Source organism: Jilunia laotingensis (assembly GCF_014385165.1).
GTDB classification, from domain to species: Bacteria; Bacteroidota; Bacteroidia; order Bacteroidales; family Bacteroidaceae; genus Bacteroides; species Bacteroides laotingensis.
This window is the reverse complement of sequence record NZ_JACRTF010000001.1, coordinates 2,941,243-3,056,585: the sequence shown is the minus strand read 5'-3', so window position 1 is coordinate 3,056,585 and position 115,343 is coordinate 2,941,243. Positions and strand designations below refer to the sequence as shown.

At 39.2% G+C, this 115,343-nt stretch carries 89 protein-coding genes, 2 tRNA genes and 4 pseudogenes (2 of these 95 only partly in view); 58 read left to right on the top strand and 37 right to left on the bottom strand.

Annotated features, from left to right (window positions below):
- From H8744_RS11555 to H8744_RS11520, 8 genes are all read left to right on the top strand, one after another.
- Positions 1 to 416, top strand: the end of a protein-coding gene (locus H8744_RS11555; RefSeq protein WP_305067489.1) for a tetratricopeptide repeat-containing sensor histidine kinase. It extends 1,375 nt beyond the left edge of the window; only the last 416 of its 1,791 coding nucleotides appear in the window; its start codon lies beyond the left edge, outside the window; the stop codon is at positions 414 to 416.
- The gene (locus tag H8744_RS11550) at positions 413 to 2,371 is read left to right on the top strand and encodes a histidine kinase dimerization/phospho-acceptor domain-containing protein (protein WP_262434971.1); all 1,959 of its coding nucleotides are present in this window, start codon (positions 413 to 415) and stop codon (positions 2,369 to 2,371) included. The genes H8744_RS11555 and H8744_RS11550 overlap by 4 nt, the downstream gene beginning before the upstream one ends.
- A 40-nt stretch (positions 2,372 to 2,411) precedes the next feature.
- Entirely contained in the window at positions 2,412 to 3,734 is a 1,323-nt protein-coding gene (locus tag H8744_RS11545) for an MATE family efflux transporter (RefSeq protein WP_262434970.1), read from the top strand.
- 70 nt (positions 3,735 to 3,804) lie between these two features.
- Positions 3,805 to 5,127, top strand: a complete 1,323-nt coding sequence (gene ffh / locus H8744_RS11540) for a signal recognition particle protein (protein ID WP_262434969.1) — start codon at positions 3,805 to 3,807, stop codon at positions 5,125 to 5,127.
- 436 nt (positions 5,128 to 5,563) lie between these two features.
- Complete coding sequence (folD, locus tag H8744_RS11535; protein WP_262434968.1) at positions 5,564 to 6,445, top strand: bifunctional methylenetetrahydrofolate dehydrogenase/methenyltetrahydrofolate cyclohydrolase FolD; 882 nt, start codon at positions 5,564 to 5,566, stop codon at positions 6,443 to 6,445.
- A 208-nt stretch (positions 6,446 to 6,653) separates the two neighbouring features.
- Positions 6,654 to 7,775, top strand: coding sequence for a CapA family protein (locus H8744_RS11530; RefSeq protein ID WP_305067367.1), 1,122 nt, complete (start codon positions 6,654 to 6,656; stop codon positions 7,773 to 7,775).
- A gap of 74 nt (positions 7,776 to 7,849) precedes the next feature.
- Positions 7,850 to 7,923: transfer RNA gene (locus H8744_RS11525), tRNA-His, on the top strand.
- A 238-nt stretch (positions 7,924 to 8,161) separates the two neighbouring features.
- A complete protein-coding gene (locus H8744_RS11520; protein WP_262434966.1) occupies positions 8,162 to 8,554 on the top strand; it encodes an A1S_2505 family phage non-structural protein in 393 nt (130 codons plus the stop codon).
- A 118-nt stretch (positions 8,555 to 8,672) separates the two neighbouring features.
- Here H8744_RS11520 and H8744_RS11515 read toward each other — a convergent pair whose 3' ends face one another.
- The gene (locus tag H8744_RS11515) at positions 8,673 to 10,490 is read right to left on the bottom strand and encodes a DNA polymerase III subunit gamma/tau (RefSeq protein ID WP_262434965.1); all 1,818 of its coding nucleotides are present in this window, start codon (positions 10,488 to 10,490) and stop codon (positions 8,673 to 8,675) included.
- Between the two features lie 145 nt (positions 10,491 to 10,635).
- Here H8744_RS11515 and H8744_RS11510 point away from each other — a divergent pair, with 145 nt between their 5' ends.
- On the top strand, positions 10,636 to 10,935 hold the full coding sequence (locus H8744_RS11510; protein WP_262434964.1) for an FtsB family cell division protein: 300 nt from the start codon (positions 10,636 to 10,638) through the stop codon (positions 10,933 to 10,935).
- Complete coding sequence (locus tag H8744_RS11505; protein WP_262434963.1) at positions 10,935 to 11,273, top strand: hypothetical protein; 339 nt, start codon at positions 10,935 to 10,937, stop codon at positions 11,271 to 11,273. The genes H8744_RS11510 and H8744_RS11505 overlap by 1 nt, the downstream gene beginning before the upstream one ends.
- A gap of 290 nt (positions 11,274 to 11,563) precedes the next feature.
- Here H8744_RS11505 and H8744_RS11500 read toward each other — a convergent pair whose 3' ends face one another.
- Entirely contained in the window at positions 11,564 to 12,175 is a 612-nt protein-coding gene (locus tag H8744_RS11500) for an OmpH/Skp family outer membrane protein (protein ID WP_262434962.1), read from the bottom strand.
- A gap of 27 nt (positions 12,176 to 12,202) precedes the next feature.
- Positions 12,203 to 12,436, bottom strand: a complete 234-nt coding sequence (locus H8744_RS11495) for a hypothetical protein (protein WP_262434961.1) — start codon at positions 12,434 to 12,436, stop codon at positions 12,203 to 12,205.
- A 162-nt stretch (positions 12,437 to 12,598) separates the two neighbouring features.
- On the opposite strand from H8744_RS11495, the gene H8744_RS11490 reads away from it, so the two are divergent.
- The 4 genes from H8744_RS11490 to H8744_RS11475 all read left to right on the top strand — a co-directional run bounded on the left by H8744_RS11490 (position 12,599) and on the right by H8744_RS11475 (position 19,297).
- Positions 12,599 to 14,059 carry an aminoacyl-histidine dipeptidase gene (locus tag H8744_RS11490; RefSeq protein ID WP_262434960.1) on the top strand — a complete coding sequence of 487 codons (1,461 nt, stop codon included), beginning with the start codon at positions 12,599 to 12,601 and terminating at the stop codon, positions 14,057 to 14,059.
- Between the two features lie 126 nt (positions 14,060 to 14,185).
- Complete coding sequence (locus H8744_RS11485; RefSeq protein ID WP_262434959.1) at positions 14,186 to 15,610, top strand: hypothetical protein; 1,425 nt, start codon at positions 14,186 to 14,188, stop codon at positions 15,608 to 15,610.
- Positions 15,603 to 16,643 carry an endonuclease/exonuclease/phosphatase family protein gene (locus H8744_RS11480; protein ID WP_262434958.1) on the top strand — a complete coding sequence of 347 codons (1,041 nt, stop codon included), beginning with the start codon at positions 15,603 to 15,605 and terminating at the stop codon, positions 16,641 to 16,643. Before H8744_RS11485 ends, H8744_RS11480 begins: the two co-directional genes overlap by 8 nt.
- A gap of 185 nt (positions 16,644 to 16,828) precedes the next feature.
- Positions 16,829 to 19,297, top strand: a complete 2,469-nt coding sequence (locus H8744_RS11475; protein WP_262434957.1) for a glycoside hydrolase family 95 protein — start codon at positions 16,829 to 16,831, stop codon at positions 19,295 to 19,297.
- A gap of 42 nt (positions 19,298 to 19,339) precedes the next feature.
- On the opposite strand, the gene H8744_RS11470 is transcribed toward H8744_RS11475, so the two are convergent.
- Positions 19,340 to 19,636: a DUF202 domain-containing protein gene (locus tag H8744_RS11470; protein WP_262434956.1), complete on the bottom strand. Its 297-nt coding sequence runs from the start codon at positions 19,634 to 19,636 to the stop codon at positions 19,340 to 19,342.
- 504 nt (positions 19,637 to 20,140) lie between these two features.
- Here H8744_RS11470 and H8744_RS11465 point away from each other — a divergent pair.
- The 3 genes from H8744_RS11465 to H8744_RS11455 all read left to right on the top strand — a co-directional run bounded on the left by H8744_RS11465 (position 20,141) and on the right by H8744_RS11455 (position 26,787).
- Complete coding sequence (locus H8744_RS11465) at positions 20,141 to 22,345, top strand: T9SS-dependent choice-of-anchor J family protein (protein WP_262434955.1); 2,205 nt, start codon at positions 20,141 to 20,143, stop codon at positions 22,343 to 22,345.
- 20 nt (positions 22,346 to 22,365) lie between these two features.
- Positions 22,366 to 24,744 (top strand): T9SS type A sorting domain-containing protein, encoded by a 2,379-nt coding sequence (locus H8744_RS11460; RefSeq protein WP_262434954.1) that lies wholly within the window; start codon positions 22,366 to 22,368, stop codon positions 24,742 to 24,744.
- 96 nt (positions 24,745 to 24,840) lie between these two features.
- Positions 24,841 to 26,787, top strand: a complete 1,947-nt coding sequence (locus H8744_RS11455; protein ID WP_262433538.1) for an Omp28-related outer membrane protein — start codon at positions 24,841 to 24,843, stop codon at positions 26,785 to 26,787.
- A gap of 123 nt (positions 26,788 to 26,910) precedes the next feature.
- Here H8744_RS11455 and H8744_RS11450 read toward each other — a convergent pair whose 3' ends face one another.
- From H8744_RS11450 to H8744_RS11405, 10 genes are all read right to left on the bottom strand, one after another.
- Complete coding sequence (locus tag H8744_RS11450) at positions 26,911 to 29,640, bottom strand: alpha-L-fucosidase (protein WP_262434953.1); 2,730 nt, start codon at positions 29,638 to 29,640, stop codon at positions 26,911 to 26,913.
- A 16-nt stretch (positions 29,641 to 29,656) separates the two neighbouring features.
- Complete coding sequence (locus tag H8744_RS11445; RefSeq protein ID WP_262434952.1) at positions 29,657 to 31,291, bottom strand: sialidase family protein; 1,635 nt, start codon at positions 31,289 to 31,291, stop codon at positions 29,657 to 29,659.
- Positions 31,292 to 31,302: 11 nt separating this feature from the next.
- Positions 31,303 to 34,362: a glycoside hydrolase family 2 TIM barrel-domain containing protein gene (locus H8744_RS11440; protein WP_262434951.1), complete on the bottom strand. Its 3,060-nt coding sequence runs from the start codon at positions 34,360 to 34,362 to the stop codon at positions 31,303 to 31,305.
- Positions 34,363 to 34,380: 18 nt separating this feature from the next.
- A complete protein-coding gene (locus tag H8744_RS11435) occupies positions 34,381 to 36,696 on the bottom strand; it encodes a glycoside hydrolase family 20 protein (protein WP_262434950.1) in 2,316 nt (771 codons plus the stop codon).
- A 32-nt stretch (positions 36,697 to 36,728) separates the two neighbouring features.
- Entirely contained in the window at positions 36,729 to 38,282 is a 1,554-nt protein-coding gene (locus H8744_RS11430) for a sulfatase family protein (RefSeq protein ID WP_439649381.1), read from the bottom strand.
- 163 nt (positions 38,283 to 38,445) lie between these two features.
- Positions 38,446 to 40,767 (bottom strand): beta-N-acetylhexosaminidase, encoded by a 2,322-nt coding sequence (locus H8744_RS11425; protein WP_262434948.1) that lies wholly within the window; start codon positions 40,765 to 40,767, stop codon positions 38,446 to 38,448.
- A 116-nt stretch (positions 40,768 to 40,883) separates the two neighbouring features.
- Positions 40,884 to 42,800 carry a RagB/SusD family nutrient uptake outer membrane protein gene (locus H8744_RS11420; RefSeq protein ID WP_262434947.1) on the bottom strand — a complete coding sequence of 639 codons (1,917 nt, stop codon included), beginning with the start codon at positions 42,798 to 42,800 and terminating at the stop codon, positions 40,884 to 40,886.
- 15 nt (positions 42,801 to 42,815) lie between these two features.
- Complete coding sequence (locus H8744_RS11415) at positions 42,816 to 46,103, bottom strand: SusC/RagA family TonB-linked outer membrane protein (RefSeq protein ID WP_262434946.1); 3,288 nt, start codon at positions 46,101 to 46,103, stop codon at positions 42,816 to 42,818.
- Between the two features lie 12 nt (positions 46,104 to 46,115).
- Positions 46,116 to 48,680, bottom strand: coding sequence for a LamG-like jellyroll fold domain-containing protein (locus H8744_RS11410; RefSeq protein ID WP_262434945.1), 2,565 nt, complete (start codon positions 48,678 to 48,680; stop codon positions 46,116 to 46,118).
- Positions 48,681 to 48,773: 93 nt separating this feature from the next.
- Positions 48,774 to 49,772 carry a T9SS type A sorting domain-containing protein gene (locus tag H8744_RS11405; RefSeq protein ID WP_262434944.1) on the bottom strand — a complete coding sequence of 333 codons (999 nt, stop codon included), beginning with the start codon at positions 49,770 to 49,772 and terminating at the stop codon, positions 48,774 to 48,776.
- Between the two features lie 947 nt (positions 49,773 to 50,719).
- Between H8744_RS11405 and H8744_RS11400 the strand changes: the two genes are divergently transcribed.
- The 5 genes from H8744_RS11400 to H8744_RS11380 all read left to right on the top strand — a co-directional run bounded on the left by H8744_RS11400 (position 50,720) and on the right by H8744_RS11380 (position 60,569).
- Positions 50,720 to 52,171, top strand: coding sequence for an arylsulfatase (locus tag H8744_RS11400; RefSeq protein ID WP_262434943.1), 1,452 nt, complete (start codon positions 50,720 to 50,722; stop codon positions 52,169 to 52,171).
- 65 nt (positions 52,172 to 52,236) lie between these two features.
- Complete coding sequence (locus H8744_RS11395; protein WP_262434942.1) at positions 52,237 to 56,187, top strand: response regulator; 3,951 nt, start codon at positions 52,237 to 52,239, stop codon at positions 56,185 to 56,187.
- A 236-nt stretch (positions 56,188 to 56,423) separates the two neighbouring features.
- Entirely contained in the window at positions 56,424 to 58,472 is a 2,049-nt protein-coding gene (locus H8744_RS11390; protein WP_262434941.1) for an Omp28-related outer membrane protein, read from the top strand.
- A gap of 205 nt (positions 58,473 to 58,677) precedes the next feature.
- On the top strand, positions 58,678 to 59,334 hold the full coding sequence (gene fsa / locus H8744_RS11385; protein ID WP_262434940.1) for a fructose-6-phosphate aldolase: 657 nt from the start codon (positions 58,678 to 58,680) through the stop codon (positions 59,332 to 59,334).
- 68 nt (positions 59,335 to 59,402) lie between these two features.
- Positions 59,403 to 60,569 (top strand): mechanosensitive ion channel family protein, encoded by a 1,167-nt coding sequence (locus tag H8744_RS11380; RefSeq protein ID WP_262434939.1) that lies wholly within the window; start codon positions 59,403 to 59,405, stop codon positions 60,567 to 60,569.
- A gap of 102 nt (positions 60,570 to 60,671) precedes the next feature.
- Here the strand turns inward: H8744_RS11380 and H8744_RS11375 are convergent, their stop codons facing one another.
- Both H8744_RS11375 and gpmA read right to left on the bottom strand, forming a co-directional pair.
- On the bottom strand, positions 60,672 to 61,724 hold the full coding sequence (locus H8744_RS11375; protein ID WP_262434938.1) for a class I fructose-bisphosphate aldolase: 1,053 nt from the start codon (positions 61,722 to 61,724) through the stop codon (positions 60,672 to 60,674).
- 25 nt (positions 61,725 to 61,749) lie between these two features.
- On the bottom strand, positions 61,750 to 62,496 hold the full coding sequence (gene gpmA, locus H8744_RS11370) for a 2,3-diphosphoglycerate-dependent phosphoglycerate mutase (protein ID WP_262434937.1): 747 nt from the start codon (positions 62,494 to 62,496) through the stop codon (positions 61,750 to 61,752).
- A gap of 215 nt (positions 62,497 to 62,711) precedes the next feature.
- Between gpmA and H8744_RS11365 the strand changes: the two genes are divergently transcribed.
- Positions 62,712 to 64,532 (top strand): PAS domain-containing sensor histidine kinase, encoded by a 1,821-nt coding sequence (locus tag H8744_RS11365; RefSeq protein ID WP_262434936.1) that lies wholly within the window; start codon positions 62,712 to 62,714, stop codon positions 64,530 to 64,532.
- An 11-nt stretch (positions 64,533 to 64,543) separates the two neighbouring features.
- Positions 64,544 to 65,326 carry an alpha/beta hydrolase gene (locus tag H8744_RS11360; protein ID WP_262434935.1) on the top strand — a complete coding sequence of 261 codons (783 nt, stop codon included), beginning with the start codon at positions 64,544 to 64,546 and terminating at the stop codon, positions 65,324 to 65,326.
- A 133-nt stretch (positions 65,327 to 65,459) separates the two neighbouring features.
- Here H8744_RS11360 and pulA read toward each other — a convergent pair whose 3' ends face one another.
- Genes pulA through H8744_RS11345 form a run of 3 tightly spaced genes read right to left on the bottom strand, consistent with a single transcriptional unit; the run spans position 65,460 to position 68,366 of the window.
- A complete protein-coding gene (gene pulA, locus H8744_RS11355; protein ID WP_262434934.1) occupies positions 65,460 to 67,457 on the bottom strand; it encodes a type I pullulanase in 1,998 nt (665 codons plus the stop codon).
- Between the two features lie 43 nt (positions 67,458 to 67,500).
- Entirely contained in the window at positions 67,501 to 68,067 is a 567-nt protein-coding gene (ruvC, locus tag H8744_RS11350; RefSeq protein ID WP_262434933.1) for a crossover junction endodeoxyribonuclease RuvC, read from the bottom strand.
- Positions 68,064 to 68,366, bottom strand: coding sequence for a DUF4286 family protein (locus H8744_RS11345; protein ID WP_262434932.1), 303 nt, complete (start codon positions 68,364 to 68,366; stop codon positions 68,064 to 68,066). The genes ruvC and H8744_RS11345 overlap by 4 nt, the downstream gene beginning before the upstream one ends.
- Before the next feature lie 114 nt (positions 68,367 to 68,480).
- Here H8744_RS11345 and H8744_RS11340 point away from each other — a divergent pair.
- The 3 genes and pseudogenes from H8744_RS11340 to H8744_RS11330 all read left to right on the top strand — a co-directional run bounded on the left by H8744_RS11340 (position 68,481) and on the right by H8744_RS11330 (position 71,328).
- A tRNA-Ala gene (locus tag H8744_RS11340) sits at positions 68,481 to 68,554 on the top strand.
- Positions 68,555 to 68,698: 144 nt separating this feature from the next.
- Positions 68,699 to 69,874 (top strand): tyrosine-type recombinase/integrase, encoded by a 1,176-nt coding sequence (locus H8744_RS11335; RefSeq protein WP_262434931.1) that lies wholly within the window; start codon positions 68,699 to 68,701, stop codon positions 69,872 to 69,874.
- Between the two features lie 244 nt (positions 69,875 to 70,118).
- Positions 70,119 to 71,328 (top strand): annotated as a pseudogene (locus tag H8744_RS11330) (IS256 family transposase).
- Between the two features lie 61 nt (positions 71,329 to 71,389).
- Here the strand turns inward: H8744_RS11330 and H8744_RS11320 are convergent.
- Together H8744_RS11320 and H8744_RS11315 are read right to left on the bottom strand one after the other, a co-directional pair.
- On the bottom strand, positions 71,390 to 71,731 hold the full coding sequence (locus H8744_RS11320; protein ID WP_262434928.1) for a hypothetical protein: 342 nt from the start codon (positions 71,729 to 71,731) through the stop codon (positions 71,390 to 71,392).
- 18 nt (positions 71,732 to 71,749) lie between these two features.
- Positions 71,750 to 72,388 carry a hypothetical protein gene (locus tag H8744_RS11315; protein ID WP_262434927.1) on the bottom strand — a complete coding sequence of 213 codons (639 nt, stop codon included), beginning with the start codon at positions 72,386 to 72,388 and terminating at the stop codon, positions 71,750 to 71,752.
- A 33-nt stretch (positions 72,389 to 72,421) separates the two neighbouring features.
- On the opposite strand from H8744_RS11315, the gene mobV reads away from it, so the two are divergent.
- The 22 genes and pseudogenes from mobV (at position 72,422) to H8744_RS11215 (ending at position 90,294) form a co-directional block, all read left to right on the top strand.
- Entirely contained in the window at positions 72,422 to 73,747 is a 1,326-nt protein-coding gene (gene mobV, locus H8744_RS11310; protein ID WP_305067366.1) for a MobV family relaxase, read from the top strand.
- A 300-nt stretch (positions 73,748 to 74,047) separates the two neighbouring features.
- The gene (gene bfi2, locus H8744_RS11305; protein ID WP_262434926.1) at positions 74,048 to 74,968 is read left to right on the top strand and encodes a Bf21 family immunity protein; all 921 of its coding nucleotides are present in this window, start codon (positions 74,048 to 74,050) and stop codon (positions 74,966 to 74,968) included.
- 19 nt (positions 74,969 to 74,987) lie between these two features.
- Positions 74,988 to 75,392: a Bfi1 family immunity protein gene (bfi1, locus tag H8744_RS19150; RefSeq protein WP_500793323.1), complete on the top strand. Its 405-nt coding sequence runs from the start codon at positions 74,988 to 74,990 to the stop codon at positions 75,390 to 75,392.
- Positions 75,377 to 75,511: pseudogene (locus H8744_RS19145) on the top strand (DUF7738 domain-containing protein); the annotation flags it as partial. The gene bfi1 and the pseudogene H8744_RS19145, both read left to right, overlap by 16 nt.
- A 150-nt stretch (positions 75,512 to 75,661) precedes the next feature.
- Positions 75,662 to 75,748, top strand: a pseudogene (locus tag H8744_RS19120) (transposase); the annotation flags it as partial.
- A gap of 183 nt (positions 75,749 to 75,931) precedes the next feature.
- Entirely contained in the window at positions 75,932 to 76,672 is a 741-nt protein-coding gene (locus H8744_RS11295; protein WP_262434924.1) for a TetR/AcrR family transcriptional regulator, read from the top strand.
- 289 nt (positions 76,673 to 76,961) lie between these two features.
- Entirely contained in the window at positions 76,962 to 78,026 is a 1,065-nt protein-coding gene (locus tag H8744_RS11290) for a toxin-antitoxin system YwqK family antitoxin (protein WP_262434923.1), read from the top strand.
- A 134-nt stretch (positions 78,027 to 78,160) separates the two neighbouring features.
- Positions 78,161 to 79,747 (top strand): hypothetical protein, encoded by a 1,587-nt coding sequence (locus tag H8744_RS11285; protein ID WP_262434922.1) that lies wholly within the window; start codon positions 78,161 to 78,163, stop codon positions 79,745 to 79,747.
- 211 nt (positions 79,748 to 79,958) lie between these two features.
- Positions 79,959 to 80,522 (top strand): hypothetical protein, encoded by a 564-nt coding sequence (locus tag H8744_RS11280; RefSeq protein WP_262434921.1) that lies wholly within the window; start codon positions 79,959 to 79,961, stop codon positions 80,520 to 80,522.
- A gap of 203 nt (positions 80,523 to 80,725) precedes the next feature.
- Entirely contained in the window at positions 80,726 to 81,880 is a 1,155-nt protein-coding gene (locus H8744_RS11275; RefSeq protein WP_262434920.1) for a hypothetical protein, read from the top strand.
- A gap of 25 nt (positions 81,881 to 81,905) precedes the next feature.
- Positions 81,906 to 82,817, top strand: a complete 912-nt coding sequence (locus H8744_RS11270) for a hypothetical protein (RefSeq protein WP_262434919.1) — start codon at positions 81,906 to 81,908, stop codon at positions 82,815 to 82,817.
- 41 nt (positions 82,818 to 82,858) lie between these two features.
- A complete protein-coding gene (locus tag H8744_RS11265) occupies positions 82,859 to 83,440 on the top strand; it encodes a hypothetical protein (RefSeq protein WP_262434918.1) in 582 nt (193 codons plus the stop codon).
- A 52-nt stretch (positions 83,441 to 83,492) separates the two neighbouring features.
- Positions 83,493 to 83,990: a hypothetical protein gene (locus H8744_RS11260; RefSeq protein WP_262434917.1), complete on the top strand. Its 498-nt coding sequence runs from the start codon at positions 83,493 to 83,495 to the stop codon at positions 83,988 to 83,990.
- 62 nt (positions 83,991 to 84,052) lie between these two features.
- The gene (locus tag H8744_RS11255) at positions 84,053 to 84,241 is read left to right on the top strand and encodes a hypothetical protein (protein WP_262434916.1); all 189 of its coding nucleotides are present in this window, start codon (positions 84,053 to 84,055) and stop codon (positions 84,239 to 84,241) included.
- Positions 84,238 to 85,140 (top strand): Bf21 family immunity protein, encoded by a 903-nt coding sequence (gene bfi2, locus H8744_RS11250; protein WP_262434915.1) that lies wholly within the window; start codon positions 84,238 to 84,240, stop codon positions 85,138 to 85,140. The genes H8744_RS11255 and bfi2 (H8744_RS11250) overlap by 4 nt, the downstream gene beginning before the upstream one ends.
- Positions 85,137 to 86,066, top strand: coding sequence for a Bf21 family immunity protein (gene bfi2 / locus H8744_RS11245; protein WP_262434914.1), 930 nt, complete (start codon positions 85,137 to 85,139; stop codon positions 86,064 to 86,066). Before bfi2 (H8744_RS11250) ends, bfi2 (H8744_RS11245) begins: the two co-directional genes overlap by 4 nt.
- Before the next feature lie 11 nt (positions 86,067 to 86,077).
- Positions 86,078 to 87,061 (top strand): hypothetical protein, encoded by a 984-nt coding sequence (locus tag H8744_RS11240; protein ID WP_262434913.1) that lies wholly within the window; start codon positions 86,078 to 86,080, stop codon positions 87,059 to 87,061.
- Positions 87,062 to 87,149: 88 nt separating this feature from the next.
- Positions 87,150 to 87,464 (top strand): hypothetical protein, encoded by a 315-nt coding sequence (locus tag H8744_RS11235; protein ID WP_262434912.1) that lies wholly within the window; start codon positions 87,150 to 87,152, stop codon positions 87,462 to 87,464.
- A complete protein-coding gene (locus H8744_RS11230) occupies positions 87,445 to 87,765 on the top strand; it encodes a DUF1493 family protein (RefSeq protein WP_262434911.1) in 321 nt (106 codons plus the stop codon). Before H8744_RS11235 ends, H8744_RS11230 begins: the two co-directional genes overlap by 20 nt.
- A gap of 135 nt (positions 87,766 to 87,900) precedes the next feature.
- Positions 87,901 to 88,851: a hypothetical protein gene (locus H8744_RS11225; protein ID WP_262434910.1), complete on the top strand. Its 951-nt coding sequence runs from the start codon at positions 87,901 to 87,903 to the stop codon at positions 88,849 to 88,851.
- Positions 88,848 to 89,228 carry a hypothetical protein gene (locus H8744_RS11220; protein WP_262434909.1) on the top strand — a complete coding sequence of 127 codons (381 nt, stop codon included), beginning with the start codon at positions 88,848 to 88,850 and terminating at the stop codon, positions 89,226 to 89,228. The genes H8744_RS11225 and H8744_RS11220 overlap by 4 nt, the downstream gene beginning before the upstream one ends.
- A gap of 487 nt (positions 89,229 to 89,715) precedes the next feature.
- A complete protein-coding gene (locus tag H8744_RS11215) occupies positions 89,716 to 90,294 on the top strand; it encodes a site-specific integrase (RefSeq protein ID WP_262434908.1) in 579 nt (192 codons plus the stop codon).
- Positions 90,295 to 90,413: 119 nt separating this feature from the next.
- Here H8744_RS11215 and H8744_RS11210 read toward each other — a convergent pair whose 3' ends face one another.
- The 3 genes and pseudogenes from H8744_RS11210 to H8744_RS11200 form a co-directional block, all read right to left on the bottom strand.
- A complete protein-coding gene (locus tag H8744_RS11210; RefSeq protein WP_262434907.1) occupies positions 90,414 to 90,704 on the bottom strand; it encodes an STAS-like domain-containing protein in 291 nt (96 codons plus the stop codon).
- A 10-nt stretch (positions 90,705 to 90,714) separates the two neighbouring features.
- Positions 90,715 to 91,527 carry a hypothetical protein gene (locus H8744_RS11205; RefSeq protein ID WP_262434906.1) on the bottom strand — a complete coding sequence of 271 codons (813 nt, stop codon included), beginning with the start codon at positions 91,525 to 91,527 and terminating at the stop codon, positions 90,715 to 90,717.
- Between the two features lie 195 nt (positions 91,528 to 91,722).
- Positions 91,723 to 92,168 (bottom strand): annotated as a pseudogene (locus tag H8744_RS11200) (DUF6808 domain-containing protein).
- Positions 92,169 to 92,258: 90 nt separating this feature from the next.
- Here H8744_RS11200 and H8744_RS19045 point away from each other — a divergent pair.
- The 8 genes from H8744_RS19045 to H8744_RS11165 all read left to right on the top strand — a co-directional run bounded on the left by H8744_RS19045 (position 92,259) and on the right by H8744_RS11165 (position 101,257).
- A complete protein-coding gene (locus tag H8744_RS19045; protein ID WP_369411016.1) occupies positions 92,259 to 92,525 on the top strand; it encodes a putative peptidoglycan-binding domain-containing protein in 267 nt (88 codons plus the stop codon).
- Positions 92,526 to 92,894: 369 nt separating this feature from the next.
- Positions 92,895 to 93,044 (top strand): hypothetical protein, encoded by a 150-nt coding sequence (locus H8744_RS11195; protein WP_262434904.1) that lies wholly within the window; start codon positions 92,895 to 92,897, stop codon positions 93,042 to 93,044.
- A gap of 405 nt (positions 93,045 to 93,449) precedes the next feature.
- Entirely contained in the window at positions 93,450 to 94,469 is a 1,020-nt protein-coding gene (gene pheS / locus H8744_RS11190; protein ID WP_262434903.1) for a phenylalanine--tRNA ligase subunit alpha, read from the top strand.
- Between the two features lie 98 nt (positions 94,470 to 94,567).
- Entirely contained in the window at positions 94,568 to 95,764 is a 1,197-nt protein-coding gene (locus H8744_RS11185) for an MFS transporter (protein WP_262434902.1), read from the top strand.
- The gene (nth, locus tag H8744_RS11180; protein WP_262434901.1) at positions 95,761 to 96,438 is read left to right on the top strand and encodes an endonuclease III; all 678 of its coding nucleotides are present in this window, start codon (positions 95,761 to 95,763) and stop codon (positions 96,436 to 96,438) included. Before H8744_RS11185 ends, nth begins: the two co-directional genes overlap by 4 nt.
- A gap of 191 nt (positions 96,439 to 96,629) precedes the next feature.
- Complete coding sequence (locus tag H8744_RS11175) at positions 96,630 to 97,889, top strand: phosphoglycerate kinase (RefSeq protein ID WP_369411070.1); 1,260 nt, start codon at positions 96,630 to 96,632, stop codon at positions 97,887 to 97,889.
- A gap of 131 nt (positions 97,890 to 98,020) precedes the next feature.
- Complete coding sequence (locus H8744_RS11170) at positions 98,021 to 98,986, top strand: ABC transporter substrate-binding protein (protein WP_262434899.1); 966 nt, start codon at positions 98,021 to 98,023, stop codon at positions 98,984 to 98,986.
- Positions 98,987 to 99,052: 66 nt separating this feature from the next.
- Entirely contained in the window at positions 99,053 to 101,257 is a 2,205-nt protein-coding gene (locus H8744_RS11165) for a tetratricopeptide repeat protein (RefSeq protein WP_262434898.1), read from the top strand.
- 388 nt (positions 101,258 to 101,645) lie between these two features.
- On the opposite strand, the gene H8744_RS11160 is transcribed toward H8744_RS11165, so the two are convergent.
- The 5 genes from H8744_RS11160 to H8744_RS11140 form a co-directional block, all read right to left on the bottom strand.
- A complete protein-coding gene (locus H8744_RS11160; protein WP_305067365.1) occupies positions 101,646 to 102,227 on the bottom strand; it encodes a Maf-like protein in 582 nt (193 codons plus the stop codon).
- A 53-nt stretch (positions 102,228 to 102,280) separates the two neighbouring features.
- Positions 102,281 to 102,802 (bottom strand): KdsC family phosphatase, encoded by a 522-nt coding sequence (locus tag H8744_RS11155; RefSeq protein WP_262434896.1) that lies wholly within the window; start codon positions 102,800 to 102,802, stop codon positions 102,281 to 102,283.
- Positions 102,803 to 102,887: 85 nt separating this feature from the next.
- The gene (locus tag H8744_RS11150; RefSeq protein WP_262434895.1) at positions 102,888 to 103,682 is read right to left on the bottom strand and encodes a Rossmann-like and DUF2520 domain-containing protein; all 795 of its coding nucleotides are present in this window, start codon (positions 103,680 to 103,682) and stop codon (positions 102,888 to 102,890) included.
- Positions 103,679 to 104,014, bottom strand: coding sequence for a hypothetical protein (locus tag H8744_RS11145; RefSeq protein ID WP_262434894.1), 336 nt, complete (start codon positions 104,012 to 104,014; stop codon positions 103,679 to 103,681). Before H8744_RS11145 ends, H8744_RS11150 begins: the two co-directional genes overlap by 4 nt.
- 2 nt (positions 104,015 to 104,016) lie before the next feature.
- On the bottom strand, positions 104,017 to 104,553 hold the full coding sequence (locus H8744_RS11140; protein ID WP_262434893.1) for a nitroreductase family protein: 537 nt from the start codon (positions 104,551 to 104,553) through the stop codon (positions 104,017 to 104,019).
- A gap of 103 nt (positions 104,554 to 104,656) precedes the next feature.
- On the opposite strand from H8744_RS11140, the gene H8744_RS11135 reads away from it, so the two are divergent.
- Complete coding sequence (locus H8744_RS11135; protein ID WP_262434892.1) at positions 104,657 to 104,875, top strand: hypothetical protein; 219 nt, start codon at positions 104,657 to 104,659, stop codon at positions 104,873 to 104,875.
- A gap of 188 nt (positions 104,876 to 105,063) precedes the next feature.
- Here the strand turns inward: H8744_RS11135 and H8744_RS11130 are convergent, their stop codons facing one another.
- The 8 genes from H8744_RS11130 to H8744_RS11095 all read right to left on the bottom strand — a co-directional run.
- Positions 105,064 to 106,542: a hypothetical protein gene (locus tag H8744_RS11130; RefSeq protein WP_262434891.1), complete on the bottom strand. Its 1,479-nt coding sequence runs from the start codon at positions 106,540 to 106,542 to the stop codon at positions 105,064 to 105,066.
- A 270-nt stretch (positions 106,543 to 106,812) separates the two neighbouring features.
- Positions 106,813 to 107,166 carry an ADP-ribosylglycohydrolase family protein gene (locus H8744_RS11125; protein ID WP_262434890.1) on the bottom strand — a complete coding sequence of 118 codons (354 nt, stop codon included), beginning with the start codon at positions 107,164 to 107,166 and terminating at the stop codon, positions 106,813 to 106,815.
- A complete protein-coding gene (locus tag H8744_RS11120) occupies positions 107,139 to 109,034 on the bottom strand; it encodes a hypothetical protein (RefSeq protein WP_262434889.1) in 1,896 nt (631 codons plus the stop codon). Before H8744_RS11120 ends, H8744_RS11125 begins: the two co-directional genes overlap by 28 nt.
- A complete protein-coding gene (locus H8744_RS11115; protein ID WP_262434888.1) occupies positions 109,024 to 110,235 on the bottom strand; it encodes a hypothetical protein in 1,212 nt (403 codons plus the stop codon). The genes H8744_RS11120 and H8744_RS11115 overlap by 11 nt, the downstream gene beginning before the upstream one ends.
- A gap of 58 nt (positions 110,236 to 110,293) precedes the next feature.
- On the bottom strand, positions 110,294 to 111,196 hold the full coding sequence (locus H8744_RS11110; protein WP_262434887.1) for a hypothetical protein: 903 nt from the start codon (positions 111,194 to 111,196) through the stop codon (positions 110,294 to 110,296).
- Between the two features lie 267 nt (positions 111,197 to 111,463).
- The gene (locus tag H8744_RS11105; protein WP_262434886.1) at positions 111,464 to 112,666 is read right to left on the bottom strand and encodes a hypothetical protein; all 1,203 of its coding nucleotides are present in this window, start codon (positions 112,664 to 112,666) and stop codon (positions 111,464 to 111,466) included.
- Complete coding sequence (locus H8744_RS11100; protein WP_262434885.1) at positions 112,656 to 113,438, bottom strand: hypothetical protein; 783 nt, start codon at positions 113,436 to 113,438, stop codon at positions 112,656 to 112,658. Before H8744_RS11100 ends, H8744_RS11105 begins: the two co-directional genes overlap by 11 nt.
- A 4-nt stretch (positions 113,439 to 113,442) precedes the next feature.
- On the bottom strand, positions 113,443 to 115,343 hold the 3' portion of the coding sequence (locus tag H8744_RS11095; protein ID WP_262434884.1) for a hypothetical protein. Its footprint extends 1,267 nt past the window's final position; 1,901 of the gene's 3,168 nt are visible here — the last part of the coding sequence; its start codon lies off the right edge, out of view — the gene reads right to left on this strand; its stop codon occupies positions 113,443 to 113,445.

The window sequence follows — 115,343 nt, the reverse complement described above, 5'->3', positions numbered from 1 at the left end:
AACAGACACAAGCCGGAGTACGTTTCCTAACCACATTAGAAACCTTACCTCTATTGACAGACGATTCACGTTTGCAACAAGTTCTGATCAACCTTCTCATCAATGCTACAAAATTCACTACAGAAGGGATGATTACTCTTGAAATAAAGAAAACATCCGAGGATATGGTTCTATTCTCGGTCACCGATACCGGCTGCGGCATTCCTTTAGAAAAACAGGGACAGATATTCAACCGGTTCGAAAAGCTGAATGAAGGCGCCCAAGGCACGGGATTAGGCCTATCCATTTGCCAACTAATCATAGAACAAATAGGCGGAACTATATGGATTGACCCGGAATATACAGATGGCGCACGTTTCATATTTACACATCCTGTTAATCCATCAGTGATTGACTCAAAGAAAAAAGCACTATGAAACGGTTGATACTCATACTCATTCAGTGTTGCTACATATTATCATGTGCTGCTGCACCGTCACAAACAGAAACAGATAGCTTGGAAAATCTATTGCCTATTCTTCCACACGATTCCACCAGACTTGACTTAATACAAAATCTGACACGAATGCAGCAATCGACTCCGGAATGCATAAGGTACTCAAATATGCTTCTAAAGGAAGCCGTTATTCAAAATAAACCCCGATATGCAGGTACGGCCATCTACTTCCAGGTAATCTACTATTATAATCAGAACCAACCGGATAGTGTCGATCTGAAACTTAGAGAGATGGAGCCATTCGTTGCCAAAGGTAATTTATGGGATTACTATTTCGATGCGCAACGGTGCCAAATAGATCTCTTATCTTACGGAGAGCAATTTGAACTGGCCATAAACAAAGCACTTGAAATGTACAAAAAAGCAGAGAAAGCCCGTAACATACGTGGTTTGATCGGTGCTAATCAATGCTTGGCCAATGCATATATGGGTACAGGACGCTTGGAAGAGGGAAAGAATGCGTTGAAAGAAGCTCATAAATTACTCTCTAGATCAGATAATACTGTAGTAAGCAATTCCGTCCTATGCCAGCTTATTTCATTGAGTAAAGCCAACGAAGATTTTCAGAATATGAAAATATATCTCGATGAGCAACAAAAACTCCTTCAGGATTATGTAAATTCAAACCCCAATATGATAGATGCGTTCAGTGACCCGTTGATCTTCAATGAAATCTACTACGCATATTATTATGTACACATTAATCAAGCACAGAAAGTACTGGAACACTTACAAGAAGGAGCCAAATACCTCAATCCGCACACTTATTTCATGTATCAGGTACTCTACCACGATGCTTATGCATACTATTACCGAATATGCAAAGAATATGATCAGGCCATCAGCCGATTGGATACCACCATTGTCATCTTGAAAGAGACTGCCAATTCCGATTATATTTCTCAATTATCCGTAAAAGCCGACATACTAGTAGAAGCCGGACGAAGCCAAGAAGCGCTCCCCATCTATCAAAATGTTTTTCAGTTGAAAGATTCTGTTGTCAACGAAGTATCGAACAAACAGCTGCAATTAATCCAGAAAAGCTACCATATGGATAAAATGATACTGGAAGAGCAAATCTCACGGAACCAAATCCAAATAGTGATTCTAGGAGTCATTGCCGTTGCTTTAATTTTTCTCACTTTCGTTATGATCCGCGTGTATCGTATCCGCAGGGCGTTAAAGAAAGCGGAAAGTGAAACACGGACAGCAACCCGAACGACTGAAGAGGCTAACGAAAGCAAAAACCGGTTCCTTTCCAATATGAGTTACAACATCCGGATCCCGCTCAATGGCGTTGTCGGGTTCTCTCAACTCATAGCTTCTGAGCCCGACATGATTGAAAGCACCCGGAAAGAGTTCGCAACCATCATCCAAAAGAATACTGAAGAGTTAATGCAATTGGTCAATGACGTACTCGACCTATCACGTCTGGAAGCTAATATGATGAAATTTCAGATACATGAATATGATGTTGTTTCGCTTTGTAACGATGCCATTTACATGGCACGGATGAAGGGTGAAGGATATATCGATATTCTGTTCAAGACAGATATCCCCATGCAGAATATTATAACCGACACGGCAAGACTGACCCAAACCTTGCTGGATTTACTAACTTATCCCGACAGATGCAACAAACAAAGAGAAATCACTTTCACCCTGTCAAGGGATGTGGAAGCCGGGCTGATACGTTTCCATATTGTCAATTCCCCGTTGGCAGATCCGGAATTCATATCTCAAAAAGTCAGTATCCGACACGACATCAATCGTTTACTTTTGGAACATTTCGGAGGAAGTTATATTGTCAGCACCGATGAACAGGGACGCACAGTTATCGATTTAACATATCCATTCGATTACAGATCCGAATAAAAGCGCTATCTTTGCAAATTCCAAAACTAAACGCTTATTTATGTACACCAACAAACAGATTTGGAGTGTCAGTTATCCGATACTCTTAAGCTTGCTTGCACAAAATGTCATCAACGTTACCGACACTGCTTTCCTCGGACATGTCGGAGAAGTTGCTCTCGGAGGTTCGGCCATGGGCGGACTTTTCTATATTTGCGTATTTACCATTGCTTTCGGTTTTAGCACCGGTTCGCAAATAGTTATTGCACGCCGTAATGGCGAAGGCCGTTATTCAGACGTAGGGCCGGTAATGATGCAAGGAGTCATGTTTCTTCTAGTCATGGCATTACTGCTTTTCGGCTTTACAAAGGCTTTTGGAGGAAATATCATGCGTATGCTCGTGTCTTCAGAGTCCATATTCGATGCCACAATGGAATTTCTCGACTGGCGTATATACGGTTTCTTCTTCTCATTCGTCAACGTCATGTTCCGTGCATTATATATCGGAATCACCCGCACAAAGGTACTTACTATCAATGCAGTAGTCATGGCAATAACGAATGTCATACTGGACTATGCACTAATCTTCGGACATTTCGGCTTGCCCGAAATGGGCATTAAAGGTGCTGCCATCGCTTCGGTGATTGCAGAAGGCAGTTCCATTCTTTTCTTCCTTATATATACATATATCACGGTAGATTTGAAAAAATACGGGTTGAATCGTTTACGTTCCTTCGACCCTCAATTATTGATGCGTATTCTGAGCATATCCTGCTTCACCATGATGCAGTATTTCCTGTCGATGGCTACCTGGTTTATATTTTTTGTTGCCGTCGAAAGATTGGGACAGCGCGAACTTGCTATTGCAAACATTGTACGAAGCATCTATATCGTCATGTTGATACCAGTAAACTCACTGGCAACCACCACTAACAGCCTGGTAAGTAATGCCATCGGTGCCGGAGGCATCCAACATGTAATGGCGCTTATCAATAAAATAGCCCGTTTCTCCTTTTTCATCATGTTAGGACTGGTCATCATTACAGCACTCTTCCCACAGGGTATGCTTTCCATATATACAAGTGACCCGACATTGATTGCCGAATCCGTACCATCGGTATACGTCATCTGTTGTGCCATGCTGATTGCTTCAGTTGCCAACGTCGTATTCAACGGAATATCCGGTACCGGTAATACCCAAGCAGCCTTATTACTCGAAACGATTACCATTGTCATCTACGGTTCGTATATCATTTTCATCGGAATGTGGTTGAAAGCTCCCATTGAATGGTGCTTTACCATTGAGATCGTGTACTATACGTTGCTGCTCACCACAAGCTATATTTACTTCAAAAAAGCAAAATGGCAGAATAAAAAGATATAAATACGAGAGATTTTCGTACATTTGCAACCCGATTTGTAATTCGTAATTAGTAATTTGTAATTAATATACCATGTTCGATAATTTAAGCGAGAGACTAGAGAGGTCGTTTAAGATTCTGAAAGGTGAAGGTAAAATCACCGAAATCAACGTAGCAGAGACACTGAAGGACGTACGTAAAGCCCTGTTGGATGCCGACGTTAACTACAAAGTTGCGAAAAACTTTACTGACACAGTAAAGGAAAAAGCATTGGGACAAAACGTACTTACAGCCGTGAAGCCAAGCCAACTGATGGTGAAGATCGTTCACGATGAACTAACCCATTTGATGGGAGGTGAAACGGTGGAGATCGATATCGATTCACGTCCAGCAGTAATCCTGATGTCCGGTCTGCAAGGTTCGGGTAAGACAACATTCTCGGGCAAATTGGCACGTATGCTGAAAACCAAGAAGAATCGCAAACCGCTGCTTGTTGCCTGTGACGTTTACCGTCCGGCCGCCATCGAACAGTTGCGTGTATTGGCAGAACAGATCAATGTCCCTATGTATTCCGAACCGGATAGCAAGAATCCGGTGGAGATTGCCCAAAACGCCATCAAGGAAGCTAAAGCTAAAGGATATGACCTTGTCATCGTCGATACAGCCGGACGTTTGGCCGTAGACGAGGAGATGATGAATGAGATTGCAGCTATCAAGACAGCCATAGAGCCGAACGAGATCCTTTTTGTTGTCGACTCCATGACCGGACAGGATGCTGTAAACACTGCCAAAGAATTCAACGAACGCCTTGATTTCAACGGTGTGGTACTTACCAAACTCGATGGTGACACTCGTGGTGGTGCCGCTCTTTCCATCCGTTCGGTAGTCAACAAACCTATCAAATTTGTAGGTACGGGTGAAAAGTTAGATGCTATCGACCAATTCCACCCTGCACGTATGGCCGACCGTATCTTGGGAATGGGTGATATCGTTTCGTTGGTAGAGCGTGCGCAAGAGCAGTATGATGAAGAAGAAGCGAAGCGTCTTCAGAAAAAGATTGCCAAGAATCAGTTCGACTTTAACGACTTCCTCAGTCAAATTGCTCAAATCAAGAAAATGGGTAACCTCAAGGAACTTGCTTCCATGATCCCGGGTGTAGGAAAGGCCATCAAAGATATCGATATCGATGATAATGCTTTCAAAAGCATCGAAGCTATCATCTACTCAATGACACCCGCAGAACGTTCTAATCCCGAATTGCTGAACGGTTCACGCCGTACGCGCATTGCTAAAGGCAGCGGCACCACTATACAGGAAGTAAACCGCCTGCTCAAACAGTTCGACCAGACTCGCAAAATGATGAAGATGGTAACCGGCAGCAAGATGGGCAAAATGATGCCGAAAGTTAAACGCTAAATTTTCGCACAAAAGCTTGACTTTCGCTTTTCTATTTTGTATCTTTGTGAACGTTAATAATAAGATAGATTGAAATTAAACTACGATAAAAGGAGATAGCCACCCGCTACCTCCTTTTTTAGTATCCTACAGCAAGAGGAGCAATTCCCCGGTGAGAAAGAGAGCATTCCCCGGTGGCCAAGATGCTGTTCCTCGGTGATCAAGAGCTTCTTCCTCGGTGCCGAACCTCTTCCTCATCGGTGAGGAAGAGATTGTTTATCGGTGACCAAGAATATATTGTTCCGATAACAGAGAATCGAAACCCGCCATAGCCTTCTACAGTTAATAATACGTAAATCTGCTCTTGACAAAAACGAGCCTCTTTCTTTCACCCCCATCAGTTTGGAGAGTTCGGTAAATTATCCTACTTTTGCCAATCACCAAAATACTATCGAACATGAACCTTATAGATGGAAAAGCCATTTCCGAACAAGTAAAACAAGAGATTGCGGCAGAAGTGGCAGAAATCGTTACCAACGGAGGCAAACGTCCTCATCTGGCTGCTATACTTGTAGGGCACGATGGAGGTAGCGAAACATATGTAGCCGCTAAAGTAAAAGCCTGCGAAGCCTGTGGCTTCAAATCGTCACTCATCCGCTACGAAAGCGATGTAACAGAAGAGGAACTGCTTGCTAAAGTACGCGAACTCAATGAAGATGCCGATGTAGACGGTTTTATCGTACAGCTTCCCCTCCCCAAACACATATCCGAACAGAAAGTGATCGAAACAATTGACTACCGCAAGGATGTGGATGGTTTCCATCCGATCAATGTAGGACGCATGTCTATCGGATTGCCCTGTTATGTGTCCGCCACTCCCAACGGAATCCTCGAACTGCTGAAACGCTATAAGATAGAAACTTCGGGCAAGAAGTGCGTAGTGCTGGGACGCAGCAACATCGTTGGTAAACCCATGGCTGCACTAATGATGCAAAAGGCCTATCCGGGCGATGCAACGGTAACTGTCTGCCATAGCCGTTCACGTGACCTGATAAAGGAATGCCAGGAAGCAGATATCATTATTGCCGCACTCGGTCAACCCAATTTCGTGAAAGCGGAAATGGTAAAAGAAGGAGCCGTGATCATTGATGTCGGAACAACCCGCGTACCTGATTCAAGCAAGAAATCCGGTTTCAAACTGACCGGTGATGTGAAATTCGATGAAGTAGCACCGAAATGCTCGTACATCACCCCTGTACCCGGGGGAGTTGGTCCAATGACTATCGTTTCCCTGATGAAGAATACATTGCTTGCAGGTAAGAAAGCCATTTACAAATAAAAGCCAGAAAAGGCATGCTAGGGTAAAAGCCATTACCGGAATTTAAATTTTAGACACGGATTACACGGTAGAATATGTGGAAAAAGCATATAATCAAAAACTGTAGATCTTATTCATTAAGAACCGTGTAATCCGTGAAATACGTGTCTAAAAAAGCAGATGATGACTTTTGACATCTCCAAATAAATCTATTTCCCTCTCTACGATTATGAAGACGTTTCTCCTTACTTTACTTTTTTTCACTCAATTATCCTGTATGAGTAAAGCACAGGAGCAGACTAACGTGCAATTACCGGTAGACAGTCTCCCCTCTCCTGCCCATATCACCTTGCTATTTGCCGGAGATCTGATGCAACATCAAGCACAAATCAATGCAGCCTATACCCCCTCCGGATATGACTATTCCGATTACTTCAAATCAATTAAAGATGAAATAAGCCGAGCCGATATAGCCATAGGCAATCTTGAAGTCACCTTGGGAGGAAAACCGTACAAAGGTTATCCGACTTTCAGCGCACCGGACGAATATCTTTACGCAATTCGTGACGCAGGATTCAACGTATTGGTAACAGCCAACAATCATTGCCTTGATAAAGGTAAAAACGGTTTGGAAAGAACCATACAGATGCTAGATTCTTTACACATCCCTCATGCAGGAACGTATATCAATGCCGACACCCGCAAGCAACAATATCCCTTACTATTAGAACAGAACGGTTTTCGCATCGCCTTGTTAAATTATACTTATGGAACCAACGGCATTAAAGTCACCTATCCAAACATTGTAAACTATATAGACAAAGCCATCATAATGCAAGATATCAAAGATGCAAAAACTCTTCACCCGGACGCGATCATAGCTTGCATGCATTGGGGAGATGAATACCACTCCCTGCCTAATAAAGAACAAACAACATTGGCTGATTGGCTTCTCGAACAAGGAGTCACTCATATCATTGGCTCGCATCCACATGTCGTACAACCCATGGAGCTTCGCACCGACAGCATTACAGGAGAGCGACACGCAGTTGTATACTCTTTGGGAAATTTCATTTCCAACATGTCCGCCCGCCATACAGATGGTGGAATACTTTTTAGGCTAGATCTTGAAAAAGACAGTATCACTCGTGTCACTAACTGTGGTTATAGCTTGGTATGGACATCCCGCCCTCTCCTCTCCCGAAAAAAAAATCATAGATTGCTCCCTGCCAACTACCCATCGGACTCTCTCAGTATCGCTGAACGTAATCATCTGAAAATCTTCATAAATGATACTCGATCCCTCTTTAGCAAGTACAATAAAGGAATAAAAGAGTACACTTTTTATTGAAATTTTCTCGTAGAATATTTGCAGATTCAAAGTTTATATCTATCTTTGCACCGCGTTAGAGAAACGCAAACATGGTGGCTGTAGTTCAGTTGGTTAGAGCGTCAGATTGTGGTTCTGAATGTCGTGGGTTCGAGTCCCATCTGCCACCCAAAAGAAAAGGGGAAATTCGATGAGAATATTCCTCTTTTTTGTTGTATATAAGGCATTTGCGGGGAATATTTGGAGAATATGTCACTAAGACCCACTTTACAAGTAGACTTTAGAACTTACAAGTAACACTAATTTGTTCTAGAAATGTTTTAGCAGAAGAATATGGCAACATGGTACTAAAACTTTAAGCAAGCCTTCAAAATAATATCATTTTTCACCTAACCCCCTGTTAAATTATGAATATTCGAATTACCCCCGATCATATCACCGAACTGCAACCAAACGAGATATTTGTCTTCGGTAGCAACCTTCAAGGATACCATGGTGGTGGAGCCGCCCGTTTGGCAATGAACAAATGGGGAGCAATTTGGGGACAAGGCATAGGATTGCAAGGCCAAACATATGCCATTCCAACCATGCAAGGTGGAGTGGAAACGATTCGTCCTCATGTGGACCAATTTATTAAAGTTGCGCAAAACGATCCGGAACACATATATCTTGTCACAGAGATAGGTTGTGGAATAGCAGGATTCCAACCCGAAGAAATCGCCCCTCTATTTGCAACAGCTGTGAATGTTACCAACATATGGTTGCCACGCAATTTTTGGAAAATTATTCAAGCCAAATAGTCTTTTTATGATATAAATTTCAATATACCTGATGCCCCGTTACATATATTGTTAACCATGCTAACATATATTATAACGGGGCATCAGGTATATTGGCATTATCCTTACAAAGCTCTAATCAATACAATTCCAATCCGAATTCTTCTTTTAGTTGCATTAAAGCATCATTCTTTTTTGCCATCATTTGAAACTTCTCTACCCTGCTGTAAGCACGGACATTCTCAGCAGGTGCGCTTACACGAACAGTCATTCTAACTTTACGGTTTTTCAGCCGCGTACGAAGGTAATCCTGCACTTCGGGAATCATAGCCGTAAATTCTTTGGCAATGATTTCATTATCAACCAGTATTTCAAATGTGACATCGTCCTTCTGAAGAGCCGGACGAATATTTTGCATACGCATGGCAATCGCCTTATGTTCTATAGGAAGCTGCCCTGCATATTCCTGCCAATAGTAATTCAGATCTTTTTCATTGAAAATGTAATCTTCTTCCGGTTGCACTTGTGTATGTACCGTAGTCTGAACAGCAGCATTTTGCGCCCCAGTCTCTTTCTGCGGATGCTTGATGGAAAGCCCCAGACTGGAACGGTTCATCACCGGTATTTTCTTTTCTTCCTTCAACTGCACTTTTAATACCGCCTCAGGAGTGGATGTCTGGTTAGATGCTCCAACTGCGGGAACCGGAGAAGCAGGCGCAGTAGGCGATTGAGCCACCGGTTTAACCGCTGGTTGCGATTGTGTTCCAACAGGAGCAGCCTGTGGTTGCTGAGCAACGGCAGGTTGTGTAAATATGGGTTTTATAGCTTGTTTAGGGCTACGCCCACCACTCACATCATCCCCCCCGGTGGTAAGTTGCGCAACTTGTATCAAGGTCAGCTCCACCAACAAACGTTTGTTTTTGCTGGTACGATAATTCATATCACAATCGTTGCAAAGCTTCATAGCTTTATATAAAAAAGGCAACGGACATTTTTGCGCCTGTTCCTGATAACGTTGGCGTATGCTCGCACCTACTTCAAGCAGTGACAACGTAGCAACGTCTTTACTTACCAACAGGTCGCGGAAATGAGAAGAAAGTCCTGTAATAAAATGATTTCCATCAAAGCCTTTATTCAGCACATCATTAAATAGCAATAAGGCATCACTCACTTTATTTTCAAGAAAACAGTCAGTCAGACGGAAATAATATTCATAATCAAGCACGTTCAGATTTTCAATAACGCTTTGATAGGTTATGTTCCCCCCCGTGAAACTCACCACCTGATCGAAAATGGAAAGCGCATCTCTCATCCCCCCGTCCGCCTTCAACGCGATCACATTAAGAGCATCCGGTTCGGCAGAAATGCTCTCTTTGGAAGCCACATAAGCCAAATGTTGCACGGTATCTTCTACACTGATACGGTTAAAATCATAAATCTGGCAACGTGACAGAATGGTAGGAAGTATCTTATGCTTTTCAGTCGTAGCCAGAATAAAGATGGCATGACGTGGCGGTTCTTCCAGTGTTTTCAGGAAAGCATTAAAAGCCGAAGCTGACAACATATGTACCTCATCAATAATATACACTTTGTATTTACCTATCTGAGGCGGGATGCGTACCTGTTCCACCAGTTGTCGAATATCATCTACCGAATTATTCGAAGCCGCATCCAGTTCATGAATATTGTACGAGCGCTGTTCATTGAAAGCCACGCAAGACTCACAAGAATTGCAAGCTTCTCCATCCGCTGTGGGTGTCATACAGTTGATTGTCTTGGCAAAGATACGTGCGCAAGTCGTCTTTCCCACCCCCCGAGGTCCGCAAAACAGATAGGCGTGAGCCAGTTTCTGTGTGGCAATGGCATTCTTCAGCGTAGTGGTCAGTGCCCGTTGTCCCACCACCGATTCAAAAGTGGATGGACGATATTTACGGGCAGATACAATATAATTTTCCATACTTCAGACTTTCTCTTTTTTGCTTTTACGGCAAAGGTACGTAAAAAAGCGTAAGTAACTGATGATACTCTATAAGTTTTGGAACAGAAATAGCAAGTTTTAAGTTATAAGTTTTATCTTTGCACACGGAAAAAGAAGAGAAATCATGAGCAAATTATTAACAATCTGGTTGTTCATAGCAAAGCATAAATATCTGATTACTATTTTGCTTTTTGCAGCTATCATCGGTTTTCTGGATGAGAACAGTGCGATTCGCCGTCTTGGCTATGCCCGTGAAATCAGCCGCCTGCAAAGTGAAATAGAGAAATACCGTGCCGAATATGAGGAGAACACCAAAAAACTCAATGAGTTGAGTACCAATCCGGATGCCATAGAGCAGATTGCCCGTGAAAAGTACCTAATGAAAAAGCCAAACGAAGATATTTACGTATTCAAAGATAAATAATGAAGCAACTTATACCTGCACTTTTCACCGTAGGTGCCCTGATGGTTCTTGTCGGGGCAGCGGTATATATTACCAAATGGGAATATGCACCTTATATATATACCATAGGTGCCGGTTTCGTAGCTCTTGCCCAAATAAACACTCCCGTAAAAGGGAAAAGCAAGATATTAAAACGTTTGCGTATCCAGCAAATCTTCGGAGCCTTGGCACTGGTACTCACCGGTGCTTTCATGTTCTTCACCCATGGTAACGATTGGATTGCCTGTCTGACAATTGCCGCTATCCTAGAACTATACACAGCCTTTCGTATTCAACAGGAAGAAGCAAAAGAGAAATAAATCACACAAATTATCCGCAAACATTGTGAGTAATTAATAAAAAGAGGAAAATTTGACATCTTCTTTCTCTTCCTTTGTTTTCAAGTAGGAGATTCTACATTTCCACTGCAAAGTGTTTTTAATATTGCTATCATTTAGAATCGGAGCCTTTTCATTGGTCAACCAATGTTAGCAGTATTCAAAGTAATATTGTTATCCCTATATAAGCTAAAATACAAATTCCCCATAAACAATAATGGCAACTCCGTGGTGGAGTTGCCATTATTGTTTATGCTAAAGGTTAAATAGTATTATTTCTTAGCTGCAGAAGTATATCTTGCATTCAAACCATCGATAATCTCCTGAGTGATATTGAAAGTGCTGTCAGCATAAAGCAGATTGTCAAAACCAGTATTACTGAGTATCAGGCTATAGCCTCTTGTCTTATTGTATTCTTTTAAGAAAACATTGATAGAGTCGCGCAATTGCAGACTGTTCTTTGCATTTTCGGCTGCCAGTTCATTGGACAGTTTATTCTGCAATGCCTGAAGATCTTGTTGCATCTTCATCAAGCGATTGTATTCCTGTTGGGCTCTTTCGGGAGAGATGAAAGCATTATTCTCATATTTCTTCTGAAATTCTTTCTGGTCTTTATCAAGAGCAGCAGCTTTCTGGTTTAATGTCAAACGGATATTTTCCTCCTTTTTCAGCATGGCCTCATTCAAATCTACACAGAAATTGTATTTTGAAAGCAAAGTGTCTACTTCAACATATGCAATTTTCAGTTCACCGGAAGGAGTTGCGGCTGTAACTTCTCCGGAAGCCGTTGTAGTTCTCGTGTCAGCTTTACCGGCGCATTGTGAAAATAAAACGATAAGCGCGAGTGCAGCAAAACCGTTAACGAGGCAATTTATTCTCTTCATAACTTGTAAAATATAGTTTTTAATTAATTAGTTCATATTATCGTCTAAGGTCTTATCGACTTTACCAATGGAAGAAGGTGATTTTTTCTGTGCTTCCCGATCCTGGGACTGGACACAATTAATGCCTTTATCTCTCAATGCCTTATTACCACTTACATGTCCGTTCGGAAATTTTCCTCCCTTCACGAAGAACACTTTAAGCCCCAATAATACGAGACAAATAGCAACTATTAACAAAGTAAAGAGTAATGTATAAAGCATTTCTATTAATTTTGTGGGTGCAAATATAGACTTTTGTATGGACTCAGCCACTCTTTTTCATTTAAAAAAAGAGAAACAAGTTTAGAATCCTCAATCGTTTTAACCATATTTAGCAATGAGAGGTTAATTTTGAATCATTCACTCAAATAAAAAGAAAAAAGAATGGAAAAACAAGAACTAAAACCGGCTGGTGTTTTCAAGTATTTCGCTGAAATATGCCAGGTACCGCGTCCTTCAAAGAAGGAAGAAAAAATTATCGCTTACCTTAAAGCGTTCGGTGAAAAACATAACCTAGAAACAAAAGTAGACGAAGCCGGAAACGTGCTGATCAAGAAACCCGCTACTCCCGGAAAAGAAAATCTGCAAACCGTAGTACTGCAATCGCACGTCGACATGGTATGCGAAAAGAATAACGATGTTGAACATGATTTCCTCAAAGATCCCATAGAAACAGAAATAGAAGGCGAATGGATGAAAGCCAAAGGAACCACTCTGGGTGCCGACAACGGCATCGGTGTTGCTACCGAGCTTGCCATCCTTGCCGATGATACCATCGAACACGGCCCGCTGGAATGCCTTTTCACCGTTGATGAAGAGACCGGGTTGACTGGTGCTTTCGCCCTGAAAGAAGGCTTCATGACTGGAGACATCTTGCTCAACCTCGATTCGGAAGACGAAGGGGAGCTTTTCATCGGTTGTGCCGGTGGCATCGACTCCGTGGCCGAATTCACCTATAAAGAAGTAGACGTACCGGCAGGTTATTTCTTCTTTAAAGTGGAAGTAAAAGGTCTTAAAGGTGGACACTCCGGTGGTGATATCCATTTAGGACGTGGCAACGCCAACAAAATACTAAATCGCTTCCTCAGCAAGATGGTAGCAAAATACGACCTGTATTTATGCGAAATCAATGGCGGTAATCTTCGGAATGCCATTCCTCGTGAAGCGTATGCTATCTGTGCTGTTCCCGAAAATGCCAAACACGATGTACGCACCGACCTGAACGTATTCACTGCTGAAATAGAGAACGAACTTGCCGTTACCGAACCTGACCTGAAACTTATACTTGAATCGGAAGCTCCACGCGCCAAAGCCATCGATCAGGAAACTACAGCACGATTACTGAAAGCACTCTATGCGGTTCCACACGGAATATACGCCATGAGCCAAGACATTCCGGGATTGGTAGAAACATCCACCAACCTGGCTTCCATCAAAATGAAACCCGGCAACGTGATCCGCATCGAGACAAGCCAGCGCAGCTCTATCCTTTCCGCCCGTGACGACATGGCTAACACGGTACGATCTGCATTCCTATTGGCAGGTGCAAAGGTCACTTCCGGTGATGGTTACCCGGGATGGAAACCTAACCCTCATTCTGCCATCCTAGAAGTAGCAGCCGCTTCCTACAAACGCTTATTTGGTGTCGATGCCAAAGTAAAAGCTATTCATGCCGGATTGGAATGTGGATTATTCCTCGATAAATATCCTACACTGGATATGATCTCCTTCGGACCTACACTGATCGGTGTACACTCTCCGGACGAAAGGATGCTGATTCCCACCGTTGATAAATTCTGGCGACACTTGCTTGACGTACTGGCAAATATCCCGGAAAAGAAATAATAAACCAAAAGGTTTGTCGTTAATAAACAGAAGGCTGTGCCAAAAATAAATTCCGTATCTAATAATAGAAAATAAGCGGTGACTTTTGACATAACCTCCTGTTTTTTTTAATCACTATATTAAGGTATGAAAAGAAATCCATTATACATCCTTCTTTGTTTATTTGTAAGTTTAACGTTCATTGTAGCCTGCAATAATGATGACTTTTCAACCAATTCTTCACTCAAACTGGCCTTCTCAAACGACACTTTACGATTGGACACGATACTGACAGGTATCGGTACATCAACTCGACAGTTAAAAGTATACAACCGTAATAAAGAATCACTCGTCATCTCATCTATCACACTCGCCGACGGCTCCAATTCCGGTTTTCGCATCAATGTGGACGGAATGAAAGGCAGTAATTTCTCCAATATCGAAATACGAGGTAAGGACAGCTTATTCATTTTTATAGAAGCAACCATACGTCCGGCAAACAGCGATATTCCTTTTTTCAAAAAAGACTCCATCGTTTTTTTAACGAACGGCAACCGGCAAGATGTCAAGCTATATGCCTACGGGCAGGATTTTCTATCCCTGCAAAACAAAGAAATCACACAAGACACCTTGATCAGTGCCCAACGGCCTATCGTCATTTATGATAGTCTGACTGTAAAAGAGGGGGCACGCCTAACCATTGCAGCAGGTACACGTCTGTATTTCCATGGAAGTTCCAGCCTACAGGTTCACGGACAGCTCACAGTCGAAGGCACTCTCGATGCTCCTGTAGCATTCCGTGGTGACCGTACCGACAATATGTTTTCATACCTGCCTTACGACCGCTTGCCCGGACAATGGGGCGGAATCCGCTTTCATACTACCAGTTATGACAATACGATAAACTTTGCAGATATTCATGGAGGAATTTACGGTATTCGCTGTGACTCTGCAGCCATCGACCGGAAAAAGCTGACACTGAACAATACCATCATTCACCAAGTATCCGGCAACGGACTGGAAATGACCAATTGCCAAGCCACTGCCGGGAATTGTCAAATCAGCAATGCAGGCAATAATTGTATCAAATTATTAGGTGGCGATTATGAATTCGTGCATTGCACGGTTGCCAATTATTATAGTTGGAACATAAAAAACGGAGTAGCCCTTGCCATTCAGAACGAAAAGGGAGAAACTCCCTACCCACTTACTATGGCTGCCTTCCGTAACTGCATTATAGCCGGTTCATCCGGAGATGAAATCAGCGGAAGTCGTTCGAAAGACTCCAGCATACCTTTCAACTATTATTTTTCTTATTGCCTCATCAATTCCGTTGAGGAAAAGAATGACAAAATAATGAATGTCATATGGGAAAAGGATGATCATTTCGAAAAGATGGATAGTGAGATGCAAAAGTATGATTTTCAATTAGACTCACTCTCAAAAGCCATCAATTTAGGTAACAATGAAGATTCCCGCAACTATCCTTTTGATTTGAAAGGCCGATCACGTCTCAATGACGAAGCACCCGATGCAGGATGCTATGAGTGGATAAAAAAAGAGGATGAATAGAATTATCACGATATTTCTATTATTATCTCTATTCTTTCCCGGACTAAAAGCACAGGAAGAGATTCCCTTCCGTGTCATGAGTTGGAATGTGGAAAATCTGTTCGACACTCACCATGATTCTCTCAAAAACGATTACGAGTTCCTCCCTCAGTCACACCGACACTGGACATATCTCCGGTACAAAAAGAAGCTGGAAAACATAGCCCGTGTCATTACTGCCGTAGGAGAATGGACACCTCCCGCTTTAGTTGGACTCTGTGAAGTTGAAAATGACAGTGTCATGCGCGATCTTGTTCATTATTCTCCTTTGAAAGAACACGGTTACCGCTATGTAATGACTGATTCTCCCGATGAACGAGGGATCGACGTGGCGTTACTCTATCAGCGGAACCAATTCAAACTACTGTCCTACCGTTCCATCCCTGTAGGCATTTTCACTACGGAAAGTAGACCGACCAGAGATATTCTCCATACCAGCGGACTCATTGTCACAGGTGACACCCTCGACATCTTTGTAGTCCACCTCCCCTCCCGGTCAGGAGGAGCGAAAGAATCCGAACCTTACCGTTTGTTCGTGGCCAAGAAGATCAAAGCAGAAGCCGATAGCATCCTGACCTCCCGCCAACATCCCCTACTTATCATCATGGGCGATTTCAACGATTATCCCACTAATAAATCCATCACCCAAATACTTGAAGCAACGGCCCCTCCACATCATCCGAAACCATTAAAACTCTATCACTTGTTGGCGCGCAAGGCTAAAGAAAATAAAAACAAAGGAAGTTCCTATAAATATCAGGGGGAATGGGGCTTGCTCGACCATCTGATCGTTTCGGGAACCCTTCTCGATACTACTACAAACTTTTACACAACAGAAAAGAAGGCAAATGTTGCCCACCTGCCTTTCTTATTAACGGAAGATAACAAATTCGGAGGGTTACAACCATTCCGTACTTATTACGGAATGAAATATATAGGTGGATACAGCGATCATTTACCAGTCTTTATGGATTTGGAAACAAGAACAAAATAACTGTAAACGCTTCTACTTTCTATAATGAAGTTCGAGCCTATTAGCAAAAGCCCGACATCTAAAATTAATAGTGTATATTAAAATGGGAAATAAAACGTTATTATCTTTAGAAGGTATCCGGACGGTAAAAGAAACATACCACTGAAGATCGACCGAAAATAATTAGAATACATATTTTGAAAAACATGAAAAAATTCTATTTAATATTCGCATGCGCTTTAATGATTATTTCAACAATAAAGGCAGAAGTAACTGATTATTCCAAAGGTCTTTCCATTTGGTTTGACACTCCTACCAATCTAGACGGAAGAGCCATCTGGCTTCATGCTTCCGGAAACGGGGCAAATCCGGACCCAGTCTGGGAGAGCCGATCTCTACCTCTAGGAAACGGAAGTCTAGGAGCAAATATCATGGGTTCTATTGCGGCAGAACGAATAACTCTGAATGAAAAGACACTTTGGAAAGGTGGCCCAAATACAGCAGGAGGTGCCGATTATTATTGGAATGTAAATAAACAGTCTGCCTCCGTTTTACAGGAAATTCGCCAAGCCTTTTTGGAAGGTGATCAATCGAAAGCAGAAATATTAACGCGCAAAAACTTCAACGGGTTAGCGGAATATGAAGAAAAGAACGAAACTCCTTTCCGTTTCGGAAGTTTTACTACGATGGGAGAAATTTATGTGGAAACCGGGTTGAGTGAAATAGGAATGGACAAATATAAACGCATCTTATCACTGGATTCAGCAATCGCAGTAGTCACCTTTCGCAAAGACAATATTAACTATCGACGCAGTTATTTCATATCCTATCCCGACAGCGTAATGATAATGAAGTTTACAGCAGATCGACCAGGTATGCAGAACCTGACACTCAGTTACAGCCCAAATACGGAAGCAAAAGGAAAGATTGATTCTTATGGCGAAGATGGTATCTGCTATCTAGGCGAATTAAATAACAACAAAATGAAATTCGCCTTTCGTATCCGGGCAATAAACAAAGGTGGATCGTCAACAACTACCAACGATGGCAAAATCGTTATAAAAAATGCAGATGAAGTGATCTTCTTACTGACAGCCGATACGGATTATAAAATGAACTTCGACCCGGATTTTCAAGACCCACAGACTTATGTGGGACAGCAACCGGAACAAACTACTTTGAAAATGATGCAACAGGTGATGGAGCGGTCATACGAAGAATTATATAGTCGCCATATTGCAGATTATACCGCGCTCTTCAATCGGGTAAAGCTACATTTGAATCCCCTTTCTGCAATCAATGAGGATCTCCCTACAGATCAGCGTCTAACCCGTTATCGCAATGGAATACCGGATTTTCATCTGGAAGAATTATATTATCAATACGGCCGTTATCTGCTCATATCCAGTTCACGTCCGGGAAACATGCCTGCAAATCTTCAGGGAATGTGGCATAATAATCTAGATGGTCCTTGGAGGGTCGATTATCACAACAATATCAACATCCAAATGAATTATTGGCCGGCATGTTCTACGAATTTAAATGAATGCATGTGGCCTCTCATTGATTTCATCCGGACACTGGAAAAACCGGGAGAAAAAACCGCCCGGGCATATTTTAATGCCAGAGGTTGGACTGCATCCATTTCAGCTAATATTTTTGGGTTCACCTCTCCATTGTCCAGTGAACAAATGGAGTGGAACTTTAATCCGATGGCCGGTCCTTGGCTAGCAACTCACATTTGGGAATACTACGATTATACGCGCGACCAGAAATTCTTGAAAGAAATTGGTTATCCATTGATAAAGAGCAGTGCGCAATTTACGACAGATTATCTGTGGCACAAGATGGACGGTACGTATACAGCCGCCCCTTCAACTTCCCCCGAACACGGACCGGTAGACCAAGGAGCTACTTTTGTACATGGAGTGGTAAGAGAGATTCTCTTGGATGCCATAGCTGCCAGCAAAGAATTGAGAATCGACAAAAAAGAACGTAAACTATGGGAAAAAGTACTAACTCATCTCGCCCCTTATCGGGTAGGACGATACGCACAATTGATGGAATGGTCCACCGACATTGATGATCCGGCAGACAAGCACCGGCACGTCAACCATCTCTTCGGGTTACATCCGGGACATACCCTCTCTCCTATTACCACCCCCCAACTGGCAGAGGCAGCCAGAATAGTATTGGAACATCGAGGTGACGGAGCTACCGGTTGGAGTATGGGATGGAAGCTCAATCAATGGGCAAGGTTGCAAGACGGCAATCATGCTTATTTGTTATTTGGCAATCTACTTAAAAATGGAACGCTTGATAACCTATGGGATACACATGCACCTTTTCAGATTGATGGTAACTTTGGTGGAACAGCCGGTATCACGGAGATGTTATTACAAAGTCATATGGGATTCATCCAACTCTTACCTGCTCTTCCCGATGCCTGGAAAGAAGGAAGCGTCAGCGGTATCTGTGCGAAAGGCAACTTCGAAGTTTCCCTTTCCTGGCAAGAAAACGAATTAGTCGAAGCAATCATTCTTTCAAAAGTCGGTAGTCCCTGTACGTTAAGATACGGTGAACAAGCCCTTTCATTCAAAACAGAAAAAGGAAAAAGCTATCGGATAATTAGAGAAGAAGATAAAATTATTCTAACTCCGAAAGAATTAGAATAAAATGTCTCCCCGACCTAAGTAAAGGGAAAGCAATATTCAAATTTAGAAGGAAGTATTTTCATTATTCAATGACTTATACACATAGTCTTTTAGAAGCTTTCCCATCTGCCAATATCGTATGAATCCTAAAAAAAATAGGATTACACCAGATATAATACATACCCACGCCAATCCATCCAAACGAGAAATACTTTTAATCTGAAGTATTCCGATTCCAGCAGTAAGAAGATATAATGCAGTACGTATATAGGAGAATAAAGTCCTTACATTAGCCAACTTTGTTCTTTCAAGTGCCAGATGATCACGGAGTATCAGTTCTTTATCTTTTCTAGAATCCATTTTCCTTAATTTACCTATTAAATACTAGAAATTTTATAAAACAACAAAATTCCATCATAAAATGTTTGTGAAACGTTTTAGAAACTATTTTCTCTTTTTCCGGAAACAGATCATTAAGATTTATAATAAATACGAGAATACCCAAATCTCATTTTTTTATATTAGTATGAGGAATATATAAATCAATAGAAAAATTTCACTGATTACACCTTATATATAATATAGACATTTATATATTTTATTTTTTTCATATTTTGATTTCTTAATCTATGTTCAGTAAAACTTAAAACCAAATTAATACTTTTGTATAACAGTAATTCATCATTAGAATTTATTATTAAAGACATTCCTACTTATTATGGAATCAACAAAAAATGAGTGACATTTCAATATTTGCTATTTTATATTTAAAAAATACGCTAATAGATGATAAGATTACAAATATAATATAAAAACAAATATCTCTTTATTATAAATATTTTTATCATTTAAAAAACTGATGTTATGAAAAAGTATTACCAATTAGCTTGTATGTTATTATGTTGGTTATCTTATGTAACCAATGTAAATGCTCAGTCTCCTAATTCTGCATCGGAGGAAAAAACTGTAAGTGATGTGGAAAATCGTACGGTTCATGCTTTTGTCGCTGACCAAACCCTCGGAGGATATGGAATGGGAACGTTTAAAACCGATTCTCCTCAAAATTTTGAATTACTATATCAATGGAAAAATGGTTATGCTATATTCTCCGGAGCTGCAGCCTATGGAGAATATTATGTTCAAATGTACCGTTATAATTCTGATGGTATTGGTAAAGTAGAAGATATTTCAATCAGTAAAGTAAATCTTCTTTCAGGCGATTATAAAGAAATAAAAGCTATGGAGGATAATGCAGTGAAGCTTTCTGATATGACTTTTGACTATTCGACAAATACAATGTATGCGGTAGGTTTTGATCAGGGAGATACATTTCTTTACTCTATCGATTTACAAACAGGAGACCTAACTAAAGGATCCTTACTTCAAACAAACGCAGGACGGCAAACTATAGCTACACTTGCTGCCACTTATGATGGTCGCCTATATGGGCTTAATACTAAGGGAGTACTTTTTAAAATAAACAAAGAAACAGGCAATCTGACACGCGTCATGGATACAAAAATTCCTCTACGATATAATCAATCCATGGAATTCGACCATACGGACGAATGCCTTTATTGGACTACAATGAAAGGTGAGATTGGTCTTGCGAACGAATTGTATAAAATTGATGTTAATAAAAAAACAATTAAATCTCTCGGAAATCTAGGAGATGGTGGAGCAACCACTAAAGTCCAAGGTTTGTATATTCCTTTTGTAGTAGCGGGATTTGATGCACCGGGACAGGCAACCGAATTGAAGGCAGTTCCGGCAGAAAAAGGTGTCCTTGAAGCAACGATTACATGGAAAAACCCTGTAAAAACACATGGTGGAGACGATTTGTCCGGCAATATGAATATTATATTAGAAAGGGACGGTGAAGTAATTAGTAGCTCCATGAGTGAAGCCGGAGTAGAAATGTTTTGGACTGATAAATCGGTAAAACTGGGAGAACATACCTATACGGTAAGAGCAATCAATGAAAAAGGAGAAGGCGCTCTTGCCGAAGCATTTGCATACGTGGGAGATGATGTCCCGGCTACTATAACAGACTTGATGGCAAGCGTGGGAAAGGAATGCAAGAGTATCAAACTTACATGGAGCATTCCCGATAAAGGCGCTCATGAAGGGTATTATGACAAATCTAATGTCCGATATAGAATTGTACGCTATCCGGATAATACGGTTCTGGAAGAGGAATATGAGGGAACCTCTTATGAAGATAATACTATTAAGCGTTTGGGAGCCTATTATTATGGTATCACTGGGTTCAATAAAGCAGGTAGTAACAATGAATACATAAAAAAAGAAATTATTATTGCCGGTAAAGCGGTGGAAGTTCCTTATGATTGTGGCTTTAATGACGAAACGACTGCCAGAAATCAATGGACTTTTGTAAATGGTAATCATGATGAAAACAGTTGGTATATAAATTCTGGGCTAGGCATGACTTTATTTGGTGATTATGCCATTGCCGCAGAATATATACTAAACCCGCTGGACAGTCAACAAGATGCTGATGAATGGTTGATTAGTCCTCCTATTGATTTTGAAGCAGATAAAGATTACTATCTAAGTTTTGATGCACGTTCCGCAGGAGTGGATGAATTGAATATTACTTTTGGAGACCTGAATACCGTTGAAGCTCAAAATCAGAGGATAGCATCTGGCTTGTTCACGGAAGAAGCTGAAGGAGTGTTTTATACCTATCAACTCCCATTACCTAAAACTGAAGGTGTCCATTGCATCGGAATTAATCTGGTAACTATGTTTGGAGATGATACCAGTCAAATGTTCCAGATCAATAATGTCATGATTGAAGAAGGCATACCAGACGGAATCGAGACCGTGAATGTCGGGGGAAATACTAAAGTCAGTCTGGATGGTGACCGTCTTGCCATTGAAGGGGACTTCAATACCGCCTATGTTTATGATACAACAGGCATATGTGTCGCTACGTTAAATAAAGCCAATGTTGAAACGACTACGACAGGCTGGCATCCGGGCATTTATATTGTAAAAATAGCCAACGCCGATTCTGTACATACCCAAAAAGTCGTTATTAAATAATCATCAAAATGAGAATCATTATGAAGAAGAATTATTTACTTATAGTTCTTTTGCTGGTCGCAAATATATTTTCAGCGTCGGCAAAGATTGAAAAGATATTTTCTACAGAAGCCCTCTGTAATGTAACCATTGAAGTGGATAATGCCAGCAATGTAAGTGCTGCAACAAGAGCCGGACGTGGAACGCAATTGACTTTAACGAATGGCGTGAATAACTTAGAGTTAAACAACAGCAGCGAGAATCCCTTGCAAATAAAAGCAGTGGAAGGCGCAGAAATTGTATCGTGTTTGATAAATGGTGAAAAAGTAAATCCTGGTGGGGATGGCTCAATCCGGGTTGCAATAACTGAAGGTTTGAATATTGTGCTTACTACAAAAACACATGGAGCCAATCCAATGGTGACATTTTCAGTAATCGATCCCAGCCATATTATTGTAAAAGCGAATGATGTGGTCATTGAGGACATAAGCTCACCCAAAGAATTTGCAAAAGGAACGGAATTGACTATCGCCCCAACGACAGGTTATGAGATAAAAAATGTAGCTACAACCCAAAGACCGGAAATTCCACCGGTAAATGGCGTATATACCATTCGAGTGGATCAAGAGATGACAATCTATGTCACCACCGAACCTGCAAAACCGGTTGTCACATTTGAAATTGACTTTCCGGAAAGAATTAGCGTAGTGAATCAGAGTACCCATGAAGCCATTGATATTTCTTCCTTAAAACTGTCCATGCCCAAAGGAACAGTCTTAGAAATTCAAGCTTCCAACGAAAACTATTCAATTACATCCTTCAAGGTTGATGGGACAGACAAGGCACCGGCTACCGGGAGCAAAATATATTACGTAGGCGTAGAAACCAATACAACAGTGACGATTGAAACCTCGTCAACGACTCCTTCCGTCAAGTTCATCGTGGACAATCCGGAAAATGTAAAAGTACACAAAATGGACAGTGAGGAGATGCTGGACGTAACCAAGACCTATGAAATGGAAAAGAACACGCAACTTGTTATTGAACCGGCAAACGATGAGGTTCGCATCGCATCCGTAACAGTAAATGGGGTTACATTGACTCCGTTAGGAAACGGCAACTACATGACGGCTGTCACCACAAACCTAACCATTGAAGTGAAAACCAAAGAGGTCCTGCCGGTTTTGACATTTAAGGTAGACGCCCCGGAACGTATCAACGTACTGTCAGGAACCGAAGTATTGGATATCAGTGAAGCCGTGGAGCTTCCTGTCGGTACGGAAATAACCATTGAACCCTCGGCCGGGAACTTCATCATAAAATCGGTAATGGCCGATGGCAAGACTCTTACCGTTTCTGATAACAAGTATCTTGTTACCATAACCGGAGACATGCAATTTGATATCAAGACTGCCGCGTCTTTAACGTTGCACATCATTCAGCCGGACGAAGGTGGTACTATTTCTGTTTTCCGTGATGGAAAAGAACTGCAAGAAGGTGACAAAGTCATAACCAATGAGAAATTATCATTCAAGAATGAACCCGAAGCCAGCTATTTCTTTGAATACTATCTTGTCAATAACAAAGTATGCTCTGATACATATGTTGTTTCAGGATCTGACGACATAAATGTGGGAGCTATATTCAGAACAATCAGACAAGGTTATGTGGCAGTCACTTTTGATTTGGATGAGAATGGAAGCCTACTTACTATTAAAAATATAGATGGTTCTGAAAGAACTAATCTTGATCCATCGAAGCCATGTGAAGTAAAAAAAGAAAGCCAGATTCAAATTTATATGGTTACACTCGGTGTTAAAATTACATCTTGCATGCTAAACGGTGTAGAAATATCTGCAGATGGGGATGAAGGAATGGATGCCAGAAGTTATACGATGACAGTGGAGGATGATGCCGTAATTGCAGTCAGAACATCCGAATTAGTACAAGTAGCCGGTGAAATCACGTACGGTGAGGACTATAATCCGATCGGAAGAATACAATTCCGCTATGATGGTAAAGTTGGCGATGATTTCTATGTTCCGGTAGGCGCGACCGTGGAAGTGATTGCAAAACCGGTGGCGGGATACATGTTGGATTTCTGCTATATCAGTTACGATGAAAACAACAAGCTTGAGGGAACCACTTACACAGTAGAAAATACGGATAAGGATATCATAGTCTTCAAGGGGGCCTTCAAGAAAATACCCGATGGAATTGAATCCATAAGTTCCATGCAAAGCCATTATGATGCGCAATCCATGCAGATCATAACCACAGGAGGAAACACGAAAGTATACGCGGTTTCCGGCAAGAAGGTGCTTGAATCGGATGAAACGAGCATCAGCGTCTCAACTTTGGAAAGTGGAATATACATCGTCAAGACCCGGGAAGGTGTTTTCAAATTGGTAAAAAAATAATGTAACATTATCAAATGTAAGACTGTGTCGGCTCTTTCCCATAAAGCCGATATAGTCTTACCGTCCTTCAATATTCAATAATAAATTCTATACACAATGAAATATAAATATCTCTTGTTAGCAACGGGATTGCTATGGGGCACTTCAACGGTAAACGCCCAGTGGCGTTCCGCTTCCGAAGCTCCGGTGCGGCAACAACCGGAAATATCCAAGACCGTTAAGAATCAGGGTGACGGGAAAGTACTTTACAGCTATTGCTCTTCCATCGCTGCGGTCACGGCAAAAAGCGGGCTTGGAATTCAAACGGATGACGACGTCAAAGTAACCGCTGCCATCCGTATGTCCGAAGGCCTCATGACACTGCTGAAAGGCAGGAATATCCATCGGCTCAGAGTGGGCGTGGCGACCGACGCGGAGGATGCGACCGTTTTTATCAGGAAAACGGACGGGACGGCAATTTGGCAAATTAACAAAGCACTGGAACTGGGCTGGAACGACATCACACTTGAAACACCTTTGGTTGTACCGGAAGAGCAGGAACTTTATATCGGGTATACCTGTACACAGCGCAACGGTGTATTTGTAATTGCGACCGAATTAGGGAACACCACCAAATTGAACGGTTTATTCATGGCATCGGAATACTATCCTTATCTGGAGGATTTTTCAGGATCAGCGGACTTGGGAAACCTCTGCCTGTCGGTGGAAGTGGACGGTACGGAGAGTGAATTCGGGTGTCTCGGTAGCATGGTGAAAGCATATTCGTCCAAGCCTTACCTGCAAGAGGGGGCAAACAAGTCCACGGAAATGAACATTATTTATGCGAACGAAGGAGAGGACAATGTCTCCAAGATAAAGCTGGGGAGAAAGTTTAACGGGACGGAATTGGGCGACACCATCTGCTACTTCAAAAGGACGGTGAGGGGAAACTCCACCGGGGAATTGGAATTGCCGGTCACGTCTTCCATGAGTGGAAAATACACATACACACTAAAAGAAATAGAGGGAAACCCCGTATCCGTATCCCCCGTAACGGCAAGCGTATCCACCTATAAAGCCGAGGATGTCATCGAACGGGTTGCCCTGATTGAAGAGTTCACCTCGCAGTCGTGCGGCAACTGCCCGGCCGCACAGGCGAACCTGCATAGAACCATAGCCGACAAGGAAGACCGGGTTGCATTGGTACTTCATCACTCAGGATTTAAACCCGACGACTTTTCGATACCGGAGAGTGACGGCTATTGCTACTTTTATAAACCGGCAGGCACTTTCGCCCCGGGAATGACGATGGACAGGACATACCTACCCGACTACGACACACAAGGGACAGGATCAATGGTATTCAATCCCAAGCTGCTGTCGAAATCCACGCTGACCAAAGAACTCGCATTGCCCTCGATGGTCTCGGTAGGCATAGACTGCTCGTATGACAAGGCCGACAGAAAACTGGTTGTCATCGTCTCGGGGAACAAAATAACCGACTTGATAGGCGAGCATGTGGGACTGACCGTATTCCTCCTTGAAAACAAGTACATTGCCCGCCAACTCGGCGTCGGTGATCCGGACAACTTTGAACACAACAACATCCTCCGGGCCGTGCTGTCCGACCCGATGGGAGACGTCATAACCTTTAACGCGGACGGCACTTACAGCAGGAGGTACGACTATACCGTCCCGGCATCCTATGTCTCGACCACGGGAGCAAGGACGAAGGCATTTCCGGAAAACATGAACATTGTGGCATTTGTGTCCAATTTCGATACGGTATACCCGGACAACTGTTGCGTGTTGAACGCGAACAAAACGGCCTCACTGAATGTCGGGGATACCGGATTAAAAGCTGAAAACGTGTTGGAGAAGGCCCTCCCGGTATTCGCTAAGGACGGGACGGTCCATGCCTACGGAGAATACAGCGATCTGAAGGTGTACAACCTGCAAGGGATGCCAGTGCCGAACGAGAACCTGGAACCGGGAGTCTATATCGTGAGAATAACAGGACAGGACAGGAAGGAACATGTAAGGAAGGTACTAGTCCGTAACTGAGTTACGGCATTTTGAGATAGAAGAACAAATCTAATAATATGGGAAACACACATTTATTAGTGAAACTGCTACCTACCGTTCGTGAAGAATAGTAGGTAGTTATATTTAGAATACAACTAATACTCAATAGAACTTCACCTTGGGAGCTTTCTCCCCCTTATAGTCATCATTTATATATACTCGTATCCAGTCAATAAACATGGAAGGAGGATTATTACTATCCCATTCGGAAGGGATTATGGCTCCAGGCCATGCATTAGGATCGGTAGATATCCCCGTACTGAATATTAAAAAGAAACCTGACGGATCATTCCAAGGCCAATCATCATTGCCATCTGCCCCTTTTAAATGTTCGAAATAAGCCTGTCCATTCACCCCACCCACTATTCGATCGGGATACCACTCCAACCAGTAGATATTCCATTGGGACATATCCGCCAAATCTATCGAGGCCGTCACACTTCCACCTCCTCCAACTACTCCGGCATAATGGTTTTCCGAGTGAAGTGTGAAATGCGCCTGTTGATTTACTGTTTTCTTTGGATTTTCCAACAAATCAATTTCCCCATTTTTAGGCCATGGTCGATTGTTATTTCCCATAAACCATAACGCATCATTGAATCCCTGTGTATTCGTTCGTTTAAAACGAATTTCAATCCGCATATTTTCCGTAAACCTACACCAAAAGTCTTTACTTCCAGGACGAGCCGAACGATAGCATCCATGAGAATACTTCACCTTTTGATCAAATCCATTATCAATGGAATCAGGCTCTTCCATACTCCAAATATGCAACACGCCTCCTTCCACCCGTGAACACCTCTCATTGTTAACGCAAGCTGTCCGACTCATATGCGCTCCTTTATGCTCAATAAAACCTAATGGCAATCCTCTCTTCGTATCTTTTTGCAAGAACTCATGGGCAGTATAAAACTTCCACCCTGCTATTCCCGGATGCTTATCACCCGGTCTTAATATAAAATGAGCATCCGGTTCAGGATAAACCAGATGCTCATTATCTTTGGCTAACGGTTGTGTTTGCCCCACAACCGTTACTCCCATTTCTCCTATATCTACTTGCGCAGGCTCTCCGTTGAGTGTCACAGCTTCGAGTCTAATGAAACGAGCTTTCACTTCTTTACCAAAAGTAATCGTCTGTGGCAACGGATTATGCATTATATTACTGAATTCACCGTTTGTCGGTACTTCTTTCCATGACTTTCCATCGTTGCTTACAAAGAATTTATAACGAAATGCCATTGTAGGTTTAGCTTCCCCCTTATCCGGAGCATAAGTAAATGCACTTAAAGTCACCGTTTTTCCCAAATCGATCGTCAATGGTGAAGAAGAGATTTGCTTCCACGTATTACGTGGCAAATTGTTCCAGTCTTCCTTTTCAACATCCTCTGCCAAAGGAGGTGCATAATAAGCAGCAACCTGACTGATATTGGCTTTTGAACGACATCCCTCTATAGTAATTTTTAATTTCTTGGCTTGAATCGCTGGGAAACGAAGCAAACGTTTGTATCCGACCGTGGTGCCCTCTCCTATCTTTTTCCAACCACCGTCAGTCTCCGCTTCGACAGTGAAAGACTCTACCCTTTGTCCCTTAGCAATGTCTTCCTGCAACATTACCGTATTAATTTCCGATCTCGGCTTCAACTGATAAGTTTTCGTATTTCCGGGAGAAGCCACCCATAACTTAGATCCTTTTTTTACGCGGTTATCAGCAAATGCATCTTTCCTATATTCGGCAAATTCCGTCAAACGGGCTACATCAGCCTCACTTATCAAACCACGGCGATCAGGAGGAATATTCAGCAGCAAAACTGAATTATAGCCTACCGATTGAAAATAAATATCCGTCAAATGCTTCAGACTTTTCACTTTACTGTCTTCCTCTTTATGATAGAACCATCCCGGACGAATCGAAACATCCACTTCCGAAGGATACCAAAACAATTCCGTCGCATTCTCAAGTATGGAACGGTTGCCTAAATCTTTTGCCATACCCGATACCCCCAGTTGCTTATTATTCTCTCCCGAGCGAGCATAAATGCCCGGAGTCAGCACGGTTGCGCTCCATTCCGTTTCACGTCCGATTCCTTTTTCATTGCCTACCCAACGAACATCATCCCCCATAATAGCCATAACAGCTTTTGGCTGAAGTTTCTGAATCGTTTTATAGAAAGCATCCCAATCATATACTTGTTTTTTTCCGTTCGGGCCTTCACCATTAGCACCGTCAAACCATACTTCATGAACTTCTCCGTAATTAGTCAACAACTCCGTCAATTGCCGAATAAAAAACTCGTTATATTTAGGTGAATCACCATAACAGGAAGCATTTCTGTCCCAAGGTGAGAGATACACTCCAAACTTCATTCCGTACTTGTCACAAGCTGCACGCAGCTCTTTCACTACATCTCCCTTTCCATTCTTCCAAGGAGAAGAAGCCACCGAATGATCGGTGGTTGCGGTAGGCCACAAACAAAATCCATCGTGATGTTTAGCAGTCAAAATTACCATTTTAAATCCCGCATCTTTTAAGGACCGTACCCACTGTTCCGCATCCAATTCAGAAGGATTGAAGAGTGAGGGATCCTCCTGACCATCCCCCCATTCACGCCCGGTAAATGTATTAATGCCAAAATGCAGAAAAGCAGTCAATTCCATCTGTTGCCACGCCAACTGTTGGGGCGTAGGAACAAGTCTTGCAGCCATATCCACTTTTTGATCGATAGTCGCACCTTTTGGAAATTCCAGATGCTTAACATAATATTTTTCTCTGCTTTGAGCCTGTACATTCCACGTCGAAATCAGTAAAGCTACTAATAGAATAAGATTTTTCATAAATAATTATTTCTTTTTATTCTTCCCGAGCTGAATTAGCTATAAAGTGGTCTGCCCCATCCGTCAACCAATCCAACGAGAAATTAACAAAATACATTGAATAATAACCCAACCCGTCTTCCACTTCAACATAAGCGCCAATTGTACCGTCTTCCAAGATACATAAAGACGAATAAGCCGAACCGACCGGACAAATCGATTTTACAACCGGCCAAGTCTTACCTTCATCATAACTAAGATATACACTCACATTCTCGCGTTTTGAAGGATGGGCCGGAACGCTATGCAGCATACGATTCTTGTCATAACCTTCCTTTATGGATGTATAATAGATTATATCACCGTCACATCCTGGTTCCACCATTTCAGGCCACTCCTCTATTCCACTCCAACTCTGTCCCTTGTCTTTCGAAGTAGCATAGTAACGCGGTCCCTTATGCTGATTACGGATACTTACCAGCAAAGTGCCGTCATTCAATTCCACTATTTTCGCCTCATTACCATTATCCTGCTTCACGCAGGAAGAGACATGCCATGTTTCTCCATTATCTCTGGAATAATAAACATAATTAGAAATATCGGCTATACCTCTGGCGGCTGTTTCCCTGACGGCAAACACAAAATAAACAGTTCCATCGCATCCAAGCAAGCCAGCACCGGAAGCGCAAAAAGAGCCATGCCAGTCATACCGTACCGAATCAGAGCATCCCTTCCCGAATAGCTGGTCAGTAATGTCTTTCGGTTCAGTCCAAGTCTGTCCGTTATCACTACTCTTACAGATATAGGTACGGTTAGAAACCTCGGAAGTAGACTCAAAGAAACCGGTTCCCCCTACAAAAATGCAGATAAGCCCACCTTCTTCTTGCGTACGTGCTAACGCTGCATCCCCGTAACCTTGATATCTGCCTGTACCACGTGCAATGGTAATGGCATCCGACCACGTCTTGCCACCATCCGTACTCCGGTTTACAATGACATCGATATCTTCCGGCAGATCGGTAGAATTATCTTTTCGTCTATCTGTTGCAATGACCAAAGAACCATCTTTAGCAGTGATTATAGCAGGAATGCGATAGCTTTTAGAACCTTTCTCTCCCGGTGCATAAATGCGCTTACAGGACAATAGTATTTCACGGGCTCCTTCAACTGTCGTTTCCGACAAATCAAAAATTCCTCCGGTAGTCGACAATGACAATACTTCCGCATCGGCTAAATGCCCTTCCATAGCATATTCCGAAATGTCATACGTTATCCACAAATATTGAGTAGTCATGGATTGTTCTCCGTTCAAACGACAATCAAAATCACCATTCATCGGTTTACACTCTCCCAATTTAAGATAAGTATTGGCTTGCGCGGGGTCAAAGATATCCACATCACCCGTAGTATAAATCTTTATTCCGGTAATATCCTCGATAGAGGTGGTTCCTTTCATATTCAAACGAATATTAGTATAGGTTACAGGTGATTTTCCATCCGTCGTCACAGTCAACTTCAGTATAGGCTCATTTCGGTTACCACGCCCGGTCTTATTTTTTACTTGACTCAAACGAACATCTACCATCTCCTGAGTCAAAGTTTGAGCCGAAACAGCCAACAAATGAAAAGTGAAAAACAGGAACCAAGTCCCCCGATAAAGATTAATTTTCATACCAAATAGATTTATTTCACAGGGTGAATAACAAACTCAAACGTGCATTCTGTCAATGGAACCAGATAAGCAGGTTTTACACCCGGACCGCAAGTAGCCGTTCCTACACCAGCTTGTTCGGCATCCAGATGAATTGTCACTTTTCCATCCGACTCCAGTTCATTAATATGACGCGCTTTCTCTAATAATACATCCGAGAATGGAATTACACTAAACTGGAACGGACGATTCGATTCAAAAAAGCATCCTCTTCCTGTATCATCGGTAAGTTTCATCCAACGGGTATCCGTACGATTACCGGTCGATTGAGGAGTAACATAATAATGAAACATCCGTTCGGGAGTAGTCTGATATAAACCGATCTTTCCGGATTGGTTGCGATCCGCATAAGTTTCGTTATCGCCCCGTCCCAAATAAGACACATTACTGTATACATCATTCATCCGGAATGTCAGACCGAGGCGAGCCATCGATTTTACCAAAATTGTATCCGGCTTAAATGTAGTTTTCACTTTTATCGCACCATCACTACCTAATGCATAGCTAAAACGGGCATCTCCCACTTTTTCACCATTAGTATTCATCACCTCTATCTGGGCTATCGTTGTTTTACCTTCCTTCAAAGATACAACTTTTTGTACAAGATTATCCAATCCGGCTTGCCTCCATAGTTTCGCTCCATTCTTGTCGCGATTGTCATTATCCGTTGCCGGACGGAACAAACTCAATGTTACCGGACTTGCCAACAGTTCCTCACCATCCAGACAGACCGACTCCAATGCACCTGTCATCTTATTAACAATAAACGTTGTTTCACCGGCTTTTATTGGTTTATAAGCTTTATTATTCTTTGACACCGGAATAATAAACTGGTCGTAAGCAACCTCCCAACCGGAAGTTACCAATGGCGTAGCTTCCTTGCGGTTCCAAGTCAGATTAAGATAAGCTTCCCTAATATCTGACGGATATTTAACTTTCCCAAAACTCAAATCTACAGTCTCATGAGGTTTGCAAGCCACCTCTTTCGTTCCTTCCGCCAATACTTTCCCATTATCGCTTGTGACATTCCAATGCAGGATGTATTCATCCAAATCCGAGAAATCGAACCAATTCTTCACGCGAACCGTTAAATTCTTGTTATCAACCAACGTGCTTTTTATATTCTGATAAATCTTCTTCACTTCCGCTAGATGGGGATGCGGAACACGATCGGCATCAACAAGGCCATTGCAGCAGAAGTTCTCGAAACTTGGAATATCTTTCGGTCCATAATCACCACCATACGTCCAATACCATTTTCCATTAGCATCTATCTCCCGAAATGACTGATCTACCCAATCCCAAATACATCCGCCTTGCGCCATCGGTTCATTCTCAAACACCTCCCAATATTCTTTCATTCCTCCACAGCTATTTCCCATAGCATGAAGATACTCACAAAGGATAAAAGGGCGATAAATATCTTTTCGCGACACATATTCCTTTATCACATCCACATCCCGGTACATACGACAATAGATATCAGTATTATAATTCTCTTCCGCACGCTCATATTGCACCGGACGATTCTGTTCTACAGATTTCAACCAATCATACGTACGTTCAAAGTTTATTCCGTTACCAGCCTCATTTCCCAATGACCAGATAACGATTGCCGGATGATTTTTAGAACGTTCATACATGCGTTGGGTACGATCCATATGAGCCGGTAGCCATGTACTGTCTTTTGCGATTGATTCCGGTCCGTATCCCATACCATGAGATTCGATATTCGCCTCATCAATCATATAAAGCCCATAACGGTCGCAAAGTTGATACCAATAAGGATGTGTGGGATAGTGTGAGTTACGTACCGTATTGATATTATTTTGTTTCATCAACCGGACATCCTCTTCCATCAATTCCCTACTTACCGTACGTCCCAGTTGAGAGTGTTCATGACGATTCGTCCCCTTAACCAATACAGGTACACCATTAATGCAAAAACGTCCATCCTTAACCTCAGTCGTACGGAACCCCACTTTACATCCGGTTAATTCAGTTACTTTTCCGGCATCATCTTTCAGTTCCAAGACAAGCGTATATAAATTCGGATGTTCAGCACTCCACCTCTCCACATCCGATATCTTCTGATCATCAAATTCGATAAAATTGCTCAATCCACGGGATTGAATTCCTTGTTCACCTTTCAATATCGTTTTTCCGGCATCATTCTTTAACTCATAAGCCACTGCAGAATTGCCTACAGCTACGCCTCCAACCGTTACATCCAGCCCGAAAACACCATCCTTATAATGTTCTTTTTCGAGCGTGGAAGTAACTTTATAATCCGCAATGTACTGTTTCGGAGTGCTATAAAGATAGACATCTCTTTCAATGCCACTCAATCGCCACATATCCTGACATTCGAGATAAGATCCCGCACTCCAACGATATACCTCAAGGGCAACCGTATTTTCACCGTTTGTCAGTTTGTCTGTGATGTCCCATTCGGCAGGCGTTTTAGAACCTTGATTATATCCTATGAACTCCCCATTCACCCAAACATAATAGAATGAAATCACTCCTTCACAACAAAGTACCACACGCCGATCTTCCCATCCGGCAGGAATCTTAAAAGTACGCCGATATGAACCAACTTCATTCTCTTCATAAGGGACGAAAGGAGGATTTTTCTTAAAATGGAAAAATTTATCATCAAACTCATACGTTTCATTCACGTAAATTGCCGTTCCATATCCTTGGCGTTCCCAATTCCCCGGAACATCGATATCAGTCCACCCTCCGGTATAAAAAGAAAGTTTATAGAAATCTTTCGGACGTTTATCGGGATTTTTCACCCAGTGGAATTTCCATTTACCATTCAAGCTCATATAATAAGGAGATTGTTCATATCTCCCCTCTGAGATTTCCGATGCATCGGCATAAGGCCATACATACGAGTGAGGAGTCAACTTATTCAACCCTATAGCATACTGGCTTTGCCATTCAGGCTGTTTTTGTGCCGCAGCGGGAACGATAACCAGCACAGCCAGTATCATCAAAAAAGTTTGTTTCAAAGCTCTGTTCATTAGTCTGTTTTTTAGGTATTATTCAACTATTATCTCATCAAAAAGTATTCGGGACTCCTGTCCGGGGCGAACATGATCAACGGGACATGCACCCGGACCTTTAGCCACCACACGTATGTATCTTCCAGAATGTCCCTTTAAGTCCATTCTACAATTTTCAATAAATGTTCCCTCCCTGAATATTTGTCCAAGTGTATAATGCAACTCACCCACTTTTTCAAACTCTTTATTATCAGCGGAAATTTCTACCCGGATCAAGGCAGGTTTATGAACAGCCATCCCGTAATTCGTAATACAGCCTAAAGTAAGAGAATGCAATACTTCCGTTCTTAGTAAATCGACAGTAAAGGATACACTATCGTTCTTTGCCCATGAACACCATTCAAAATCCGTCTGTTTAAGACTTCCACGTACACCGTTAGTCAATAACTGTTGATTCGATTCTATATTCAATATTGGTTTGGCTGTCGCTTTATTCCATTCAATCGGTAGCACCAACGTTTTTCCCATTTGCTTACTGCCGGCAAACGTAGCAGCCTTTATCACTGCCGAATTACTCAAAATGATCATATCTTTATACAATGCCGATGTCACAGTAGGCTCCTTTCCATCCATAGAATAACGTATTTCAACATCCGGCCGTATACATTCTAATTTCACTTTTAATATTCCATGATCGGGAGTCACCGTATGCTGTATGTTGTACATGGAACGAGCATAAACAATTCCTTTTGTTGCAATGTGTTCATTATAAACATCCAACCCTTTCAAAAAGTCATTCCAATTTTTCGTACCTTTCTTCATCCAAGCTACCTCTGCCAAAGCTGCCAGACGCGGGAATATCTGATAATCCACATCTTCCGGTTTGTTACAGAATTCAGTCCACATTGAGGCCTGAACGCCCATCAACAGCGATTCATATTCTGGTTTCCAGTCTTCCTGTACCGGCTCATAATCGTATACATCTTTCAGGGTGTTATTACCGAAATAAGTTAATGGTTCAAACCATTGCGGTCCTTGATAACGAATCAGATACATGATACGGGCAGGTGTCATTATGAAACGATGACCCTGCATAGCCGCTTTTAAAGCAGCATGTCCAAATCCCTGCCAACCAAAAATTATTGTATTTTCTGGGATTACACTATTAGTCAATTCATCCCATCCCATGACTTCTTTTCCCTTACCGCGAACATAAGCAGCCATTCGCCCCATGAAATAACCTTGCAACGCCTCTTCATCCGCCAAATGTTCTTTTCGCATACGTTCCTGACATAATGGACATTTCTCCCAATAGATCTTATTGGCTTCATCACCTCCCAAATGAATATAACGTGAAGGGAACAGGGCGATGACTTCATCCACTACATCCTGAAGAAAAGTAAATACACTATCATTTCCGGCACAATATATAATCCCGGCATGATCCCCTCCCAATCCGGGAAGCACTCCGATAAATTCTTTCACGGCCGGACAAGCTAAATTCGGGTATGCAGCCAACGACGAATTTGTATGTGCCGGCATTTCTATTTCCGGAATAACCTCTATCTGACAACGGCCGGCATAAGCCACTATTTCCCTTATATCCTCCTGAGTATAAAATCCTCCTATCGGTGTAGGCTCTCCCGGTTTCGGATTTTTCCTGTCAGGGAAAGGTAAACCCATCCGATCTACTCTCCAAGCACCGACTTCTGTCAATCGTGGATATTTCTTAATTTCCAACCGCCAACCGTTATCATCTACCAAATGAAAATGCAAACGATTAATCTTCAACATTGCCATGCAGTCAATGATTCGCAACACATTCTCTTTCGGAATAAAGAAACGCGCTGCATCCAGCATCAAACCACGATAACCGAATCTAGGTTCATCTTCGATTGTCACAACAGGTACATTCCAAACAACCGAAACTTCATGCATATTTTCTATACTTGGCGGTAATAACAGACGGAGTGTCTGTAGAGCATAAAAAAATCCTGGTTCATCAGCGGCTTTCACTGTTATTTTTTGCGAAGTAACTTCCAACCGATATGCTTCACTTTTCAAAGAGGCATCTGTAACAAAATAAACATCCCCTTTCTTATCTCCGATTTTCAATTCCGGAGTAAATCCGCCAGCATAAGTAAACAAATCGGTGAAAAACCTCGCTATTTCCGCCTGTCGCTTATTCTCAACAACAAAGACTGTTTTTTTAGAGAAACAAAACTCTCCATCACCCGGTACTATCCGTACCGGGGAGGGAATGATGGAAAGTCTGTCGTGTGTTAAGTCAGTCGCTTGCATCGTTATCAAGGAGGTTAATAGCCAAACAAGCAATAAAATATATTTTTTCATGGTATAGTGTGTTTTATCCTGCTCTTCAACTATTATTTATCTCTTTCCGGAGAAAAGCGTACCGGATCATTGTATTGCTCTTGCAATTTCAACATTTCATCTTTCAATTCCGTTACCACAGATTCATATTCTTTCTGACCATACAGATTATGCATTTCAGTAGGATCGGTCTGAAGATCATAAAGTTCCCACCAATCTATGTCATTATAGAAATGGATTAATTTATAACGTTCGGTACGTACACCATAGTGACGTTTCACCATATGTTCAGCAGGATATTCGTAAAAATGATAATACAAAGCCTTACGCCAGTCTTTCGGTTGTTCCCCTTTCAGCAAAGGAAGAAGTGATACGCCATGCATGTCTTCAGGAACCGTTACCCCCGCTAATTCAAGGAATGTAGGAGCATAATCGATATTTTGTACCATTTCCGTAATATCTCCTTTCCGCTCGAAATCTTTTGGCAAACGCATTATCAACGGTGTATGCATAGACTCTTCATACATAAACCGTTTGTCAAACCATCCATGTTCACCCATATAAAATCCCTGATCGGAAGTATAGACTACCAATGTATTGTCCAACAGTCCTTTTTCCTCCAAATAATCGAGTACACGGCCAACATTATCATCCAATGATTTCACCGTCTTCATATAATCGCGCATATAACGTTGGAATTTCCAATTTGCCAATTCTTTTCCTTTCAGCTTCTGTTTGTAGAAATCATCAATCACCGGACCGTAAAACTCATCCCAGGCAGCCCTTTGTCCTTCGTCCATACGTCCAAGGAATTTTTCGTACAAAGATTTTAAACGAGAGTTCTTGTCGGGACGGAGCATCTTCAAGTCGTAAATCATATCCATATCTTTCACAACGCTCATCTCCTGCGCTGCAGCAGCCGGCCGGCCTTCGTAATCATCAAAAAAGTTATCAGGCAATGGGAACGTCTTATCTTCATACAGAGCCAGATTACATGTGTCTGCCATCCAATTGCGATGAATAGCTTTATGATGAATCAAAAGGCAGAAAGGTTTCTCCTTATCCCTTTTATTTTCCATCCAATCGATTGCATCATCGGTTATAATGTTTGTAACATATCCATGTTTCTGAACCGTATCATTGTTTTGCGTAATAAAATCCGGATTATAATAATCCCCCTGTCCCGGTACTATTTCCCAGAAATCAAATCCTGACGGCAAACTCTCAAGGTGCCACTTACCTACCAAAGCTGTCTGGTAACCTGCTTTTTGAAGTAATTTCGGAAATGTCTGCTGCGCACTGTCAAATACGCATGTCGTATTATCGAAAAATTTATTTCCGCAACTATGCTTACCCGTAATCATACATGCACGGCTGGGTCCGCTTAATGAATTGGCCACAAAGCTGTTTGTAAAACGTACACCGTCCTTAGCAATCCGGTCAAGATTGGGAGTTTCCATATAACGAGTGTCATAGCAACTCATCATTTGTGCCGTATGATCATCGGTCATTATATAAACAATGTTCAATGGTTTTATCTCCTCCTTTTTTACTTGCTGGCAGGAGCCCACAACAGCTAAAGTTGCCACTCCGGCAATAGGATACATTAATTTTAAGTCTGGTCGGTTCATTCCAATATTCTTTATATTTAAATTTCTAATTACGCCATAGATTGGTATAAATCTATAAAAAACACCTATTGATATTAATAATACATTTTACAAATCAATCTGACCAATCTATGGTGTATAATTATTTACTTTACAGCACTCAAAACACTTTTATTTCATCAAAATAGAGCCATGCTCCCTGTCCGGCACGATGATGGAAATCGGGCGTTTTTCCCGGACTTTCAATATCAAAACGTATAAACCGTCCGGCAGCATTCAATTGCTCGAATCCTATTTTATCCCTAAAAATTCCATATTTATAAATTTCATCCCTAGAATATTCTTTTTTACCAATTTCATGGAAGTCAACATTATCATCTGAAACCAAAACCGTGATAGACGCAGGATAATGTACTCCCATCCCATAGTTAACAACATGGCCGATTTCTATTTTATTAAAATCTTCCTTCTGCCCGAGATCCAGTACAAAAGATACATCCTGATCATACCAGCCACACCATTCGAAATCAGTATGCTTATCCGTACCTTCAACCCCATTAGTAAGCATATATACATTCGGATTATCATTAATAACCTTCTTTGCAGTAGCTTTATTCCATTCCAGATTCAGAGTGAGGACTTCCCCTACCCTTTCACCGTCCTTGAATGCCGCAGCTCTGATCGTATTTTCCCCGGTAATCATAACCGAATCTTTATAAAGTACAGATGAAGAAGTCGGATCTGCATCATCCATTGTATATCGTATCTCGACATCAGGCCTGATACATGACAACGCGACCTTAAGTTTTCCTTGTTCAGGGCGAACTAAATGATCCAAATTATACATAGAGTGAGAATAATTAATGTTCATATATTCCCAATGCCTACATAAAACATCCAACCTATTCAGGAATCCCTGCCAATCCTTGATATCTTTTTGTGCCCATGCAATATCTGCCAATGCTGCAATTCTAGGAAATACCATATATTCCACACTTTTAGGACTATCCATAAACTCTGCCCACATAGAACCTTGGACTCCCATTAATTTCTCCGCAGAAGCTTTATCCCATTCCGGTTGTACAGGTTCATAATCATATACATTCTTTAATGTATTGTTGCCAAAGTAAGTTCTGGGTTCAAACCACTGGGGGCCTTGATAATAATTCAAATATAATATGTTCGATGGAGTCATTACAAAACGGTGTCCTTGTTGGGCTGCTTTATAACCTGCTTCCCCTAAACCTTGCCACCCAAAAATAACGGCATCATCAGGTACCCAACTATTGGTCCATTCATCCCAACCGATCACCTGCCTGCCTTTACCTTGAATATATTTACAAATACGGTTCATAAAATAACCTTGCAAATCCTCTTCATCCGTATATCCTTCCGCACGCATCCGCCTCTGACATTTCGGACACTTCTTCCAACTTTCCTTATTAGCCTCATCTCCACCGATATGTATATATTTAGAGGGAAACAAACTCATCACCTCATCCGTAACATCTTCTAAAAAGGTATAGACACTATCATTACCTGCACAATAAACTACATTTGAATTACGTCCTCCCATTCCGGGCAAAACTGCTATGTAATGGTCGATGACAGAACAAGCAAACTGAGGATATGCTGCCAAAGAAGAATTGGTATGTGCCGGCATTTCTATCTCAGGTATAACTTCAACCTGCCTGTCAGCGGCAAAAGCTACGATTTCTTTAATATCCTCCTGAGTATAATATCCACCTACAGGTGTAGCCTCACCAGGCCCCGTGGGATTTTTACGTAAAGGGAATGGCTCGTCACGATAAACTCTCCAAGCACCCACTTCTGTCAGTTTAGGATATTTTTTTATCTCCAAACGCCATCCTTGATCATCTACCAGATGAAAATGTAACTTATTTATTTTTAGCATCGCTGCTGCATTTATAATTTTCAGTACCGTTTCTTTGGGCACGAAATAACGCGATACGTCTAACATCAATCCACGATATTCAAAACGTGGCTTATCTTCAATTTCTAATGTGGGAATCGTCCACTTTATATTTTTCACCAATTGAGGGGAGTCAATCTCAGGAGGTAATAATTGATTTATAGTCTGTATTGCATAAAAAAGACCTCTGTCATCCGATGCAATCACATTGATTTTATCCGAAACTATCGATAATTTATAAGCTTCGGTAGGGATATCGGAATCAATTGAAAATACAATATCAGCTTCGGACGATTCATTTACCCTTTGCAATACCAAACCTGCCGATTTGCTGAACTTATCTGCAAACTGGGTAACCACGGCATCCGAAAATTCTTTGTCCTTATAGAGCTTAGTAGCCGTAGAAAAGCTAAATATTCCTTGGCTTATTTCACTCTTTTGAGGTATCGGAATAACCGGAACAACAACAGATCGGGTATTATTGTCCGTACATCCTCCGACTAAACAGCATAATAAAAATAAAACGAGTGTATTGATATGTATCTTCATAGTTTAAAAAAGTTTTATTGACATGATGAAGATCCTGCAAATAATTTATAATGGATCTTCATCATGTGTGAAACAATAAATAAGACATATTTTCCAATCAATAGAAAATATTTCAATTAATCGATATTGGCATACCCAGGATTCTGATCCTCCATAGTAATCTTATCATTCGTGGTCATTTCTATACGAGGAATAGGAATCAACTGGTTTCGTACGAGATAGGTATTCCAATCCTCCTTACCATCATCTGTCGGATACCAATATTCACGCCAAGGTGCTGCGTATTCATTATCCAATCCATATTGATAACATGCGGCCGTAATATGATGATTATTGTTACGTTCCAGCAATTTCTTACGCCATTCTATCCCTCTGCGTCTCGTATCAGTAAATCCATCGAATTCAGCAGCCAATTCAAACAGACGTTCATTGAAGATGTACTCTCTAACTTCCTCCTGACTCATTGTAGCCGGCAAATCTTTCGGATAAACAGATGCAGGTTTAGCTGAATTACGGGCACGCTGAAGAACTCTGTTCACTAAGGAAATAGCGGTACCCTTGTCACCTAATTCATTTTCAACATCCGCCATCAACAACAAGAAATCAGCATAACGATATACATACAGATTATTATTTGCATAACGCCCGGAACAATCATTCGTCATGTATTTACCAAAATAAGGCCAATCATTAATATTCCAGTCAGACGGCCCTTTCGTCTGGCAATAAGTTACACGCAACAAAGAGTCTAATTCTTCAACTTTAGGATTGGTAGGATCTTCATAATTTCCCTTCACATAATCTATGGAATCGACCAAAACTTTTCTGGTAGTAACTACCGGCACTTTAATAGGCGGTCTTCCCGGTTTTACTATAGAATCTACCCATGTCGTATCATTAATTGTTTTTCCTACATACGGATAGGCAATCATCATCTCATCCGAAGGTTGTTTGTTTACATATTTAATCCATTTAGATATAAATGTCACTTTCAGGCGAGGGTCATCCTGATAAGTACCATGCGCCCAGTCGTAGAAAGATTTATTAGGTTGTGAACGTCCCCAAGTTTCACCTTGTGAACAGTTTTGTGGAGAAAATGTCCAATGCAAAGAGTTATATCCGACATTCTCTGTCGTATTTTTAGTTGCATCGACTACGAAAACAAACTCTTTTGAGAAGTTAAGTCGTGTCCCATTATACAAAGTATTGAAATCGGGTTCAAGATCAAAACCACCTTTCGTTAAAACCAATTCTCCGTATTCTTTGGCCTTATCGAAATAGGTCTTACTTGACTGCATTTCCGGCCAACTATTTTTTAGAGTGTTAGAAGCCCAATAATCGCCACTTTCAGCAGCCCATGCATTACACCCCATCACCCAATAGAGTTTTGTCAAATAAGCATAAGCCGAATATTTGCTGGGTGCAGTCGGTTTGCTACTCGCCAATTCGGAAGTTTCGTCAAGATCTCCAGCCGCTTCCGTCCAGTCTTTCACAATCTGGTCAATCACCTGTTGGCGAGTGCCACGAACCATAGCCAGATTCTCTCGGTTGGATGGTTCCAAGCGCAAGGGTACTCCACCATAGAAAGAATAAAGAGCATAATAACAAACACCGCGCATAAATTTAGCTTGGGCTATCATATTAGCTTTCGTACTCCATTCACCACTCTCTCCATCTTCACATGCTTTAATAAAAATATTGCAGTTGGCAATTGCCTGATAAAGGGCCCCCCATACCAAGTCATTGAACTCATTATCCACTGGAATGACTCCGCGAGTATACTGACAGCGATTATCCGATAAATTATAAGATGTCCAGCACAATCCCGATGCTTCGGTATTAATTTCAGGCAGTAATTGCGCAAAAGAACCTTGTACAGCCATCAGACCATATATCCCGTTCAAAGCCATCTGCGCTGATTGTTCACTGCTATACACCACCTTCGAATTGGTAGTGTACTTCGGATCTTCATCCAAGCAAGAACCGAACACAATCAGTGTTAGAAGTAAATAAATTATATTTAATTTTTTCATAATCAAACCATACTATTAGAATGAAACATTAATACCAAAAATATAGGAACGGGTATGTGGATAAGAACTCATATCGATGCCTGGACGAGTTCCGTCAAAAGCAAAACTATTCACTTCAGGATCATAACCGGAATAACCGGTAATCAGGAATGCATTTTTTACCGATGCATATACACCTATGTTCCTAAACCCGATTTTTGATACCAGATTCTTCGGTAGATTATATCCCAGTGTAATATCCGAACAACGAAGGTAGCTTCCGTCTTCTATATATTTATCCATCACTACTTTAGGAGTAACCGAACTTGGTGAAGGCATTTCATTGCCCCTATATTCTCCAATCCAAGGATTGTCCACTCTCCACATTTTCTCAAATGAGCTTTTGTAAACCATACTGGTAGAATTAGATGGCAAGATAAAATAACGTGCATTCGTATTAAGAATATCATTGCCATGCACACCGGTAAATGCCATAGAAAAAGATAAATCTTTCCAAGAAAAATTAGTCTGGAATCCATAAGTAAAGTCAGGATTCGGATTACCCAAAATCACGCGGTCTTTTTCATCAATAGCACCGTCTCCATTCTGATCTACAAACTTTAAGTTTCCAGGTTTTACGGTTCCGATCGATTTTGTTGCATTTATGTCATCAATATAAGGATCATTTTCTTGAATAATACCATCCGTTTGATAACCATAGAATAAGCCCGGAGCCTTTCCTGCAATGAAAATATTAGCAGATCCAAAATGGTCTCCAATGGAGTTACCCATATAAGCTTTCCAGAATTGTCCAGTTCCCCATTCCTCTTCAGGTAGTCCGAAATCCAAAATCTTAGGATCATTGAAAGCAATATTACCTGAAAGCGACCAGGTGAAATCTTTAGTACGGATAATATCTCCATGCAAACTGACTTCGATACCTTTATTACGCAAGCTACCTTGATTGATTGTCATCGACTTATAACCCGTTGAAGGTGGAAGTTCCCGCTGGATCAACAAATCCTTGGTCTTCTTTGTATAAAGGTCAACCGTACCTCCAAGGCGATCTTTGAAAAAAGAAAAATCGACTCCCACATTGTATGAAACGGTACGTTCCCATTTCAAAGCATCATTTTCCATTTTGTCGACAACAAGGCCAATCAACTTATTTCCGTCTCCGGTAGCTCCCTGTGCCGGTTTTTCAGCACCTTGAGGAGTATTCGTAAATTGAGTTCCATAACTGGAGAAAGTGCTATACGGATCAATAGATTGTGAACCCGTTTCACCATATCCGGCACGTAGCTTCAACTGATCGAGCCATTCAATACCTTTCATAAACTGTTCCTGTTCCAGACGCCAAGCAATAGTAGCTGCCGGGAAGTAAGCCCAACGATTTCCCTTTTTAAATTTACTGGAACCATCTCCACGAATAGAAGCAGTCACTAAATATCTTCCTTCCAGAAAGCTTAAGTTAACACGAGCCAAAGCGGAAAGCAACTGATAATCACGTTGTATCGGTTGTTTATATTCCACATTACCGGCCATGTGCATACCATTGGAACGGAAATCATAAATCTGAAAATCATTACCAACCACCAAAGTATTTAAAGAACGATAATCATCATAAGTAACACCGGCTGTTGCATTAATATCCAATATATTCTTCACAGAGTGATTAAACTGCAGTACATTTTCCACCGAGTAGTTACTACGGTTAAAATCCGATTGAGTAATGTACCCGTTCTGGGTAGAACCAGTATACAATGTGATATTAAACCAACGGTCACGATCTTGGATAGCAATATTACCACCGGCACGAAGGTTATAGGAGAGAAACTTAAAAATATTCCATGTCAGATCCAACGACCCACGGAACGTTTTTTCTGTTGTTTTATCATCATAATCATCTACCCATGTCCAAACAGTGGCACGGTCTGCCAAATTAGGAGTAGTCAGCTCCATTTCTTCTTCCGATTTCACATAAGGGGCACTATACAAAGCAACATTAGATATGGACCCAGTTGCTCCTCCTGTAGTATTACCACCGGACATCATGTCATTCTCTTTAATAGAACCATTCAAAGAGATGGCCAATTTTACCGTTTTGGAAAGTTCGGAATTCAGATTCAAACGGAAGTCACCTTGTTTCAATCCGGTGCCTTTCACCAATCCTTCTATATCTTTGTAAGAAGCAGAAGCAAAATAAGTAGTTTTATCAGAGCCTCCGTTTACAGTGATCGAATAGTTTTGAGACAAAGCACTGCTATATATCTCTTTCTGCCAATCAATAGGACTCAGTAAAGTCCACTTCTCTTTTAACTTAGAGTTTTCACCATTTTTTCTATACACACCACCATCCTGAATGAAGAATTGAAATTTATCATTCCATTCCATCTCTCCAGTCTTATCGTTCTGCTTCCATGTATTCCACGCACCATTTTCATCTTTCATATAACCGCCACCATATACTAAACGATATTGTGCATATTGATTCAGATCCATCATGTCCAATAATTTAGCAGCATTAGCCACTGTGAAGTTGGCGGAAACACTAACAGAAGCCTTACCGGACTTTCCCTTTTTAGTAGTAATCAAAATCACACCATTTGCTCCACGAGAACCATAAATTGCAGTAGCTGAAGCATCTTTCAAAACTTCTATACTTTCAATATCAGCGGGATTCAATGAACTCAACGCATTTGTGGCAATTGTGAACGTACCATCATTACCGGAATTTGCAAACTCACCGGCAGATGCTTGAGGGATATTATCAATGACATACAACGGTTGGTTATCACCACGCAAAGAGTTTGCACCACGAATAGTCACAGAAGAAGCTGCACCCGGTGCATCAACTGAAGCACCTACCGAAAGCCCGGCAATCTTACCTTGCAACATATTATCGATGGAAGCTATTTTTCCTGCTTCCTTGTCATCAGGACGATAAGAAGAAACAGCTCCCGTCAGATCTCTTTTTTTCATCGTACCGTAACCTACCACAACTACTTCGTCCAGCATTTCAGAATCATCTTTCAACACTACATCGATAACCCGTTGTTTGCCAACCGTTATCTCCTGTTTAGCCATACCGATGAAACTAAAAACCAGTACAGATTTCTCAGAAGGTACCGAGATACTGTAGTTGCCATCTAAATCGGCAATAGTCCCCGTTGTTTCACCTTTTACCGAAACGTTAGCTCCCGGCATTCCATAGCCATCTTCCCCTTTAATTGTACCTTTGACCATTATTTGGGCAAAAGTCAAAGCAGGAAAAAGTAGCATACAGAAGAATGCCCAGACACGCATTTTTGTCTTCTTTTCCATAATACTTAAGATTTAATTAACATGTAATTTTTTGGTGTAATTTGCTTTATCCGTATACACTTGTATCAGATAAATTCCTTTGCTTAATTTTGACAATGGAATCACATTCAATTGAGTATCCAAATGATTATGCATCAATACCTTTCCATCCATTGCACAGATTTCAGAAGTAGCTTTCCCCGCATTTTCTTCACTAAACAGAGTCAATACAAGTTCGTTAGCCGGATTAACATAAAATGAAAATAGTTCATTCCGATCAGCTTTTTCTATTTTTTCTATACTGGAAGGATTTAAATTTACTTTAGTTATCAATGTATCCACATTGGATGCCAAAATATCATTCTGAGCGCGGATAAGGCTCTTATAATCACTGACAGGCTGGTCATTACCCATGTCGAAATACATGGTTCCGCGACAATCCTTTTCTATAATAAATTCTTGTTTGCGTTTCGTCTGATTCACACCATTAAAATATTTGGTAGTTCCGCTACAATCCCATGAATTCCTGTCGGGATCGAAATTACTGTCATCCATTCCATACTTTTCAAACAAATCTTTGTATCCCTCTTCACCGTTATTCACCAACAAAATACCATATGACAAAAGTATTTTATCGTTCGGGAATCCATAACCGGTAAACCAATTATAAGCTTCCGGATAATAGTCCCAGTAATAAGTCTCTTTATTAGGGCCATACAACTGGAAAGTAAAATAATCAACATCCTTCATCAAGTCTTTAGAGAAACCATTATATGAAACTTTATGCAATGAACAGGTGAATGTCTTATTTTTCCCGGCCATCACTTCATCAATAAGACGTTTTACTACTTTATTATATATCGTCCAATCTGAAGAACTATACATCCACTCCAAATCGACATCCAAACCATCGCATTTCTCAAGCAATTTCTTTGAATCATTAATCAGATTATTAACATATTCTTCTTTATTCAATACACCGTATTTCCAGTTTTCACCGTCCGGATAGATAATACCCATACGTATCTTCATACCGCGATGTCCGGCATAATAATTGCGAATGAATTCAATCATTCCTACGTAGCTCTGAGAATCTTTACCGATATTATCCGGATCATCTCCTTTCCAGTAAGCATTTAGAAAAATATTATTCCAGTTACCTACATTCCATTGATAGCCATTTTCCGCATCGCTTTGCGCAGATCCCGAACGGTCTGTCCCCCAAACCATTACTTCATCAAGTTTCCCATCAAAATTATTACCTAAAACAATAGTACTGTTCTGCAAAGCCGGAACAGCAGTAATAGTCATATCTTTACCACTAATTTCAACTGTCTTTGTGGAGATTCTATCATGCAATTTATAATCCACACTAATATAAATAGGATTGAAACGACGTCCTGTGATCTCACCAACGGAAGGTTTAAAAGTGACACTTATATAATGCCATTTTCCTACTTCAACCTGATTTTTAAGAGTTCCGATTGTTCCACAAAAATCTACGACAATCTCTTTATCAGCTTCTTTTCCTAATTTCAGAACTAAGCAATTATCTGCATCTGCATAATTAGAGAAAATTTCTGCATTTTCAACCCAGTTATCGATATACACCCAACCTGCGACCGTTGCGTTATTAGGAGTTCCATATCCAAAACGTGCTGTCGGATCGAATGGCGCTCTACCATCTTCCGAAACCAATTTAGAACCAGTTCCGTGAAAAGCCATTACACCTTTATGACCGCCAAATTCTTCAAGATAAGAAACGTTGGTTGGAACACCTGAATTATCAGGATATTCGGGAAATAAGCTACCATCTTTTTGAACTTTGGCAGAAAGCAATATCAAATCATTAGTCATCAGAAACATATCCTTGTTGATATTCGGACGGTCCGTGAAACGCATCAAGTTGGTATATCCTGTGACAACCCGGTAACGCATAACAGCATTATCTTCTACGGCTACCCGACGCACTCCGCCATCAAATATACCATGATGTGCAAAACGATAATCAACTAAATTCTCACATTGGTCCTGATCGCATTTCCAGTAAGAAACCAAGTTATCATAATTTGGATTAAACTTGTTCAGTGTGTTATTCCAATAAAAATCAGTCTGTTCTAATGCCTTTTTCCATACACGGATTTCATCAATTTCTCCCTTGAAATTCTTTCCGATATAACAAGGATTTATGGCATTGGGCAATGTGGCAGAAAGAGAGCCGGTCACATCTTTCGGTTCATTATTTATATAGCATTTTACATCACCATTATTATAAACCACCGTTATTTGCGCCCAAGCGTTCAGAGCAATCCCTGCTGAACATGTTACTGAAGCAGAACCGGATTTTATAACCAACGATTGATTGTCACCCAATTCCAAACTAAAATTATCCAGATTAAACAATTGAGCGCCATTTACCCAAGTAGTTGGTTTTATCCACATTTGAACGGTAGCTTCAGAAAAGCCATTCAATTCTTGAATCACTGATGTTTTTACATAGCCTGCACCATCATTACTGATAGCATAATTGACTGTTTGTGCAAAGGAGTTTAACGAGCATCCTATCAGGCATGCCAGCATTACTTTCTTCAATACCATATTTTTTTGTTTTTAGTTACAAGACGGTTAACAAAAAGAAACGAATCTTTGCTCCTTGAAGAACAAAAAGATTCGTTTCCTTATATTTTTAAATTATAAGACTACTTTACGGCAACTGTTACCAACCTTAACAACGTAAACTCCCTTTTCGGATACCGGGATAGTAGTAACATTAGACATAGGAGCTTTAAATGCCACCAATTGTCCTGAAATAGAATATACTGAAACAGGAGATGCAGCATCAACCACTGTGATTTGACCATCTTTAGCCCATACAACAGCCTGATTGTCTTTCTCTGTATAGCTAATTCCTGTTGGAGTATCATCCCAATCTTCATCTACAATTTTTCCAGGAACATATTCATTATCAATAGCATCTATTTTCTCCAATTTGAAATCACGGAATAAAACAATACCAGATTCAATACCATTACCTAACCACATTTTCATCACAAGTGGCAACTCCTTATAGTTAGGATCTGTATTATCTTTAATTGTGATATCCATTTTCGCAGTAGACCAATAATCATTAAATTCAGTATAGAAAGGCAATTCAAATTCACGATAACCGTCATTAGCTAATCCAGTACCTTGATCAATACCATCATAAGAAGAAGTAGCCAAAGTCAACTTCATTTTCTCAGCAGCATCAGCTATCACGCGGAAACTTACAGAAAGACGATAATTGTTTCCTAACGGAATATCAGTGTTTGACAACCAAAACAGTGTAGAGTTAGGCATCGATTTGGTATTTTTTACTGCTCTTGAATCAGTACCAGTAGAAGTATTTCCCTGATAGCAGAATATATTCCCCAAAACTCCACCGTCAACAATCTGACATGCCTTGTAGAATTCTTCGAAAACAGCTTTATCATCATCCGTCATACCTTCATACTTATCAGAGGCCGGCCCTGCAACATCGCCACCTACGGCACAAGCCAGACCAACTGATCCATCCAAATTATCCCCTAAACGGAAAGGTGCGCTACAGTTCCATTTTGAAGATGCCATTTCACGAATAAAGATACCTTCTGCACTGCCTTTTTCCATTTTACTAAACTTCCAGTTAGCAGGTGCATAATCTTGAGCCATAGCCCCCATTGCAAATAACATTGAAATTGAAGACAAGAGTAGAATTCTTCCTTTCATAATAATAAAAATTAAAGTTAATAAATAATGTTATTAATAAATCGTATCAATAATCATTTATAATATCTATCTGATTAGATTAGAATTGTAAAAAGATTTTTGATGCTGCAAACATACGTTATCAAAAATAAATTGATGTTCATAATTCGTCAATTATTGTTCCATTTTTGTCTAAAACAGGCATGTTTAGACAAAAGTGGAAGCTAAATAAACAAAAATGGAAAGACTATATTGATTTTGTGAATTACAATACGACTGTAATTGCTATTTATGACTCAACTAAAATTAGGATTTCTTATTAGATTGGTTACGAAAATATTTCTCACAAAAGGAATGATTCTACTTGACAATTCGGATTCATTTATCTTTTCTTCCTACTTTTGTTCAACTCTCGTTCTTAACGTCTTTAACGGGATTTTCTGATTAACATAAATTCTTTGCAAGAATACGGTACTATACACCATAAAAGTATATTATCTTAATGTAGAAAAATACCTATTTAACACAGACTTAAAATACTTTATTTACGCGGGATAAAAAGTGATAAATAAAATCAGATGAAAAGTTTAGTAAAGCATTAACATACAAACAACTATATAATAGTACCTATAATAATCTATATCAGTAAGGGTTCACACTGTAAATAAGGCTATATACCGTTATTTCAATAGTTACATTTTCATTTATGCGCCAAATAGTGTTTAATGAAAATATTTATCATAAATTAGAACTACAAAAAATAAGAATCAATAATAATATACCCTAATCTGGCCATTTTCATTTGAAAATCAAAATATGGCTAAAAATGGAAGTACAATTAGACAATATTGGAAGCCTGACCTACATTATTTTTATAACTTTGCGCACAGGAAACTAAAAAATTTAATCTGATGAAACAACAACTGACCATTGGTGGTGCTTTCTTAATTGCAATTACCGGTTTACAGCCAGTCTCGGCACAAAAGAAAAAAATACAGGAAAATAAAAAACCGAACGTTGTATTCATACTCGCAGATGATCTCGGGTTTGGCGACTTGAGTTGCTATGGACAAGAGAAATTCGAAACACCCCATATCGACCAGTTGGCACAAAATGGAATACGTTTCACCCAATGTTACTCGGGAACAACTGTTAGTGCCCCTTCACGCTCTTGCCTCATTACGGGCACACACAGTGGTCATACAGCTATCAGAGGTAACCAAGAACTGCAACCGGAAGGACAATATCCTTTACCTGCCGATTCCCGCACTATTTTCCAGCTATTCAAAAATGCAGGATATATTACCGGAGTATTCGGAAAATGGGGACTTGGTTTTGTTGGTTCAACAGGAGATCCCAACAAACAGGGAGTAGATCATTTCTTTGGATATAATTGCCAATTATTGGCACATAGTTATTATCCGGATCATTTATGGGAAAATGACAAACGTATCGAATTAAAAGACAATGTATTGGAAGTGGAATACGGAAAGGGAACTTACTCACAAGACCTCATCCATTCAAAAGCAATAGATTTTCTCGACAAACAAGATAACGACGTACCCTTTTTTCTATTTTATCCGACAATCATTCCTCATGCTGAACTTATCGTACCGGAAGACAGTATCATTAAAAAATTCCGTGGAAAATTCCCCGAAAAACCATATAAAGGGGAAGAGCCCGGAAATCGCGCTTTCCGAAAAGGTGGTTATTGCACTCAATTTTATCCACATGCTACTTTTGCTGCAATGATTTACCGTCTGGACGTTTATGTAGGGCAAATTGTTCAGAAACTAAAAGAAAAAGGACTTTATGATAATACAATTATAATTTTCAGCAGCGACAATGGCCCTCACATGGAAGGGGGAGCCGATCCGGACTTTTTCAATAGTAACAGCATCTGGCGAGGATATAAACGCGACTTATACGAAGGCGGAATAAGAGTACCCATGATTATTGCATGGCCGGGACATGTCTCAACAAATTCCGAAACTAATTTCATGTGTTCTTTTTGGGATGTAATGCCCACGTTTGAAGAGGTACTTAATCCCAAGGCCGATATAAAAAAGATGGATGGAATCAGCCTACTCCCTCTTCTTGAAAGTCGGAAAGGACAAAAAGAGCATGAATATCTGTATTTTGAATTTCAAGAATTAAATGGTCGGCAAGCGGTAAGAAAAGGAGACTGGAAACTGGTTCATATGAATATACGTGGAGATAAACCTTATTATGAATTATACAATCTGGCATCGGATCCTTCGGAACGGCATAATGTACTCGTAAAATATCCTGAAATAGTAAAAGAGTTGAAAATCATCATGGAACAAGCTCATGTCGAAAACCCCGACTGGCCCTTATTTTAACAATGTTTTTTTGTTTAAAAAAAACAAATTATTACCTTTGTCGATAGTCTAAATAAATCCGATGCATGAAAAAGTCAATCATCTTTCTTATCTGCTTGATAATTAATCTATTTTTAACAGAAAATCCGGCTCATGCAGGACACTATATTTTTAAGCAGATTTCCGTAGAAGATGGACTTTCGTCTATGGTACACTGCATTCATGCTGAAAAAAAAGGATTCGTCTGGATCGGTACTAAAAACGGATTGAGACGTTTTGACGGACACGAACTGAAACAATATGTCCATCAATCCGACAACGCCACATCATTACCATCGGATTATATCCACAAGATAGAGGAAGACAGCCTACATAATATCTGGGTATTCACCGACAGAGGGTTAGCTCAGTATTGCCGGAAAGAAGACAATTTCCACATTCCGCACAATAGTGAAGGAAAGCATATTAAAGCTTTTTCTTCTTGCGAAGTAAAAGGGGGGATGCTTTTCGGAACATGTAATCGCATTTATCGCTATGATTACGCAACAAACTCCTTTAGCCTGCTTCAGAAATTCGATCCGGGAGTAAATTTTGTTGTTCATTCATTGAATGTTTGGGACGAAAATACTTTATTGTGCCATAGCCGTTGGTATGGTGTGCTTTTCATCAACATCCAAACCGGGAAGACTTCGCCTTTTCCATTCGATTGCGGTAAAGAAATTACGGATATGATGATAGATTCTAAAAAGAGAATCTGGATATCGCCCTACAATAACGGCATTCTATGTTTCGGACATGAAGGTAATCTTATTGCTTCTTACACAACACAAAATTCGGGATTAAGCAACAATGTGGTACTTTGCATGACAGAACGCGATGATCACCTCTGGATTGGTACGGACGGAGGAGGAATTGACATACTTGACCCTGAAAGCAAGGAAATAACAGTATTGGAACGGATTCCCGGCAACAATTATTCACTACCGGTTAACTCCATCTACTGTCTTTACAACGATGCTTACGATAATATGTGGGCAGGCAGTATTCGAGGTGGTCTTATCAGCATTCGCGAAGCATCCATGAAAACATATACCGATGCCATGCTCGGAAGCGATAAGGGACTGAGTGAAAATGCGGTGATCAGCCTTTTTCAAGAACCAAAATCCGATATTATATGGGTCGGAACTGATGGAGGTGGCATAAATAAGTTTGATACACGAACAGAAAAATTCACACATTACCCCCAAATGTGGGGCAGTAAAATAGCCTCCATTTGTGAGTTCGACCAGAAAAAATTGCTATTATCACTATTTACTAAAGGATTTTTCTTGTTCGACAAAGAAACGGGAAATCTGCAACCACTCAATTTTGCCGACCAACAATTGAACCAATTGATGTTTTATTCCGGTAAAACAATCAATTTATATAAAGATACTCCAGGCTCCATACTTCTGATGGGAGATCGTATTTACCGATATACTATAGCTACAAGAGAGCTTAGTCCGGCAATACAAAATGAATCAGGTAAAATTGCGAAAATGTATGGTACTGTATTACCTATCATTTTCAATTCCCAAGTCACTTATCTGCATGATCTGCAAAATATTTATGAACTTGATCATTCGAATGACAAATTAAAGAAATTATTCAATTGCAAAGGAGATACAACCTTTAATTGTATCTCACAAGACAATAACGGAATATTCTGGATCGGAGGTAAATACGGACTAAGTTTCTATAATCCTCAGACAGGGCAGCACCAATATGTAGCAACTCCCTCATCAGGAGAGATAAACTCCGTAATTTGCGACCAACGCGGCAAAGTATGGGCGGGAACAGACCGGATGTTATTCGCATGGCTTATTAATGAAAAGAAATTTATCATTTTCGGAGAATCGGACGGGGTCATTAATAATGAATATTTAGCTAAATCCTGCCTGATGTCTACGCGAGGAGATGTTTTTCTAGGAGGAGTTAAAGGATTATTACATATTAACCGCGAACTTCCCATTGAAGCATCCGAATATCCGGAATTACAACTGACAGATATTATGATCAATGGTGAGTCCGTATATAATAATCTGGAAGTTAATCCCACTGCGATTACTGTACCTTGGGGCAGCAAATCGATTAATATCAAAATTATGTCTTGTGAAAAGGATATTTTTCGCCAAAAAATATTCCGGTATCAGATAAGCGGTTTGAATGATCAGGGAATAGAATCTTCCAATCCGGAACTTGTCATACGTTCTTTACCTTCGGGAACGTACCAGATATTGGCATCTTGTAGTACTAAAGACGGAGGTTGGACTCCCAAGCAAAAAGTCTTATCTGTCACAATTCTACCACCCTGGTATTTAACATGGTGGTTTATTCTCTTAAGTATATTACTGATAGCCGGATGTATCATTCAAGCTTTCCTCGTCACCATGCGCCGTAAGGATAATAAATTGAAATGGGCAATGAAAGAACATGAGCAGAAGGTATATGAAGACAAAGTTCGTTTTCTTATCAATATCAGCCATGAACTACGTACTCCTCTCACGCTGATCCACGCACCTCTAAGCAGGTTATTAAAAACACTTTCTCCGGATGAGCCTTACTATTTGCCGATTAAAGGTATATACAGACAATCTCAAAGGATGAAAGATTTGCTCAACATGGTGCTAAATCTAAGAAAAATGGAAGTGGGAGAAACAAAACTACAAATCAAACCATATCCAATGAATGAATGGATCAAGGAAGTTTCCGAAGATTTCAGGTATGAATGTGAAGCGAAAAATATACTAATCCGTTACGAACTGGACGAACAAATAACGATAGTTAATTTCGACAAAGAAAAATGCGTGACGATCCTAACCAATCTTCTGATCAATGCACTTAAACATAGTCCGGAAAATTCAGAAATAATCATTCGCTCCAAACTCAATAAAGAACAGCAACAGATACGCATCTCCGTAATTGATCAAGGATGCGGACTGAATATGGTAGATACGCAAAAATTATTTACTCGTTTTTATCAAGGAAGCGGTGAACAAAACGGAACTGGTATCGGACTTTCATATTCGAAAATATTAGTGGAACTCCAAGGAGGAAAAATCAATGCACATAATAATGAAAACATAGGAGCGACATTCTATTTTGATCTTCCGATATATACTGCTGCCGAGGAAATTATCAGCCAGCCCAAAGCCTATTTAAACGAGTTGATTTCCAACGACCACAATGATGAAGTTCCTGTCACAGATTTGTTCGATACCAAAAGCCACACAGTATTGGTAGTAGATGACAATCAAGACCTTATCGACTTTCTTGAAAATACATTAAAAGAACATTTCAAAAAGGTATATACGGCAAATGACGGTATTGAAGCACTCCAAAAGGTAAAAACTTATCAACCGGACATAGTGGTAAGTGATGTCATGATGCCTAGAATGAATGGCTATGAATTGTGCAAACTGATAAAAGAAAATATAGATATCAGTCATATCCCGGTCATTCTTCTGACTGCACGAGATGATGAACAAAGTCAATTGCAAGGGTATAAAATAGGTGCTGACGCTTATCTTATCAAACCATTCGAAGAAGAAATGTTATTGGAACTTATCCGAAACCGCTTACGTAACCGTGAAAAGACAAAATCACTTTACCGTAGCGCAGGATTATTGCCTCAACCGGAAGAGAGTACTTTCAGCCAGACAGATGAGAACTTCTTATTAAAACTCAATACACTGATCAATGAAAACCTTTGTGAATCAGCATTGGATATTAACTTCCTTTGTAACAAAATGTGTATGAGTCGAAGCACCCTGTACAACAAATTAAAAGCTCTGACAGACATGGGTGCAAATGACTATATCAATAAAATCAAAATGGAAAAGGCAAAAGAGTTAATAATCACATCGGATTTGAGTTTCATGACCATAGCCGAACAAACAGGCTTTACTACTTCCCGCTATTTCAGTACCATATTCAAACAATACACAGGAGAAACGCCAACTCAATATAAAGAGAGGAACAGAACAAAACGGAAGTAAAAACCCATTTTATTGATCATAATGGAGGAAGTTTTCAAACAAAAGCTAAAATAGCGAATAACAATATCAGGAAATCAATATATATTCTACCAAAATAACACAGTAAGGCATTTATAAAAAATAATCTGATAGGACAAAATAAAAATTCATTTTTGTTTGTTTATTCATGTTTTATACGATATATTTGTAATCTATAATACAATCTCTAGAGTTATTAACCAAAAAATGAAAAGAGTATGAAAAAAAGATTACTTATTGGCCTTGCATTTCTAGCTACGGTAGGAATGACAAATGCGCAGAATTTGTGTACAAATTTAGAAGGAATAACCTGTAAACCTGATGCTGGAAAAATCATTTCTGAGAAACAGCCTTCTTTCCAAATGGCAAAAGCTTTGATGGATAATCAACCTACTTTATCAACAAGAGCTGACGAATCGGCTAAAGAATTAACACTTGCATATTGTGACCAAGACGAACCTGATACCCGTTTTAATGTAGGAGCCGGAGTCACCCGTATGGCAATTGGTATAACCCCAAAAATGATAAAAGATTTTGCCGGAAATAAAATCACTAAAATCCGATTTGGACTATATGATGTTGAAAACACTTCAAATATAAGCGTATGGATTACAAAAGATTTGGACAGCAATCCTATTGTGAAAAAGGCAGTTGCTAATGTTACAAATGGATGGAATGAAGTTACTTTAGACACTCCTTTTGAGCTTGACGGTGCTAGATTTTATATCGGATATGATGTAACACTTAATAATGCTAACGGAGCTTTTCCTTTTGGCGTTAAAATATTCAGCAGTCCAGCAAATGGATGTTACATATATTATAATAATGCATGGGACGATTTCACAAACCAGTTATTTTCAGGTGCTAATGTCACACTTCAAATGCAATGCGTAGTTGAAGGAAGTAAAATGCCGGAAACAAATGTTGATTTCGAACAAGTCACATACAGTTCTTCCATTGTAGGATCAAAAGATATCGAGATAGCAGGATATATAACGAACCATGGTTGCGATGTAAAATCAATGGAATTATCATACTCTATTGGTAATGAAGCAGAACAATCTGTAAATGCCACGGTAGCCCCCAGCATTAGATATAATGGCCAAGGTATCTTCACCTTTACAATACCTAATACTGTCGATGCTGGCATTTATGACATTAATATTACTATCAATAAAATTAATGGCGAAACGGATACGGATATGAAGAAGAATACTCTTGTAACCGGATTAACCAATATGCAAACTTCTTTCCCACGTAAAACCGCAGTTGAAGAGGGTACAGGCAATTGGTGCGGATGGTGTATTCGTGGCATCGTGAAAATGGAGCAAATGAAAGAAAAATATCCTGATTCATTTGTCGGAATAGCTGCGCATTGGAGTGCGCAAGGAGCAGCCGACCCAATGCAGGTAGATGATTATTATCCTATAATTTCACAAATGAGTGGTTTCCCAAATGCTCTATTCGATAGATATTATTTAGGTGATCCTTATGAAGATATGGATCAATATTTCAAACTAAGTCAAAGTACCCCTTGTGAAGCATCTATATCTTTAGCCACAAAATATACAAATGATGATAAAACAGAAATTTCTGTAACTTCAAACGTTCAATTCAGCTTGTCTCATAATTCTACCCCATACAGAATGGCATATGTAGTTGTAGAAGATGGAGTAACAGGTTATAAACAAACTAATTATTATAATAAAGATGTATTAATAAAACAAGCCGGTTGGACACAAGAAGACGTTGATGCATTGGAAGACGCGCTGCAAGTGTATGTAAATAGTCCATCGATAATAAACATGACATTTAATGATGTGGCAAGAGGCATTTATGATTGCTTAGGTATCGAAGGCAGCTTTGTCGGAGAAATAAAAGCTAATGAGGCCAAAACTCATGAATACACGATTCAGTTGCCGGACAATATCAAAAATAAGGATAATGTCAGAATTGTAGCCTTATTGATCAGAGAAGCTACAGGTGAAATCGTCAATGCACAACAAGTCAAAATAGGAGGTTCGATTACGAGTATAAATAATATGGAAATAAGTGGCTTTAGTGCATCTGTTGAAGTTAATAATGGCATGTTGAATATTACAGCTAATGAAGTTGCAACTGCTGAAATTTATAGTATCAATGGTACTCAAATCATGACTGCCTCAGTCAATGGTTCAGCAACACTTCCTGTTACCGGATTGAAAGGTGTTTATATCGTAAGAGTTAATAACGGAAAAGACGTAGTAGTTAGAAAGATTGTTCTTTAATATAAGATTTTTAATTCGATAAATTTATCAAAATAAAAAAGAGGGGAAAGCTTTATTTGTTTTCCCCTCTTTTCTAATAGATATGTTTATAAACATAAAACTTTCCGACATCAAATTAAAGAGAAATAGAAGGTAATATTGTCTAAACTCAAACAAATGCTTATCTTTGGACGTTAAATAGTTAACCATTAAAACTTTATAAGTTATGAAATTTTTTATCGATACAGCCAATTTGGAACAAATACGCGAGGCATACGCACTGGGCGTACTTGACGGAGTAACCACAAACCCTTCCCTCATGGCAAAAGAAGGAATCAAAGGGACTGAAAATCAACGGAAACATTACGTAGAAATCTGCAATATTGTCAATGGCGATGTCAGTGCAGAAGTAATAGCTACCGATTATGAGGGCATGATCCGTGAAGGCGAAGAACTGGCTGCCCTAAACCCACATATTGTCGTGAAAGTACCATGTATTGCCGACGGCATCAAAGCAATCAAATATTTCACTGAAAAAGGAATAAGAACCAATTGCACGCTGGTATTTTCCACAGGACAAGCCTTAATGGCCGCCAAAGCAGGTGCAACTTATGTCTCCCCCTTTGTAGGTCGTCTGGATGACATTTGTGAAAACGGAGTGGAAGTGGTAGCCGACATTGTGAATTTCTATAGATATTATAATTACAAGACCCAAGTACTGGCTGCATCTATCCGAAACACCAAGCACATCATGGAATGTGTAAAAGCTGGTGCTGATGTCGCAACTTGTCCATTAAGTGCAATCAAAGGTTTACTCAATCATCCCCTTACAGATGCCGGTCTGAAAAAATTCCTAGAAGACTATAAGAAAGTAAACGGATAGATCACCCCTACTCATAAACTATTTAACCGAATCCATTGTTATATCTGTACAAATAAAAAGATATAACAATGGATTTAGGTAACTGGATGAACAAAATCCTCATCGGATGGGGAGTAGACCCTAAAATCGCCAACACATTCGATGAGGCTATTATCGCTGTATTAATGGTTTTCCTGGCTATCGGCCTGAATTATCTCTGCCAATGGATATTAGTTGGCGGAATGAAAAGATATACCCGCCGCTCACCTCACTTATGGAATACCTTATTAATGAAAAGAAAAGTATTCCATCATCTGATACATACTATTCCCGGAATTTTAGTCTATCTATTATTGCCAATAGCTTTTGTACACGGAAAAGAACTATTATTGATTTCACAAAAAGCGTGTGCCATCTTTATTATAATCTCTCTCCTACTCGCATTGAACGGACTACTGCTCATGATCATGGATATATATGAAGCAAAAAAATCTACTAAAAACCGTCCAATGAAAGGGTTCATACAGGTATTACAGGTATTGCTGTTTTTCGTAGGAGGTATCATCATCATTGCTATCATCGTAAACAAATCTCCAGCTACACTTTTTGCCGGTCTGGGTGCATCAGCAGCTATATTGATGCTCGTATTCAAAGACACCATTTTAGGATTCGTAGCAGGCATTCAGTTATCCGCCAATGACATGTTACACATTGGTGATTGGATCACACTTCCCTCAGGAAGTGCAAACGGAATCGTACAGGAAATCACCTTGAATACAGTAAAAATACAGAATTTTGATAATACCATTTCGACCGTCCCACCCTACACATTGGTAAGTAATCCTTTCCAGAACTGGAGAGGAATGGTGGAATCAGGTGGTAGACGAGTAATGAAAAGTATCACTTTAGACCTTACCACGCTAAAATTCTGTACACCGGATATGCTAGATACCTTCCGAAAAGAGATACCCCTTTTAGCCGATTATAAACCGGATGAGGGGGTAATACCTACTAATTCCCAAGTTTATCGAGTATACATTGAACGTTATTTATGCAGCCTACCGGTTGTCAATCAAGATTTGGATTTAATCATCAGCCAGTTAGAAGCCACTGAATATGGCGTACCCATACAAGTCTATTTCTTTTCACGCAATAAGATATGGAAAGAATATGAACGTATTCAATCGGACATTTTCGACCATTTGTTTGCAATGGTTCCAAAATTCGAATTGAAAGTTTATCAGTATTCGGATTAATGATAATTACCTATTGGAGAATTATCAAACCAACAATCATAAAAAAACGCCTTGGTTTTTCAGTAATACTTTAAGACCAAGGCGGTAAAATTGCAAGTAATATCAAGCTATCGTAACAGCCGGATCAAGATAGACATCCTGTATGGAATTTAATAATTCAACACCTTTATTCATTGGCTTTTGGAAAGCTTTACGTCCACTGATCAATCCCATGCCCCCGGCACGTTTATTGATTACAGCCGTAATAACTGCTTCTCTCAAATCGGAAGAACCATGAGACTCTCCACCTGAATTGATGAGACCGACACGTCCCATATATCCATTGGCTACCTGATAACGACAAAGGTCGATCGGATGTTCGGAAGCCAGCTGAGAATACATACGGTCGTCTGTCTTTCCGAAACCAATGGCTTTAAAGCCACCGTTATTATCAGGGAGTTTCTGTTTGACGATATCCGCCTTGATAGTAACACCAAGTCGGTCGGCCTGACCGGTAAGGTCGGCTGCAGCGTGATAATCTATTCCATCTTTCTTAAAACTGCTGTTACGGAGATAGCACCACAAGATGGTAGCCATCCCTAATTCATGTGCATATTCAAAAGCATCGGCTATTTCCACCAACTGACGACGACTCTGTTCTGAACCAAAGTAAATAGTAGCACCTACAGCTACTGCTCCCATATTCCAAGCTTCTTTCACTGTACCAAACATCACTTGATCGTATGTATTGGGATAACTCAACAGTTCGTTATGATTCAGTTTCACCACAAAAGGAATCTTATGGGCATATTTACGTGCCACCGCACCTAAGATACCAAAAGTAGAAGCAACCGCATTGCATCCGCCTTCAATAGCCAACTTCACAATATTTTCAGGATCAAAATAAATCGGATTGGGAGCAAATGAAGCGCCTGCAGTATGTTCAATATCCTGATCGACAGGTAGTATGGATACATATCCTGTATTTGCCAACCGTCCATGCCCGAGAATGGTCTGCAAACTACGAAGAGTTTGTATATTACGATCTGTGTCGATCCAGATACGATCGATCGTCTCAGGTGAAGGGACGTGAATCATCGACTTATCTATGGTTTTGCAAGTGTGATCAAGGTAATAGGAAACCTTGTCACCCAGTAAATCTGTTATTTTACTCATAATGATAATAATTAATTAGTTCGTATTATTTCTTTTTTCCCTGATTGGCAACCGCTTCCATCAGTTTTCGTATTTCTTCAGGATCACCCAACAGATAATCATTCACTAGATTTAGGTCATCATCGAATTCGAAAACATAGGGGACCGCTGTCGGAAGGTTCAGTTTCACAATCTCTTCATCGGAGATGTGTTTCAAATGCTTAATGATGGCACGCAAACTATTTCCATGGGCTACTATAAGCAGTTGATCCGCTGTCATAAGATTTGGGAAAATAATGCATTCCCAGTAAGGCATAATCCGTTCTATGGTTTCTTTAAGCGATTCAGTACGAGGCAACTCTCTATTGGGAACTTCCCGGTAACGAGGATCAAAACAGGGATTCCTTCGATCATCTTCTGCAAGAGCATGGGGTGCAACATCATAGCTACGACGCCATACCAATACCTGTTCATCTCCATATTTAGCGGCAGTTTCCGCCTTATTCAGACCCTGTAAATCACCATAATGTTTCTCATTCAAGCGCCAAGTTTTCTCCACTGGAATCCAATCCTGATCGAGTTTATCTAATACACAGTTCAATGTTTTGACAGCACGTTTCAGATAAGAAGTATAAGCTTTATCAAATTCAAAACCGTTTTCCTTCAACAGTACGCCCGCCTTATTTGCCTCTTCGATTCCCTTCTCAGTCAGATCTACATCCGTCCAACCGGTAAAACGATTTTCTTTATTCCATGCACTCTCTCCATGACGGAGCAAAACTATTTTTTTCATTCTTCAATCTCCTTTCTATTTATTAATACAACACATTGGAAGAGCGCAAAGTTCATTATGCACAGGAGAGTTGAAAGCATCTAAAAAATAATGACTCACTTCATTTTTTTTTCAATCAAATTGCTTACTTTTACACCTACAAACATTCGTCATTAAATAGAGCCAAGATTTTGAAGACAAGCGAACAATTATCCAGCAAATTCCTCACTAAACTAATGGACCATGCAAACATGGGATGGTGGGAAGCAGACATGAAATCTGAAGTTTACTACTGCTCCGAGTTTATCGCCAAACTATTGGAACTTGGAGATGACGGAATGATAAGTTTTACAGACTTTAACAAAAGGGTATTGAAAGAAAACCTGCGTCATTCGCATACCACCCTTTTTGAAAAAGTACAGATGACGGATGATGCTGTTTATCTTCTCAGCACTTCTAAGGGAACCGTTTGGGTACGCAGTAAAGTTTGTTACTACGAAACTGATGAGTCCGGCAACACCAAGGTATATGGAATATCCGAAGTGGAAGACCATGCTGACAATGCTTCTATTTACAAGGCTCTTCAAGACAGTGAACGAATATTGAACAATATCTATAATAACATACCGATTGGTATAGAACTTTATGACAAAGACGGCTATATGATCGACCTTAACCGGAAAGACATGGAAATGTTTTATATCTCCGCCAAAGAAGACATTATTGGAATAAACTTGTTTGATAATCCACTGTTTCCGGAAGAAATGAAATGGAAATTAAAGAATCATGAAGAAGTGGATTTCACATTTCGTTATGACTTTTCAAAGTTGAACGGATACTATATAAACCATTGTAATAAAGGCACCATTGATCTGACTACTAAAGCAACAGCACTCTATGATGATGAAGAAATATTAACCAACTATTTATTAATCAACGTAGATAAGACAGAAAATACGGTAGCTTACAACAAAATCCAGAAGTTCAAGAGCTTCTTCGATCTGGTCGGAGATTACGCTAAAGTAGGTTATGCTCATTTCGATGCCCTCAGCCGGGACGGATATGCCCTAAAAAGTTGGTATAAAAACGTAGGAGAAAGGGAAGGCACTCCACTGCCGGAAATTATAGGTGTTCATGCACATTTCCATCCCGAAGACCGTGCAGTCATACTTAGCTTCCTCGACAAAGTGGTCCGTGGAACCGCTTCTAAATTATGTCGGGATGTCCGTATCCTTCGAGAAGACGAACATTATACCTGGACACGCATTAATGTATTAGTAAGAAATTATCGTCCGGAAGATAATATCATTGAAATGTTATGCATCAATTATGATATAACCGAATTGAAAGAAACGGAAAGAATGCTGATCAACGCCAAAGAACGAGCCGAAGAATCCGATCGATTAAAATCGGCATTCCTTGCAAACATGAGCCATGAAATACGCACTCCACTCAATGCCATCGTAGGATTCTCCAGCTTATTACAGGAAACAAATGATCCTGAAGAAAAAAGACAATACATAAACATCGTGGAGGAAAACAATAAACTATTGCTGCAGCTTATTTCAGATATTCTCGACTTGTCTAAAATTGAATCGGGTACTTTTGAAATGTGTCCCGTGAAAGTCGATGCACGACAACTTTGCACAGATCTTGTAAACAGTTTACGGATAAAAACAGAAGAAAATGTAGAACTCTGTCTATCTCCCTATCTGCCCGAATTGTATTTCACAAGTGACAAAAACAGACTACATCAGGTATTGATGAATTTTGTGACCAATGCTATAAAATTCACATCAGAAGGAAGTATTACCGTGGGATATGAAATAGAAGGAAACGATGTCAAGTTTTATGTAAAAGATACAGGGATGGGAATAGCCCCCCAAAAACAAAAGGATATTTTCAAACGTTTTGTTAAACTGAACAACTTTATTCCCGGAACCGGATTGGGACTCTCCATTTGCCAAAGTATCGCTGCTCAATTGGGCGGAGAATTAGGAGTGGAATCAGAACCCGGTAAAGGCTCCTGTTTCTGGTTTATCCATCCTTTAATTTAAAAACGTCTCAAATGAACCTAAATGCTGATTACCATAAGCCAAAGCATGTAAAATTGAAGGATGCAACCAATGTAGTTATCTTTATACATGGCATTGTAGAAGGTCCCGGTCAGTTTTTAAGATTAATGGAAGTAACCTATAATTCAGGATATTCAGCAGCCTCTCTCCTACTTCCTGGACATGGCGGGTCAGGAAGAGATTTTGCACAAAGCAGCAGTAAGAAATGGATTAAGCATGTAAGCACCCAAGTTGCCCATTTCAAGAAAGAGTACAAAAAAATAATACTCGTAGGTCACTCAATGGGAACACTACTTTCTATTATTACATTTGTAGACGATCCAAAACAAATTATTGGTATAGTAGCCATAGACTCGCCTTTACATGTATGGGTAACAAAGAGGGCTATAATAAACAATCTTAAGATAGGCTTCTCTCGAAAGATTTCAGAAAACGATCCGGCATATGCTTTGCTTCAAGCCAGCAGTGTTGCACCTTGTTTCATATTGGCCTATTTATTGTGGATCCCTAGAATCATAGATTTGTTCCGTCTGATACATAAAACTAGAAAGTGTTTACATCATATATCTATTCCCATATTAGTTTTTCATGCAGACAAAGATGAACTGGTCAGCAGCTCCAGCATAAAGGTGTTTAAGCAAAAAGTCTCTCCAAAACACCTCCAAATCATACGCTTACCGGAATCAACCCACTTTATATATAAAGGCATAGATTGGAAAACACTGCAGAATGCTTATTGTCAGTTCCTGTCTAGATGCTTTCTTGACGAAGAATAAACAAATCAAAAGCTTGTTTTAAGCCTATCACAATATTTATCTGTTAGCTGTACAAACGTTCTAAACCATAAAAAAGCGGGGTTACATACTCCTACGCCCCGCTCTACTTATATAATGTTTATAACATTGATTTCTATTTGTAGATAATCAAAGCAGATTGTGCCGGTATGCTAACCTCCGGTCCATATAAAATGCCAAGACCACGACTATCGATTATTCCATCTTTACAAACTATCGTATATTTTCCCTCGGGTACAGATAGCTTTGCCAACGTATTACGTGAATTGAAAGCGACAATGATATCCTCCCAACTATCCCCGTTTGCGTGATCTTTTAAACGGAAAGCAACCAAATTACTTCCATCTACAGGAAGAAATTCTAGATGCTTACGAACTAATTCTGCATCACCCATTCTAAAGGCCGGATGAGATTTGCGAAGGTCTATCAAACGTTTATAATACATGAATACATCTCCATTCGTCGTTTTACGCCTCCAATCGATAGCATTAATAGAGTCAGGACTTTCAAAGCTATTATGTACACCTTTCTTGTCGCGCATCACCTCTTCACCTGCATAAATAAAAGGTACGCCCTGAGAAGTAAACACTACTGTCTGTGCCAGTTTATCCAATTGCTCCAATGTTTCAGGAGTAATGTCGGGAATACTCGATTTCAATCTATCTACCAAGCACATATCGTCATGACAAGACACATAACTAATCATTTGCGTTGGCTGTAATGCCCATGGAGCCTGACTGTAATTTACCGAGTCATTATTTACCTGCGGATGGCTGATAGCTCCGACAATGCCAAATTTCATACTCTCCTCTCCCCCCGGAAGTCCTGCAAGAAAAGCACCTTTATGATCATCATTGAATGGTCCTCTCAAAGCATCACGCAATTCATCCGAGAAAGCGGCAATCCCTGGCATTTCATGGACATTGGCTTTCATTGCCAATGAATCAGCGGGGTATTTCGGAGCCTCAGCCGCCCAGCCTTCTCCGTAAATATAGATCGTAGGATCGACCTTATCCACTGCCTTACGAATTTCATTCATAGTTTCTATATCATGTATGCCCATCAGATCAAAGCGGAAACCATCTATATGATACTCATCGATCCAATTGAGTACGGATTCAATCATGTATTTACGCATCATGGGACGATTGCTGGCCGTCTCATTACCGCAACCCGAACCGTTGGCAAATGTTCCGTCTTCCTTCTGACGATAGAAATATCCCGGAGCCGTCCGTTCAAAATTGCTTTCGGAAGTATTGAATGTATGATTGTATACCACATCAAGCACTACACGGATACCCGCTTTGTGTAATGCCTGTACCATCTGCTTGAATTCTTTTATGCGAACAGAAGGATTATAAGGGTCTGTAGAATAGGAACCATCCGGTACGTTATAATTTTGCGGATCATATCCCCAATTGTATTTATTATCATTCAGTTTAGTTTCATCCACAGAAGCATAATCATAGGATGGAAGCAAATGCACATGTGTCACACCCAATTCTATCAGATGGTCGATACCGGTCAAAAGCTTATCCGGGTTCAGCGTACCGTGTTCGGTCAAAGCTAGAAATTTTCCTTTATTCTTGACACCTGAAGTGGAATCGACCGAAAAATCACGATGATGCATTTCATACAGAATTATATCTGCCGAAGACTTTAATTCCGGACGCCTGTCATTCTCCCAACCTTCAGGATCAGTAGCTTTCATATCAATAATAGCAGCCCTCTTACCGTTCACACCGACTGCTTTAGCATTGATACCTGGTGTATCACCAAGCCATTTATCATTAACCTTTACATTGAAAGTGTAAAATTTACCCATCAGATCTTTATCCACCGCTACTGTCCAAGTTCCTTCCTCACCTAATATCATAGGTACGGTTTCGTAAGCATGACCACCTTCTCCAGCTTCAAACAACATTAATCTCACCTCGTCGGCTGTAGGCGCCCAAAGGGAAAATTTTGTAGAAACAGGTGTATATTCCATCTCCGTCAAACTACCCGAACGAACGGGATAAAGTTCATAAGAAGCATATTCCTTCTTTGCCGGTGTACAACTCATAATGGTGGCTGTAGTGACACCTATTACTGCTAGATAATTAAACTTCATTGTATAGTAATTTTTAAGTTTTATTTTTTTAATATCCTATCGTTCATCTCACCTTGTTAGGATTTTTAGCAATAAAATCCTTCCATCCATGATAACCTTTCTCTGTGACAGGACGCCCCATTTGAAGAAAATGACAATATGCAGCCGCCAAACCATCCGTTGCGTCCATGAAAGTAGGCATATCATCCTTGGATAAATGTAACATTCTTTGTAGCATATCAGCGACCTGCTCCTTTGAAGCCTGTCCGTTTCCGGTTATGGCCATCTTTATTTTTAACGGTGCGTATTCCGTTATAGGAATATCCCGTATCAAGGCCGCTGCCATTGCAACTCCTTGAGCGCGTCCTAATTTCAACATTGATTGTACATTCTTTCCGAAGAAAGGTGCTTCAATAGCAAGTTCATCCGGTAGATAACTCTCAATTATACTAAGTACCCTTTCATGAATATGTCTCAATTTAAGGTAGTGATCTCTGAATTTCCGCAAGTCAATAATTCCCATGGCGATCATTTCAGGTTTTGTCCCTTTTACCCGTAGTACCCCATATCCCATGATCGTAGTACCGGGATCAATACCCAAAATTATTTTCTCTTTGACAGATTGAATCACACTATTACCTCCATCAATGTCGGGAAGCCTACCACCTTATCCTTAAATATCTTCATCATTTCATCATTGAGCTTCATTCCCTGTTCCATATGCCAACGATGCAACAGACTGCTACTTTCAACTTCCCATTGCACAGTATAAGAAGTTCCATCTTCTCTATGACTCAAGACACGACAAATACGAGGAAATTTTAAGATTCCATTCTTTTCTATTTCAGGTATATAGCACTCTCTGATCCATATCAGGAAATTTTCATTAATATCATCATCTACTTGATATGTTGTATTATAGATAAGCATATTTCTTTTTTTGATTATTATTTTCCGCAAACATAGCAATTATTTCAGAATAATACATTATATTTGCGCCACGAAAAAGGAACAAGTTCCGCAATCGTTATCAGAATAAAATAAGGGGCGTTAGCTCATCTGGCTAGAGCGCGACACTGGCAGTGTCGAGGTGATCGGTTCGAGTCCGATACGCTCCACATCCTCTAAATACCTGATAAGCAGAGGATTAACTAATCAAAAATCACCATCCACAAGCAGTAAAAATTTAAAAAAAATGCATTTTTAGCTCAATTTTGAGCAAAAGTGCTTGTCGGAAACCTGTCCCAATAAATTTTTACATCATGATTTCATTATCACTGGCCGTTGTTCCAGCAAAAGTTTTAGCCGATGGAACACACAAAATTAGAGTAGCAATTAACCACAAAAGAGAGACACGTTACTTAGCTACGCGATTTTCTATAAATAATTTAAAACAGTTTAAAAACGGTCGAGTTGTCGGATGCGAAAACTCTGACTCAATAAATAAAAAATTACGTGATATTTTAGACGAATATCAAGATGCCGTAGACAAAATAAATACGGATGCATTCAATGCAACACAAATACGTGAATATCTTTCTCGTTATAAATCCTCTTCTACTACTGTTTCACAAAGATGGCAGGGATACATAGATGAATTAAACGAGGAAGGCCGTACCGGAACAGCCGGATTACATCAATATACTAAAAGATACTTTGAAGAACGGTTTGTTGGGGAAATAATGTTTGATGCAATCAGTCCTGCTGTCGTTAAGGACTTTGATAAATTTTTGAGAATAAAAAAGAATTTAGGAGACACAACTATAAGTATGCATATGAAGCGATTTAAAGTTATTGTAAACGCTGCAAAACGCGATAATATAATAAAATACGAAGTTGATCCATTCGCTTATTATGAAATGCCACATTCAGAAGAAAGAGAGATAGATATAACCGTTGAAGAATTAAAGAAAATACGCGATTGCAATGTAAAAGAAAAATCTCTGTGTGTTGCACGTGACATATTTATGATTTCATACTATCTAGGAGGTATTAATCTTATTGATCTGATGAATGCAAACTTTAAAAATGCAAGTGTATTAGAGTATATTAGAACGAAAACTGCACATACAAAACGCGGAGATAAAAGAATAAGCATCACTATACCATTCGAAGCAAAAGAGATATTAAAAAAATGGGTAAATAAAAGTGGAAAACTTGAATTCGGATATAAATATTCATATGTAAATTTTAGGAATTATATCACAAAAGAAATACAGAGGCTCGCTTCACTTCAGGGAATAGATAAAAGAGTAGTCTATTATTCTGCGAGAAAATCATTTGTGCAACACGGCTTTGAAATAGGAATTCCACTTGAAATATTAGAATACTACATTGGTCAATCAGTAAAAAAGAATAGACCTATTTTTAATTACGTGAAGTTCATGAGGAAACATGCGGACGAAGCAATAAGAAAAGTGCTTGATAATTTAAAATAATAGTTTAGCGAATGAAGCATTTCTCCGTACTTATTTTCCAGAGTGCGTGTATGGGCTTACCACTAGTAAGAAGCCTAAAAAGAGAAAGCGTTAAATGTTACGTTTAGAACTGAAAAAGCCAACTTATCCGTAATTGGATAGGCTGGCTTTTTGCGGGACTGTCCATAAGATTGTGTAAATAGAAAACTACGGGATTCTTCTTGTAGTTTTCTATTTATCTATTAACTTTGTAAAAAGACGAATTATGGACATTCCGAAAGAATTTTTAAGTAAAGAGTTTCTGTCTCAATTTAAGACAGGTGAGGATTTGACAGCTTTTATGAAGGAGCTTCACACTCGTGTTTATGAACAAATGCTGGAAGGTGAGATGGATACCCATTTAGGTTATGAAAAGCACTCCAATCAAGGAGATCATAGCGGTAACTCACTTAATGGCAGTTATAAGAAACAGATTCAAACCGAGATGGGTGAATCCGTCATTCAGGTTCCTCGTGATCGAGAGGGTAACTTCGAGCCTGTGGTAGTGCCTAAGTATCAATCCCGGGGTTTATCTATTGAACGGCTTGTTATTTCTCTTTACGCCAAAGGAATGAGCGTATCAGACATTGAGTCGGAAATGCAGGAAATATATGGCATCAACCTCTCCACCTCTGCCATTTCTATTATCACCAATAAGGTCAGCCAGGCTGCTTCAGAGTGGCAGAACCGTCCTCTGGAAAGCTTATACATGATTGTTTGGATGGATGGCATCGTATTCAAGGTCAGGGAAAATGGTAAAGTTATCAACAAGACTGTCTATTTATGTGTAGGCCTGAACAAAGAGGGCTTCAAAGAGGTATTGGGCATGTGGGTTGGTAAAAATGAGAGTGCCGCATTCTGGATGGGCGTGTTAACGGATCTCAAAGCCCGTGGCGTAGAAGATATCCTGATCACAGTGACTGACAATCTGAATGGATTTACAGAAACTATCAAGAGTGTGTTTCCTGCCTCTACCACCCAAATATGTGTGGTACATCAAATTAGAAACTCCTGTCGGTATGTGGTCTGGAAAGAAAGAAAGAAAGGAGTTTACTTCTGATTTAAAGAACATCTATAATGTACCCACGAAAGAAGCGGCAAAGATGGAGTTGGATAACTTTGAGCGAAAATGGGGCAGCAAATATCCATATGCAATACGTTCATGGAGAAATAATTGGGAAGAACTAACCGTATTCTTTGACTTCCCTGTTGAGATTAGAAAAATCATTTATACAACGAATCTTATTGAAAATCTGAATGGTAAAATTAGAAAGTATACCAAAAATAAGCTATCATTCCCTAATGATGATGCTCTGAAGAAGTCTGTTTATCTGGCTATTGCAGAAATCGAAAAGAAATGGTATCAACCGATTTGGAATTGGGCATTGATTTTTAATCAATTTATTACTATATTTGAAAACAGGATTCAAGTATAATACCTGAATCCTGAAGTTTTCTATTTACACAAAATTGTGGATAGTGCCATTTTTGCATTAGTTATAGTTTCACTAGACTATTCCCATGTGAAAGTATAAATTGTAGTTTCTGTCCTTGTTTCATTATTATTAGGCGTTTGTAAGTAGATACTTCAGTACAGCTTTCCACATATCCGTCTTTATCAAATGTATAGGTATATTGCTCTGTAGTTTCGTAAATTTCCTCTTTACTATATATTTTGTCTGGAAGTTGTTTGCATCTCATTCCTGCCAATTCGGGATGTGCTTCCAATAACGGACGCAAATCATCCACACTCCATACCACTATCGGAAGATAGCCTTTACAAGTTTTTCCGCTATAAGACAATTCGTGAATATCTTCATCGCTAAAGCTCCATGCCATTTTAGTTAATTTTTCACCTTACCATGTGTAAGACAGATAGTCCTCTTCATCATATTGCAATTTTACTAGCTGATTGTTTGCATTATAAGTAAAGTCTGTATTATCCAAATCCCCTCCGTCACTATCAGAAGTATGTGTTATTAATCCATTTTCTAATGTATATGTGATTGCCTCTCCATTTCTGCTTTCAATGATTTTGTTTGTTCCCCAAGTGACAGTATAAGTACTGGTGTGTGTGCTACCATCGTATTGTTCTATGTTTGTAGCTGATACTAGCCTACCATTGCTATCGTAGGAATATTCAGTAATAGATACCCCATCTTCGGGTAGTATTCTTCCCCTAAACCTTGCATCCGACCGCCCCGTGCAAAGAAGCCTTTGAAAACGGAAACGACCGCCCCGCCGCCCACCACCGACCGAAAGGGGAAAATAATAAGGTGGGGTTATACGGGTAAGCAGGCGGCAGGGAGAGCCACCACAGAAAGACCACCGACACGCTGCAGGGTATTTACGGAGAAAATACCGTAGCTTATTAGGGAATTTTCCGAGCCGCAATACTCCGTATCGCTGAAAATTCCCCAATAAGGCAAGGGGCAAGCCCCTCTGCACACCCCGTCGGAGACGGCTCTTTGCCGCCCCGAAGATACAAAGAATCATTGTTTCACAAGCTAAAAAAGAAAGGAAAAATATATGGGTTTCGTAGTATTGCACATGGAAAAGGCGCACGGTTCCGACAGCGGAACAACCGCCCACATCGAGCGTTTCATCATCCCGAAGAACGCAGACCCCACACGAACGCACCTGAACCGAAAACTCGTTGCCTACCCCGACGGGATAAAAGACCGTTCGGCAGCTATTCAGAGAAGACTGGAAGAAGCTGGGCTGACACGCAAAATCGGAAACAACCAAGTACGGGCAATCCAAATCAACGTGTCGGGAACGCACGAGGACATGGAACGCATCGAAAGGGAGGGGCGTTTGGACGAGTGGTGCGCCGACAATCTGAAATACTTCACCGACACGTTCGGAAAGGAGAACATCGTGGCGGCTCACCTGCACAGGGACGAGGAAACGCTGCACATACACGTTACACTCGTTCCCATCGTCAAGGGAGAGCGCAAGCGCAGGAAAAGGGAGGAGCAGACGAAGAAGCGATACCGCAAGAAGCCGACAGACACCGTAAGGCTGTGCGCAGACGATATTATGACACGGCTGAAATTAAAGTCCTACCAAGATACCTATGCCGAAGCGATGGCGAAATACGGGCTGCAAAGAGGTATAGACGGTTCGAAGGCTCGCCACAAGTCCACGCAGCAGTATTATCGGGACATACAGAAACTCGCCGACAATCTGAAAGCGGAAGTGGTGGATTTGCAGCAGCAAAAAGAAACGGCACGGGAGGAATTAAGACGGGCGAAAAAAGAGATACAGACCGAGAAGCTGAAAGGGGCAGCAACTACCGCAGCCGCCAACATCGCTGAGAGCGTCGGTTCTTTTTTCGGCAGTAACAAGGTCAAGACGCTGGAGAGGGAGAACACCACCCTGCATAGGGAGGTAGCCGACCACGAGGAAACCATCGAAGCCCTGCAAGATAGAATACAGACCATGCAGGCAGACCACAGCCGGGAGATACAGGAAATGCAGCAGAAGCACGGCAGGGAGATAGCGGACAAGGAAGCGAAACACAAGGAGGAAATATCGTTTCTGAAAGCGGTAATTGCAAGGGCAGCGGCATGGTTTCCCTATTTCCGTGAAATGCTCCGTATCGAAAACCTATGCCGCCTTGTCGGGTTCGATGAAAGGCAGACGGCAACGCTCGTCAAGGGAAAGCAGTTGGAATATGAAGGGGAACTCTATTCGGAGGAACACAAGCGGAAGTTCAAAACCGAAAAGGCAGGGTTTCAAGTGCTGAAAGACCCGACCGACGGGACGAGATTGGTTCTTGCCATTGACCGAAAGCCCATTGCCGAGTGGTTCAAAGAGCAATTTGAGAAGTTAAGGCAGAACATTCGCTGACCTATACAACCGCAAAGGAAAGGCAGGGGGATGAAGATATAACCGTTTTATCTCGCTGGAAAACAATAAAAAAAGTGCTGTTCATAATGCCTTATGAATGGCACTTTTGCTATATTTGCAAATAAAAGTACATCGGGAACTATGCTGGGTACGTGACGAACAAAAGACTTTCAGGAAAGCACACGTGAATACAGAACTTAAAATCAAAGTAACATGAAACTTAAAACATTTATCGTTATAGGACTCTTAAGAATCTTAACACTATACAGCTTCTAATATGACAACAAGAAAAAAGGTGACATGAAGAAAACAGAAAAAAAGAGCAACAAGCAATCGAGGCGTGAAATCATAGCCGATGTCAAGCGTAGAGAGGCCGAGTGGAGAAAGAAAAGGAGAAAAGAAAGGTGGCGTATATGCAAATCCCATATCATGTTGTGGGGAATATTCATAATATTCATATCTTTCTTCCCATTACTTGTATTTGTCACGGAGTCAGATATACGTAACACTTTCACCAATATCATACTTGGATTGATAGCTATTAACGGTTGGATTTACCTGTTCATGTACCTCTTGTTTAAAGCAGCCCGGAATCTGACCACTCGGATTTCTCTGAAAAATGGCGAAAGTACGGGAAATGCGCAATGGTTACCGGATTCTTCAGGGATTCCGGTAGAGCCTGAATATTTAAGCCGGTGTGATGACAAACAGATTGTTATTGATAATGACGGCATCTCGGTGAGAATGGTGAGTTTCCTGGTCTGCCTCTTTATATTTTTAGTTTCGGTTTGCGCTGGTTTAACTCCTTCAAACCTTACAACTAAAGATTATGGAAGTATATTATTGCTTCTTGAGATGTACTTGATTATCCTTACACTATGGATAAGTGCCATTCTACAGCCTTGGCGACGGATTGTTTTTGATCGTGTTTCTAAGACCGTAACTATACCGGGACGACTTCTGTTGCATAAAAAAGAAACGATACCTTATAGTCAGGCTGAACTCACGATTCGTTATTACAGGCGTGGTTCGCTGGGATGTGTGTCAAGTATAATAATTTCCAATTCCAATTCACCCAGTCTGTTAAGTGGAGTCTCCTTGATGCCCGGTGATATGGATGAGGCCAGGCGTTTTGCGCGTTTCATACAACTATACATGGAAGAAGAGGAGTTGCCGGACATACCGGAATTTGAGAAATACAGAAGTAAGGTAAACGTTTAAATTGAAATAATAATGGGTTATGATTCTGTATGATTATTTATTTTACTGTTCCTATAAAATGGGTATGAGGTCACATAACTTTGACGGATTACCAGTGTTAGCAGGCATGATGATGGTTATACCCAATATGGCTATACATATACTCGTTATTCAGCTGATATTAAAGCGATTGGACTTTCATTGGCATGATGCTTTGTTACTTCATAAGCTTTGGGGACGTATTTTTTACTTAGTGTTTTTCTCGTTCATTTATTTGTACTATTGGTATAAAGGCAGATATAAAAGAATAATTGAAAAATACAATTCAGGAAAAGATACATATTGGAAGAAGCATCCATTTGTAACGATTGTACTGTTTACCGTTGTTGATCTGATATTATTTTGTTTGGCATTAATAATAGATAAATATATTATACCTATATGATTTGAAAATCGGAATCCGGTACTGATATTAAAACTTTTGATATTGTTATCAACTCACGAGGTTCTGGTATTCCTCCGTACGAAGGGCCTGAATATGAAAAATATGTGAATGGAGAATGAAACAGCAAGAGATATAAAATACAGAACTATAAATCAAGGTGATATGAAACCAGAAACTGCATATAAGTTTATAAAAAGATTTACTCTTACCAATACAACAACCATGACTATACTTTTTGTAAGTCAATGTGATTCTCTTTGGCGTGCATTCATCAAAAAGACGGCAGGAGTGATGTCCATCTTTTCTTCGGCCTGTTGGCTTATTGGATTGTCAACACCATCCGTTTGCAATTGAAACACATAATACAAGTATGATTGAAAGGATAAATAAGCAAAATAATTAGTCTATTATCTAAATATCAAGCCACTATTGGCGTTATCTTTATACCAATATATTGCTTGTAAAGTGTAAAATATATATATTTGCAACAAAACCATCTATAGACAAGCGAATATAACCGGTATAAATATGATATAAGAATGAAGCAGGAAGAGAAAAAAACTCGAAACAGACGAACCAATGAACAATTAGACAGGGATGTGATGTCCGAACTCGAAAAACTTGTGGCGGAACAGGGCTTCGACAATGTCAATCTAAGTACTTTGACAAAGGCTGCAGGAATGGAAGCCAACGTATTCTATAGAAGATACGGTTCGATGGATAATCTCTATGACAGACTTGCCAAGCAATATGATTTCTGGATGAACAATGCCATCGATATTTCCAACTTGAATGTATTGGGGCCTAAAAAGTTCTTCGCTGAAACATTCAAGACGCTCTTCAGAAACTTGTCTGATAATCCTGTTATGCAAAAGCTGTTGCTTTACGAAATGTCAGTCATCAATGATACTACCAAAAGAACGGCGGAAACGCGAGATATCATGAACCTTAATTTGATTACATATTACGAAACGCTGTTTAAACCAGCAAAAGTCAATATTAAAAGCATCACCGCAATCCTAATCGGAGGAATTTACTATTTGATACTTCACAAGGAGTGTGCCAAAATCTGCACGATAGACTTTAATACCCCGGAAGGAGAAAAAGCCTTTTCAGAGGGAATAGACTGCTTGACCGATACTATTTTCAATAGATTGGAAGCGTATGAAAGAGACAGAAACGCAGTCCGGCAAATGCTGGCTGACGGCATAAGCGAGCTAAAGATATGCAAATACATGGGCATTAGCAAGAATGACTTGAAAATGTTGCTCTCAAAGTAATCACGGTACTACTTTTTATATAGACATATTTTATATGGCTATATTTTTTTTTCATAATGCGATTGTAATAATCACACTTCCATTTTCAAAAGGATTCGTACAAAATAGTATTTAATTATAAATCAATAGATTGATGGATATTTTAATTGTGCAACCATCCAAAATACAGGTAAGTTTATTTAGTTCGAATCCTAATAATAATTAAAATAAATATCATATTTATAAGCAAAATATATTTCTTATAATTTATTTATGATACTTTTGTCGATTAAGTAATAAAACAAAAAGCATGAAGAAAATTATGTTACTACTCCTTTTCGGAGTAATGGTACTTACGAGTACGGCACAGGAAAAAGTTTATCAAATAGAAGAAATCACTGTTATCAACTATGGGGATGGCCGGATGCTCTTTCGCCTGAACAATGAAGAAAAGACCCCGCTCAACGGCTCTCACCGCCTGATTGACGGCTATCACTCGGAGTACATTCTTGCTGACTTTAAGGATGGCATGTATCATGGCGATTACCGACATTTCAAAGAGAACAAACTACTTGAAGAGTGCCGTTACAAAGAGGGAAACAGGGATGGATCATACAAGTGCTATTATGGTGACGGACAGACCGTGCAAAGTGAGCGAACGTTTATAGACGGCAAAGTGGATGGCGTGAGCAGGACATATCACTCGAACGGCAAAGTTGAAACAGAAAAAGTATATAAGTTAGGAATTGAAGATGGTTATGACCGGCGATACGGCAGCGACGGCACTCTGACGCTCGACGAATGTTATAAAGACGGTAAACGCGATGGCAAATGGACTCAACACCTATCGAGTAACCTCGGTGACATAGTTCGCATCAGTTTCTATAAGAAGGGCTTGCCCGATGGTCAGTGGAGCGAAACGTGGAAAGACGGCAAGCCCCGTAGCAAAAGCAGCTATAAAGACGGCAAAAAAGAAGGTCTCTGGATTAGATATGGTAAAAGCGGCAAGCCCGAAAAGTCCACCACTTACAAAAATGATGAAAAGAACGGAGAAGAGATTACTTATTTCACTGACGGCACTCCTGAAAAGTCGTCAAACTACCTCAATGGCAAATTGAACGGAATAACAAAGGAATTCTATTTTGAATCTGGCAAATGCAAATCGGAATATACTTTCAGGAACGGTGAGCGTGAAGGAGCATATAAACGTTACTTTGATACTGGAGAGTTGCGGGAGGAGGGTCGTTGTGAAGTTGATAGCGAGGTCTATCGCAAGGAGTATTACGCTAACGGCAAGCTCAAATCGGTTGCCGAGCGCAAGGGCGGAGGTTGGAATACCCTTGAAAGATATGATTCGGAGGGTAACAAAGAGTAAAAAAGGGGAATTGAATTGCCCTCTGCATGATATTGAGAAAGTTGGATGTATGGATATTCCCAGCCTATTATTCGTTATAACAGGAATACTTTATTCTCTAAATCAATTTAGAACGAAATAATAAATATTGAATTATGGATATTAAGACACTTTTGATTATGGGATTACTAAGTTTTGGACTTGCCGGATGCGCAAATGCGCAAAATAAGCAAGGGAACTTGAGTGTTAAGGAACTTACTAAAGAACAAAAAGAGAAGTTGAAAGAAATGTATGCGATGTACCGGTATTTTCAAATGAAACCGGGCATTTCCGAAAATGTGACTGTAGAAGAAAGAATCGAACCTTTGCCGTGGGTGGAAACGGAGAGGGAGTTTGATTCATTTCATGTGAAGGAGTGGCTTAGTAATGCCCAATTAGGGTTTGGAGATTTCTATATGGTAGACGGCAGATTGTCGCTGCATGGTACATATGGAGCGTGCAAAGACCAGAGGGAGACGAAAGAATACCCGCAAGTGACACCCTCCGATAATCCTTATGAGAATAAACTTGCTAACGTAAACATGCTTGGAAACATGAGAATCAACCTTATATCTCGCTTGCAGAGTACGGATGGAGATACGCTGAAATTATCCGCTTTCTCTCGGTTTGATATTTCCGACGACAAAAAAGAACTGTCTATGTTGTTCCGCCCTATTTATGGAGACGCTGCCGACTTCGAGGGAGGTATCGAGGTAGAATTTCTTCCCCCTTTGCGCTGGAAATATACACGCGTATCACTTTTGCCGGAAGATGAAGGCAAGGAATATGAATTTGACGGTGTAAGATTCAAAGTGTTCAAATCCAATCCCGGCGATGTGATACTTGAATATGACGAGAAGTATGCCGAACAAATGGATAACTGTAAACTTATTCTGATTAAGGGGCAAAAGTTAATAGACCGTGGCAATCAAATGACGAGTGGCGGCAAAGAAATATTGCAATTTTACAAACATCCTGACATGGGTTTTGGAGAGTGGTGTATCACCTTCATGGAAGTAAACTGTAAGTCGCTCGAAACAACATCGGAAGCGTTGAAACTTGCAACAGAAAACCACTATCAGCCGACACCGGAAGAAATCCGTCACTTTCATGAAACGTCAGGTGAGATTGTGGGGTGTCAGCTAACGGATATACTAAACGATATTAATCCGAAAAACTACAAGGAGTTTTATCAACAATGGGTAGAAAAAGGCTACGAGGCTGCCATAGAGTTCAAGGGGAATTACGATGATACAATGGGATGTTTTTATGAGCGTTATGGAAATGACAGTGAACCGTATATCGGTTTTTTACGTGGTGTAGACATCGGTTGTTCGTATGTGAAAGCTAACCTAAAACCGGATTGGGATATTATAAACAGTTGTGCTATTGATTTTCTAAATAAATACAACAGTGCCGACGAGGATTCATTATACAGTATTATTGTAAAGCATAGAGAGGAATATATAGAACCAATCGTATCACGAAGAGAGACATTATCATTCTTAACTGATAAAGATATAGAATATCTTTCAAAAGATATCGTTGAAGATGAAAGTCCAATCATGTATTGCTGGTATAAAACCAGTACAGATGCGGATGCCATGTATATTTATAAACCGGACGAAACGACAAATAAACCTCTTATTAAAGTTCGTTATCATCTGGGCGGAGATAAGCCGGAAATTATTTATCCTGAATAACTATCGGTTATAAATGAGGGAAAAGAACGATCTGAATAATCACTTTTAAAATATATACGAAATGCGAACTATTACACGTTAATACAGGACTTTAAAGTAAGGATGATGAAATCGTACGATACCATCATGAGTTGCAGGAACGAAAACGATGTACAAAGAGCAAGTCAAAGAGTGAACAGGAGATTTCGATATAACAATTTAACCTAAGAATATGAACAAAATTATAATGATTGCAGCCTTATCGGCAGTTTGTACGTTTACGGGATGCAACAATGCGTCCAAACAAAGAACTGGGAATACCAGTTCAGAAACCAACTTGCCTTCATGTCAGAAGACATCACAAGACAAACCGAACGTGATAGAGATTGACGGTACACCGTATCTTGCACTGAATAAGTTGTTGGTATTACCGGATGATGCGAAGACCGTGGCGATACCCTTGCCTGTTTCATTCTACAGCTATTATCAATATATACAAAATGGCGAAAATCCGGGATATCAACCTGCCGATAATTTGATCTCTTTCTTAAAAGCACTCGGATTCGAGGGTGCGGAATTTCATACGTGTCATACGCTTCCATTCAGAAATAAAAATATTCTTCCGGTATTACTTTGTCTATCCTTAGGAGACAACGACAGCTATCTGGTCGTGACCGTTGATGCCGAGCGAGGTAAAATAATTGACCATTTAAAGGTAGGCGAATCAACCGATAACGGTATAATTTCATTCCGTATAGATAAAGAGTTCATATTGCGAAATTCAGCGCAGAAATAGTATACAATGAAACGGACAATACTTATGAAGAGGTCTATAAAGAGAAATTAGGTAGCTATCAAATCGGATCTGACGGCAAAATCAGAAAGGAAGGTATTTCAAAGGCAAGTCGATAGTTTGTTATATTCGCTATTATTGTTGTCCGACAAAATGACAACAACAAGCATTGCGAAGTAATTCAAAATCCGAAAAAATATTTTATTATGAAACTAAAAACGATTTCAATAGCAGTGCTTGCAATTTTAGTTATGGGGTGTAATCCCTCATCAAATAAATCAGTAAACAACACTATTAACAGTGAAATAAAAACTGATTCAACAGAATATTTAAAACCTGAAGATCTAAACATTACAGAAGAAAAGTGGCAAGAGATACTCGACAGAATAAAGGTCATTCGTAAACAAGAAGAGGAAGAAGGATTTGAAACCTATGTTTTTGAAGATATAGATCAAGAATTGGGTATATTTATTTTAAATAAACTCTTCGAAAAATGTGGTTGGCAACCTGTTGTAGATTCACAATATGTTGAGCGTGTAAAGTATATTTTCGGAATAGACTTGGATGGTCATAAATACCCCATTGATAATAAATTTCAAAAGCGGAAGGACTATACAGCTTATTTCGTAAGTAATCCAGACCTACAATATGAATATGCTATTAATAAGAATGATGTCTATTTTTACCGAAATTTAGGAATTATATGTTCGGACATGCCTGTACCACAATCATTTGTTAAATCCAATGAATCAGGAGACTATTCTATTAATCGTGAATATTTTGACTTGTTTGATTATCATTGGAACAACTATTTGTTGAAAAACAACAAAGCAAGCTTAGCAAAATTAGTCAATGGAGAAGAATACTTTTATCCTGTCTACGATTTACTCTATATTTTTGGTTTTGACAAAGAGGAGATTATAAACAGAAAAATATTGCGAGAAAACAATGATAACTATAGTAATTACAATCATTTATTTGCAGCCCACGATATCTATGGAGAATTGGATATTAGGGCTGGATTGTTATCAACGGTTGTAAATCTAACCAGTAAAGATATTACTACATATTACTCTATGTTAGAAAATTATATTCGCTGTTGTGTAGAAGCCCCATTGGTTGCAGGTAATGACGGACAAGATGTTCTTTTCCAAGAGTTCAATGCTGACGAACGTCGTGAAATCATAGCACACTGCATCCCCACATTACAGTTCTTATACAATAAGTATTATTCTAATGGTAAAGATACCGTATGCCCCACTATATTGGAAGCAATCCAGACCGATCCAGAGATGCTTCTTGAGTGGAAGACAAATGATTATTACAAGGATATAATAATTGGAAATGGGAATTTTAATTAAGTGCAAACATTATCAGGGAGAGAGAATGAAGAAAAGAAAAAAAGTAGAAATGCCTATAAGCCACAAAATGCAAAATAGATTGCTTTTTCTATTGTCGCTATTTATGTTTGTCAATATGCAAACCGGCTGCACAAATCATCGCATTCCATTCAACCGGAAAGGTTGGGACGAATGGGACGGTCATTATTATTCCAGAAAGTTCATGGTTGACGATTTGGTAAATAACCGTCTGAAAGTAGGGATGACCTACCAGGAAATACTGGACCTATTGGGAGAATCCTATTTTGTGAATGAAGAGGATTCGATGCCCGGCATCCGTTATGAAATAGACGTTGAGTATCAACTCCTCGACATTGACACCTACAAAGGAACAGACTTATTCATAAAATTCGGTAAAGACTCCTTAGTGGTCAGTTATAAACTTGTTGATTGGAAATCCGGTTACATACCGGAAGCAGAAAACATATTGGATATACATTACATTTTAACCCAAAGGGGACCCGTCGAAGTGGATGATTTGTTAGCAAAAGGATACAAAGTAATCGGCCGCTACAAATTGTACAATCCGCATCCCCGCCCGATAACATCTGCCGATGCCCGGTTTATCACCGGAAAATTAAGCGGGTGGCTGAACTCCTCTTATCCTCAAAAGAGATTCCGGTTCGCTTTGCAAAACCTCACGGCAGAAAGCATCAGTAATCACATGAAATATGCGTTTACCATGCTATCTTACAAAAGAATTCTTGAAGGCGACTTTTATTGTCTGAAATTGCAAGCGGACGATAAGGAAACCGTTAGTATCTATATTACTAAAGCTCTGTGCGATGACGAGGATTACGACGATACGGAAGAGTGTGTGGTATATCCTTTCTTCACAGAAGCATGGCATGAAAATATAATGGATTCTAACCCCTATAAACCGGGAGAATTATGGTGATTAAAAAACAGAAAAGCACGAGATATAAAAAGACTGTCAGATTGATACTGATATTCGTAATCATTGTTGGAAGTATTGGACTCTTTTATTCCAACGTATTGCAACCTCCGTTTATTCATATAAATAAAGGTAAAAGTTTGAATATAAACCGAAGAGACAGTACCTATATATATACCGAGAATATATTGGTGACACATCCTCCTAAGGATACTTTGGAGCGCATGAAGATGATGATAAACTATTATGACACAGCAGGCGTATCTTTAGCTGATTTAAAGAGACAAGGCGATATAACATTCTATTATATGGGATTCTCGAAAAACACCTGTGCTACCCGGAGATTTTATTTAGAGAATCAAGTTCATGTAGAATGCAACAGTAATGAAACCTATATAGGGGCTATTAGCATTGCTCCCATAAGAGAAAGTCCTGATAAATGGAAGATTGGGATAAGTTATAATCTGGGGACAGAACCCGATGCCGATTATATCGGGTGTAAAACAAAGAATTACATTTTATATGATGAAAGTGGCTCTTATTTTTATGAGAAGCATAAGGATGATGAAATCGTACGATATTACCGTGAGTTGCAGGAACGGAAACTACATATAAAGGGTGAGTAAGTGATGGCAGAAATAAAGGAGTGTTTGTAATATGAGAAATAAAATATGGATTATGATAAGTGCATTGTTACTAACTAAAATTACGAAAATCGTTATACTATTACTTGTGCCGTTCCTATTTACAAGTTGCACAAAGACCGAATCAAATCCTTATGAGACTATTTGGTTAGCAATTACAGATACTGATAGTGGGTATGTAGTATATAATTATCCTAATTTCCAAGATGAAAATATGATTGCACCGGAATATGTAGCTATTCGGAACGATTCTTTGATTTATGCAACTTGGCATGATTATCCTGAAAAATTCAGTTTGAAATACGCAAAAATAGAGAATGGCAACAATGAACAGTATTCCTTTGTGACGGAATATTACTTTTCATTCACGTGGGTTGACAAAGAGAAACATATTGCCCGTTGGACAATATCTGATATTCAAAAGAAAAAAATAATAAGTAATTATTTATATGTAGATAGTAGATATAACACGTTTCCTTTAATTAACTATCAATGGGAGGAAAAGCAACCAATAGATGGAGAAAATGAATAGAAGCGGAATAAGCAATCTAACAAAAGAAGTGAGAAAAACCAAGTTCTTTTAATGATTATAACATGAAAGTACAGAAACCAATGACTGATAAATTGGAAGTACTGTCTTTAATGATATTGCTTATAGCATTTGTGGGGCATAGCAATGCCCAAGTGGAAACAAAAACAGATATGAAGCCAGAAATAGCAAAAATGGAAGAGTTAATAACAGAAGAATTGGAAATTTATGAAATAAAGAAAAAAATACAATGAAAAGCCATAAACAATATAAAAATGAAAATCAACGTTGGACTGAGGAGATTCAAGCGTTAAATGAAGCAGTACAACGTGATACGAAGAAATGGAAAATTATTGGATGCTTCTTTGCCTTGTTTGCAAGTCTATCATTTTGTGGTTCATTTTTTGCGGCTTGCTTTATCTGTGAGATAACAACAATAACTAACCTGACTTTATCAATATGTATTGCAATATTGGGATTTTGTTTTTGGTTAGTTCTGATATTTTACAAAGTAACTCCTAAAGTTTTTCCTAAAATTCCCCTCACAAATAATGATAAACTTTGGAGGTATAGTTATTTTGATTTCCGAGACAAATGGGTGTATAAATACATTGATGTATTTAAACAGTTCGACGAAAAGAGAATCATAATAGATGCCACCGATCCTACAAGGAGAGGAGTACCAATATTTTTCCTTCTTATCGTGATTATATTGCCTTTATTGGGCATATATCCTTTTCAAGGAGGAAATAATAGTTTTGCTGAAAACTACACAATCATTTTGATTAATTGCGTTTTAATATTGTCAGGAATATTTAAATTCTTATCCCCCCGAAGGACAATTGTCTTTGACCGGGAAAAGAAAACAATCACTATTCCTCGCCGATGGCTAATCCATAAAGAAGAAACGATACCATTTCAAAAAGCGGTGATTTCCTTTGGGCAGGATGCTCTCCGAGGAATTGATGGCGTAGTCATAGCCAATTACCAGCATCTTGTTGGTGAAGTTTCTTTGCAATTTGCTGGGCGTACAAACGGGTATTGTTTTGCCCGTTTGATTCAAGCTTATATGACTGAAGAAGATTTATCAAACTATCCCGAATTTGAAACTTTCGGGCAAATACAGGAAGATGTCAATATAAACAGACTATGACAGAAAAAACAGGTGACATGAAGAAACGGAAAAATAAGTGCAACAGGCAATTGAGGCGTGAAATCATAGCCGATGTCAAGCGTAGGGAAGCCGAGTGGAGAAAGGAAAGGAGAAAAGAAAGGTGGCGTATATGCAAATCCCATATCATGTTGTGGGGAGTATTCATATCTTTCTTTCCATTACTTATATTTGTCACGGAGTCAGATATACGTAACACTTTCACCAATATCATACTTGGATTGATAACCATTAATGGTTGGATTTACCTGTTCATGTATTTTCTGTTTAAAGAAGCCCGGAATTTAGCCGTCCGGATACCTCTGAAAAATGGCGAAAGTACGGGAAATGCGCAATGGTTACCGGATTCTTCAGGGATTCCGGTAGAGCCTGAATATTTAAGCCGGTGTGATGACAAACAGATTGTTATTGATAATGACGGCATCTCGGTGAGAATGGTGAGTTTCCTGGTCTGCCTCTTTATATTTTTAGTTTCGGTTTGCGCTGGTTTAACTCCTTCAAACCTTACAACTAAAGATTATGGAAGTATATTATTGCTTCTTGAGATGTACTTGATTATCCTTACACTATGGATAAGTGCCATTCTACAGCCTTGGCGACGGATTGTTTTTGATCGTGTTTCCAAGACCGTAACGATACCGGGACGACTTCTGTTGCATAAAAAAGAAACGATACCTTATAGTCAAGCTGAACTCACGATTCGTTATTACAGGCGTGGTTCATGGGTTGCACCAGATATAATAATTTCCAATGCCAATTCATCCAGTCTGTTAAGTGGAGTCTCCTTGATGCCCGGTGATTTGGATAAGGTCAGGCGTTTTGCACGCTTCATACAACTATATATGGAAAGAGAGGAGTTGCCGGACATACCGGAATTTGAGAAATACAGAAGTAAGGTAAACGTTTAATTGAAATAATAATGGGTAGAATCATTTTATTAGGAAGTGTCTTATTTTTGTTCAGCTGCAAGAATGGTAAACAGCCGGAAGGCTATAATTCTGTTAATATTATCGAATATATTAATATCTATGATAAAAACAACAGGATTCTAACTGCACAGGGTGCTGAATATGACTATCTCTATTTTGGAGACAATAAAGATAAAGGGATTTTGGTAGAGACAAATAATTTTACAAAGATATATAGTTATGATAATGATTCTTCCTGCTATACTGTAGAGGAGCCCTTGTTGGGATCATTGCTAAAAACAATGAGATATACTGAAAATAGCATAGAAGAACTTGTATTGGAAAATAATAAGGATACATTCAGCTATTCTTTTTCCCGCTATTATGATAAGAATAAACCTAAGTATAAAAAAAGTATTATAATATTAGAAGACGCCCCCTTTTCTGACTCAAGATATGAAGAATACTACTACTATGACAATAATGGAAATAATACGAAGAAAATCCGCCATGACTTGAACACCGGGGAAAGAGAAGAAACCTATAAGTTTAATGATACGGATTATAAAGAAGCTGTTAATCTTGTCCCTTCTTCCGATTACAAACAAAACATCGAGTGTTCATTGAAACAAACTGTTAATGATACCTTAATCACTCGGATTACCTTAAACGGTGTACTTGATAGAGTGATGAAGGAATACATTGATGGAAAAAAGAAAATTAAGGAAGAGTTTGACAATGATATGACTTTAGTCAATAAAGAAACAGAGTATGAAGAAAACGGACTGAAGGTAAACATCAATCATACTTTAAGAAGTACAGGCTACTCAACCGACAGTATCTATTATGAAGGAAACAAAAAAGTTAAGCACATTTATAATTCTGACTACAATGGCACCATAACACTTGAAATTTCAGAATATGATGAGCAAGGAAATATAATAAAGAAAACAAAAAAACTCCGATGGGAGTCAGATAATGAAATTACCCGTTGAATGCAAACTTATTTATACATAAATCAAGTTGTCAAGTGTATGAAAAACATGAGCATAATGCCAACCGGAAATATAAGCAAACCAGTTTTTGTATTTGTGTTATTCCTATTTGTCTGCGTGCAAATGGGTTGTACACATCGTCGTTCTGTCCCATTCAACCGGAAAGGTTGGGACGAATGTGTATTACGGTCGTGGAGTTGCCCGCAAGCGAACCGGAGACAAACGGGGAGCCTGTGAGGATTGGATGAAGTGCAGCGAATTGGGATGTGTACAAGCAAATGTATTGTTGCCCTTGTGCGAGGAGTATATTAAGGAAAGAACGGATTCCCTGCAAAGGCAAAACGATGAGGAACAACATATAAATGAATTATTGGAATATTTAAATGAAAGTACAAATAAATAGAGATTTGATTAGACTAATAGAAGAATACGCAGGAAGTCTGGATGCATTTTCTGATATAGAAAACATAAGTTTATATCATGACCTATCAATATATGGTGACAACGCAGATGAATTGCTATCAAAATATTCGTCTTTATTCAATGTTTCTATGAATGAATTTCATTTTAACGACTATTTTCCCGAAGAAGGAGATGAAATATCCGGTTTTATAAAAGGTTTATTTAAAGGAAAAGAAAAAAAGTATAAACCATTAACAATAGAAGGTTTACGGCAAGGAATTATCAATAAGAAACTCAACTAAGGTGTTTGGGTTCATACCCCATAAACCACTTCATCCAGAAAAGCGGGACTCAAAGACTGAAAGTAGAGCTTTACCCGGCTTATCAGCATGAGGACTTGGGCATAAACAGCGAATCAGAAATTAATTTATCATACAATGAAAACGATATATAGTCTTTTATATGGAATACTTGTACTCTTTAACGCCTGTGGGCAATCTAAGGTACAAGAAAAATTTGATACCATAACAACGTACAGCTATACAAACAGTTATGGTAAAGATGGACGCTTGGCCGAGGTTCTTATCAAACAACAATCACAATTTCTGGAGAATGGAGCATATATTTCGGGGCGGGCTGTTGAAATTACTCAAAGATATAACTACCCGGATAATGATACGTACATGATTACAGAGACTGATGATTTATCTCCCAATGAAATATCAACAATAATCAAAGGTAAAACTTTTGAAAAGTATTATACACTCAAAAATAATGATACCATTAAGTTTCATATGCGTACTTATACGGATGCAACACAATCGAAGCCACTGGTGGAAAGAGAAAACTATACACTTTCCGGATTCCCAATTACTGATGAAGAGGAAAACATAAATATAGAATCAAATTATTATTATGATGATAAAGGTGATTTAATCAAAATAATAAAGAGGGATTTTAATAGCGGTGAAGTTGTCGAAACATATGGGCTTAAAGAAATTATTGCAGATACGACAATTATTTATTACCGCATCAATACGGATACTTCATATGTTGTAAAACGATACATAGATAATGGCAAAACCATTGAGATTACATTCGATGAAAATCAGAAGCCGCAGAATAAAATCACCAATTATACGGCCAATGGCTTTGATATTAAAGTAAGAGAATCAGTAAAAAACGGAATTATTACAGTTGATAGCATCTATCAGATAAAAGGAAAAAAGGTTAGAAGTGTTTCCGTCTCGCCTGAAAATAAATCGGTCACTACATTAGAATATGACGGAAAAGGCAATATTACAAAGGAAATTTGCAAATCAAAGTCGGATATTACTATCTCAAATGAAGAGCTGAATGAGATGATTCAACGTTATAAGATGATATGAAACCAGAAACTGCATATAAGTTGGTAAAAGTATGGAGCCTTACGAATGCAACAATCATGACTTTACTTTTCGTAATTCAATGTGATTCTCTTTGGCATGCATTCTGTGTGATTTTTACTATACCGCTACTCGGTATTGGTACAATAGTGATGTATGAAAATCAATCTAATGATTACACCGCTCTGAAGGAAAATCTGACAGAAAAGAAGAAAAAGGAAATGCCCTATATCCGTTGGGATGAAGTAATCAAAGATGCACGTAAAGACTATTTATGGGGAGTAATCGGTAGTATAATCCTAAACATTATATATTCCGGGTTTATAATATTTATCCTATGGATGATAATATATGAAGGAAGACTTTTAAGAATAAGTTAATACCACAAACAAACCTCCGGTGGGGTTCTCGCTGGGGGCTTCTGACCTTTGCGCATATAAAAAGCAAAAAGAAAGCGATATCGGAGCGTTACATCCTAAAAAGTACCTGCTTGTCACGACAAAATGATATTGTGTGCCTCGCTGACCGGGGCAGATCCGCACCCATGCGGACAAATCCCGGTGACAGAATGACAAAACGAACAATGTTCCTAGCATGCCAACTTGTGAATGAGATGAATGATTTTCTTTTTTCGCAAGTTGATTTTATAAAATTGCCTCCGACAATTCGTACTTTCGGAAAAAGATATTATATTTGTAACTGAAAGAGTTATTTGACAGCATAGCAACGCAAAACGCTGAAATTCGCACGGTTGCTAACTCGTTACCTCTATTTCTCAAATAATTCGCTAAAAGTTTATCCTTCAATCGGTTAAGTCAAACCGATAAAAATCTAAAATACAAAGTTGATCCATTCGCTTATTATGAAATGCCACATTCAGAAGAAAGAGAGATAGATATAACCGTTGAAGAATTAAAGAAAATACGCGATTGCAATGTAAAAGAAAAATCTCTGTGTGTTGCACGTGACATATTTATGATTTCATACTATCTAGGAGGTATTAATCTTATTGATCTGATGAATGCAAACTTTAAAAATGCAAGTGTATTAGAGTATATTAGAACGAAAACTGCACATACAAAACGCGGAGATAAAAGAATAAGCATCACTATACCATTCGAAGCAAAAGAGATATTAAAAAAATGGGTAAATAAAAGTGGAAAACTTGAATTCGGATATAAATATTCATATGTAAATTTTAGGAATTATATCACAAAAGAAATACAGAGGCTCGCTTCACTTCAGGGAATAGACAAAAGAGTAGTCTATTATTCTGCGAGAAAATCATTTGTGCAACACGGCTTTGAAATAGGAATTCCACTTGAAATATTAGAATACTGCATTGGTCAATCAGTAAAAAAGAATAGACCTATTTTTAATTACGTGAAGTTCATGAGGAAACATGCGGACGAAGCAATAAGAAAAGTGCTTGATAATTTAAAATAATCACCACATAGCGTGTCCTAAAATGAACTGAACCCTAAGAATTTTTTGTTCAACCTTTAGGGTTCAGTTCAGCCGAGGTCGAGACGAAATCTTTGGAGGCACTCTTTTGAAAATATTTTTCAATCTATTAAAGACTTATAATCATTAAAATATTTTCTGATACGTTCAATTTGAGCCTTTTTTATATTCTGAAATCGCAATGCCTGCTTAGTTGTATCTAAACCAAATAAATCAATCAAACTACCAAAAGAAGTATTCATAAACATTGTCGGAAAAGAATCCACATCTTCCATATCTATGGATACAGTCTGATTACTGTTCATTGCATCTTTTATAATACTAAACAGCATTGTCCCTCCTTCTGGATAGTTTCTCCCGTTTAATACATCTTTTATTTTAACTGTTACCATAATTATAGTGTTATAAATAGACATCTCCTTCAATTTCTTCATCTTTTTCAAATGAATCAATTGAAATATCAAAGTAAATCAATGTTCCTCTAAAATCAAAATCTAAAGAAAAGGTTCTAATATTATTTTTATTTTCTTGGCAAAATAGCAAAGCATTGTTACTAACAATTCTCATCATTCCACCATTTTTAAGATTAGACAATACATTATCCAATCCAAAACCCATATTGTGTTTATTTGTTTTAGCGGAAACACCAACATCCAAAGATCTCCTTAATGCCAACTCGTCACTCTCAATCTCGGGTATAGCAGCCCTAAGAGTTGTTGGAATCCCCAAACCTAAATCACACGCTGCAAAATGTATTTTCTCCTCTCCTTCATCATAATTAATATACGAAAAAGCAATGCCATTAGATTTAGAATGGTCTGCAACATTTGCATATATCTCATCCAAAGAATTTTGGAAGCCAGAAATATCCAACCCTTTAAAGTATGTTCTTTGTAAATATTCAGTAATTACAATACTATACTCTTTAGCTCTATTATCTACAATCTTCCATAAATTCAAATTAGACTTATCATTTTCTTTAACATATGCGGTACTAGTATTGTTTATGTATTTATCCATTTTAACTTCACCAAAAATAAATTCGGTTAATTCAAAATCATCTGCATCAAAAGCAACAACATAACCATATCTTTCAATATATTCAATAAGACATGAAAGAAGGACTATATGGAAAGGAGTAAAATCACTTTTTTTTATTGCATTCTGAATATGTATATCAATAATCTGATTCTTCCCCGTCTTACATGGCTTCAAAATGCGGACTATAGAGTTCACACTCTTAATCCAATACCGTCTATCTTTTTTATCGAATATGATTCTCCGCATTATTAGTATTCACGTTGAATGTCAATTACATTACAATATACATTAATGGCTACAAAGATATATTATTCTAATTAGAATAAAAACACTTACTCTAACATTTTTCAACTCATACCCTTATAAAAATTACCACATAAACAAATTATAGCCCACACCAATACCAACATAAAGTCCATATGGATAACCATAACCAGCTTGAAAACCAAGCCCCCATCGTTTTTTTTAGGAATCACAATTTGCATCTTATTATATGTTTCTATAAAATCAAGGTTCGGATGAAAACCACTTATTACAGACAAGTATTGATCTGTTCTATATTCTTTTTGCTCAACAGGAAAGACAATAGGTACAGAATCTAATTCAGAAGAATCACCAATCAAAATGGGCAAATAAAATGTATCGGTTCGAATTACTGTAACTTTGTACGGCTTTGGCACAACATCTCTAATTGTATCAACAATGATAATTGTGTCCGAAACGACATTGACTTGTACTTGCTTGCATGGTCGAAACCATGCAGCAATACATGTAATCAACAATAATACAGTTAAAATCCACGGAAGTGCTTTCATCAACCTAGCCTCTTTACTTCTTTTTCGAACATTCCAATCATCTTACACATCGTAGCATAGTAATTAGGTGCAGTAGCATATTTTGCACCGATGTTATTCACTATTTTTTTCAGTATACTTGCAATTAATAAGGTGTACAGTGTGACAATTGCAACAGATGGTGCAATTGGAAACATTATCCTTACTTATACCAATAATAAAGCCAAATTGAATGAGTTGGTTAATGAATTCATTAATCAACGAAGGATATATTATCAGGATTTGGTAAAGAGGAAGTCGACTAATCAAAAATTTCTTAAAAGTTGGTTGAACAAGGTTGATATAGCAACAGAATTTGTTGAAAGAAACAGTAAATAAATCTTTAGAAATTATGTAGTTATCAGGAAATTTCGTACATTTTTGGTATTGAAAAAGTAGTTCTTTGAGTTCAATTTTTAATGCTAAATATTGTGTGCGAAATATGCGACCATATTTTAGTACCTTACTATTAGCTAATAGTTAAGTGCTTAATTTATAGTGGTATAATTTCACGGGGGCGAATCCCGTACGCTCTACAATAAAAAAGATGCTTTAGTCAAGGCATCTTTTTTTATTTCCCACTTTTCGCTATTACGTCCGATATCGTTCAACAAATTATTATAAATCAATAATTAGTAATTAAACAAAAGAACTTCTATAGTGTTCTATCAATTCAACAACTATAAAAATTATAAAATCAGACCTATTATGAAAATAATAATAGCAATAGTCATAGCAATCACTGTATTTGTACTTATCAAAGCCGCTATAAAAGCAAACAAATCAAATACAGATATAAATCCGGTTTCTCCACCACTTGAAGATGAAGATAATAATGATAAGAAAAATGATGCCTGAATACAGGCATCATTTTTTTATTTTTATCCTTCCCGGATTTATACAGACCAAAGTGATCCCGATCCGTTTTTATATTAATCCCGGATCAGAACAAAAAGAGAAAGGTTAACAAAAAAAAAGGCTATCTATCCCAGACAGCCAATCTTTGTTAACCTTAAATCTAATACTATGAAAAACACATTGCAAAGATACAGACTTTCACGACACCTGCAAATATATCGAATGCTTTCGCCTAAAATACAACATAGCTTAACATGTACGATGCATTCATTAACACATTAAACAAGTTAGGCACTTTTTAATACCTACATACTCACAAAAACAATACCTAATAAGAGAAGCAAATTATGATAAAAACCACTATCTTTGCAACGTTTTATCTGAATATAATAATAAACCAGAAATATGATAGCTAAGATTAACCAACTCCTTGAAGAAGTTGAAGCACTGAAAGCTGCCAGTGCAGACGAGCTTGAAGCTCTACGCATCAAATATCTCAGTAAAAAAGGAGCCATTAATGAACTTATGGCAGATTTTCGCAATGTAGCGGCAGACCAAAAAAAGGAAGTCGGCATGAGATTGAACGAATTGAAAACAAAAGCACAAGAGAAAATCAACACGCTGAAAGAGCAATTCGACAATCAAGATAACGGTGCATGTGAACTCGACCTCACCCGTTCTGCATATCCTGTAGAATTGGGTACACGTCATCCACTTTCTATCGTTAAGAATGAAATCATAGATATCTTTGCCCGCTTGGGATTCAGTATTGCCGAAGGACCTGAAATAGAAGATGACTGGCACGTGTTTTCCGCACTTAACTTTGCCGAAGATCACCCGGCACGTGATATGCAGGACACGTTCTTCATCGAATCACATCCGGATATTTTGTTGCGTACGCATACTTCCTCTGTGCAAAGTCGTGTAATGGAAGTTTCTCAACCTCCTATCCGCATCATCTGTCCGGGACGTGTTTACCGTAATGAAGCCATCAGCTATCGTGCCCACTGCTTCTTCCACCAAGTCGAAGCTTTGTATGTGGATCAAAATGTATCATTCACTGACTTGAAACAAGTACTGTTGCTCTTTGCCAAAGAAATGTTCGGTGCTGATACAAAAATTCGTTTGCGCCCGTCTTATTTCCCATTTACTGAGCCAAGCGCAGAAATGGACATCAGCTGCAATATCTGCGGTGGAAAAGGCTGTCCGTTTTGTAAACATACCGGTTGGGTAGAAATTCTAGGATGTGGCATGGTCGACCTGAACGTACTCGATGCTAACGGAATAGATAGCAAAATATACAGTGGTTATGCTCTTGGAATGGGTATCGAGCGAATCACTAACTTGAAATATCAAGTGAAAGATTTACGCATGTTCTCGGAAAACGATACACGGTTCTTAAAAGAATTCGAGGCAGCCTACTAAAAGAGTTGGAAATGGAAAGTTGGAAATAGAGAATTACCATGCAGTAATTCTTCATTTTCAACTTTCAGCTTTCAACCTTCAATTTTCAACTAAATAAAATGAAAGACAGACTTGCCACACCCAGTTACTGCTTCATATTAGCGGCCAATTTTCTGCTGTATTTCGGTTTCTGGCTATTGATTCCGGTATTGCCTTTCTATCTGTCGGAAGTTTTTCGTGCCGGGAACTCCACTATCGGAATTATATTATCCTGTTATACTATCGCAGCACTATGCATCCGCCCATTCTCCGGTTATCTGCTCGATTCTTTTGCACGAAAACCACTTTATCTGCTTTCTTATTTCATATTTACCAGTATTTTCGCAGGTTATATCGTAGCCGGAAGCCTCACCTTATTTATAATATTCCGTATTATCCACGGGGTCTCTTTTGGGATGGTAACGGTAGGAGGAAATACTGTCGTGATCGACATCATGCCTTCATCAAGGCGCGGGGAGGGATTGGGGTATTACGGACTGACAAATAATACAGCTATGTCCATCGGTCCGATGACCGGGCTTTTTATGCACGATGCAGAGATGTCATTTACAATGATATTTAGCTGTTCGCTTATATCCTGCATACTCGGTTTTTTGTCTGCAAGCCTAGTGAGAACATCCTATAAACCTCCTGTCAAACGAGAACCGATATCATTGGATCGTTTCATTTTATTAAAAGGAATACCAGCGGGAATCAGCCTTTTACTGCTCTCTATTCCTTATGGAATGACTACCAACTATGTAGCCATGTATTCACGCCAAATTGGAATTAATGCGCAAACAGGATTCTTCTTCACTTTTATGGCAGTCGGAATGGCTATTTCACGAATCTTTTCCGGTAAATTGGTTGACAAAGGAAAAATAACACAGGTTATCTCTGCCGGATTGTATATTGTTGTTTTCACTTTTTTCTTGTTAGCAGCCTGCGTATATATTGTTCAATGGGATATCACAGTATGCACCGTATTGTTTTTCGTAATAGCCCTATCACTCGGAATAGGATTTGGAATCATGTTTCCGGCCTACAATACGCTGTTCGTAAACCTCGCTCCTAACAGCCAGCGCGGAACTGCGACTTCAACCTACCTGACTTCTTGGGACGTAGGAATCGGCATCGGTATGCTGACCGGAGGATTCATTGCCGAGATCAGCACTTTCGACATGGCCTACCTGTTCGGTGCCTGTCTAACGGTAGTTTCTATCTTTTATTTTAACCTAAGAGTTGCTCCTCACTATCATAAAAACAAATTACGATGAGAAAGAAAGAACGTTTTGAGAAAATAATTGCTTGGTTTCAAGAAAATGTACCTATTGCCGAAACGGAACTCCATTACAACAACCCATTCGAATTACTGATAGCTGTTATCCTTTCCGCGCAATGTACAGACAAGCGAGTGAATATTATTACCCCACCGCTTTACAGGGACTTCCCTACTCCGGAAGCTTTGGCAGCCAGTACACCGGAAGTGGTATTCGAATACATTCGCAGTGTGTCCTATCCCAATAACAAAGCAAAACACTTGGTAGGCATGGCTCAAATGTTGGTAAAAGATTTCAATAGTGAAGTGCCCGGAACATTGGAAGAACTGATAAAGCTGCCGGGAGTCGGACGGAAAACTGCTAATGTAATCCAGTCCGTTGTATTCAACAAGGCTGCCATGGCGGTAGACACACATGTATTCCGCGTCAGTCACCGTTTGGGATTAGTGGACGATAAATGCACTACTCCGTTCAGTGTAGAAAAAGAATTAACGAAAAACATTCCCGAAGAACTGATTCCCATAGCTCATCATTGGCTGATACTTCATGGCCGATATGTTTGCCAGTCACGTACTCCCAAATGTGATACTTGCGGTTTGCAAATGTTGTGCAAATATTACTGTGATAAGTATAAAGTAACAAAAGACAAAGCAAAGAGAAAGAATAAATAACGATTTCGTAGCAAAAAAAAGAAATAAATAGTAACTTTGCGGCAATCAAAAAAGTAAGAACCTGTTATCATATTGTTCATCATTCTTTTGAGAGTCCTTTTTCTAAAGGAAGACAGAAGAAAGCGGACTAAATTCTTCGAAAGTAAAATTTAAACAGGACATAAGGATTAACATTTTTAAATAAATAGAGTATTATGACAATTGACAAATTCAACTTTGCTGGTAAAAAGGCATTCGTTCGCGTTGATTTCAACGTGCCCTTGGACGAAAACTTCAACATTACTGATGACACTCGTATTCGCGCAGCTCTTCCTACTCTGAAAAAGATTCTGGCAGACGGTGGTAGTGTGATTATCGGTTCTCACCTGGGACGTCCGAAAGGTGTTGCCGATAAATTCTCTCTGAAACATATCGTTAAACATGTATCCGAACTGCTCGGTGTAGAAGTTCAGTTTGCCAACGATTGCATGGGTGAAGAAGCTGCTGTAAAAGCTGCCGCTCTGCAACCGGGCGAAGTATTGTTACTTGAAAACCTCCGTTTTTATGCTGAAGAAGAAGGCAAACCGAGAGGACTCGCAGAAGACGCAACAGATGAAGAAAAAGCTGCTGCCAAGAAAGCTGTGAAAGAAAGTCAGAAAGAATTTACTAAAAAATTGGCCTCATACGCTGATTGCTATGTAAATGATGCATTCGGTACAGCTCACCGCGCACACGCTTCTACAGCTTTAATTGCAAAATATTTCGACAAAGATAACAAAATGTTCGGTTATCTGATGGAAAAGGAAGTAAAGGCTGTAGACAAAATATTGAACGATATCAAACGTCCTTTCACCGCTATCATGGGTGGATCTAAAGTCTCTTCCAAAATTGAAATCATCGAGAACCTGCTGAACAAGGTTGATAACTTGATTATCACAGGCGGAATGACTTATACATTTACAAAGGCTCAGGGTGGTCACATCGGTTTGTCTATAGTAGAAGATGATAAGCTTGATCTGGCTCTCGAACTGATGAAAAAAGCAAAAGAGAAAGGTGTAAACCTGGTACTGGCTGTAGATGCTAAGATCGCTGACTCTTTCTCTAATGATGCCAATACTAAATTCTGTGCTGTTAACGAAATTCCTGATGGCTGGGAAGGTTTGGATATAGGTCCGAAATCAGAAGAAATCTTCGCCAACGTTATCAAGAATTCCAAAACAATCTTATGGAATGGCCCGACAGGTGTATTCGAATTCGAAAACTTCACTCACGGTTCACGTTCAGTAGGTGAAGCTATCGTTGAAGCGACTAAAAACGGTGCTTTCTCACTTGTAGGAGGTGGTGACTCTGTGGCTTGTGTCAACAAGTTCGGATTGGCAGACGGTGTATCATATGTTTCTACCGGAGGCGGTGCATTACTTGAAGCAATCGAAGGAAAAGTTCTTCCGGGCATTGCCGCCATTGAAGAATAATAAAGAAATAGCTATGACACTGAAGAGGTCGTGTCAAAAACCTCACAAATACAATTTCACCCTCGCTACAATTATGTAACGAGGGTGATTTCTTAAAAAACTTTTGACTCTTCTTCATTTATATAGGTTATATGAAAAACCTGTTACCAATATTCGGCCTATTAACCGTTCTCTTGTCTGCTTGCAGCAATGGCAAAGAGAAGCCTGATTCTTCAATTTCAAACGAAGATTTACAATCTATTACTTTAGGTATTATGCCCACTCTGGAGAGTTTCCCATTTTATGTAGCCAAGAAAAAAGGTATTTATGATTCATTGGGAGTAAACATTGATTTTATCTGCTTTAATTCTGCTAACGACCGAAATGCAGCATTTGTTACAGAACAAATAGATGGAATGATTATTGATTATCCAAGTGCAGTACAATTGCAAGTCCACCATCCATTGGCTCTGATAATGAAAAATGATGGATATTTCTGCTTCATCACCGGAAAAGGAAGCGCACTCAACCAACTAAATCAATTGGAAGAAAAGAACATAGCCGTCTCTCGTGGAACCATCATAGAATACGCAACCGATGTAGTCTGCCACAAAGCGGGAATCTCTTCTTATAGAAACAATCGGCCCGAAATCAGCCAGATTCCCCTCCGGTTAAGCATGTTGCAATATGGACAAATAGATGCCACCTTCCTTCCTGATCCTTACGCCACAATAGCGATGAAAGACGGCAATAGGTCACTGATCAGTACGTGCGAACTAGATATTTATATGACCGGGACTGCTTTCTCAGATAAAGCGATCCGCGAAAAAAGAAGAGAAATCACATTGCTCATTAAGGGATATAACCTGGGAGTTAGCTATATACAGTCACATCCTCAAAGTAAATTGAACAGTCTATTGACCGAAGCTACCGGAATACCCGAAACATTAGCAGGATTGATCATCCTCCCCTCTTACACAATGGCCACACGCCCTGATAGTTCTAATATAAGTAAAGCACAAGAATGGCTGAAAGAAAAAGGTTATCTGCCGCATTACCGGCAAAATACGAATCTTGTCGATACTACTTTCATCACATCGACCAATAACAAATCCTAAAAGAAAGATTTATGGCATCATTTTTGTTATACTATTAATTAAAAACAGTACTAATACATTGGAGTTATGAATGAAAAAGCAATTAATAACCAATATATATCCATACTCAAATTAATCGGACAAAAACGATTGAAAGAGGCATTGGCACAACTGGAATCTTTCCTTTGGCAATGCCAGGACTGGGAACTACGAAACCGCTTGGAACAGCTAAAAACTTCTTATAGCTACATGTTGCAGTACATGAAGCAAGGAATACACGATCCCGAACGAAAAAAATTATACTCAAAACTACTGACAGATACCTTGGAAATAGCCGATCAGGTACGTATATTATTACTTGATGAGGTTTCACCAAGATACTACCACGAAATACGTAAAAGGCGCACACAAGAGCTAACTCCTTACACAACGGAAGCATTAATGCATGTACTGGAATCTTTCAACGACGATTTGGCAGTAAGCGGCCTATTGTCCGATCAAAATCTGGACGATGTGTTGAAACGCCACGAAGATGCACAAAAATATATGTTCCTGCAAACCTGGTCGAACTGCGACTGGAACGTAGAAGATGAGAAGCAAGCCCAAGATATGCTGCAATCAGAATTGCTCCCGGTAAATGATCTCTGCCTTTTCACAAGTTCAGTGACTTTAAGCCTCATGGAGTGTTTTGATTTACGCAAACTAATGTGGTTACTTGATGCATATCAACAAAGCAACGTATTGGTAAGTCAACGGGCACTTGTAGGAGTTATATTTACATTTCATATCTATAGTGACCGGCTCGGATTATATCCGGAATTAAGTAACCGGTTGGAACTTCTCAACGAAGAGACTTCTTTCGATGAAGACCTCATGCGTGTATACCGACAGATATTGCTAAGCCAGGAGACCGAGAAAATAGATCGGAAGATGCGAGAAGAAATAATCCCGGAAATGCTGAAGAACGTGACTTCAATGCGAAACATGAAATTCGGATTTGAAGAATCGGATGAAGAAAAAGATGACCGGAACCCGGATTGGGGTAATATTTTCGAGAATTCTCCATTAAGCGATAAGCTTCGAGAAATGAACGAATTGCAACTGGAAGGGGCAGATGTATATATGAGTACATTCTCCCAGTTAAAACGCTTTCCTTTCTTTCAAGAACCACACAACTGGTTCTACCCATTCGACAAACAACAATCGAATGTCATCAAACAAGTAAGGAAAGAGGGCAGTCAGAAAAATTCACTCATGGATCTCATTTTACAATCGGGCTTCTTCTGCAACAGTGACAAGTATTCACTATTTTTCACCATGTTGCAGTTTCCACAATCTCAGCGAGACATAATCTTCAGCCAGTTGACAGAACAACAAGCAGAAGAATTTGCCGAACAATCAAAAGCTGAGACTCTTAAAAAATTCTCCGAACGCCCAGCTACGGTAAGCAACCAATATTTGCACGACCTTTACCGGTTCTTCAAATTATATAACCGTAAAAATGAATTCAGAGATATCTACAAAGAGAAAATTGAACTGTACAAAATACCTGTTCTGAAAAATATTCTGAACGAAGAACATAAACTTGCTCAAATAGCAGACTATCACTTGAAAAAAGAACATTGGGCGGAAGCCACTGATCTATACAAAGAGATAGAACAGATGAATGGTTTATTCAGTGCGCAAGCAGAGTTTTATCAGAAAATGGGATATGCTTTCCAAAAACAGAGGAAACCGGACGAAGCGATCAATGCTTATCTGAAGGCAGACACCATAAAACCTGATAATGTATGGACTAACCGGCATTTGGCAACCTGTTACCGTTTATCAAGAAACTTCAATAAGGCTCTTGAATATTATAGGAAAGCCGAACAAGCGATGCCGGAAAATCACAGCATTGTCTTCCATATCGGAAGCTGCCTGGCAGAACTGCAACAATATGACGAAGCCTTGAATTATTTTTTCAAACTCGATTTTATGGAAAGCAATTGCGTAAAAGCATGGAGAGGAATCGGTTGGTGTTCGTTTGTCAGCGGTAAACTTGAACAAGCATCAAACTATTATAATAAAGTTATCGAAACGAAGCCTCTACCGGTCGATTATCTGAATGCCGGACATGTAGCTTGGGTATCCGGAAACATTGAAAAGGCTGCAGATTTCTATTCCCGGTCGAAAGACATGAGTGGAGATAAAGAACTCTTCTTAGAAATGTTCAACAAAGACATGAATTACCTGCTTAAAATGGGGATAACAGAAGATGAAATTCCGTTGATGCTGGATTTACTATATTAGAACTTAAACCGCTGATAAAGCGTACCCAACTATAGCTTCTTATTCAGAATAAAAGATGCCTCGTAGCAGAACAAGATTGTAAAGTTATATTCCATCTTTTTATGTGGCGTACAGTTCACCAAATTGTTGTCCCGTATATTCATTCAACAAAAACCGTAGAAGCAAACATCTGATTTTCAGACTATTCAAATAGTATTTCCACCTCGGTGATGAACGACCCCTTCATCGGTGATGAACCACCTCTTCATCGGTGACCAACGGGTCCTTCATCGGTGACCTGCAAAGTGTTCCCCGTAGCCAGGAAATATCTCGAACCGGGGACTCATGCAGATGTCACACATTTTCATAATACAGTTCCTAAATCCTTCCTATTTCCAGATAAGACCTTTTATAATTGTTTCAATTCCTTATACAACCGTTGTATAGGCAATCCCATCACATTAAAATAACTCCCCGAGATCGCTTCTACGCCAATAAAACCGATCCATTCCTGTACGCCATAAGCACCGGCTTTATCCATCGGAGCATATTTTCCCACATAATAGTCTATCTCTTCATCCGTAAGAGCAGCAAATGTCACATCGGTCGTTGCAGTGAAAGATTTTTGCCAATCTTTAGTAGTCAGGCATACACCAGTAATGACTTGATGAGAAGCACCGGAAAGTTTCCGTAACATTCGTACAGCATCTTCCTTGTCTTTAGGTTTCCCAAGAACTTCACCGTCCAACCATACTATGGTATCGGCCGTAATTAATAGTTCATCAGGCTGAATAAGTTTTTTATAAGCATCTGCCTTTTCACGGGAAATATAAGCCGGTATCTCCTCTCCCCGCAATGTGCCCGGATAAGACTCATCCACGTCCGGCAAAGTCTTCACCACATAATCTATCCCCAAACCGGACATCAGCTCTTTCCGACGGGGAGAATTAGAAGCCAGTACAACATTAAATTTCTTCAAGTTATCAAGCATATTATAGATATTCAAGTTTAAAATTACACTTTATAAAACCCCTGATATGACGATCACCATCCGAAAGCTTCATCGGACATCCATTTGCCATGTACTTTAAGTACCTGTTCGATCACATCACGACCACACCCATGTCCTCCGGCCGCATGAGAAATATACTTTGCTACAGATCTCACTTCTGGAGCCGCATCTTTCGGACAACTGGGCAAACCACATTCACGCATCACTTCAATATCGGGAATATCATCCCCCATATACATGATCTCTTCATCTTTAAACCCATATTGATCACGAAACTTCCGATAATCATGGATTTTCACAGCCGAACCCATATATAAATCTGTCACACCTAAAGCAGAAAAACGCACCCGAACCGCTTCCGTACGTCCACCGGTAATAATGGCTATTCGCAAACCTTGCTTGACTGCCAACTGAATGGCGTATCCATCTTTGATGTTAACCGTGCGCATCGGTTCACCTGAAGGATGCAACGGCACCATATCGGCACTTAGCACTCCATCTACATCAAAAGCAATTGCTTTTATCTTTTTAAGATCGTAATTAATGGTACTCATCTGGTATATTGAATATAATAAATAAAAAAGAAAAGCATAAAATATAAGAAAAGCCTACAGATACATCTATTTCAAGACGTTTAAACTAATTCGTCCGGTTATGGATACTGCGACTTATCAATTCGTAGAGTTTTTGCATCTCCGGATCATCGGCAAGCATACTAAGATGATTGTCGATCACATTCGCATCATATCGTATCGCCGGACCGGTCTGGGCATCCTTAGGTTCTAGTTGATGAACCTTACGGGCAGTCTCATCTATCAAAGGCAACATGACATCGAATGGAAGATCATACTTCTTTAAAAGTTCGGCAGCAAGCGCATACATATGATTGGTAAAGTTACAAGTAAAGACCGCTGCCAAATGCAAACTTTTTCGTTGTTCGGAATCAGCCTCATACACCCGTTCGGACAATGTGGCGGCCACAGCCTTCAACAATTCTGCATCCTCGGAAGTCGATGCCTCAATGAAAAAAGGTATTTCACTGAAATCGACTTCACGTTGTTTACTGAATGTCTGCATGGGATAAAAAACACCATAATGCTCGGTTCGTCCTTCCCATATATTCATTGGTATCGAACCGGCAGTATGCACAAACAATGCTTCTTTACGTTTATTTGCCACAATGGATGGAAGTAATTCTTCAAAAGCCGAATCTTTCAATGAAACGATGTAAAGGCGGCTAAACGAGTTCAATTCTTCCAAATGCGTTGTGAATTCAGCCTCCACCTCTTCTGCCAATGTACGAGCCGATTCCTCCGTACGACTATACACTTGCACAATACGAAATCCTTTGCGGTATAAAGCCTTGGCTAAATTAGTAGCCAAGTTACCGGCACCAATAAACACAATAGGTGTATCTTCTATACTTCTTTTCATCTCGTTGAAATCAAATATAATATTCCTCCAATAATCAACAACGCCAATGGTAACAAGTAGGCAGACATCGATCCCAACAATGCAACAATAAGCCCGATATTCATTACCAACCAAAGCCCGATCAACACTAATCCAACAGATTTGTCATGTTTGAGGAATAAAAAAATAATAGCTGTATACAGTAGGAAATTGTCCTTGTTCATCACCCAGGGCAGCCCGATAGCAGAAAAGTGTATCACCTTATCCAACAAATAAAGTATGCCCAACACAATCAACGTAACGGCCGTAGCCTTGTATGTATCCCGGTTATTATTTGCTTTGGCAGCACTCACTATTACTTCCCTCCGTATTTATTAATATGAATTTTCTCCCATTGCAAATGTCCTTCATCGAAAGGTTTGCGTTCCATTCCTTTATGCCCGATAGCGATAATAGAAAGTACTTGCAGTTGTAAAGGGATATCCAGCACTTCACGTACATATTCGTCCGACGGCATCCCGGAAGCTGTAAAACGTTCACGAATTTGCACCCAGCAACTTCCCAATCCCAAATCTTCAGCTTGTAATTGAATCATGATAGATGCAATGGAAGCATCTTCTATCCACACATCGCTTGCTAATGGATCGGCTGTAACAACCACTGCCAACGCTGCATCGGCAATAAATGCAGAAGCCTGTTCTTTACAATTAGCAAGTTGTTTCAAAATTTCCTTATCATCCACAGCAATAAATTGCCAACTGTTACTCCGTTTCGACGTAGGAGCCATCAAAGCCGCTTTAAGCAAGGCTACCACCTGCTCCTGACTAAGTTCCTCTCCGGTAAACTTCCGCATACTGCGTCGGTTCTTTATCAATTCACTGAAATTTTCCATTCTATTTGCCTTCTTTTTTTTAAGATGAGTGCAAAGATAGGGAAATACTCCGTAAAAACAGAGAATAAAAATGTATCTTTGCAACGATCAATGAACTATCAGTATGAAAAATCGAATTAAGCAAGACGATTACATTAAAGCGAATCGTAAAGCCAGCCGGGAGGCTGAAATCGAGAACTACGGTCACCCGATCTGTTATAAACGGGTACACCAGTCAAAGAAAGTATACAACCGTAAAAAAATAAAGGCAGGCGATAAAGTCCTGCCTTTTTCTATTTCAAAATACACTTATTTCTCATACCATATAATAGTTTCCAAATAAAAAATCTCCCGGTAAGTTCCATCCATTAAAACCAACCGGGAGATATCCTGATTCAAAGCTTAGAAAATCGATTAAGCCCTAATAACCTGCCATACTCTTCTCTATATCTTTCTAATGATAACAGAAAAGCAAAATCATTTCCAATCGGTAGTTTCATCCCCCGTTCATTGAAGAAAGGGACCGGCTTCTCAATATAAACATCTTAATCTTTCACTTTTAGAGACTCCATCTGCCAGAGTTTTGATATCTGCTTTCCCGGGCATTTTCTCAGTAGCAAGCTTCACATATATCCTAAATTGAGCCGTCCTGCCATTAGGCAGTTCCAAGGCATAGCTTAACGCTCGCTTAATAGAATGCCTCATCTTTACAAGCGAGTCACATACGAATTCTCCCGATCCAAGTGGCACGGCATCCTGTGGTAGGAACGGCACATCTCCATAGTGGTAAGTAGGAATCCCATGCATGGCGACTTTCAGATGTGCGAGAGTTATGTTTTTAACCCTATCTGTTACAATCACCTCGCAACGGTCGTCATATTCACTCTCATACCCTGCAAAGTAAGACTTTATCATATCATACACCTCGGCTTGAAGTACATCATCAATAGTACAGGTATCATCGATACGGTCGTATCTGGCATCGTACAACCGTACATATCCATCCTTGCGCAGTTCAAACACACTACCGCTAAAACCAGCCTCACGATTACTATAAACAATATGTTCATACTCAGGTTTTAGAATGAGTTTATAGCGGTCTCGCAAACCACACAATTCACCACTTTTGTCCTCGATGTAAAAAATTCCACTATATGGCATAGCCGAATAAAATCCTCTTCGCGCGTAATCGATGCAAGCATACTGGTTGTAACCGATACAGAGCGAAGGCAGAAAAACGCCCAAATATGCAATGTAAGCCACAGTCAAAACATTATGCTTCATTGCAGCAAACAATCGGTAACACAAATACGTCACCAATAAAAAGCTGGTAACAAGCATAGTGAGCCTGATGATGCCGGCATATGACTGGGCAACAAAGAACAGAACCATTCCTATTGCTATTATCCATAACTTTTCCGCCCGAATGTGATAATAATTGCATATAAACCGATAGCTTAGCACCGGAGCAATTATACACATCAGCAGACTCAACCTCATTTCCATAGCTAAGCCGACATAAAGAGATAAAACGGACATGAGCAACAAAACCGAGTACGCCTTTGCCTTACGATCTTTCCACAAAATGCACCCAAACATATCTCCCCAAGTGAGCTCTGTCCTTATCAACTTTTTCCTGATAAGTTGTACGAAGTATACAACGAACGGCAATATAAAAAGCCACAGGAATACGACACCTAAGATTATAGTAGACGTAAAATCATCATACTGAATATCCATAATGTAGAATGGATAAGTCGACAATTCATGCAAGCCCAACCAATGCACCGTCTCTTCAAACAACAGAAATATCGTAACAGCTCCGACCATCGGTAGCCATGCGCGCCTTTCCTTGTGCATTAACGCAAAAGTGAAACTCAAACGCCACACAATAAGTATTATGCACATCACCGCATAAAAATTATCCCAAAACAGCCATTTACTGCCAAGAATAGCCAATGCCCATACAAAGCAAACAGCCAAATCCATCCACAAAATTTTGTTCTTCATAATCCTAATCGTTTATCTTTTTTCAGAATATCAAGCCATTAAAACATGTTGCGTTAAATTCTACATTGATTCACCAACCATTCCCCAAATCTGAACAATAAATTGCTCAACACGTCTGCCGGATAGATGCTTTTAGATCATATGCCTGCTACTTTTCCGCAAGAGATTTTCCCCCTTATTGTTAGTTTCTTGAACATATAAATATTTAATGTTGTTAATCGTCTGATATCAGTACAGATGCAGATTTAGCCGAAATCTAACAATATCAAACTATTTCATTATATATTTTGTCTTCTCTCGACCATAAAGATCATTTGCAATATGCAATACATCATGAAGTTCCAAATCTTCTTTGTAAAATTGAGGTATTGCCTTATATCCAATTGCAGCACCAAGAATGTTGCCAGTTACAGCTCGGATTGAATCGCTGTCACCGGCATGATTAACAGCAGCAATCATCGCTTTTCCAAAGTTATCAAAATAGGCAAGTGAACAAAAGATAGCAATAGCAACAGTTTTTTCAGCAATCCAGCCTCCACCTAATTCATTTTCAACCGTCCGAACATCATCAGTAGATATGTCTGACCAGGAATATGCTAAGGACAATGGATGAAATATTTCCAACTAGAAATATCTTGGCTACTTGTTGTACCGACAACGGTGATAACAGAACCATTAGAGAATGTAATCCACTCGTGTTGCTGTACGCTCGTTGCTGTCATTCCTGTATCAAATATGGGTGAGTTTTGTGGAATTTCATCTTCTCTGCAATTGTATACCTGTATTCTATCCGGTATAGAATATGTTTCCCAATCAAACAGGAAGCGACCGCTCTTCACCCCCATATTATAAGATTTTATTGCACGAATTCGATCACTTAAATCTACATCATCTCCCCCCTCGTTACACGGTGGTAACTGCAATAACAATGGGATGTCTCTTCTACCTTGAGATGCACTCATAAGTTCAAGCACCTCTACGTTACAAATCTTGTTTGAGTTTGTTGTATAATCGTTTTTTGATGCAACAATGCTAATAATTTCACCAACATACAAGTTTTTTATAGTAAATGTTCCATTACCACTCGATGTTGGGCTATTAATGCTTGAAATCGAAGAACTAAAAGACAATGTACATTGAGGCAATAACTCACCCGTCTCACCATCAATCGTCCTAAATGTCAAATCAGTTATCTTGGGTTGCATCTTGATAAATTCTCCGTCCGAGAACGATTTTATGATAGTTTCCTTAGGAATATAATATGGTAGCAAGTCTGAATGTATCTCCACTCGATCCCCTTTCATAGCTTTTACGTAGAAGATACCATTTCTATTGCTGATTTCATTCAAAGATTCATCTTTCCCGCTTATTGATTTAATCTGGATATCGTTTTTCACTCCAGATACAGGAACACCTGTTATGGAATCGACATTTTGGAACTGTTCCATATATGGTTCGGGCTCAATATAAACTGTTCTCCCACTTTCCGGCAGAGCTACAAATTGTTCAACTGTATATTTTTTGTCCAAAGTGCCATCTTTATATTGTCTCTTTGATGCTTTCAGTTCAATATTTGCCAAAACAAAAGCATCTTCATAAACACCCAAGCCCTTACCGTCAACATTGGTTATAGACTTACCACGTAAAACAGCACCGTTGCTTGAAGTCAAAATAATTTCAACAGTAGCTCCGGGGACAGGCTCTTTTGTGAATTTGTTCTTCACAAAATATGAGAATCGTTGTTTTAATGGAGTCAACTTAACTTGTGCCGAATCAGGATAGGCCAATACCGTAAGTACGTCCATCTTTAGGTTGATTGTGTCGACATAACCATAACTACAGACCCTTGACAAAGTCACACAACCACATTCAGGCACATTTTTAATAGTACATGTTCCCGCAGCAGAAGTTTGTATGGAGTCTTTGCGATTTCTACCATTTAAGTCGAACTCGTAAATAATGGTGGAACCGGCAAGAGGCTCTGCTGTTTCTCTATCAACTACAGTTAAGTCTACGTCTGTCGCTTTTGGTATCATATTAAGAGTTTTGTTCCATGTATAATGAAACTTACTTGTTTCCGGGACTTTGGCCTGTTTATGACAGTCTTCTGTTGCATTATAAGTTGCAGAGCTTAAGGCATAAAAAATGTATGAGAATACACTGCAATGCAAATCCGTGAACCTTCCGTTTCCGTCTTCGTCAGTTTCGACATCTTTGTGGACATTTTCATTTACAAAAAAACGTCCATCTTTAAACAAGTAATAAGTAGCATAATCAATAGACACATTTACGTGAGGTATTTCTTCTCCAGAAATAGAATCAACCGTATGAATATCTATATTCCTTTCACATCTTACGAACAACAACAATAAAGGAAGTAATAGCAACAGCCACAACCATTTCCAATTGCGTTTTTTTAATTGGAAAATATAGTCGGCCTGTCCATTAGAATACTTGAATCTCTTCTTAAAATTATAATCTTTATCTTTCATTGTCGTTATTCTTTTTGCTTAGACTTTCTCTGTATGAAGAGGTTATCATAAATCTTATATGATATTTGTTATTCTGTATGAATTGAGCTTTATCTATTTGCGCAACACCATTTTCGTCAGTCTGAGCGCTTATGCGTTTTTTCTTTGTGTTAATAACAAAAGGAAGATTTGGCAAAGGCTGACCGTCATAATCCAACAATGTAACTTTTATATACTCGGGAACAAGAGGTGCGGGTGAAATAGGGGTAACAGGGGGATTCGGGGATACTACTGAAGGCTGGGGCTCTTCTCTTTTTATTGTGATTTTAAAAACATTATTTTCGGATTCTTTTTGAACTATGAATGAACTTCTAGTTTCATTAGCTTCAACATTTACAATCGTATTTGGCAGTAGCTTGAGTTCTGCTTCAAAACGACCCTCTTCGTTTGTTTTAACAGCCACACCATCAACCATCATTTCGAAATCAGGAATGCGTTCCCCTTTTTGATCCTCTACAATAATAGTGTACCTAGTGAACCAATCGAATACTGCAGAGTAGTTGCCATCCTTTACGATTGTAAAGTCGTAATGATTAGTCGCATCTATATTTTCGATGACAAAGGTTTTATTAAGGAAGAGTTTACCTAAATGGAAATTCCCTTCTCCATCTGTTTCTATATTTTTTGTATTATTAAACAAATGCAGAATAAACGGGATATTTGAAGCAATGGAGCCATCCGAATAGTCAATATGTATAGTAACATCTTGTTGTGTCAAGGTTCTCGGAGCCAACAACAACATAGTAATAACATCTATTTTAGGGCCATTGGACTTGTTCTCAAATCCCCATTGTGCTAATGTTACTCGTATATTGCCTTCATCATTTCGATACCAAAAAATTTGTTCCTGAGATGGTATAGAAAACAAACTGTGTACATATGGTATCGCAGTTGACAGTGTTGCACAAACAACCTCCTTACACTCCTCCAGCCAAGTTGCGATTTCTTCCTTATCTGAAGCCGATGCTTCCACATAAGAGCGATACACAATAGCATCATCTCCATACCATACTCCATCTGTCGAAAACAGTTTTATTCCAGCGAAAGTTTTTGCATATTCGTTTGGCAACAACTGGTTTAGGCGAGCTTTTATATTGACGTAATTCTGACCATGAATCACATCATGTATCTTCATTAAAGACTGTCTTGAAATCTCTTTCATTCTATCGTTCTTTTTTATGGGCTTTTCGTAATCTCTATTCGAGAGTAGAAGGTTTATGCTATTCGAATTCCATTTCAATTTCCCGGAAACTCATATGACGGAATGGCCTGTGACGCAAACTCTCATAGTCTTTTCCATGGAATCGTCTCGCCATATGAATTTGTCTTGATGATAAAACAGTCCGTCCAAGTTTTTCTGATAGTCTAATAAAATCGCGTATGTCTTCTGCATCAAATATTTGACTATACACAATAAGCGCTAATTCGAAATCATATGTGTTTTTTGTAATATACTTCTTATCTTGCGAATTTTGATTTTGCCACCAAGCTCTAACCTCAAGAACCGTTCTTTCGCTACAATTCATCGATTGCAATTTTTGCTTTTGAAAAGATGCCATCTTTCTAATAGAGTCATTATGGAGCAATGTATCTTCTAGGAGCAATGTATCTTCTAGGAGCAATGTATCTTCTAGGAGCAATGTATCTCCTAGGAGCAATACCGTAGTTGAATCTTGACCAACACATAAAGCGTCTTCATTTATATCGTTTGTTGAGACATAAACGGCAGTAATAAACACAACTATGTCAATAAGACCTAAAATGCCAACTGTGATCAATATTTTCTTATTTCTATGCCGTACCGTACGTTTATTGTCTGAATTAACTTTGCGTTTATTCCTCCGACTGGTAACATCACACAGTTCTCCATTGCTGCTCCATTCTACCACGAAGCCGTTCTTGTTGTTTTGAATCCGCCTATCCAAATTCCGATCCGCTTCATAGTCCTCTTTATCTTTGATTATTACGCACTCAATCCCTCCTTTTTCGTTCACAAGATAAACTGTGTCCACCCCCACCATCAAATTGATTTGATAGCATTCAGACGGAATCCTAACTAACAAATTGCCGCTTTGTAATCCATAGCCTTGGCAATTACGAAATATGACCAAAAGTTTGTCCATTTTAGTTGAATTTTATTTAAGGCACAACTACAATTCGTTTAGATTTAAAAAGCTCATGCCGAAGACCTGCTTCAAAGTTTTCATAATACATAATATGAGATTTAGCCTGAAACATTTGTTTGTACTTTTCCACCTCTTCTTGTAATGAATGTGAACGAATATGGAATGGTGAATTAGCAAGATCAAACGCAGTTCGCCTTGTTGAACAGATAACACATCCTCCACACGACTTTAGTATTGTTTACGTTTGAGTCTCATTCTTTATAGCTACAAAGTATTTTCTATTTTTGATATATAAGTTCCATAATCGGTCTCGTTCATAACCTTAATGCCTTCCAAGATACCACTCAAAATCCTATTCAAATTAGTATGATAAGGATTGTACTTTTTCGTATCTATATGTTTCCCCTCAGAATAATTTCGAACCTTTAGTTGTACCATATCCTTTACTTCCTTTGCTGTATCTTTATCTGGGATCTGCCCTTGTTCTTGAAGATAAACAAGGATGGATTTCCTGAAGTGGTTGTTTGCTGCTCCTAGCGACGACATGGCATTCTCTATTCGCGCCATCACAGTTCGCTGTCCATCATTTAATTTTGGTAGATAATTACTGCTTATACTCTTAAATGACAGAATCCATTTTTTAACAGCGTTTTCATCGTATTTAGTATTCATAATGTTTATTGCAGATTGATAGAGTACGCCGACGTTGGACACAGATTTCAGGAATTCTATCTGCGTTTTTTGTTCAGTAGGCATTGGAATTCCAATTATTTTTAGATAATCAGAATATTCCGATATTGTTTGCTGTGCTAAATCAGCTTTAACATATTCTAATGTCTGTGAGTTTTTATATTCTTTATATAAATCATCTAAAGCCTGCAACTTTTGATTATATTGTTCTGTGACATTTTTTGCAATATCCACACTTTTCTTGAGGCCGTTAATCTCCTGCTCATGCTTAATACTATCCTGTTCCAAGGTTTTAACACGTGTTCCCAAATCACTAATAGTTGCATCCTTAATTTTAACTACTGAAGAATATTTGTCCACTAATTGATTGCGTTCTTGCTCCCAAGCTTGTTTTGCTTGCACCATTTGATTCTCGAAGTTTTCTCTTGAAAGCTGTTTCTGCAATGCCTTAATATTAGCATCTCGTTTTTTAATAGAATCGTTTAATGCAGAAAGTTCATCTTTTAATTCGTTCCAAGCGGACTGGTCATAGACTATCGCTTTTGAAGCTTTGTTTGTAAAGTAGTTCAGAAAAGCAGTTCGCAAAAGATTTTCACCCCAACCTTTTTGTACCGGATCAACGTCACCTTGTTTAGCCAATAGGTTACTGATTACTTTATCGACTACTTCTTGTTTTACACACACATATTGAGATTCTTGTGCATTTTGTGCGTACACAGAAAATGTGTTCATACAAAGGATTAAAACAATCCCAACAAAATGAAATTTATTCATCATCTTTTTTATTAAGTTCTTTATAATGTTCTTCCAACTGCTCCTTCCAAGAAGATGTATCTCCATTATAAACGCCTAAATTGGCTTTAGCGGCGTTCAACTCACTTTTTGCAGGGTTAGTGCACTGCAAATAAAATGAGACTACAGATTGACAATATGCCTTGCGTCGGGATTCATAAGCAGATGACTGTGATAAATTTTCCATCTTCTTACGTATTGCGATGCATTTTATTTTTGAATTTCCTAAAAACTTTTTTGCTTCAGCCATCTTTGTTGTCTCATGACTTTTGTCATACGATGTACGATAACTTGAGACACTTTGTCTTCCAACAGCAGTCTGCGTAAAAGATTCTGCATCATCATGAAGCTTTTTCAATGTTTTAATATCGTCTAATCCAGGAACTTGGGGATATGCCTTCAGTTCATCAAACAGACTTTTAAATAAGGAATGAGAATTACTTGCAACACATCCACTATGCAGTATGGTGTTGGCATCCCTAACTAAGAGTTTACTATATTCTGTTTCCAAAAGAGTGGAGGCAGACATACGTTCACTGTTCTTCTTGAGCATAGAGATCTGCTTGTCTCTAATTTCTAAATATACACTTTTATCCCAAGGGTTTGTCGCCATTTCATTGATATGCTTTTCAACTAGTTTATATGACTGGGACTTATAAGTCGGCTCCTCTTCATCTGTTGTTGAAGTGGAACACTGAGTACAGCTGGACAAGCTTAGACATGCCGCTGCAATAATAATCATTAAATATTTATTCATAATTTTATTTGGATTTATCAATTAGCAGAAAAGGCTTTGAAAAACTCATTCCCATATCCTTTTTCCAATGATTAAATGTAGCTCTATTTTTCCTATATCCATCAGCATATTTGATAACTTTATATTGATCTGTGCTGAAACATGATTCATAGTTATCTAATTCTTGAATTTGTCCACAGTTTGTTGCATTAAAGAACTTTTTATATCCCTCAATTGCCCTAGGAAAGTTGTATTTTTCTAAAATTTGTTCTTTTTGTTCTTTTGTTAAATCTCCCCACCATATTTCGACTTTCTTCACTGTATCAATATTGCATTCTATAGCATGTAGCAAAGTTTTTTTAGAAGCAATTATACCCATCAGCTTCTGTTCAAGAGCTAAAGCTTCTTTGAGTTGAGTTGTGATGCCTTCAACTTCTTTATAGACATCACTATTTTTCTGTTTCTCAAATATTTTAAGAAACGAACCACATTCTTCAAGATTCTTAACGTCTAACTTCGAATAGGCCACTTTAAGAATATATTTTACTACTTTCTCATTTTTTGTATTTGATAAAACTGTGTTGTATTTTTCAAATACACTTTCCAAAGGGTCTTTAGGATTAATTGAGTCCTCTATTTTTTTCAGCTTAATCTGAATAGGACTATTAATTTTGACCATCGTATTTTTCGCCTCATAATTTTTGCTTACATCTTTTATTCTTCTTAAAATCCGTTCTAATATAGATGAATCTATATCCGACAGCCTAAATGGTACAGAATCCTCTGTGAAACTTGCATATAGATCACGTCCTAACAATTGACTATAGACTTTGTGTTCGGCGGAATCTTTATTCCAAATGACATCAATATAGCAACTATCATTGCTACAACCATAACGAAGTAACTTCGTTCCATTTATTTCTATATTATTGATTTTCTCTCCAAATGTATCTGGGTCGTCAGCAACAGAAATATAAATTCTCATTAAGCTTATGGCCGGTTCAGGCTTTAGATACATCCACGCCATACCTGCACAGAAAACAATCAGAAGAAGTGCAGATACAGATAAGAAAAACTTATTTCTGAACAGCTTCACCAAATTGTTCTTAGGCTTTTTATATTGAACGGACACATTGGAGTTGTCGTCATAAGAGATTACAAAACCATTTTTCTTGTTTTTTGTACTTTCTTCCTGATTGTATTTTTGGACATCCTTACGTACAGTACACAATGATTCGCCTTTCTCGTTTACGATAGTAAGACTAAGAGATCCGAATGATTTTGTTTCAGAATCTTCTTTTATTGGAATTTGTTTTTCTGATGTTTGAATGTATAATCCCTTGCAACCATGAAACTTCAAAGAAATTTTTGCATTTTGAATAATGTCTAATGGTTTTGAACTTTGAACACGACTCAATTCTATAGATACTATATTATGATCTGTGCTTTTCGTTTTTTTATACAGTTCATTATCTATAATCACATATTCCAATTCAATATCACTAAGTGGAAAAATTCTATTTTCCACTTCGTTCATTGAAGGACTATTCTCGTTTAGTTTGTAAGAAAAAAACTGCTTATCGCTATCCTTGAGCTTAACGAACAGAATCAATGGGTAAATTCGCCCTTCTGATTCTTCGAACAAATACCTTTGTCCATTGATGTATAAATTGCCTCTATTGATATCTTCATCTGACTTAATTTTTATCTTAAATCCAGGTTTAAAAAATACTGTATTTTTTCGAGATTCCGTTGAAATACAAAAATCCCAATCTTGAATAAGAGATTTTATATCATTTGGAATAATTACTTCAAAACTTAATTTTTTTGAAGTAATGGTTAAGACGTTGTTACCATAAGACAATTCAGTTTCAGGGTTTGCTTTGTCGAAATTGCCTGAAGAAAGAGAAATTTTTTTGGGCAAAT

Bases quoted from the DNA above. Each gene is read 5' to 3' on its own strand.
- H8744_RS11550 (WP_262434971.1), top strand. From the start codon at position 413: ATGAAACGGTTGATACTCATACTCATTCAGTGTTGCTACATATTATCA.
- H8744_RS11545 (WP_262434970.1), top strand. From the start codon at position 2,412: ATGTACACCAACAAACAGATTTGGAGTGTCAGTTATCCGATACTCTTA.
- ffh (WP_262434969.1), top strand. From the start codon at position 3,805: ATGTTCGATAATTTAAGCGAGAGACTAGAGAGGTCGTTTAAGATTCTG.
- folD (WP_262434968.1), top strand. From the start codon at position 5,564: ATGAACCTTATAGATGGAAAAGCCATTTCCGAACAAGTAAAACAAGAG.
- H8744_RS11530 (WP_305067367.1), top strand. From the start codon at position 6,654: ATGAAGACGTTTCTCCTTACTTTACTTTTTTTCACTCAATTATCCTGT.
- H8744_RS11520 (WP_262434966.1), top strand. From the start codon at position 8,162: ATGAATATTCGAATTACCCCCGATCATATCACCGAACTGCAACCAAAC.
- H8744_RS11515 (WP_262434965.1), bottom strand. From the start codon at position 10,490: ATGGAAAATTATATTGTATCTGCCCGTAAATATCGTCCATCCACTTTT.
- H8744_RS11510 (WP_262434964.1), top strand. From the start codon at position 10,636: ATGAGCAAATTATTAACAATCTGGTTGTTCATAGCAAAGCATAAATAT.
- H8744_RS11505 (WP_262434963.1), top strand. From the start codon at position 10,935: ATGAAGCAACTTATACCTGCACTTTTCACCGTAGGTGCCCTGATGGTT.
- H8744_RS11500 (WP_262434962.1), bottom strand. From the start codon at position 12,175: ATGAAGAGAATAAATTGCCTCGTTAACGGTTTTGCTGCACTCGCGCTT.
- H8744_RS11495 (WP_262434961.1), bottom strand. From the start codon at position 12,436: ATGCTTTATACATTACTCTTTACTTTGTTAATAGTTGCTATTTGTCTC.
- H8744_RS11490 (WP_262434960.1), top strand. From the start codon at position 12,599: ATGGAAAAACAAGAACTAAAACCGGCTGGTGTTTTCAAGTATTTCGCT.
- H8744_RS11485 (WP_262434959.1), top strand. From the start codon at position 14,186: ATGAAAAGAAATCCATTATACATCCTTCTTTGTTTATTTGTAAGTTTA.
- H8744_RS11480 (WP_262434958.1), top strand. From the start codon at position 15,603: ATGAATAGAATTATCACGATATTTCTATTATTATCTCTATTCTTTCCC.
- H8744_RS11475 (WP_262434957.1), top strand. From the start codon at position 16,829: ATGAAAAAATTCTATTTAATATTCGCATGCGCTTTAATGATTATTTCA.
- H8744_RS11470 (WP_262434956.1), bottom strand. From the start codon at position 19,636: ATGGATTCTAGAAAAGATAAAGAACTGATACTCCGTGATCATCTGGCA.
- H8744_RS11465 (WP_262434955.1), top strand. From the start codon at position 20,141: ATGAAAAAGTATTACCAATTAGCTTGTATGTTATTATGTTGGTTATCT.
- H8744_RS11460 (WP_262434954.1), top strand. From the start codon at position 22,366: ATGAAGAAGAATTATTTACTTATAGTTCTTTTGCTGGTCGCAAATATA.
- H8744_RS11455 (WP_262433538.1), top strand. From the start codon at position 24,841: ATGAAATATAAATATCTCTTGTTAGCAACGGGATTGCTATGGGGCACT.
- H8744_RS11450 (WP_262434953.1), bottom strand. From the start codon at position 29,640: ATGAAAAATCTTATTCTATTAGTAGCTTTACTGATTTCGACGTGGAAT.
- H8744_RS11445 (WP_262434952.1), bottom strand. From the start codon at position 31,291: ATGAAAATTAATCTTTATCGGGGGACTTGGTTCCTGTTTTTCACTTTT.
- H8744_RS11440 (WP_262434951.1), bottom strand. From the start codon at position 34,362: ATGAACAGAGCTTTGAAACAAACTTTTTTGATGATACTGGCTGTGCTG.
- H8744_RS11435 (WP_262434950.1), bottom strand. From the start codon at position 36,696: ATGAAAAAATATATTTTATTGCTTGTTTGGCTATTAACCTCCTTGATA.
- H8744_RS11430 (WP_439649381.1), bottom strand. From the start codon at position 38,282: ATGTATCCTATTGCCGGAGTGGCAACTTTAGCTGTTGTGGGCTCCTGC.
- H8744_RS11425 (WP_262434948.1), bottom strand. From the start codon at position 40,767: ATGAAGATACATATCAATACACTCGTTTTATTTTTATTATGCTGTTTA.
- H8744_RS11420 (WP_262434947.1), bottom strand. From the start codon at position 42,800: ATGAAAAAATTAAATATAATTTATTTACTTCTAACACTGATTGTGTTC.
- H8744_RS11415 (WP_262434946.1), bottom strand. From the start codon at position 46,103: ATGGAAAAGAAGACAAAAATGCGTGTCTGGGCATTCTTCTGTATGCTA.
- H8744_RS11410 (WP_262434945.1), bottom strand. From the start codon at position 48,680: ATGGTATTGAAGAAAGTAATGCTGGCATGCCTGATAGGATGCTCGTTA.
- H8744_RS11405 (WP_262434944.1), bottom strand. From the start codon at position 49,772: ATGGCTCAAGATTATGCACCTGCTAACTGGAAGTTTAGTAAAATGGAA.
- H8744_RS11400 (WP_262434943.1), top strand. From the start codon at position 50,720: ATGAAACAACAACTGACCATTGGTGGTGCTTTCTTAATTGCAATTACC.
- H8744_RS11395 (WP_262434942.1), top strand. From the start codon at position 52,237: ATGAAAAAGTCAATCATCTTTCTTATCTGCTTGATAATTAATCTATTT.
- H8744_RS11390 (WP_262434941.1), top strand. From the start codon at position 56,424: ATGAAAAAAAGATTACTTATTGGCCTTGCATTTCTAGCTACGGTAGGA.
- fsa (WP_262434940.1), top strand. From the start codon at position 58,678: ATGAAATTTTTTATCGATACAGCCAATTTGGAACAAATACGCGAGGCA.
- H8744_RS11380 (WP_262434939.1), top strand. From the start codon at position 59,403: ATGGATTTAGGTAACTGGATGAACAAAATCCTCATCGGATGGGGAGTA.
- H8744_RS11375 (WP_262434938.1), bottom strand. From the start codon at position 61,724: ATGAGTAAAATAACAGATTTACTGGGTGACAAGGTTTCCTATTACCTT.
- gpmA (WP_262434937.1), bottom strand. From the start codon at position 62,496: ATGAAAAAAATAGTTTTGCTCCGTCATGGAGAGAGTGCATGGAATAAA.
- H8744_RS11365 (WP_262434936.1), top strand. From the start codon at position 62,712: ATGGACCATGCAAACATGGGATGGTGGGAAGCAGACATGAAATCTGAA.
- H8744_RS11360 (WP_262434935.1), top strand. From the start codon at position 64,544: ATGAACCTAAATGCTGATTACCATAAGCCAAAGCATGTAAAATTGAAG.
- pulA (WP_262434934.1), bottom strand. From the start codon at position 67,457: ATGAAGTTTAATTATCTAGCAGTAATAGGTGTCACTACAGCCACCATT.
- H8744_RS11345 (WP_262434932.1), bottom strand. From the start codon at position 68,366: ATGCTTATCTATAATACAACATATCAAGTAGATGATGATATTAATGAA.
- H8744_RS11335 (WP_262434931.1), top strand. From the start codon at position 68,699: ATGATTTCATTATCACTGGCCGTTGTTCCAGCAAAAGTTTTAGCCGAT.
- H8744_RS11320 (WP_262434928.1), bottom strand. From the start codon at position 71,731: ATGGCATGGAGCTTTAGCGATGAAGATATTCACGAATTGTCTTATAGC.
- H8744_RS11315 (WP_262434927.1), bottom strand. From the start codon at position 72,388: ATGATTCTTTGTATCTTCGGGGCGGCAAAGAGCCGTCTCCGACGGGGT.
- mobV (WP_305067366.1), top strand. From the start codon at position 72,422: ATGGGTTTCGTAGTATTGCACATGGAAAAGGCGCACGGTTCCGACAGC.
- bfi2 (WP_262434926.1), top strand. From the start codon at position 74,048: ATGAAGAAAACAGAAAAAAAGAGCAACAAGCAATCGAGGCGTGAAATC.
- bfi1 (WP_500793323.1), top strand. From the start codon at position 74,988: ATGATTCTGTATGATTATTTATTTTACTGTTCCTATAAAATGGGTATG.
- H8744_RS11295 (WP_262434924.1), top strand. From the start codon at position 75,932: ATGAAGCAGGAAGAGAAAAAAACTCGAAACAGACGAACCAATGAACAA.
- H8744_RS11290 (WP_262434923.1), top strand. From the start codon at position 76,962: ATGAAGAAAATTATGTTACTACTCCTTTTCGGAGTAATGGTACTTACG.
- H8744_RS11285 (WP_262434922.1), top strand. From the start codon at position 78,161: ATGGATATTAAGACACTTTTGATTATGGGATTACTAAGTTTTGGACTT.
- H8744_RS11280 (WP_262434921.1), top strand. From the start codon at position 79,959: ATGAACAAAATTATAATGATTGCAGCCTTATCGGCAGTTTGTACGTTT.
- H8744_RS11275 (WP_262434920.1), top strand. From the start codon at position 80,726: ATGAAACTAAAAACGATTTCAATAGCAGTGCTTGCAATTTTAGTTATG.
- H8744_RS11270 (WP_262434919.1), top strand. From the start codon at position 81,906: ATGAAGAAAAGAAAAAAAGTAGAAATGCCTATAAGCCACAAAATGCAA.
- H8744_RS11260 (WP_262434917.1), top strand. From the start codon at position 83,493: ATGATAAGTGCATTGTTACTAACTAAAATTACGAAAATCGTTATACTA.
- H8744_RS11255 (WP_262434916.1), top strand. From the start codon at position 84,053: ATGAAAGTACAGAAACCAATGACTGATAAATTGGAAGTACTGTCTTTA.
- bfi2 (WP_262434915.1), top strand. From the start codon at position 84,238: ATGAAAAGCCATAAACAATATAAAAATGAAAATCAACGTTGGACTGAG.
- bfi2 (WP_262434914.1), top strand. From the start codon at position 85,137: ATGACAGAAAAAACAGGTGACATGAAGAAACGGAAAAATAAGTGCAAC.
- H8744_RS11240 (WP_262434913.1), top strand. From the start codon at position 86,078: ATGGGTAGAATCATTTTATTAGGAAGTGTCTTATTTTTGTTCAGCTGC.
- H8744_RS11230 (WP_262434911.1), top strand. From the start codon at position 87,445: ATGAAAGTACAAATAAATAGAGATTTGATTAGACTAATAGAAGAATAC.
- H8744_RS11225 (WP_262434910.1), top strand. From the start codon at position 87,901: ATGAAAACGATATATAGTCTTTTATATGGAATACTTGTACTCTTTAAC.
- H8744_RS11220 (WP_262434909.1), top strand. From the start codon at position 88,848: ATGAAACCAGAAACTGCATATAAGTTGGTAAAAGTATGGAGCCTTACG.
- H8744_RS11215 (WP_262434908.1), top strand. From the start codon at position 89,716: ATGCCACATTCAGAAGAAAGAGAGATAGATATAACCGTTGAAGAATTA.
- H8744_RS11210 (WP_262434907.1), bottom strand. From the start codon at position 90,704: ATGGTAACAGTTAAAATAAAAGATGTATTAAACGGGAGAAACTATCCA.
- H8744_RS19045 (WP_369411016.1), top strand. From the start codon at position 92,259: ATGTTATTCACTATTTTTTTCAGTATACTTGCAATTAATAAGGTGTAC.
- H8744_RS11195 (WP_262434904.1), top strand. From the start codon at position 92,895: ATGAAAATAATAATAGCAATAGTCATAGCAATCACTGTATTTGTACTT.
- pheS (WP_262434903.1), top strand. From the start codon at position 93,450: ATGATAGCTAAGATTAACCAACTCCTTGAAGAAGTTGAAGCACTGAAA.
- H8744_RS11185 (WP_262434902.1), top strand. From the start codon at position 94,568: ATGAAAGACAGACTTGCCACACCCAGTTACTGCTTCATATTAGCGGCC.
- nth (WP_262434901.1), top strand. From the start codon at position 95,761: ATGAGAAAGAAAGAACGTTTTGAGAAAATAATTGCTTGGTTTCAAGAA.
- H8744_RS11170 (WP_262434899.1), top strand. From the start codon at position 98,021: ATGAAAAACCTGTTACCAATATTCGGCCTATTAACCGTTCTCTTGTCT.
- H8744_RS11165 (WP_262434898.1), top strand. From the start codon at position 99,053: ATGAATGAAAAAGCAATTAATAACCAATATATATCCATACTCAAATTA.
- H8744_RS11160 (WP_305067365.1), bottom strand. From the start codon at position 102,227: ATGCTTGATAACTTGAAGAAATTTAATGTTGTACTGGCTTCTAATTCT.
- H8744_RS11155 (WP_262434896.1), bottom strand. From the start codon at position 102,802: ATGAGTACCATTAATTACGATCTTAAAAAGATAAAAGCAATTGCTTTT.
- H8744_RS11150 (WP_262434895.1), bottom strand. From the start codon at position 103,682: ATGAAAAGAAGTATAGAAGATACACCTATTGTGTTTATTGGTGCCGGT.
- H8744_RS11140 (WP_262434893.1), bottom strand. From the start codon at position 104,553: ATGGAAAATTTCAGTGAATTGATAAAGAACCGACGCAGTATGCGGAAG.
- H8744_RS11135 (WP_262434892.1), top strand. From the start codon at position 104,657: ATGAAAAATCGAATTAAGCAAGACGATTACATTAAAGCGAATCGTAAA.
- H8744_RS11130 (WP_262434891.1), bottom strand. From the start codon at position 106,542: ATGAAGAACAAAATTTTGTGGATGGATTTGGCTGTTTGCTTTGTATGG.
- H8744_RS11120 (WP_262434889.1), bottom strand. From the start codon at position 109,034: ATGAAAGATAAAGATTATAATTTTAAGAAGAGATTCAAGTATTCTAAT.
- H8744_RS11115 (WP_262434888.1), bottom strand. From the start codon at position 110,235: ATGAAAGAGATTTCAAGACAGTCTTTAATGAAGATACATGATGTGATT.
- H8744_RS11110 (WP_262434887.1), bottom strand. From the start codon at position 111,196: ATGGACAAACTTTTGGTCATATTTCGTAATTGCCAAGGCTATGGATTA.
- H8744_RS11105 (WP_262434886.1), bottom strand. From the start codon at position 112,666: ATGATGAATAAATTTCATTTTGTTGGGATTGTTTTAATCCTTTGTATG.
- H8744_RS11100 (WP_262434885.1), bottom strand. From the start codon at position 113,438: ATGAATAAATATTTAATGATTATTATTGCAGCGGCATGTCTAAGCTTG.